We start from the raw sequence: 114,641 nt of genomic DNA, 5'->3' as shown, positions 1-114,641 counted from the left end.
GCGCTGGAGGGTGTCGATCTGGGCGGCGCCGGCGATGCCGGCCTGGACGCCGGTCCAGTACAGGACGTAGACGACGAAGAGGACGATGAGGGTGCCGACCGTGAGGCACAGCTCGCTGAAGGTCCTCACGACGAGACGCAAGCGGCCCTCCCGCTCTCCCGCTGTCAGTTCACCGGCTGCGCGTAGTGGAGGTCCACTGTGCCCGAGTACCCGGGCAGAGTCACCGCCCTGTGCTCGTCGACTTTCCAGCCGAGCCCGTACGCCTTCACGTACAGCTGGTAGTTCTGGATCGCCGGGGAGGCCGCGAGGGCCCTGGTCAGCTTGCCGCGGTCGCCGACGGCGGTGATCTTGTAGGGCGGCGAGTAGACGCGGCCCTGGAGGATCAGGGTGTTGCCGACGCAGCGCACGGCGCTGGTGGAGATGAGCCGCTGGTCCATCACGCGGATGCCCTCGGCGCCGCCCTGCCACAGCGCGTTGACGACGGCCTGGAGGTCCTGCTGGTGGATGACCAGGTCGTTGGCCTGCGGCTCGGGGTAGCCGGGGGCGGCCTGGGCGTTCGGCGGGGCGTCGTTGAGGGTGACGGTGAGGCCGGAGCCGGAGACCGCGGTGGTTCCCGCCTCCGCTTCGAGAGCGGCGAGCTTCGCGTCCTCCGCGCGGGTGGATCCGTCGTCGCGCGCGGCGAGGCCGTCGACCTCGGAGCGGAGGGCGGCGGTGGACTCGTCGAGGCCCGCGTTCTTGTGGCTGCGTTCCTCGATCAGGTCGGAGAGCCTGAGCAGCGAGGCGTCCGTGCGGATGTTGGTGCCCTTGGCGGTGTTGAAGCTGGTGACGAAGATCAGTCCGGCGAGGGCGAAGACGGCAAGGGTGAGCACCCGGACGGGGCGCCACCTCGTGGTGCGGCCCGGCCCTTCGGGAGTGTCGGCGGAATTGCTCAACGTACCCTGATCCCCTTCGGTGCCGCGGAACCACTACGCTAACGGACGCCCGGGGGACGCAGTCGTCCTCCTTCGTCACATCCCGGCGCCAGCCACAGTTCCCTGCGCGGTCACGCAGCGCATCGACAGGAGAGTCCCTCGTGCCGAAGTCACGGATCCGCAAGAAGGCCGACTTCACGCCCCCGCCCGCCAAGGCCACCAACATCAAGCTGACGAACCGCAGCTGGGTGGCGCCCGTGATGTTGGCGCTGTTCGCCATCGGGCTGGTGTGGATCGTGGTCTTCTACGTCACCGACGGCTCCTTGCCGGTCGAGTCGATCCGGAACTGGAACATCGTGGTGGGCTTCGGCTTCATCGCGGCCGGCTTCGGCGTCTCCACGCAGTGGAAGTAGCGGGGATCCAGCCGTCGTACCGGCAGCTCGTCAAGCTCTCCCCTGAACTTATCCACAGCGTTGTGCACAGCACTGGATAACTTACGAAGATCTGTGGATAACTCGCACGAGGTTGACGCCGGTATGACCGGAATCACCCCCGGCTCGACGCATCACGCCCCCCGCCCCCCTGGAGAAGTGCCAGGTCAGAGGCGGGGGGCGTAGCTTTTCCCCTAGAGCTGGGGAAGATTCGCCACACACTGTGGATAACTCTGGGGAAAGCTCACAGAAGAGCTCTTCCACAGCCCTGTGCGCTCAGGTGAGCGCCGCCGAGCGGGCGAACACGATCCCCAGATCGATCAGCAGCACCACACCACAGGCCGCGTACTGCACCAGGCGCCGACGTGCCTGGGGCGCGTGCAGCATCGCGTACGTCACGAGGGCGCCCGCGACGAGACCGCCGACGTGCGCCTCCCAGGAGATCCCCGGACGGGTGAAGGTCATCAGCAGCGACAAGGCCACGAAGAGGACCACCGGCCGCATGTCGTGGCGCCGCCTGCGGGCCAGCACCACCCAGGCTCCGATCAGCCCGTAGACGACGCCGGAGGCACCGAGCGAAGGCTGGTTCGGCGCGGCGAGCAGATAGGCGAGCACACAGCCGGAGAGACCGGAGAGCAGGCACAGCGCCGCGAACCGGACGCGGCCCAGCTCGGGTTCGACGATCCCGCCGAACACCCACAGCCCGATCACGTTGAAGAGGATGTGCCAGACCGCCTGGTGGAGGAAGGCCGCGGTCAGCAGCCGGTACCACTCGCCGTCCGCGACGCCGACGACCTCGCCCAGCACCGGGCTGAAGGCGTAGCCGATGAGTTCGAGCTCGGCGACGAGCCGGTCCCCGACCGACAGCACCGCCAGGTAGACCGCGAGGTTGATCCCGATCAGGATCTTGGTGACGAAGTGGCCGTCCTCCGCCACCCGGCCGCCCGCCAGCGTCCTGGGCTGGTTGGCGCCGGCGGCGTGACCGGTCCCCGAACCGCTGCGCACGCAGTCGGGGCACTGGAAGCCGACGGAGGCGGAGATCATGCACTCCGGGCAGATCGGCTTGTCGCAGCGCGTGCAGCGGACGCCGGTCTCGGTCTCCGGGTGGCGGTAGCAGCGCGGCAGGTCGGAGTGCGGTGTGCCGGAAGGCCGCGGATCCATGGGTGCCGTCCCTTCCACCTCAGCGCTTCTCGATCACCACGGACTCGACGACCACGTCCTTGACCGGACGATCGGTGTGCGCGTCGGTGTCCGTGGCCGCGATCGCGTCCACGACCTTCCGGCTCTCCTTGTCCACGACCTCGCCGAAGATCGTGTGCTTGCGGTTCAGCCAGGTCGCGGGGGCGACGGTGACGAAGAACTGCGAGCCGTTGGTGCCCGGACCGGCGTTGGCCATCGCCAGCAGGTAGGGGCGGTCGAACTGGAGCTCCGGGTGGATCTCGTCCGCGAACTCGTAGCCCGGGCCGCCGGTGCCGTTCCCGAGCGGGTCGCCGCCCTGGATCATGAAGCCCTTGATCACCCGGTGGAACGCCGTGCCGTCGTAGAGCGGGTCCGAGGAGACCGTGCCGGTGGCGGGGTGTGTCCACTCGCGCCCGCCGGTCGCGAGTTCGACGAAGTTCCGGACCGTCTTCGGGGCGTGGAACGGCATCAGCCGCACCTCGATGTCGCCCAGGTTCGTCTTCAGGATCGCGTACTGCTGCTCGGCCACGGTCGCCTTCCGTCCACGTCGTGTCGCGTCATGTCACGTCTGTCTGGCGAGTCCGATCCTCGCATGCCCCGGCCGCCCGCCCGGCATGCCCCGGATGCCCGCACCGCATGCCCCGGATGCCAGCCCCGCATGCCGGACCACGATCCGACGGGCATGATTCCGAAAAGGATGGAAAGGTGAAAAACCGACATCGTCGCCACCGAGGAGGAGGAATCCCGTGACCCGCATGGAGAGCGTGCGCGCCGCGACAGATTCGGCGAAGGAGAGCGTCCTGCACGCCGCGGAAGTGGTGGCGCCGTACGCCGGCACGGCCAAGGACCAGGCAACGCTCTACGCGCACGAGGCACGTGCCGCACTCGCGCCGAAGGTCTCGAAGGCCGCTCGGGTGTGCCGAACACAGGCTCGTGCGCAGTACGACTCGTATGTCGCACCGCATGTACCGCCACGGGTCGACGCGGCCGCACATCGTGCGGCGGTCAAGACCCGCTGGGCCGCCCGTCAGGCGGCCGACTACACCGTTCCGCGCGTCGAGAGCGCGGTCGCCGCGACCGGTCCCGTCCTAGAGGAGGCGGGGTCGCGTTCCACTGCCGCCTGGGCCGCGCTGCGCGGTCAGGTGACGCCGAAGGAAATCCGGAAGATCGTGAAGAAGCACGAGCGTCGGGCCAGGGCCGGACGCTTCGCCAAGGGCCTCGCGGTCCTCGGCGTACTGGCTGTGGGCGCGTTCGTCGCCTGGAAGTGGTGGGACAAGCAGGCCAACCCCGACTGGCTGGTCGAGCCGCCCGCTCCCACCGAGGTGGAGGAGGAGGAGACCACCGTACTGACGTCCGTCGACGGCAGTGGCAGTTCCCTCGACCCCGAGGTGGAGGCCAAGGAGACCGAGGCCGAAGCCGCGGCTGCGGCCGAAGCCGCCGAACGCGACAAGCGTCGCTGACCGACCGGGGTCCTGCTGGGTGATGCCTGCATCCTGCGAAGTCCTGCTGGGTCCTGCGAGTCCTACGAGAAACGGCTGATCCTGCGGGGTCCTACGGGATACGGCTGATCCTGCGGGGTCCTACGGGATACGACTGATCCTGCGGGGCGTGGGTGCGGGGAGTACGCGTGTCGTCTCCCCGCGCCTCACGCCGCTGCGGCGAGGGCGAGGTCCGTCAGGGCGGCCGGGTCGCTCTCGGCCACGGCCGTGGAGGACGACCGCTGGCGCGCGGAGGGGGAGGAGCCGTGGGCCTCGGCGGCGATGCGCTGCTTGATGGTGGGCGGCAGCGAACGGTCGCCGGCGAGCGGCCAGAGGTGCGTCCGCTGTGCCGGTACGGAGGCGAGTGTCCGCTCGGCCGTGGCGACGGGCGCGGAAGCGGCGGCGGGGCCGGCCGGCTCCTCGGGCTGCTGCACCGCGGGCTGCTGAGCGGCGGCGGCGGTGCCCGCCAGGCCGACGGAGGCGAGCAGGGCGAAGAGGACGGAGATGAAGGCGGTCCAGAACTGCTTGACCTTGGCGGTGGCCATGACCCCTCACTTTCGTGATGTTCTCGGATGGTTCATTTCGGATTGCGCGCTTTTCGTACCTTCCTCATGATGTGGATGCGCGCCCGTTTTCCGCGGACCGACGCCACTGCCGCGCAACTCTTCCGATGAACACCACCCGTACGGGCCAACACGGGCCTCAGCGGCACGGGACATCGCGGCCACCCACCGCCGGACCGCCCGGGCGAAGAGGGCAAAAAAAGACCCCCCGACCGCGTTATCGCAGGTCAAGGGGGGTTTTCCGAGTGGAGCCTAGGGGAGTCGAACCCCTGACATCTGCCATGCAAAGACAGCGCTCTACCAACTGAGCTAAGGCCCCGGAACGAGGACAGCGTACCCGGTCACCCCCCATGCCCGGCAAAAGGATTGGGACTCCCGGTCGGCGACCACTCTCCGTAAGATGCTGACCGAGGTTCGCAGTGGCGAACCGCAGGGATGGGGAGAAGTGATGGACACAGCGCAGCAGGAAGCCACGGCAAGAGCCAGAGAGCTTCAGCGCAGTTGGTACGGGGAGCCGTTGGGGGCGCTCTTCCGTCGGCTGATCGACGATCTCGGGCTCAACCAGGCCAGGCTCGCGGCCGTGCTCGGGCTCTCCGCGCCCATGCTGTCCCAGCTGATGAGCGGCCAGCGGGCCAAGATCGGCAACCCTGCGGTCGTCCAGCGTGTCCAGGCCCTCCAGGAGCTCGCCGTCCAGGTCGCCGACGGCAGCGTCAGCGCCGCCGAGGCCACCGACCGGATGGACGAGGTCAAGAAGTCCCAGGGCGGTTCCGTTCTCACCAGCACGGGTCCGACGGCACCCGGTTCGGGCGCTCCGACCGTGCGCCGCGTGGTCCGTGAGATCCAGTCGCTGCTGCGCTCCGTGGCCGCCGCCGGCGACATCATCGACGCGGCCGACTCCCTCGCCCCCGCCCATCCGGAACTGGCAGAGTTCCTCCGGGTGTACGGCGCCGGGCGCACCGCCGACGCGGTCGCCCACTACGAGTCGCACCAGAACTGACGCGGGCCCGGCAACCGGGCCCGCACCACCAAGAGACGACGCACGGGGAGCGGACACAGCGCGATGGGTGAGGTCTTCGCTGGTCGGTACGAGCTGATCGACCCGATCGGACGCGGTGGGGCGGGCGCGGTGTGGCGGGCCTGGGACCACCGGCGCCGCCGTTACGTGGCGGCCAAGGTGCTCCTCCAGAGCGACGCGCACACGCTGCTGCGCTTCGTCCGCGAGCAGGCGCTGCGGATCGACCACCCGCACGTCCTCGCCCCGGCCAGCTGGGCGGCCGACGACGACAAGGTCCTGTTCACCATGGACCTGGTGGCCGGCGGCTCCCTGGCACACGTCATCGGCGACTACGGCGCGCTGCCGCCCCGCTTCGTCTGCACCCTCCTCGACCAACTGCTCTCGGGGCTGGCCACGGTGCACGCCGAAGGCGTCGTCCACCGGGACATCAAGCCGGCCAACATCCTCATGGAGGTCACCGGGACCGGGCGGCCTCACCTGCGGCTGTCCGACTTCGGCATCTCCATGCGGAAGGGCGAGCCCCGGCTCACCGAGACCAACTACGTGGTGGGAACGCCCGGTTATTTCGCGCCCGAACAACTCATGGGCGCGGAGCCCGATTTCACGGCCGACCTCTTCGCCGTCGGCCTGGTCGCGCTCTATCTGCTCCAGGGCCGCAGGCCGGACTCCCAGGTCCTGGTCGAACGCTTCGTCGCGCACGGCACTCCGGGCGCCCCGGAAGGCATCCCGGAGCCCCTGTGGCAGGTGCTGGCCGGGCTGCTCCAGCCCGACCCGCAGGCCCGGTTCCGGACGGCCACGGGCGCGCGCAAGGCGTTGAGCGCGGCCGTCGAGATGCTGCCCGAACCGCTCCCCGGCGAGCAGCCGATCGAGATCCGCGACCAGCTGGGCCCGCTGCCCGCCGGCTTCGGTCCCCTGGGCCCGACGGGCCCCGCCGCACCGGAAGCCCCCGCCGACCGGACCTTCTCCGCCGACGCCGTGCCGTCGTCGCCGGCCGCTCCCTCCGTGTCCCCTCCCGTGCCCGCGCCCGGCACCGGCCCCGTACCGACCCAGCAGCAGCCCGCACAGCCGCAGGCACAGCCCCACCAGCAGCCCCGGCCACATCCCGGGTTCCAGCCCCAGCCGGTGCCGGTGCCGGTGGCATCCGAGACGGGCAGCTTCCACCTGCCCCCGCCGGTCCCGCATCCGGCCCCCTCCCTCGACCAGGCGCCCACGTCGGCGGCGCCGTACGGACAAGCCCCTACTCATCCATACACCGCTCGACCCGATCAGGTTCCCGGTCTCCAGGCCGCCCCCGCGGCCCCCGCCCCGGTACGCCGACCGGGACCGCCCCCGAAGGTGACGGTCCCGGTACTCCTGCTCGCGCTCGTCTGCCTCGCTGTCGGCTTCTGGGCCCTCACCCAGACCTGAGGCCGCTCCGAGCCGTCCCCAGGTCGCTGAGCCGTCCCGAGGGCCGCCCCGAGCCGTCCCCACAGGTCGCTGAGCCGTCCCGAGGCCGCTCCGAGCCGTCCCGAGCCGCTCCAGCGGCCTCCTTATGCCGCCGCTCGCCTCCGGGCCAGCAGCGTCCAGGCGCCGAGCCCGAGCAGCAGCACGGTGCCGCTGCCGATCCCGGCGGCCGCGAGGATCTGCATGGAGTCGCTCCGCTCGGCCCGCTCCGCGGCCTGCGCGCCGCTCGCCCCGCTCGCGGCCGCGTCCCGGTCCCCGGCGGTCACCGCGAACGGGCCGGGGTCGCCGTCGTACCCGGGACCGGTCTTGGCGGCGCCCATGAGGTTGACCCGCAGCGTCAGCGGGACCGGCTTGTCCCCGTACGCCTTGGCGATCTCCGGGTTGAGCGTGGCCGACAGGTAGTACCAGCCGGCGAAGCGCATGCCGCTCGTGGCCTCGTCGTACGCGGTGCGGTTCTCGTGGGCCACCGGCCGCTGCGGGCCGAGGGCGACGGTCGCGGGCTTCCCGTTGTAGCTTCCGCTGTTCTCGTCGACGTGCCCGAGCGCCGGGTTCTCCAGGGAGAGCACGAGGGCGTAGCTGACGTACTCGTCGGCGGCGGCGCTGCTGCCGAGCTCGGCGGTGGCGTAGAGCTGCTGCCCCCAGTCGACGGGCACCCGGTAGAAGAGCGTCTGACCGGGCCGGATGTCCGACCTCCACTCGCCCTGCGTCAGCGAGGCCGCGTCATGGACGCCCGCGCCGCCCTGACGCTGCTTGGGGCCGCCCGTCGGGGGCGCGGGAGTGCCGGAGGGCCAGGCCTCCGGGAGCTCGGTCGGACCGGCCTTCTTGAGCAGCGGCTCGGTCAGGTGCCGGACTTCCAGCTCCCAGTCGTCCGGGGAGGACGTCGGCTTGTGCTCCCGCTCGACGAGCACGTAGAACGCGCCGGCCTTCTGGCAGGTGGAGCTGTCCGCGTCGATGATGCGGCGGGCGTACGCGGCGAGGGGGCGGGGGTAGGCGGACGACGCGAAGCCGATCTGCTGGTAGCCGCACTCCGTCCCGGTGCCGTCCTGCATGCTCACCCGGAAGCCGTCGCCGTAGTCGACCTTGCCTCCGGCCTTCGGGACGGCGACCACGGACACGTACGCGTTCCGCTTGTCGTCGAGATCGACCCGGTAGTAGACCTTGCCGTCCTTCTTCAGGGTGCCGCGGTAGGTCGCGCCGGCCTTCAGCTGCGGCGCGTCCGAACTCGAGGCGGCCCCCTGGACGCGCTGGGCGGTGCTGTCGAAGGTGTACGGCGGGAGGGCGGGCCCCTCGGCCGCCTGCGCCTGGCCGGGCAGCGCCGCCACGGTGCCCACCGCGGCGACCGCCGTGAGCAGGGCCCCCGCCCTCCGGCCGATGCCGGCCTGCGTCTTCACACGAACTCCTTCTCTTCACTCAAGCAAGCGATCACATTGCTCAGGCAAAGCAAAGCCCCGGCCCGCTCACGCGCGGCCGGGGCTTCACCCACAGATGGTCTTCGTCTCAGACACCCGAACCTGCGGGCACGGAGTCGGTCGCCTCCGTCCACAGGTCCTGCTCGGCGCGATCCGCCTGGATCTGGCGGTACACGAGGAGCCCGCCGATGGCGGCCAGTGCGACCAGGAGAAGCTTCTTCACCGCGCGACCTCGTCTTTCGTTGACGTAGGAGACTTCTGACGCCCACTCTACACATCGACCGATACCGATCGGTGACCTGTACGAGCTTCAAACCTTCAACCCGCCCCGGACAAACAAATCGACCCGGACGGGGGAACCGTCCGGGTCGATCGTCACTGTGGGGCTAACAGGATTTGAACCTGTGGCCTCATCCTTATCAGGGATGCGCTCTAACCAACTGAGCTATAGCCCCGCCGCGCTTTGCGGTGTGTGTCCCGCGCGCTGACTCCTGAACATTAGCGCACGTGGGGGCCAGTCCCAAAATCCGTACTCCCGGACGGCCCCCCGCGGGCTACTCGTCCTCGGCCAGCGTGAGCTCGACACCGCCCACGAAGCCCGCCGACAGGTTGTAGATGAACGCGCCCAGCGTCGCCAGGGCGGTCATCAGGACCACGTCGATCACGGCGATCACCGAGGTGAACATCAGCACCCTCGGCAGCGACAGGAACGACTGCAGATCGAAGCCGTTGGACTCGTTCGAGCCCGTGGCCTCGCTGATCGTGCCGCCGACCGTCGAGAAGACGCCCATGGCGTCCATGACCATCCACAGCACCGCCGCGGCCACGATCGTGCAGATGCCCAGTGCGATGGAGAGCAGGAAGCTCACCTTCATCACCGACCACGGATCGGCCTTCGCCACCCGCAGCCGCGCCTTCCGCGTACGGGGCGTCGTGCGTGCCCCCGTACGCGGCCGGCGCACGGCACCGGTCTGACCGCCCGCCGTATCACCCGGCCGGCCGCCCGGCGCCGGAGCGCCGTACGCCTGCGGAGGGTGGTACGGGCCGCCCTGCTGCTGCGCTCCCGCGCGCTCGCCGGGCAGCGGCCCGTTGTACGTCTCGTACGACGAGGGCTGCTGCCCCCGAGTGTCCGTCACCGCAACCCCCTGGGAGTCCGTGGCGAGGCCACGGGCGCCGTTCGCTCCAGCACCAGCAGAAGCTCCGGCGGCCGCCGATCCGGCGCCCGTGGCTCCACTCACGCTCTTACTCCTCGTGCTCCCCGGCCGAGGGCTCCGTGCCCTCGACTGCCTCGGCTTCGACCACCGCTGCCTCGGTCGCCTCGACGGCGCCCTCGACCTCGTCCGCGGTGTCGACGAAATCGTCGTCGCCGCCGGCCTCGGCGTTCCGTGCGATGCCGACGACGGCATCGCGCTTGCCCAGGTTGATCAGCTGGACGCCCATGGTGTCACGGCCGGTCTCCCTGACTTCGTTGACTCGCGTACGAATCACACCGCCGGACAGCGTGATGGCGAGGATCTCATCGGTCCCCTCGACCACCAGCGCGCCCACGAGCGAGCCGCGGTCCTCCACGATCTTGGCGGCCTTGATACCGAGGCCGCCACGGCCCTGGACGCGGTACTCGTCGACGGGGGTGCGCTTCGCGTACCCGCCGTCGGTCGCGGTGAAGACGAAAGTACCGGGCCGGACGACATTCATCGAGAGCAGCTCGTCGTCCTCGCGGAAACTCATCCCCTTGACGCCCGACGTGGCACGCCCCATCGGACGCAGCGCGTCGTCCGTGGCGGTGAAGCGGATCGACTGCGCCTTCCTGCTGACCAGCAGCAGGTCGTCCTCGGCCGACACCAGCTCGGCGCCGATCAGCTCGTCGTCGCTGCCGTCCTCCCGCTCGCGCAGGTTGATGGCGATGACGCCGCCCGAGCGGGGCGAGTCGTAGTCCTTCAGCGCGGTCTTCTTCACCAGGCCGGCCTTGGTGGCGAGCACCAGGTACGGCGCGGCGTCGTAGTCGCGGATGGCCAGGATCTGGGCGATCTGCTCGTCCGGCTGGAAGGCGAGCAGGTTGGCCACGTGCTGGCCGCGGGCGTCCCGGCCGGCGTCCGGCAGCTCGTACGCCTTGGCCCGGTAGACCCGGCCCTTGTTCGTGAAGAAGAGCAGCCAGTGGTGGGTGGTGGAGACGAAGAAGTGGTCGACGATGTCGTCCTGCTTCAGCTTCGTGCCCCGCACGCCCTTGCCGCCGCGCTTCTGCGACCGGTAGTCCTCGGTCTTGGTGCGCTTCACGTAGCCACCGCGCGTGATGGTGACGACGATGTCCTCCTCGGCGATCAGGTCCTCGATGGACATGTCACCGTCGAAGGGCACGAGCTTGGAGCGGCGGTCGTCGCCGAACCGCTCGACGAGGGCGGCGAGCTCCTCGCTGACGATCGCGCGCTGGCGCTCCGGGGAGGCCAGGATCGCGTTGTACTCGTTGATCTTGGCCTGGAGCTCGTCGTGCTCGGCGAGGATCTTCTGGCGCTCCAGGGCGGCGAGCCGGCGGAGCTGCATCTCCAGGATCGCGTTGGCCTGGATCTCGTCGATCTGCAGCAGGTCCATCAGGCCGGCGCGCGCGACCTCGACCGTGTCGCTGCGCCGGATGAGCGCGATGACCTCGTCGATCGCGTCGAGGGCCTTGAGGAGGCCGCGCAGGATGTGGGCGCGCTCCTCGGCCTTGCGCAGCCGGAACTTCGTCCGGCGGACGATGACCTCGATCTGGTGCGTCACCCAATGGCGGATGAACGCGTCCAGCGAGAGGGTGCGCGGCACGCCGTCGACGAGCGCCAGCATGTTCGCGCCGAAGTTCGTCTGCAGGTCGGTGTGCTTGTACAGGTTGTTGAGGACGACCTTGGCGACGGCGTCGCGCTTGAGCACGATGACGAGGCGCTGGCCGGTGCGGGACGAGGTCTCGTCGCGGACGTCGGCGATGCCGCCGACCTTGCCGTCCTTCACCAGGTCGGCGATCTTCTGCGCGAGGTTGTCGGGGTTGGTCTGGTACGGCAGCTCCGTGACCACCAGGCACTGGCGGTTGTGGATCTCCTCGACCTCGACGACCGCGCGCATCGTGATCGAGCCCCGGCCGGTGCGGTACGCCTCCTCGATGCCCTTGCGGCCGACGACGAGCGCGCCGGTCGGGAAGTCCGGGCCCTTGATCCGCTCGATCAGCGCGTCGAGGAGCTCCTCGTGGCTGGCGTCGGGGTGTTCGAGCGCCCACTGCGCACCGGCCGCGACCTCGCGCAGGTTGTGCGGCGGGATGTTGGTGGCCATGCCGACGGCGATACCGGCGCTGCCGTTGATCAGCAGGTTCGGGAAGCGGGACGGCAGGACCGTCGGCTCCTGGTTGCGGCCGTCGTAGTTGTCCTGGAAGTCGACGGTCTCCTCGTCGATGTCCCGGAGCATCTCCATCGACAGCGTCATGAGCTTGCACTCTGTGTAACGCATGGCGGCGGCCGGGTCGTTGCCCGGGGAGCCGAAGTTGCCGTTGGAGTCGACGAGCGGCATGCGCATCGACCAGGGCTGGGCGAGGCGGACGAGCGCGTCGTAGATCGAGGAGTCGCCGTGCGGGTGGTACGTACCCATGACGTCGCCGACGACGCGGGCGCACTTGTAGAAGCCCTTCTCGGGCCGGTAGCCGCCGTCGTACATCGCGTACAGCACGCGCCGGTGGACGGGCTTGAGGCCGTCCCGTACGTCGGGCAGCGCGCGGGACACGATGACGGACATCGCGTAGTCGAGGTACGAGCGCTGCATCTCGGTCTCGAGCCCGACGGGCTCGATCCGCAGCACGGGCTCCTGCTCTTCGGTGGTGCCAGAAGTGTTTTCGTCGGCCATTGCTGGTCGTCAGTCCTTTCGTACGGTCAGCTGAGACCGACTCAGATGTCGAGGAAGCGAACGTCCTTGGCGTTGCGCTGGATGAACGAGCGCCGTGCCTCGACGTCCTCGCCCATCAGCACCGAGAACAGGTCGTCGGCCTGGGCCGCGTCGTCCAGGGTGACCTGGCCGAGAACGCGGTGCTCGACGTCCATGGTGGTGACGCGCAGCTCCTCGGCGTTCATCTCGCCGAGACCCTTGAAGCGCTGGATCGAGTCTTCCTTGATCCGCTTGCCGTTCTGCTTGCCCAGCTCGACGAGCGCGTCCCGCTCCCGGTCCGAGTACGCGTACTCGAAGTCGTCCCGGCCCCACTTGATCTTGTAGAGCGGCGGGCGAGAGAGGTAGACGTGACCGGCCTCGACCAGGGGCCGCATGAAGCGGAAGAGGAAGGTCAGCAGCAGGGTGTTGATGTGCTGGCCGTCGACGTCGGCGTCCGCCATCAGGATGATCTTGTGATAGCGGAGCTTCTCGATGTCGAAGTCCTCGTGCACACCGGTGCCGAAGGCGGAGATCAGCGCCTGGACCTCGGTGTTCTGCAGGATCTTGTCGACGCGGGCCTTCTCGACGTTCAGGATCTTGCCGCGGATCGGCAGGATGGCCTGGTACATCGGGTTGCGGCCGGACTTGGCCGAGCCGCCGGCGGAGTCACCCTCGACGATGAAGATCTCGCACTTGGAGGGGTCGTTCGACTGGCAGTCGGACAGCTTGCCCGGCAGGGACGCCGACTCCAGGAGGCCCTTGCGGCGGGTCAGGTCGCGCGCCTTGCGCGCGGCCACGCGCGCGGTGGCGGCCTGGATCGACTTGCGGACGATGTCCGCGGCCTCGTTCGGGTTGCGGTCCAGCCAGTCGTTGAGGTGCTCGTAGACCGCCTTCTGGACGAAGGTCTTGACCTCCGTGTTGCCCAGCTTGGTCTTGGTCTGGCCCTCGAACTGCGGCTCGCTCAGCTTGACCGAGATGATCGCCGTCAGACCCTCGCGGATGTCGTCGCCCGTGAGGTTGTCGTCCTTCTCGCGGAGCAGCTTCTTGTCGCGCGCGTACTTGTTGATCAGCGAGGTCAGCGCCGCCCGGAAGCCCTCCTCGTGCGTGCCGCCCTCGTGGGTGTGGATGATGTTGGCGAAGGAGTACACGCCCTCGCTGTAGCCGCTGTTCCACTGCATCGCGACTTCGAGGGACAGGCTCTTGTCCTTGTCCTCGGCCTCGAGGTCGATCACGGTGGGGTGGATCAGCTCGCCCTTGCGCGAGTTGAGGTACTTCACGAAGTCGACGATGCCGCCCTCGTAGTGGTACCTCACCGTGCGCGCGGCGGCCTCGGCGGTCGCCTCGGCGTCCGGGTCGTCGGCGCCGACGGTGGCCTTCGCGGACTCGCGCTCGTCGGTGAGCGTGATCGTGAGGCCCTTGTTGAGGAAGGCCATCTCCTGGAAGCGCCGCGAGAGCGTCTCGAAGGAGTACTCGGTCGTCTCGAAGATGTCCGGGTCGGCCCAGAAGGTCACCGACGTGCCGGTCTCGGCGGTCGCCTCGTGCTGGGCGAGCGGGGCCGTCGGGGCGCCCATCTTGTAGTCCTGCGTCCAGCGGTGGCCGTCCGTCTTGATCTCGACGGAGACCTTGGTGGACAGGGCGTTCACGACCGACACGCCGACACCGTGCAGACCGCCGGAGACGGCGTAGCCGCCGCCGCCGAACTTGCCGCCCGCGTGCAGCACGGTCAGCACGACCTCGACGGCCGGCTTGCCCTCGGAGGCCACGATGCCCACCGGGATGCCACGGCCGTTGTCGACGACGCGTACGGCGCCGTCGGGCAGGATCGTCACGTCGATGGTGTCGGCGTGGCCGGCCAGGGCTTCGTCGACCGAGTTGTCGACGACCTCCTGCACCATGTGGTGCAGACCGCGCTCACCGGTCGAGCCGATGTACATACCAGGGCGCTTGCGCACGGCATCCAGGCCCTCGAGTACCTGGATGTTGCTGGCGGTGTACTGGTTGTTCTCGTTGGGGTCGCCGGAATCGGCCACGAAGCGCCCTTTCTGGCACAGCACAGGCCGTTCTCCGGGCATACGGGAGCGGCTGCGTCGTTCGACATGTTCCGCAGGGTGGCGGGATTGTCTCCCAGTCTACCGGTAGCGCCGACACTCATGGGGGTTTGCCGGTACCTGAGTCCGCATGTGCCGCCCTGCGCGGGCGCGAGACGACTCCCCATATCCGGATAGGGGCTCCAGACGCCCCTGACGGCCACCCAGCGCTTCGAGCCGTAGCGCGCAGTGGGCAAGTCCCCCGCCGCGTCGTGGGCGACTCCGCCGCCACGTCGTGGGCATACGTTCCGCAAGGGCGGAACGGGTGGGCACGACGCCCCCGCGCAACGGCGCCCTTCCGCCGGGACCCGCGCCCCACGCGCCCCGAGAAGCCCACCCGGCACCCAAGCCGTACGCACCCCGAAAACGGCCGCCCGGCACCCTAGGGCCTGTCCGGCGGATCAGGGCATAGCCGCACGCGCCCACCCCTGGCCGCCCGGCGCCCTAGCCGTACGTGTCTCCGGGCCCGACGCTGCCAGGGGCCCTCAGCGGCCCGTACCCCCGCCGCGGCGCCCCCGGCCCGAGCACCTTGATCATCCGCACGGTCCCGTGCCCCAGGTCCTCGTTCAGCCGCGCCACCAGCGTCGGCGCCAGCAGCCGCAGCTGCGTCGCCCACGCCGTCGAGTCGCACTGCACGGTCAGCACCCGCGCGTCCGGCTCGTCGTCGAACTTCAGCGGTACGCAGTGCTTCGCCAGGTCCTCGCCGACGATCTGCGGCCAGCGCCCCATGACCCCGCCGACCGCCGCGGGCGTCTCCCAGCCGCGCTCGGTGATCAGCCGGTTGATGGCCGCGCCGAGTGCCATCGGGTCACGCCCGTCGGCCCGCGCGCCGGAGCGCAGTCCGCCCCCGCGCCGGGCCTGCTTCTTCTGCTGGGCGGCCGCGCCCCGCGCCTTCGCCTGCTCCTTGGCGGCGCGCAACGCGACCCGCGCGAGGTCGACGCCGGAGTGCTCGGGAACCTTCGGCGCCCCCGCGGCCTGCGCGGATGCGGCCGGGCTGTCCACAGGCTGTTCACTCATGCGCGTTCCACCGTCCCGCCGGCCACCCCGTAGCGCGTGCCCGCGAGGACTCCGGGCACGTCGTCGTCCACCGCGGCCGTCACGAGGACCTGCTCGCCGTGCGCGACCAGCTCCGCGAGCCGTTCGCGGCGCCGCGCGTCGAGTTCGGCGAAGACGTCGTCGAGGACGAGGACCGGTTCGTTGCCCTCGGACCGGAGGAGGTCGTAGGAGGCCAGCCGCAGCGCGAGCGCGTACGACCAGGACTCGCCGTGGCTCGCGTACCCCTTCGCGGGCAGGTCGCCGAGCTTGAGCAGCAGTTCGTCGCGGTGCGGTCCGACGAGCGTGACACCCCGCTCGATCTCCTGCTTGCGGACCTCGGCGAGGGCGGCGATCAGCTGCTCGTACAGCTCCTCGCGGGTGCGTCCGGTGCCCGGCGCGGACGGCCGGTACTCCAGCAGAATCGGTCCGCCGCCCGGCGCGAGCTGCTCGTACGCCTTGTCGGCGAGCGGCTGGAGCACGCCGATGAGGTCGAGCCGCTGGGCGAGCAGTTCGGCTCCCGCCCTGGCCAGGTGCTGGTCCCAGACGTCGAGGGTGGACAGGTCCATGCCGCGGCCGCCGTGCCGGCGGGCCATGGCGGCCGACTTGAGGAGCGTGTTGCGCTGCTTGAGCACGCGCTCGTAGTCGGAGCGCACGCCCGCCATCCGCGGCGTGCGCGCCGTGATCAGCTCGTCGAGGAAGCGCCGGCGCTCGCCGGGGTCGCCCTTGATCAGGGCGAGGTCCTCGGGTGCGAAGAGCACGGTCCGCACGATGCCCAGCACGTCACGGGGTCTGACCTGCGAGGACCTGTTGATCCTGGCGCGGTTGGCCCGGCCGGGGTTGAGTTCGAGCTCGATCAGCTGGGAGCGCTCGCCCTGGGTGACGGCGGCCCGGATGACCGCGCGCTCCGCCCCCATCCGGACGAGCGGGGCGTCGGACGCGACGCGATGGCTGCCGAGGGTGGCCAGATAGCCGACGGCCTCCACCAGGTTGGTCTTGCCCTGGCCGTTGGCGCCCACGAAAGCGGTGACGCCCGGGTCGAGCGGAACCTCGACCCGGGCGTACGAGCGGAAGTCGGCCAGCGAGAGATGCGTGACGTGCATGGTGGGCGCCGACCTTCTTCCCCCGGCGGCTGTGCACCGCGGGGTGCACAGCCTGTGGATTACTTCTTCGTCTCGACCGCGTGGCCACCGAACTGGTTGCGCAGCGCGGCGATCATCTTCATCTGCGGGGAGTCGTCCTGACGGGACGCGAACCGCGCGAACAGCGACGCGGTGATCGCCGGCAGCGGGACGGCGTTGTCGATGGCGGCCTCGACCGTCCACCGGCCCTCGCCGGAGTCCGACGCGTAGCCGCGCAGCTTGTCCAGGTGCTCGTCCTCGTCCAGCGCGTTCACCGCGAGGTCCAGCAGCCAGGAACGGATGACCGTGCCCTCCTGCCAGGAGCGGAAGACCTCGCGCACGTCGGTGACGGAGTCGACCTTCTCCAGGAGCTCCCAGCCCTCGGCGTAGGCCTGCATCATCGCGTACTCGATGCCGTTGTGGACCATCTTCGCGAAGTGGCCGGCGCCGACCTTGCCCGCGTGGACCGAGCCGAACTCGCCCTCGGGCTTGAGGGCGTCGAAGATCGGCTGGACCCGCGCCACGTCCTCGGCGGAGCCGCCGTACATCAGCGCGTAGCCGTTCTCCAGGCCCCAGACGCCACCGGAGACGCCGCAGTCGACGAACCCGATGCCCTTGGCGGCGAGCTCCTCCGCGTGCTTCTCGTCGTCCGTCCAGCGCGAGTTCCCGCCGTCCACGACGATGTCGCCGGGGGAGAGCAGGTCGGCCAGCTCGTCGATGGTGGACTGGGTCGCGGCACCCGCCGGGACCATGACCCACACGACGCGCGGACCCTTGAGCTTGCCCACAAGCTCTTCGAGGCTGTGGACATCGGCGAGGTCCGGGTTGCGGTCGTATCCGATGACGGTGTGGCCTGCGCGGCGGATGCGCTCGCGCATGTTGCCGCCCATCTTGCCGAGACCGACGAGACCGAGCTCCATCAGAGATTCCTTAAGCGTCGTGTGCGGTTTACCCGGGTCCGAGCCTACGCCCGGACCCGCGTGCACACCTGTGGGGTCAGCCGCTCAGGCGATGCCCCGAAGAACCGGCATCAACCGGACAGACGAACCGGCATGATCAGGTACTTGTAGGCCTCGTCCGCCTCGGCGTCGAGCGCGGGCTTGCCGCTCAGCAGGGCCGGCTTCGTGGAGGTCGTGAAGGAGAGCTGGGCGACCGGGGAATCGATGGCGCTCAGGCCGTCGAGCAGGAAGGTCGGGTTGAAGGCGATCGAGATGTCGTCGCCCTCCAGCTGCGCGTCCACACGCTCCACAGCCTGTGCGTCGTCGCTGGAGCCGGCCTCCAGGATCAGGACGCCCTGCTCGAAGCTCAGCCGGACCGGGGTGTTGCGCTCGGCCACCAGGGCCACACGCTTGACGGCCTCGACGAAGGGGGCGGTCTCGATCACCGCGACCGAGTTGAACTCGGTGGGGAAGAGCGTCCGGTACTTCGGCAGGTCGCCTTCGAGCAGACGGGTGGTGGTGCGGCGGCCCGCGCCCTCGAAGCCGATGAGGCCCTCGCCCTTGCCGGAGCCGGAGAGCGCCAGGGTGACGGTGTCGCCGCTGGTGAGCGCCTTGGCGGTGTCCAGGAGGGTCTTCGCGGGCACCAGGGCGACCGCGGAGGCGTCCGGGGACTCCGGCTTCCACAGGAACTCGCGGACCGCGAAGCGGTAGCGGTCGGTGGAGGCCAGAGTGACCGTGTCGCCCTCGATCTCGATGCGGACACCGGTGAGGACGGGCAGCGTGTCGTCACGGCCGGCGGCGATGGCCACCTGGGCGGCGGCGGAGGCGAAGACCTCACCGGGGACGGTGCCGGTCGCGGTGGGCATCTCCGGGAGCGCCGGGTACTCCTCCACAGGCAGGGTGTGGAGGGTGAAGCGGGAGGAGCCGCAGACGACGGTCGCCCGTACACCGTCTGTGGAGATCTCCACCGGACGGTTGGGGAGGGCGCGGCAGATGTCGGCGAGCAGTCGGCCGGAGACGAGGACGGTGCCGTCCTCCTCGACCTCCGCCTCGACGGAGACCCGGGCCGAGACCTCGTAGTCGAAGCTCGAGAAGCTCAGCGCGCCGTCCTCGGCCTTCAGCAGAAGGCCCGCGAGGACGGGAGCCGGCGGACGGGCGGGGAGGCTGCGGGCCACCCAGGCCACCGCCTCGGCAAGTACGTCGCGCTCCACCCGGATCTTCACCGGAACCGCCTCCTGCTTGTTGCTGGCTCTTCGTCGACTGCGGGAACCAGTCTGACGTACGCCGCCGACACTCGGTGCTGCTCGGGGTCAAGTCGAGACGAGAGCGCGTCGGAGCTCCGGCGCCGAGTTGTGCACAGGCCCCACTTCGAAGCGGATTCCTAGCTAACTCTAAGTGGGAGTAGTAGTAGGGCCTGTGGAAACGGTGGATAACGTCGTTTTCGCAGGTCAAGCGCAGTTTTTTGTCCACCGACCCTGTGGGCGGTACCCGTGGAAAACCAGGGGTCTCTGTGGACATAGGAAAGTTCTGCACACCCCATGCACAGGCCATGGGGAGTTCTCCCCAGCGCTGTCCCCAGCTTTCCCCACGTTCCCCACAGCCCAAACGTCTCCCTTGGTGTGACCGCTTTCACTCGGTCAGGTGAGCAGGGCTGTTTTGTTGCCGAACAGTGGACAGCGGTGTGGAGAAGCTGTGGGCAACCGGCTTCCCCCTGTGGGCAGGCAGTGGACAACCTTCGGGACTCCCTGTGGACAAAAGATTCATCCACAGGCTGTGGAGATCGGTTGCCAACAATTCCACAGGGGGCTGACCTGGCGTGATGGTCTGTCAACAGCCCGGCCTGTGGACACGATCCGGATAACTCAACAGTCCCCACCCTGTGGACGGGAGATCATCCCCCAATCTGTGGAGAACCTGCCACAGGAACGGAGCAATCGAACGCCGGGCGCTCGCCCCCGCCGCGCAACCCGTCCCCCGGAACGCCGAAGGGCGCCCCGGGAGGTGTCCCGGAGCGCCCTCGGAGGCCGCGGCGGCCCTGTGTCAGCCGTTCTTGATGCGGTTGGTGAGCTCGGTGACCTGGTTGTAGATCGAGCGCCGCTCCGCCATCAGAGCGCGGATCTTGCGGTCCGCGTGCATCACCGTCGTGTGGTCGCGGCCGCCGAACTGCGCGCCGATCTTCGGCAGCGACAGGTCCGTGAGCTCACGGCACAGGTACATGGCGATCTGCCGGGCCGTCACCAGGACGCGGCTGCGCGAGGATCCGCAGAGGTCCTCCACCGTCAGACCGAAGTAGTCGGCCGTCGCCGCCATGATGGCGGGCGCGGTGATCTCCGGCGAACTGTCCTCGCCACCGGGGATCAGGTCCTTCAGCACGATCTCGGTGAGCCCCAGGTCCACCGGCTGCCGGTTGAGGCTCGCGAAGGCCGTCACCCGGATCAGCGCGCCCTCCAGCTCACGGATGTTCCGCGAGATCCGCGACGCGATGAACTCCAGTACCTCCGGCGGAGCGTTGAGCTGCTCCTGCACCGCCTTCTTGCGGAGGATCGCGATGCGCGTCTCCAGCTCCGGCGGCTGCACATCGGTGGTGAGACCCCACTCGAAGCGGTTGCGCAGCCGGTCCTCCAGGGTCACCAGCTGCTTGGGCGGCCGGTCCGAGGAGAGCACGATCTGCTTGTTCGCGTTGTGGAGCGTGTTGAAGGTGTGGAAGAACTCCTCCTGCGTCGACTCCTTGCTCGCCAGGAACTGGATGTCGTCGACGAGCAGGATGTCCACGTCGCGGTAGCGCTTGCGGAACGCGTCGCCCTTGCCGTCGCGGATCGAGTTGATGAACTCGTTGGTGAACTCCTCGGAGCTCACGTACCGCACGCGCGTGCCCGGGTAGAGGCTCCGCGCGTAGTGTCCGATCGCGTGCAGCAGGTGGGTCTTGCCGAGGCCCGACTCGCCGTAGATGAAGAGCGGGTTGTACGCCTTGGCCGGCGCCTCGGCCACCGCGACGGCGGCCGCGTGCGCGAACCGGTTCGAGGAACCGATGACGAAGGTGTCGAAGAGGTACTTGGGGTTCAGCCGCGCGTGCTGCTCACCGGGCGCCCCTGCCCCACCGCCCTGCCCGGACGCCGACGTGCCGGGACCGCCCGGGCCGCCCACGGGACCGGGCGCAGGACCGCCGCCCGGCCGGGGACCGGGACGGGCGCCGTGGCCCGGCGGGTCGGGCAGCTCGGCGCGCTCGGGCCGCTGCTGCTCGTAACCCCGGGTCGGCTCGTCGTAGCGGGGCTGCCGCGACTGGTCGGGGCCGGTGTACGGGGCGCGCTCCTGGTAGCCGCCGAGCCGGGGCTGCTGCCAGGAGAGGTCCTCCTGGGTGCGCGGCCAGGCACCGGGGTCGGGGCGCTGCTGTCCGTAGCCGGGATAGGCCGGGCGCGCGGTGGGCAGCCCGTCGTCGGGCATCGGCCGGTGGCCGTAGCCGTCGTACTTCTCGTACGGCTCGGGCTGCGTGCGCTCGTCGTAGCGGGGCGGCTGCTGCGCCGCGGGCGCGGGTGCGGGCGAGGTCGGCTCGCCGACGGAGTCGTCGACGGTGATCGCGATGCGGATCGGCCGGCCGCACTCGCGGCTGAGCGTCTCGCTGATCAGCGGGGCGAGCCGGCCCTCGAGGACGCGCTTGCCCCACTCGTTCGGCACCGCGAGGAGCGCCGTGTCCGCGACCAGGGCGAGCGGCTGGCAGCGCTCGATCCACTGCTTGTCCTTGGACTCGATGCCCTGCTGGCCGTCGGCGAGAAGATGCTCGAGGACCCGTGGCCACACTGCGGCAAGATCGGCAGGTACGTCAGCCACAGGGCACGCTTTCTCGCAGGTCCCACGACGGTTCTCGGGGACAGTGGGTCGAAGTCCGTGAGGACGTGTCCGTTGAGGACAGGTGGGACAGAACGGCAAAAGATTGCGGAGACCGTCCACGGTAGTCGGGCCGCCTGACGTGGTTCAAGTTGTTGTCCACAGCCTGTGCACAATGGGGGGTGGCGACAGGTCGGTTTGACCGGATGGCGTAGCCGCGCGTACCGTAACCAGGTCGAGTTGTCGATGGCTGCTGCCGCCTGCCTCCGATGGGCAAAGATCACGGTCAGTGATCGTGAAGCGGTGCACTCGGGCGTATTGCGAGCTACTCGTGGGCGCACGGTGACAGCCAGGCGATGTCCCGCCACCACCCGAATCATTTCTGGAGCCCCCGAGTGAGCAAGCGCACCTTCCAGCCGAACAACCGTCGTCGCGCGAAGACCCACGGCTTCCGCCTGCGCATGCGTACCCGTGCCGGCCGCGCCATCCTGGCGAACCGCCGTGGCAAGGGTCGCGCGAGCCTGTCCGCCTGATCCACTTAAACAGGTCATGACGTGCTGCCTACCGAGAATCGGCTGAGGCGGCGCGAGGACTTCGCAACCGCGGTACGCCGAGGTCGCCGGGCCGGTCGCCCGCTCCTCGTCGTCCACCTACGCAGCGGTGCAACGGACCCGCACGCGCCTGGGGAGAGCGCTCCCCCGTCGCGTGCGGGTTTCGTCGTGAGCAAGGCCGTGGGCGTCGCCGTCGTACGCAACAAGGTGAAGCGTCGTCTTCGTCACCTCGTTCGCGATCGGCTCGCCGAGCTGCCCCCCGGTAGCCTGGTGGTCGTACGGGCGTTGCCCGGAGCCGGCGACGCCGACCACGCACAGCTGGCCCGAGACCTGGACGCCGCTCTCCAGCGGCTGCTGGGAGGGGGCGCGCGATGAAGTACCCGCTGCTGGCTCTCATCAAGCTGTACCAGTGGACGATCAGCCCGCTTCTCGGGCCCGTCTGCCGGTACTACCCGTCGTGTTCCCACTACGGATTCACGGCCATCGACCGGCATGGCGCGATCAAAGGCACGGCCCTGACCGCCTGGCGCATTCTGCGGTGCAACCCGTGGTCGCCCGGCGGTGTGGACCATGTACCCCCGCGTAAGCGCCCCCGCTGGCACGAAATGCTGAGGAACGCGTTGCGCGGCGACCAGGGCGGGTCCACCGCCGAGACGAGCCCGGCCGCAGAGACCTCGCCCAATGCTCAAGGAGCCTGATTAGTGGACACGATTGCCAGTCTGTTCAGCTTCATCACCTGGCCCGTTTCCTGGGTCATCGTCCAGTTCCACAAGGTGTACGGGGCGATCTTCGGCCCCGACACGGGCTGGGCCTGGGGCCTGTCCATCGTGTCCCTCGTGGTGCTGATCCGTATCTGTCTGATCCCGCTCTTCGTGAAGCAGATCAAGTCGACGCGGAACATGCAGGCGCTCCAGCCGAAGATGAAGGCCATCCAGGAGCGCTACAAGAGCGACAAGCAGCGTCAGTCCGAAGAGATGATGAAGCTGTACAAGGAGACGGGTACCAACCCGCTCTCCTCGTGCCTTCCCATCCTGGCGCAGTCGCCGTTCTTCTTCGCCCTGTACCACGTGCTGTCCAGCATCGCCTCCGGCAAGGAGATCGGTGTTCTCAACCAGCAGCTGGTCGACAGTGCCCGTCAGGCGCACATCTTCGGTGCACCCATCGCCTCGAAGTTCATGGACTCCCCCGAGGCCGTCGCGGCCCTCGGCGCCTCGCTGACCGATGTCCGCATCGTCACCGCGATCATGATCGTCCTGATGTCGGCCTCGCAGTTCTTCACCCAGCGCCAGCTGATGATGAAGAACGTCGACCTCACGGTGAAGACGCCGTACATGCAGCAGCAGAAGATGCTCATGTACATCTTCCCGGTGATCTTCGCCGTCATGGGCATCAACTTCCCCGTCGGTGTCCTCGTCTACTGGCTGACCACCAACGTGTGGACCATGGGCCAGCAGATGTACGTGATCAACCAGAACCCGACCCCGGGCAGCAAGGCGCAGGACTCCTACCTCCAGCGCCTGCTGAAGAGCATCACGCACCACGGCGAGGTCCGCGGCCGCCGCCGGAAGGCCATCGTCAAGGTGATCGTCGCCAAGGGCAGCGACCGCAACGAGAACGAGCGCCGCTTCTTCGTGGGCCTCTCCAAGGCCGGCTTCGCGGCCCAGGCCGACGGCACCGTGATCAAGGGCGACACGATCGTGGCCGAGGCCGAGGGTGCTGCGGCGACCAAGCGTCAGCAGCCCAAGCGTCAGACCAAGGCCCAGCGCCAGGCCGCCGCCCCGCAGGGCGTGGCCAAGGACGTCGAGGAAATCTCCGAGCCGGCCGCCGAAACGGCGACCACCTCGCTCGAGAAGAAGCCTCAGGATCAGGCCGTGGCCAAGGACGAGGCACAGGGTGACAAGCCCGCACGTCCGAGCCGTGCCAACTCCGGAGGCTCCCGTCAGGGCAAGTCCGGTCAGCGCAAGGGCCAGCAGCGGCCCAAGCACCCGTCGTCCAAGAAGTAAGCCTCCACGAAGCAAGAAGGAGTCCATCCGTGACGGAAGGCACCACCTCCGCCGCCGCCGAGGGTGGCGACACCCTGACCCGCCTGGAGCAGGAGGGTGAGATCGCGGCCGACTACCTCGAAGGCCTGCTCGACATCGCCGACCTGGACGGCGACATCGACATGGACGTCGAGGCGGACCGGGCCGCGGTCTCGATCATCAGCGACTCCAGCAGCCGTGAGCTGCAGAAGCTCGTGGGTCGCGACGGTGAGGTTCTGGAGGCTCTGCAGGAGCTGACGCGCCTGGCCGTGCACCGGGAGACCGGTGACCGCAGCCGACTGATGCTCGACATCGCCGGCTTCCGGGCCAAGAAGCGCTCCGAGCTCGCCGAGCTGGGCGCCAAGGCGGCGGCCGAGGTGAAGTCCACGGGCGAGCCGGTCAAGCTGGACCCGATGACGCCGTTCGAGCGTAAGGTCGTGCACGACGCGATCGCCGCCGCCGGTCTGCGCAGCGAGTCCGAGGGCGAGGAGCCGCAGCGCTTCGTCGTCGTCCTCCCTGCCTGACGCCCCACGTAGTGTCGGCCCCGTCTGTTCGCAGGCGGGGCCGATCTTTGTCAGCCTGATAGTCAGCCATCACAGTGCGCTCGCACGTGAAGCGTGCGGTACGGAAGGACGGTTCCCGTGACGGAGGCAGCGGAGCTCCCCGAGGCGCCGGAGCAGGCGCGGACAGTCTTCGGTGAGTACTTCCCGGAGGCCGTGCGGTACGCCGAGCTCCTCGCGGACGCGGGTGTGAAGCGCGGTCTGATCGGCCCGCGTGAGGTCCCGCGACTCTGGGAACGCCACCTGCTGAACTGTGCCGTCCTCGCGGAGGCTGTTCCCGAGGGCGTCACCGTCTGCGACGTGGGCTCGGGTGCGGGCCTCCCCGGCATCCCCCTGGCCCTGGTCCGGCGTGATCTGAAGATCACGCTCCTGGAGCCGCTCCTGCGCCGGACGAACTTCCTCCAGGAGGTCGTCGAGCTGCTCGGCCTCGACCACGTGACCGTGGTCCGTGGCCGCGCCGAGGAGATGCTCGGCAAGATCACCCCCGTGCACGTGGTGACCGCCCGTGCGGTGGCTCCCCTCGACCGGCTGGCGGGCTGGGGCGTTCCCCTGCTGCGGCCGTACGGCGAGATGCTGGCGCTCAAGGGCGACACCGCCGAGGAGGAGATCGTCGGTGCCCGCGCCGCGCTCTCCCGGCTCGGTGTGGTGGAGACCTCGGTGCTCCACGTCGGCGAGGGGGTCGTCGATCCCATGACCACCGTCGTCCGGGTGGAGGTCGGTGAGAGCCCGGGCGGTGTGCGCTTCGCGGCCAAGCGAGCCAAGGCGGCCCGTACGAGCAAGACCCGCCGGCGCCGCTGAGCGTCGCATACGCACCATTTCGGAGTGTCGAGCGGCCCTGGCCGGGCAGCAGGGGCATGGTGTTTCACGTGAAACGTCGCTCACTGCTGCAGGGGATCATCAGCCGCGGCCGCGCGGCTGCCACGCCCCGGGACCGCGGCCCCCGCGTGAAGCCACTCGCGAGGGTTACGGAGTTGTCCACAGAGGTGGATTCGCCCACAGAACCACCGACCTCGCTGGTTCACGACCCCGAAAGCATGGCAGGCTCTGCTCATCGCGAGCCTGAAGCCGAGGAGAGTGAATCCTTGCGGTCCGACGCCAACATCGCGGGACCGATGACCGATCCGGTCCCCGGTCCCCGAACCGAATCGGTGGGGGAGGATGTTTCACGTGAAACACCGCCCCCGATGGACGACACCCCCATTGGTCGTGCTGCTCAACTGGCAGTAGAAGCCCTGGGTCGTGCCGGTGAGGGTCTTCCCCGACCGGCCCAGACTCGCGTGATGGTGGTCGCCAACCAGAAGGGCGGCGTGGGCAAGACGACCACGACGGTCAACCTTGCCGCGTCCCTCGCCCTGCACGGGGCCCGGGTCCTGGTCATCGACCTGGACCCGCAGGGCAACGCGTCCACGGCTCTGGGTATCGACCACCACGCCGAGGTCCCCTCGATCTACGACGTTCTGGTGGACAGCAGGCCGCTCTCCGAAGTGGTGCAGCCCGTCCTGGAAGTCGAAGGCCTCTTCTGCGCCCCGGCCACCATCGATCTCGCCGGTGCGGAGATCGAGCTCGTGTCGCTGGTGGCCCGTGAGAGCCGCCTGCAGCGGGCGATCCAGGCCTACGAGCAGCCGCTCGACTACATCCTGATCGACTGCCCGCCCTCGCTCGGTCTGCTCACGGTCAACGCCATGGTGGCGGGCGCCGAGGTGCTGATCCCGATTCAGTGCGAGTACTACGCGCTGGAGGGGCTCGGCCAGCTCCTGCGGAACGTCGACCTGGTTCGGGGACACCTGAACCCGGGACTGCACGTCTCGACGATCCTGCTCACCATGTACGACGGCAGGACGAGGCTCGCCTCCCAGGTCGCCGAAGAGGTGCGCACCCACTTCAGCGAGGAGGTGCTGCGGACCAGCATTCCGAGGTCCGTCCGCATCTCCGAGGCGCCGAGCTACGGCCAGACGGTCCTCACCTACGATCCGGGTTCCAGCGGGGCCCTGTCGTATCTCGAAGCGGCCCGTGAGATCGCTCTGCGGGGGGCCACCGTGTACTACGACCCCCAGCACGCCCACGGAGGGCACGCCCAGGTCGGGCACCAGAACAACCAGCGCAGCATGTCGGAGGGGATCCAGTGAGTGAGCGACGTAGGGGATTGGGGCGTGGGCTCGGTTCGCTGATCCCTACCGCTCCCCAAGAACGACAGGCGCCGGCGGTCGGCGTCGGGGCGGGTGTTCCCTCCCCGGGCGCGGCCCCCGTCCTGACCACGGAGCGCGGTGTCGCCGCCGCCAAGCTGGCGAGGCTCCCCCAGAGCCCCCAGTCCCCGGACTCGACGACCTCGTGGAACGAGCCCGAGGCGGCGGCTGTCCCGGCGTCTCCGGCCGGCGCGCACTTCGCGGAGCTGCCGCTCGACGCCATCACGCCCAACCCGCGTCAGCCGCGTGAGGTCTTCGACGAGGACGCCCTGGCCGAGCTGGTCGCTTCCATCAAGGAGGTCGGCCTTCTCCAGCCCGTGGTCGTGCGCCAGGTGGGCGCCGAGCGCTACGAGCTCATCATGGGTGAGCGGCGCTGGCGAGCCTGCCGTGAGTCCGGCCTGGAGCGGATCCCGGCCATCGTGCGGCATACCGACGACGAGAAGCTGCTCCTGGACGCCCTCCTGGAGAACCTCCACCGGGCTCAGCTGAACCCGCTGGAAGAGGCGGCGGCCTACGACCAGCTGCTCAAGGACTTCAACTGCACCCATGACCAGCTGGCCGACCGGATCGGACGTTCGCGCCCGCAGGTCTCCAACACGCTCAGGCTGCTGCGCCTCTCTCCGCCGGTCCAGAGCCGGGTCGCCGCCGGGGTGATCTCCGCCGGTCACGCGCGCGCTCTGCTGGGTATCGAGGACCCGGAGGCCCAGGACAAGCTGGCGTACCGCATCGTCTCCGAGGGGCTCTCGGTGCGCTCGGTCGAAGAGATCGTCACGCTGATGGGCTCGGAGCCCGGGGCGCCGGTCAAGTCCAAGGGTCCCCGTGCGGGGACCCGGGTGTCGCCCGCGCTCACGGATCTCGCCTCCCGGCTCTCGGACCGCTTCGAGACCCGGGTGAAGGTCGACCTGGGGCAGAAGAAGGGCAAGATCGTCGTCGAGTTCGCCTCGATGGACGACCTCGACCGGATCCTCTCGACCCTGGCTCCCGGAGAGGGACGGGTCCTGGACCACAAGAGCGGCGAGCAGGACTGACGCCTCGCGTTCCACCGAGTCCGCTCAGGGCGGGTCTCGCTCCGGTCTTCACCGGAACGGGGCCCGCCCTTTGCCTGTGAGCGGTATCGCCCCGATCGCCCGATCGATACGATTCCAAGAGGCGTATCCGTACTCGATGGCGAGGGAATCGAGGAGAAGCCGTGGGGCGTCGGCTCGTACCGCTCACGCTGGACAACCTTCCGGATCTTCCCAAGCGGTGTCGCTCCTGTGCCTTCTGGGAGCTGGACCCGGTCAGCGGGGAGGCCGCGGTCGAGGCGGGGCGCCCGGAGCTGGAGAAGGAAGCCTGGATCTCGGCGGTTCTGCTGGAGTGGGGATCCTGCGGGCGCGTGGTCTATGTGGACGAGGTGCCGGTCGGCTATGTGCTCTACGCTCCCCCGGCCTACGTGCCGCGGTCCATGGCCTTTCCGACGAGCCCCGTGGCGGCGGACGCCGTCCAGCTGATGACGGCGTGGATCATGCCTGGCTATCAGGGGCAGGGTCTGGGGCGCGTGATGGTGCAGACCGTGGCCAAGGACGTGATCCGGCGGGGCTTCAAGGCGATCGAGGCATTCGGGGACGCCCGCTGGAAGGAGCCGGCCTGTGTGCTGCCCGCCGACCATCTGCTCGCGGTGGGCTTCAAGACCGTCCGTCCGCACCACGCCTTCCCCCGGCTGCGGCTGGAGCTCAGGACGACGCTCTCGTGGAAGGAGGACGTCGAGATGGCACTGGACCGGCTGCTCGGTGCGGTGCAGAAGGAGCCCGCACTACGGCCCCTCTGAGCCCCGGGAAACGAAGAGGCCCGCCCCCTCGTGGGGACGGGCCTTCGCTGTTTCACGTGAAACAGCGGATGAGCATCAGGCCTTGGCGGGCTCGATGAAGTCCTCCAGGTCGCGCAGGATCGCGGCCTTCGGCTTGGCGCCGACGATGGTCTTCACGACCTCGCCACCCTGGTAGACGTTCAGCGTCGGGATGGACATGACGCCGTACTTGGCAGCCGTGGCCGGGTTCTCGTCGATGTTCAGCTTCACGATCTCGATCTCGCCGTGCTCGGCGGCGATGCTCTCGAGCGACGGGGCGATCTGGCGGCACGGTCCGCACCAGGCGGCCCAGAAGTCGACCAGGACGGGCTTGTCGCTGTTGAGGACATCCTCTTCGAAGGAAGCGTCGGTCACAGTCTTGAGGGCCACAGCGGCCTCCTTGATCTCGCGGGGTGTGGGTGGGGAGAGGGTGGATCAGACCGCGGGGGTCTCGGCCAGCTTCTCGCTGTCGGCGAGAGCAGACAGGAAACGCTCGGCGTCGAGGGCGGCGGAGCAGCCGGTGCCGGCCGCCGTGATGGCCTGGCGGTAGGTGTGGTCGACGACGTCGCCGGCGCCGAAGACACCCGTGAGGTTGGTGCGCGTCGACGGGGCGTCCACCTTGAGGTAGCCCTCGTCGTCCAGCTCCAGCTGGCCCTTGAAGAGCTCGGTCCGCGGGTCGTGGCCCACGGCGATGAAGAGGCCGGTGGCGGGCAGCTCGCGGGTGGCGCCGGTCTTCGTGTCGCGCAGGGTCAGGCCGGTGAGCTTCTGCTCGCCGTGGATCTCGGTGACCTCGCTGTCCCAGGCGAAGGAGATCTTCGGGTCGGCGAAGGCGCGCTCCTGCATGGCCTTCGAGGCACGCAGGGTGTCCCGGCGGTGGACGATCGTGACCGACTTGGCGAAGCGCGAGAGGAAGGTGGCCTCCTCGATCGCGGTGTCGCCGCCGCCGACGACGGCGATGTCGTGGTCCTTGAAGAAGAACCCGTCGCAGGTGGCGCACCAGGAGACGCCTCGGCCGGAGAGCGCGTCCTCGTTGGGGAGGCCGAGCTTGCGGTGCTGGGAGCCGGTCGTGACGATGACGGCCTTGGCGCGGTGCACGGTGCCGGCGGTGTCGGTGACGGTCTTGATCTCACCGGTCAGGTCCACGGCGACGACGTCGTCCGGGACGAGCTCCGCACCGAAGCGCTCCGCCTGGGCCCGCATGTTGTCCATGAGGTCCGGGCCCATGATGCCGTCGCGGAAGCCGGGGAAGTTCTCGACCTCGGTCGTGTTCATCAGGGCGCCACCGGCGGTGACGGCACCCTCGAAGACCAGGGGCTTCAGCGACGCTCGGGCCGTGTAGAGCGCCGCGGTGTAACCCGCGGGCCCGGAGCCGATAATGATCACGTTACGGACGTCGCTCACGGGTTTCTTCCTCGTCTCTGCAGACTGCCACTGCCTACGGGGGCGGTTGTCTCGGTCGCTCTCACCCCACCCAACGGATCCTAAGGGGCGTGCATTCCCGAGACCGCCGCACGGCACCGTGGACGGAGCGGAGAGAGGTCAGGAACGTGGGTACGTCTGGCTGAGCAGGATCTCGGCGGCCGGGCCCGCGCCGTCCCCGGACCGGTCGGCGCAGGAGGCGTCGACCACGTATGCCTGGACCCGTGTGCTGTCGGAGGGATCCGGCAGGACCAACAGATAGGCGGGCACGCCCTGGTACTCGCCGCGCTCGTGACCGAGCACCGGGTCGGTACGACCCGTGCCGGCCAGGACACAGCGGGGGACCGCGGCGTCTCGGTTGCGCTGGGGGGTCGAGGGGATGGTCTCGGTGGACATCGACTCGGGACCGATTCCCTGGGGCGTCTTGGCGACGGCGTCCCCCGCCAGGAGCTCGTGGACCCGGTCCTCGACAGGGGCCCCGGAGAAGGGGCTCAGGGCCGCACCGGCGACGGTATCGGCCTTCTTGGTGTCGGACGCGCTGTCGTCGGCGGTCAGGTTCCCCGCCTGGCTCAGGTACAGGCTCGTCCCCAGGATCACGGCGCCGAAAGCGGCACCGAGCGTGGGCAGCAGGGCGATCCGGCGTCGGCGGGGCTTTCCGGGGCGGCCGGGACCCGTGCCGGCACGAGGGCCGCCGGCGGGACGGTCGGGCGCCGGGGAGGGCACGCGGGCCGGGGGTGTGGTCTCGTCCGAAGAGCGCGATGTTTCACGTGAAACAGGGGCTTCGCTTTCGGGCGCGGTGGAGTTGAGAAGGGCCTCGGCGGCGAGAGCGGCGTCGATTCGGCCGGTGATGTCGGCGGGCATGCGGGGAGGCCCGGGAAGGGTGCCCAGGAGGCCACGGATCTCCTCCAGCGACGACCGGACGTCCGCGCAGAGGGGACAGGCGTCCAGGTGCCGACGCACGGCGGTGGAGCGAGTCGGTGACAGGAGCCCCTCGGCCAGATCGGAAATCTCCGAGACGTCCGGGTGCTGTGTGGTGTCGGCCTTGCCGGCCGTGGAAGTCACGTGCGCCCACCTCCGCCCTTCACAGCAGCTGGATCAATCGGTCCGGTATCGCTCGGCCCCGGCACCGTTGGGACGGATGCCCCCGGCGTCCGGTTCCTTCCCCCTTCGGCGGCCTCGTTACCCACCGTGTCGGCGCGCAGATGAGTGACCATCGGCAGGAGGCGTGCGCGGCCACGTGCGCAGCGGCTCTTCACGGTGCCGGTGGGGACGCCGAGGATACGGGCAGCCTCGGCGACGGGGTAACCCTGCATGTCGACCAGGACGAGGGCAGCGCGCTGGTCGGCCGGGATCGCGGCGAGCGCCGCCAGGACCTCGCGGTGGAGGTCCTGACGTTCCACGGGAGCCTCGGCCGATTCATGAGGGTCGAGGAGCTGCTCGAAGCGATCGGTGTCGTCGACGGGCGATGTGCGGCGCGAGGCGGTCTTCCGCGCACGGTCGAGGCAGGCGTTCACCGTGATCCGGTGCAGCCAGGTGGTGACGGCCGACTGGCCGCGGAAGGTATGGGCGGCCCGGAAGGCGGAGATCAGGGCGTCCTGGACGGCGTCAGCGGCCTCCTCGCGGTCCCCCAGGGTTCGCAGGGCCACCGCCCAGAGCCGGTCGCGGTGTCGGCGTACGAGCTCACCGAAGGCATCCGGGTCCCCGGCGACGTGGTTTGCGAGGAGCTCCTCGTCCGTCGTCGGTCGGGGGTCGTCAGCCGCAGGCGCCACGGTTCCCCTCCTCGCTCGGCAGCCGTGCAGGCATTCAATCCGTTCCGTGCCCGGAAGTAAATGAGCGCCGAGCTGGGCTCGGCGCTCATGGAGGGGGCGGCTCCGCGACTACGGGGCGGTTCCCTGGAAGGACACGTTGGTGATCGCCTGCTTGTAGCCGGCTCCGAAGTACTCGTCACCGTTGGAGTACGGCACGGAGGTCAGCCAGAGGAGCACGTAGCGGGTCTTCACCGGCGTCTTGGTCTCCGGCTTAGCCGTCGAGTCCGAGGTCTCGACCGAGGCGATCTTCTTCATGGAGTCCGGGCTGCCGGAAGGGTTCAGCGAGTCCGCGGCGTAGAGCGAGACTGCGGTCTGCGGCCCGCCGTAGCGGAACACTATGGACGCGGACGAGACGTTCTGCTCGCTCCCGAGGTCGTAGACGATGCCGACACCCTGCTTGTACGGGGCCAGGACCGGACCGTCGACGAAGGTCTTCGTCCGCCAGTACGTGGAGCCGTCACTGTCGTAGGTGTCCGCCACGCCGGGGGCGTTCTGCGGCTTCCCGTCGGGTGCGTACTCCTCGGCCGACTGGATCTTCAGCGGCTGGGGAGGCTCGGGCTTCTCGTCGTCGACCGTGGGGGTCGTGACCGGGTTCTTGGGCGAGTTGTCCTGGTCGAGGAGCCGGTCCGCGATCTGCCAGCTGCCGAGTCCCAGCGCGGCGATCAACAGGGCCGAGACGGCCCACTTCAGCGCCCTGCCGGTACGGCTCTGCAGCGGAGGCGGCGGGATGACCACCGACTGGGTCACGGCCGGGCGCGGCTGGGGCCGGCCGTACGTGCCCTGCTGGTACGTCGTGCGCTGGTACTCGGGCGGGGCGGTGTACTCCGGCTCGGGCGGCTTGACGCGGGGCATGGCGGCCACGGCCTTGGCCAGCTCGTCCGGGGTGGTGCAGGGCGGCTCCTGCCGCGAGGCGGTGGCGCCGTCGTTGGCGAGGGCGCGCATGGCGATCTCGGAGAGGCCGCGGTGGACGCCGGCGCGGACCTGGTCGGGCGGGAGCAGGCCGATGCCCTTGGGCAGCCCGGACAGCCCGTGGGCATCGGTGTCGTACGGCCAGCGCTGGGTGAGCGCGGCGTAGAGCAGGGCGCCGATGGCCTCGGTGTCGGTGCGCTGCGGACGCTCGGCGGTGATGCCGCGCAGGGCGGCGTTCACGGCCAGGCCGCGGATCCGGTACTGACCGGTGGAGCTGCGCAGGACGGCGCTCGGGGTGAGCCGGAGGTGGGCGAGGCCTTCGCGGTGAGCGGCTGCCATCGCCTGGGAGACCTGGCTGACGAGTTGATAGGCGTCGTGGGGCTCCAGCGGGCCGGCCGCGAGCAGCGCGGTCAACTCGGTGGAATCCGGCAGCCACTCGTGCACGACGTAGACCAGGTCGTTCTCCTCGACGGCGTCGAGGACCTGGACGAACCGGGGGTCGCCGAGCAGGGCCGAGGAGCGCGCCGCGGCCAGGACCGACCGGGCCCTGGGGTGGTCGGCGGGCAGCAGGTGGACCCCGACGGCACGCCGCAGTTTCTCGTCGACCGCACGCCAACTGCTGAAGCCGTCCAAACGGGTGACGCACTCCTCCAGCCGGTAGCGTCTGGCCAGTTTGTGCCCGCTGTGCAGTTCGGGTGCCGTGATGGAGGGCTGTTCGCCGCTCTGTCGTTCGACCGCCTTGTTCTCCGTGGCTTCGGCGGATTTCTCCGTCGTCTTCTGCTCTTCCGCCACCCCGTCGGTCGCGGCCGTGTCCGCCTTGGCGGTCAGCGGGTCGTCACCGCTGTTGTCGGCCACGTCGACGGCAGTCGTGCTACGTTCCGCCACCGTCGTTCCTGCCTCCCCATCCGTTGCGCCACATCCAACAGCCATGCCAATTGTGCCCACAGTCCGGCGCTCTGCACGACACGCGGTTCCCGCCGATGGTTGTACGGGACCGTCGGGTCAGCGTCCCAGGCGTCCGCGCACCATGCCCACCAGCGTGTTCAACTCCGCGATGCGCATGCGCTTCGCCGCGACGAAGAAGACACCGAGGAGTACCGCTCCGCCGATGAGCAGTGCGACGAGCGAACCGAGGGCACCCTCGCCCAGGAGCTTCAACAGGCCGAAACCGACGGCGCCGGCGACGATCGCGGCGGGCACGGAGGCCATGCAGAGCCGCGCGTAGGTCCGCAGGACGTGCGTGCCGTCCAGGTCGCCGCCCAGCCGGTTGCGGAGGCGGCGCCAGGCGATGCCGACGCCGACGGCGTAAGCGAGCCCGTACGAGGCTGCCATGCCGACGACGGCCCACTGGGCGGGCAGCACGACGTAGCAGACCGCCGAGGCCGCCGCGTTGACGGCGGCGACGATGACCGTGTTGTAGAAGGGCGTCCGGGTGTCCTCGTAGGCGTAGAAGCCGCGGAGGACGACGTACTGGACGGAGTAGGGGATCAGACCGAGGCCGAAGGCCATCAGGATGAAGCCCATGCCCTGGGCCGCTTCGACACCGCTGGAGGCGTAGAGCAGGGTGCACATCGGGACGCCGAGCGCCAGGAAGGCGAAGGACACCGGGACGATCGCGACGGCCGAGTTCCGCAGGCCCTGCGAGATGTCGTCCCGGACGGCGCCGGGGTCGTCGTCGTGGGCGGCACGGGAGATCCGCGGCAGCAGGGCCGCCATGACGGAGACGGTGATGATGGCCTGTGGCATGCCCCAGATGAGCTGGGCGTTGGAGTAGGCGAGGAAGCCCGCGCCGTTCCTTCCGGACTCCTCACCGGCGGCCGTGGCGAGCTGGGTGACGACCAGGACGCCCGCCTGGTTGGCCAGGACGAACAGCACGGTCCACTTGGCCAGCTTGACCGTCTTGCCGAGCCCGTGACCCTTCCAGTCGAAGCGGGGCCGGAAGCGGAAGCCCGTCTCACGGAGGTACGGGATCATCGCCAGGGCCTGGACGACGAGGCCGAGGAGGGTGCCGATGCCCAGCAGGCGGATGCCCTCGTCCGGAATGGTCTGCACGCCCATGTGGGACTCGGCGGAGGTGCCGTAGACCCAGATGAACAGGCCGAAGGTGACGATCATGACGATGTTGTTGAGGACCGGGGTCCACATCATCGCGCCGAACTTGCCGCGGGCGTTCAGGATCTGACCCATCACCACGTGCACACCCATGAAGAAGATCGTGGGCAGGCAGTAGCGGGCGAAGGTGACGGCCACGCTGTTGGCCGCGGCGTCGTCGGCGATGGTGTTCGACATCAGCCGGATCAGCAGCGGCGCGGCGAAGACGGCCAGGGCCACGATCAGGCCGAGCGCCACCATGACGAGGGTGAGCAGGCGGTTGGCGTAGGCCTCGCCGCCGTCCTCGTCGTTCTTCATCGAGCGGACGAGCTGAGGGACGAAGACCGAGTTGAGGCCGCCGCCGACGGTGAGGATGTAGATCATCGTCGGCAGGGTGTAGGCGATGGTGAAGGTGTCACCGAGCAGGGCGGCGCCGAGCGCACCGGTGATCACCAGACTGCGGACGAAGCCGGTGAGCCGGGACACCAGGGTGCCGGCCGCCATGACGGCGCTCGACTTCAGCAGCCCGGAGGCACGGCCGGACTTCTTGGCGGCGGGCGCGGGCAGCGGGTCCGGCTCCGGAGCGGGCGGCGGCACCTGGCCGGGCGTCTGCTGGTCCCGGTAGAGGTGGGCGAAGGCGTCCGGCTCGGGCTCCTCCTCGCCCGCCCGGGTCACCAGGTCGTCGACACCGGTGAACTGGACCGTGCGCGCGTCGTCGCCGTACGGCAGGTGACGGGAAGGGCCCTCGGGCTCGGGCGCCGGCGTCTGCGCCCACACCCGCGGGTCGGGAGCGTGCTGGGGCGCGACCGGCTGCTGGTAGAGCGGCTGCGGCTCCTGGTAGGTACCGGGCGGGGGCGGCGGGTGCGCGGCACGGTCGTACAGGGCCTCGGTCACAGGGTCCTGCGCGGCCAGGTCCTGAGCCCGGTACGGGTCGTGCGTGAAGACGTCCTGGACGTACGGGTCCTGGGTGTGCGGGTTCTGCCCATAAGGGTCGTGCCCCTGCGGGGTCTGCGCGTAGGGCTCGTGCCCCTGCGGGCCGGGGGCACCCTGCGGCGCGGGGCCGCCCGCGCCCTGGCCGCGGTCACCGTCATACGGCGCGTTCATGGTTACCCCACCTCATCGTCCCCGGCCGACCGGCCACGACATCGCTCAACGGTCCACTTTCTCACCCGGGCCCGACGGGCCGCCGCTTTCGGACCCGGTGTCCGGCGTAGGGTCACTCGGCTGCTCGGGTCCGTCCCCGGAGGGTCCGTCTCCTTCGGCCTCGCCTTCGGCGGGCTCTTCGGCCTCGGCCGCCTCCGCCTCGGCGTTCCGTGCCGCGATCCGCTTGCGCTGGGTGTACATGCGTACGCCGGCGAGGACGAGGAGCAGGACGCCTCCCGCGATCACGAGCATCACGGTGGGGGTCATCTCGGAGACCTTCACGTTGAAGGTCATCGGCTGCCCGTAGGGCGTGCCGTCCTCGGTGTAGAGCTGGGCGGTCATCGGCACCTGGCCGTTGACGTTGGCGGAGGCCGTGAACTTCACCGACTGGCTGTGGCCGCCGTTGATCTTCACGGGGAGTTCGGCGAACCCCTCGCCGTTCACCTCCAGCCGGTTCTTGTTGCCGGAGGTGAGGCGCAGCACCAGATGGTCCACGCCCTGCAGCAGCTTGTTCTGCACGGTCACGGGGATGGTCGCGCTGCGGCCGGAGAGCGTGAGGTCCGACTTGTCGACCAGCTGGACGCTCTTGGTGAGCCCCTGGAGGTACTCCAGGACGTTGCTGCGGTAGACCAGGGCCGCTCTGACCTGGCCGCGCCAGGAGACCGACATCTCGCGGTTGATCGCGTTGCCGAACGGCGCCACGACGCGTTCCGGCTGCTCCAGGACGATCTTGAAGTCGTCCAGTTCGTCGCGGGTGGTCTTCATGTCACGGAAGGCCTGGACCGGCAGTTCGCGGGCGCGCAGCTTCTTCGGGTACCGGGAGGTGCTGGGCACCGCGGTCGAGGCGTCAGGGTCGGGCTTGGCCGCGGCGGCGGCGACGAGACCGAGCGGCTGGCTCCAGCGCTTGGCGGAGAGGCCCTGCAGGGCCGTGGCCATGCTCTGGGCCTGGGCGACGGTCGGCGTCCGCTGCGGGGCGACCACCACGCTGCGCTGGTCCTCCGGCTGCTCCAGGGTGATCGCGAGCGACTGGGCGAGGAACTCCTGGACCGCGAGCGTGGAACTCTCCGCGCGGACCATGTCGCCGTCGAAGGTGGTGGAGAGGACGGCGTCGCTCACCACGGCCGTGGTGCTGCCGTTGCCCAGCGGGCGGGCAGCCGTGGGCGTGTAGGAGAGGTCGTCGCGGACGCTGTCGCTGCGGGCGATCACCTTGTCCGCGCCCGCCGAGGTCGCGACCGCCACGATGGAGGGGTCGACGGCGCCTTCGACGGGCCAGGCGAAGTCGGTGGACGGCCGGAGGTGGAGGACGGTCTCGACGGTCGTCCCGGCGAGGTCGGTCGCCGACTGGAGGTGCCCCAGCGATCCGGGGACGTCCTTGCCGTGATGGGCGAGGGAGGCGAGGTCGGGGTCGGCGAAGGGCAGGGCGATGACCTCGCGCCCCTGGACCGCCTTCTCCAGAGCGTTCAGCCACTGCTCGGCGACGTCCTTGTTTTTCCCGGGGACGTGCAGGGTGCCGTCCTTGACCCGGTAACCGTTCGCCATGGCGTCGACGGTGGCCAGCAGGTCGGGATCGAGCACCCAGGTGACGGGCAGGTCCTTGCCGAGCGCGACCAGCTGGTCCAGGCGCCCGCCCGGGCGCAGCTCGGCGGCCAGGGCGTCGTCCTCGAACACCGGGGTCTGCTGGTCGTCCGTGGCCGTCTCCGCCGAGACGTGGGAGGAGGAGATCAGCGGCCAGAGGTAGGTCAGCTGGGTCTTCTTCTTGGTGGCCTCGGGCTGGTACGGCAGGAAGGTCCGCTCGATGCCGAGGACCCGGTCGGATCCCTGGTCGGAGGTGTCCCCGGTGAGGGAGACGCCCAGCTGGTAGACGCCCGCGTCGTCGAGGCCGAGGTCGGAGACCGGGACGGACAGCGAGAAATCCGCGCTGAGGCCGGCGCCGAGGCGGGGAATCCTGACGGTGGGGCCGTCCTCGAGCGCAGCGGGGTCGCTGTCGTACCGGTACCCGGTGCGTCCCGTCACCTGCTCGATCTCGCTGCGGCTCGTCATCCGCGGCCCGACGCGCAGGTCGACGGTCGCGTCGGTGACGGTCTTCTTCCCCCGGTTGGTCACCGTTCCGGTGACCGTGACGGTGTCCCCTTCGACAGGGGTGTTCGGAGTCAGGGTGTCGAGCGACACATCGACGGTCCTGGATCCGGTGCCTTCCTCGGCGGCGATCGCAGGGGCCGCGACGGCCGGGGCCTGGAGCAGTCCGGCGAGGAGCGGCGCCCCGAAGGCGACGGTGATCGTGCGCCGCAGCCATCGGCGGGCAGGTGAGGGACCGGTTCCCTGGATGTCTGCCGCCTCGGCCACGCGTTCGCCCGTCCTCGTCGTTGTCAGTGGTGCCAGTGGTGTCGATGATTCCCGGTTGCTGTGTCCAGGCATGGTAACGAGGCACGCTGGGGGCAAGTGCCGGGGACTGCTCCAGCCGATCTCTCCCCGCGGGAAATCGGGGACGTCGCGGCGAGCCGGGGCACGTACCCTTTTCTGTTGTGCCGAACGCCAACGAAGACACCACGACTGCACTGAGCCAGGTGCAACGCCGCGCGGTCAGTGAACTGCTGCGTGTGTCCCCTGTCGCCGACGACCTCGCCCGCCGCTTCCAGGATGCCGGGTTCAGCCTCGCGCTGGTCGGTGGCTCGGTACGGGACGCGCTCCTCGGCCGGCTCGGCAACGACCTGGACTTCACCACCGACGCCCGCCCCGAGGACGTACTGAAGATCGTCCGTCCGTGGGCCGACGCCGTGTGGGAGGTCGGAATCGCCTTCGGGACGGTCGGCTGCCAGAAGGACGCTCGCGTCGGAGACGTCGATCAGCGCTTTGAGATCGAGGTCACGACGTACCGCTCGGAGGCGTACGACCGGACCTCGCGCAAGCCCGAGGTCTCCTACGGCGACTCCATCGAGGCGGACCTCGTCCGGCGTGACTTCACCGTCAACGCCATGGCCGTGGCCCTGCCCGAGAAGACGTTCATCGACCCGTACGGCGGCCTTGAGGATCTCGCCGCCCGAGTGCTGCGTACGCCGGGTACGCCGGAGGAGTCCTTCTCCGACGACCCCCTGCGGATGATGCGGGCCGCGCGGTTCGCCGCGCAGCTCGACTTCGAGGTCGCGCCCGAGGTGGTCACGGCCATGACGGAGATGTCCGGCCGGATCGAGATCGTCTCCGCCGAGCGGATCCGTGAGGAGCTCAACAAGCTGCTGCTCTCGGCACACCCCCGTGAGGGCCTCGGTCTCCTCGTGGACACGGGCCTCGCCGAGCACGTCCTGCCCGAGCTGCCTTCGCTGCGACTGGAGAGTGACGAGCACCACCGGCACAAGGACGTCTATGAGCACTCGCTGACCGTGCTCGACCAGGCGATCGACCTGGAGGAGGACGGGCCCGACCTGGTGCTGCGCCTCGCGGCCCTGCTCCACGACATCGGGAAGCCGCGTACGCGTCGTTTCGAGAAGGACGGCCGCGTCTCCTTCCACCACCACGAGGTGGTGGGCGCGAAGATGACCAAGAAGCGCATGACCGCGCTCAAGTACTCCAACGAGATGATCAAGGACGTCTCGCGGCTGGTGGAGCTGCACCTTCGCTTCCACGGCTACGGGACCGGCGAGTGGACGGACTCCGCCGTGCGCCGCTACGTCCGTGACGCCGGCCCGATGCTCTCCCGGCTGCACAAGCTGACCCGCTCGGACTGCACCACGCGGAACAAGCGGAAGGCCTCCGCGCTCTCCCGTGCCTACGACGGCCTGGAGGACCGCATCGCCCAGCTCCAGGAGCAGGAGGAGCTGGACGCGATCCGCCCCGACCTCGACGGCAACCAGATCCAGGAGATCCTCGACATCGGCCCCGGTCCGGCCATCGGTCAGGCGTACAAGTTCCTGCTGGAGCTCCGCCTGGAGAACGGGCCGATGGAGCACGACGAGGCCGTCGCCGCACTCAGGGAGTGGTGGGCAGCTCAGGGCTGAGCCGTATCGCGCGGGGCAGGCCGTTGTTTCACGTGAAACAGCGACGCCCTCCGCGCCGGGAAGGGGTGGTGTTTCACGTGAAACATCACCCCTTCGTGCGTTCCCGCCACAGGGCCCCGGCGGTCGCCGCGTAGATCGCGGCCACCAGCACGACGAGAAGGGGGGAACGGCCGTCGGGTGGCAGCATCAGCGCGGCGACGCCGGCCGCACCCACGAAGGCGACGTTGAACAGCACGTCGTAGAGGGAGAAGACCCGTCCTCGGTAGGCGTCGTCGACGGCCGTCTGCACCACCGTGTCCGTCGCGATCTTGGAGCCCTGGGTGACCAGTCCCAGGATGAAGGCGGTCACGAGGAAGGGCACCGGGGCGAAGGTCAGGCAGAGTGCCGGCTCGACGACGGCGGCCACGACCGCGCACAAGGTCATCCAGCCGAAGGGACCGAGCCGTCCCACCCCCCAGGGGGAGAGGAGGGCGGCTGCGAAGAACCCCGCGCCCGAGGCGGCGACGGCGAGCCCGAGGAGGCCGAGGCCCTCGGAGTCGGTGGAGCTCCAGGCGTAGCGGCAGAGCATGAGCACGGTGACGAGAAGGGCGCCGTAACAGAAGCGCATGAGGCCCACCGCGATGAGAGCCCGCGCGGCGGACCGGCGCTCGGCGAGGTGCCGCAACCCGCTCGCCAGTCCGTGGGCGGTCGAGGCCAGTGCCGAGCCGAGCCGTTGCGGGACGAGGCCCGGGTCCGGCCCCAGGAGTTCTCGGGGCATCCGCAGGGAGGCCAGCGCGGAGCAGAGGTAGAGCAGGGCGCCGAAGGCCACCACGGCCGCGTCGGAGTCGTCGGCGATCAGCCGGACGCCGAACGCGAGACCACCGCCGAGCGTCGCGGCGAGCGTTCCCGCGGTCGGCGAGAGCGAGTTCGCCACGACCAGTCGCTCTTCGTCGACGACCCTGGGCAGCGAGGCCGAGAGCCCGGCGAGGACGAAGCGGTTGACGGCCGTGACGGAGAGGGCGGAGACGTAGAAGAGCCAGTCGGGCACGGTGGCGAGGACCAACATGGCGGTCCCGCAGGCGAGCAGGGCGCGGAGGAGGTTCCCGTAGAGGAAGACCTGACGCCGTTGCCAGCGGTCGAGGAGCACGCCGGCGAAGGGCCCGACGACCGAGTACGGGAGCAGGAGCACGGCCATGGCCGAGGCGATGGCTGCGGGGGAGGTCTGCTTCTCCGGGGAGAAGACGACGTACGTGGCCAGGGCCACCTGATAGACGCCGTCGGCGCACTGCGAGAGCAGGCGAACGGCGAGCAGGCGGCGGAAGTTCGTCACGCGCAGGAGTACGCGCAGATCACGTACGACGGACATGGCGCAAGACTCACATACGAAGAGGGCCCCCGGGCAGTGCCTCGGGGACCCTCGATCGACAAGCGTGCGGCGCTTTAGCGCTCGACCTCACCCTTGATGAACTTCTCGACGTTGGCCAGGGCCTCGTCGTCGAAGTACTGGACCGGCGGGGACTTCATGAAGTACGAGGACGCGGAGAGGATCGGGCCGCCGATGCCGCGGTCCTTGGCGATCTTCGCGGCGCGCAGGGCGTCGATGATGACACCCGCGGAGTTCGGGGAGTCCCACACCTCGAGCTTGTACTCGAGGTTCAGCGGGACGTCGCCGAACGCGCGGCCCTCGAGGCGGACGTACGCCCACTTGCGGTCGTCCAGCCAGGCCACGTAGTCCGACGGGCCGATGTGGACGTTCTTCTCGCCCAGCTCGCGGTCGGGGATCTGCGAGGTGACGGCCTGCGTCTTCGAGATCTTCTTGGACTCCAGGCGCTCGCGCTCGAGCATGTTCTTGAAGTCCATGTTGCCGCCGACGTTCAGCTGCATGGTGCGCTCGAGGCGGACACCGCGGTCCTCGAAGAGCTTCGCCATGACGCGGTGCGTGATGGTGGCGCCGACCTGCGACTTGATGTCGTCACCGACGATCGGGACACCGGCCTCGGTGAACTTGTCCGCCCACTCCTTGGTGCCGGCGATGAAGACCGGGAGGGCGTTGACGAAGGCGACCTTGGCGTCGATGGCGCACTGCGCGTAGAACTTCGCGGCGGCCTCGGAACCCACGGGCAGGTAGCAGACGAGCACGTCGACCTGCTGGTCCTTCAGGACCTGGACGACGTCGACCGGGGCCTCGGCGGACTCCTCGATGGTCTGGCGGTAGTACTTGCCCAGGCCGTCGAGGGTGTGGCCACGCTGAACCGTGACGCCCGAGTTCGGGACGTCGCAGATCTTGATGGTGTTGTTCTCGCTGGCGCCGATGGCGTCGGAGAGGTCGAGGCCGACCTTCTTCGCGTCGACGTCGAAGGCGGCGACGAACTCGACGTCACCGACGTGGTAGTCGCCGAACTGGACGTGCATCAGGCCGGGCACCTTGGTCGCCGGGTCGGCGTCCTTGTAGTACTCGACGCCCTGCACCAGCGAGGCGGCGCAGTTGCCCACGCCGACGATGGCTACGCGAACCGAACCCATTCCGGTTGCTCCCTGTTTGATCGTGGAAGCCCTGCTGTGCGCAGGGTTTCACTTGGCGGTGTCGTCGGACGGATCCGGCCGGGTACTGCCCCCGTGCCGGGGCAGGCCGCCCGTTTCTCCAGAATCGTTGTCGTGCAGAGCGGGGGCGTCGGGGCCGGATCGCTGATCCCGCCCTGCCCGCTCGCTCTCGATGAGCTCGTTCAGCCAGCGCACTTCGCGCTCCACGGACTCCATGCCGTGGCGCTGCAGCTCAAGCGTGTAGTCGTCGAGGCGCTCGCGGGTCCGGGCCAGGGAGGCGCGCATCTTCTCGAGGCGCTCCTCCAGCCGGCTGCGGCGGCCTTCCAGGACCCGCATCCGCACCTCGCGTTCGGTCTGACCGAAGAAGGCGAATCGGGCGGCGAAGTGCTCGTCCTCCCAGGCGTCCGGGCCCGTGTGGGAGAGGAGCTCCTCGAAGTGCTCCTTACCGGCCGGCGTCAACCGGTAGACGATCTTGGCCCGGCGTCCTGCGAGTGAAGCGGCCAGGGCCTCCTCCGGAGCGCTGCCCGGCTCCTCGATCAACCAGCCGTTGGTGACCAGCGTCTTGAGGCAGGGGTACAGCGTTCCGTAGCTGAAGGCCCGGAAGACGCCCAGCGAGGTGTTGAGGCGCTTCCGCAGCTCGTACCCGTGCATGGGGGCCTCGCGGAGCAGGCCGAGAACGGCGAACTCGAGGATGCCCGAGCGCCTGCTCATCCGTCGCCTCCTCCGCTTCCCCGGCCCTTATGCCGTGCTGATGTATCGACTCGATACATCAGCACGATAGAACGGCCCGACTGTCTCGACAAGTGGGACCGCCGTGACCGGCGTCACATCGTCAATTCACAGGGATCGACTTGCCTGATTTGGGTGGAAGTCCGGCTCTCCGTGGGTTTTGGCCGTGCGTAGGCTGTGCGGCATGCAGACCACCGGGAACCGAGCGATGCCGTGGGGCGTCAGTGCTGCGGGTGACCGGCTGCGGTACGGATGGGCCTCCGATGGGGTGCCGTGCGTGCACATTTCGGGGGGACCGGAACTCAACTGCCGCTTCCAGGCGTACGCGCCTGCCCGAGGAGTAGTCGTTCGATGAGCGAGCATCGTCGCAAAATGCCGCCGCAGCAGCCGCCGACGGGTGGGCGCGCGGCGGTACGGCGCGCTGCCCAGCAGCCGGTGGGCCGCGGGTCGGCCCATGACGTAGGTATGGGGGCCCCTTCGGCCTCGTACGGTCCACCCTCCTCCCATGGGGAGGAGGAGCGCCCCTACGGCGGCCGCGCGGAGGCCCGCCGGGCCGCCCAGCGCGGCAGCCGCCGCAAGGGCGCCGACAACGGCCCCGGAGGCCCTGGTGGCCCCGGCGGAGGCGGCCGGCGCGGGGGCGGCGGTGGCGGCAGCGGTCCGGGGCGGGGCTCCGGCGGTCGCCCGCCGGGCAAGAAGCGGATCATCGACTATCCGCGGTACGACAAGCACGGCTGGCGTCGCTGGATGCCGTCGTGGAAGCTCGTGACGGGCACGTTCCTGTTCTTCGCGGCCAGCCTGATGGGTGCTGCCGCCATCGCGTACTCGCGGGTGGAGATTCCCGACCAGGCGCTGACCGCGACGTCGCAGAACAACATCTACTACTGGGCCGACAAGACCCGCATGGTCGCGACCGGCAGCGGTACCAACCGCCAGATCGTGCCCATCGAGCAGATCCCGACGTCGATGCAGAACGCGGTGATCTCGGCGGAGAACAAGACCTTCTGGGACGACCGCGGAGTCGACCCGATGGGTATCGCCCGCGCCGTGTGGAACATGGCCAAGGGTGGCGAGACCCAGGGCGGCTCGACCATCACCCAGCAGTACGTGAAGAACAACCGCCTCGACGACCAGTCGCAGACCGTCACCCGGAAGGTGAAGGAACTCTTCATCTCCATGAAGGTCGGCAACGAGGTCGAGAAGCGCGACATCATGGCCGGCTACCTGAACACCTCGTACTACGGACGAGGTGCCTACGGCATCCAGGCGGCGGCCCGCGCGTACTTCAACAAGGACGCCAAGGACCTCGACCCCAGCCAGTCGGCGCTGCTCGCCGCGGTGCTGAAGGGCGCGACGTACTACGACCCCGCCGGCTACCCCGAGATCGACCCTCGGGCCACCGCCGAGGCGAACACGGAACGCGCCACCATCCGGTGGAAGTGGATCCTCGACGAGATGCAGAAGGACGGGCGTCTCACGGCCGAGGAGCGGGCGAAGTACACCACCTTCCCCAAGGTGAAGAAGCCCGGCCAGAGCGCCAACCTGGGCGGCCAGATCGGCTACCTGGTCAGGACCGCCAACGCGAACATCAAGAGCCAGTTCGGGATCAGCGTCAAGGACCTGGAACGCGGCGGCTACGAGATCTTCACCACCTTCGAGAAGGACAAGGTGAACGCGCTCGAGAAGTCGGTCAAGAAGATCCTCGACACCAAGATCGACCCGAAGGCGCGCCCGGAGGACGACACGCACGTCCAGTTCGGTGGTGCCTCCGTCGACACGGCCACCGGGAAGATCGTCGCCCTCTACGGAGGTCCCGACGCCACCAAGCACTTCACCAACAACGCCGACGCCACCGGCGCCATGGTCGGATCGACGTTCAAGCCCTTCGTGCTCGCCGCCGCCATGAAGTACGGCGTCCGGGACCCGAAGCTCGGCGCGGTCCAGGACGAGTCCAGCCGCAAGATCCTGGACCCGGACAAGAGCCGCTACAACGGCAAGGACGAGCTGGTCATCCGGAAGTACAACGGTGACATCTGGCTCGACGGCAGCGGCAAGGAGTGGAGGCAGAGCAACGACGAGAACGCCAGCTACGGCGGCATCTCGCTGCGCCGGGCCATGGTCCGTTCCGCCAACTCGCCGTACGTGCAGCTCGGCATGGACATCGGCATCGACAAGGTCCGCCAGTCCGCCGTCGACTCCGGTCTCCTCGAGAGCTCGCTCGTCCAGGGCGAGGTGCCCTCGTTCTCCCTCGGCATCTCCAGCCCGAGCGCCATCCGCATGGCCGGTGCCTACTCGACCTTCGCCAACGGGGGCAAGCAGAACGACCCCTACTCGGTGGAGAGCATCAAGAAGGAGGGCGTCGTCATCAAGAAGCACGAGGCGGCGACCAAGCAGCCCTTCTCGCCGGCGATCGCCAGCCAGGTCACCGACGTGCTCCGTGACGTCGTGGACGACCCCGAGGGCACCGGTACGAAGGCACGCATCCCCGGGCGCGCCGTGGCCGGCAAGACGGGTACGACCGACGACAACATGTCGGCCTGGTTCGTGGGATACACCGCCCAGCTGGCGACCGCGATCGACATGTACCGCTACGACGACGACGACACGAAGAAGGACCGCAAGTTCGAGGACATGTACGGCACCGGCGGCCAGGAGAAGATCCACGGTTCGTCGTTCCCGTCGCGGATCTGGCAGGACTACATGTCGCAGGCGGTCGAGGGCATGCCGCTCGTGAAGTTCCCCGAGCCGATGGACATCGAGAACGCAGAGCCCGTCTTCGGCGGCGGTGCCACCAGCCCGACGCCTACGCCGACGGCCACGCCGACTCCCACCGACTCGATGTCGCCGTCGACGACCCCGCCGGCGACCGCGACCACGACTCCCCCGGCGACCAGGACCCCCAAGCCGGGCAAGACGACCTGTGACGTCTGGGACTGGGACTGCAACAACCCGGGCAACCCGGGAGGCAGCACGGGCGAGCCCACGACCACGCCGCCCAGTGGGGAGTCGCCGACGCCGACCGACACGGCGACCGACGAGAGCGGCGGCGGGAACGGCAGACCCGGCGGCGGGACCTGGATCCCCTGATCCTCCGCCCGGACACGCTCCGAGGGCCGTCGCGTCCGCTCCGTACCTTCCGTACGGAACGGCCGCGGCGGCCCTCGCCGTTTTCACGGGGACATACGGCAGGATGTCCCCCATGCCGAGCCTCCAGAAGACGAGCGCGCCGCAGGACCGGCCGCAGGGCCGCTCTCGGACGGTCATCCCCACCCACCGGGACAAGGTGGCCGCCGCGGGCAGCGAACTGATCGGCGGCCCCTACGGGCGCCGGGCGTTGTCCGGCACCGGGCAGCTCACGCCCGTGCGGGTGATCGCCCTCGTGGCCATCGGCATGTTCGCCCTCGGCATGGTGCAGAAGCTGCCCTGCTACAACTGGGCCTGGTTCCGCGGGACGACCTCCCAGTACACCCACGCCTGCTACTCCGACATCCCCCACCTCTTCGCCGGGCGGGGCTTCGCGGACGGCCTGGTGCCCTACTTCGACCGGCTGGGCGGCGACATACCGTTCCTGGAGTACCCGGTCCTGACGGGGCTGTTCATGGAGGTCGCGGCCTGGCTGACGCCGGGGGGCGGCGATCCGGCCGAGAACGAGCGCGCGTACTGGCTGGCCAACGCGGGCCTGCTGATGGTCTGCGCGGCCGTCCTCGCGGTCTGCGTGAGCCGCACGCACCGCCTGCGCCCCTGGGACGGGCTCCTGGTGGCCCTGGCGCCCTCGGTCGCGCTCACCGCCACGATCAACTGGGACATACTGGCCGTCGCGCTGACCGCCGCCGCCGTCCTGATGTGGTCGCGTGGACGGCCGCTGGCCTTCGGCATCCTGCTCGGCCTGGCCACCGCCGCCAAGTTCTACCCGATACTGCTCCTCCTGCCCCTGCTGCTGCTCTGTGCCCGGGCCGGGAAATGGCGGGAGTACGGGACCGCGGTGCTCGGGGCCGGCGGCGCATGGCTGGTCGTGAACCTGCCCGTGATGCTGCTCGCTCCCGAGGGCTGGAAGCAGTTCTACCTGTTCAGCCGGGACCGGAACGTCGACTTCGGATCGATCTGGCTGCTGGTCAGCCAGCGGACGGGGACGACGATCCCGCCGGAGCGGGCCAACCTGTACGCGCTGCTCCTGATGGCGGTGGCCGCGGTCGGGCTCGCCTGCCTGGCGTTCACGGCGCCCCGCCGGCCCCGCTTCGTCCAGCTGGCCTTCCTGATCGTCGCCGCGTTCGTGCTCACCAACAAGGTCTACTCGCCGCAGTACGTCCTGTGGCTGGTCCCGCTGGCGGCGCTCGCCCGGCCCCGCTGGCGCGACTTCCTGGTCTGGCAGGCGTGCGAGGTCGTGTACTTCCTCGGCATCTGGATGTACCTGGCGTTCACGAGCAGCGGCAACAAGCAGGGACTGCCGGTGGACGGCTACCAGTTCGCGATCGTCCTGCACCTGCTGGGCACCCTGTACCTGTGCGCGATGGTCGTACGCGACATCCTGGCGCCCGAGAAGGATCCGGTGCGGCAGGACGGCTCGGACGACCCCTCGGGCGGCGTCCTGGACGGCGCGGAGGACACCTTCGTGACGGGACGGGCCGCGCGTCCGGCCCGGCACGCCGCCCCGGGCATGGAGGAGGGGCAGCGGGTCAGCTGGGGCACCTCCGACGACCCGAACTACCCCTGGGGCGCCCCCGAATAGCCCCGAGAACGGACGATCCCCCGGGAGCAGGGCTCCCGGGGGATCGTCCGTTCCGGCCGGCTCAGCGCTCGACGAGCCGGTCGAACTGCGTCGTGGTGTGGCGGAGATGGGCCACGAGCTCGTCGCCGACCCGGGGCTCCTCGGCGTCGGAGGGCACGAACAGGATCGACACCTGCATGTGCGGCGGCTCGGCGAACCAGCGCTGCTTCCCGGCCCAGACGAAGGGCGAGAGGTTCCGGTTGACGGTGGCGAGGCCGGCCCGGGCGACGCCCTTGGCGCGCGGCATGACGCCGTGCATCGCCTTGGGAGCCTCAAGGCCCACGCCGTGCGACGTGCCGCCGGCGACGACGACCAGCCAGCCGTCCGAAGCGGCCTTCTGCTGGCGGTAGCCGAACCGGTCGCCCTTGGCCACCCGGGTCACGTCGAGGACCGCTCCGCGGTACTCGGTGGCCTCGTGGTCGCCCAGCCAGAGCCGGGTGCCGATCCGGGCGCGGAACCGGGTCTGCGGGAACTGCTGCTGGAGCCGGGCCTGCTCGTCGGCCCGCAGGTGGCTCACGAACATGGTGTGCAGCGGCAGCCGCGCGGCCCGCAGGCGGTCCATCCAGCCGATGACCTCCTCGACCGCGTCCGTGCCGTCCGGGCGGTCCAGGGGGAGGTGGAGGGCGAAGCCCTCCAGGCGGACGTCCTCGATGGCCGAGTGGAGCTGCTGGAGCTCCTCCTCGTGGACGCCGTGCCGCTTCATCGAGCTCATGCACTCGATCACGACCCGGGCGCCCACCAGGGCACGGACGCCGTCCACGGACGACACGGAGCGGATCACCCGGTCGGGCAGCGGAACCGGTTCCTCACCGCGGCGGAACGGGGTGAGGACCAGCAGGTCGCCGCCGAACCAGTCCTTGATCTTCGCGGCCTCGTAGGTGGTGCCCACGGCGAGCATGTCGGAGCCGAACCGGGCCGCCTCGTCCGCGAGACGCTCGTGCCCGAAGCCGTACCCGTTGCCCTTGCAGACCGGGATGAGGCCGGGGAACTGGTCGATGACGGTCTTCTGGTGCGCGCGCCAGCGAGCGGTGTCGACGTAGAGGGAGAGCGCCATGGCCGGCCCGGAACCTTTCTGGTGGCAGCGGTGTATCAAAGATGTGTACGAGACTACGAAAGCCTACGGAACCCTCAGCGGCGCGACATGTAGATGTCGAGCGCCTTGTGGAGCAGCTTGTTCAGCGGGAAGTCCCACTCGCCGACGTACTCGACGGCCTCGCCGCCCGTACCCACCTTGAACTGGATGAGCCCGAACAGGTGGTCGGTCTCGTCGAGCGAGTCCGAGATGCCCCGCAGGTCGTAGACGGTCGCGCCCATCGCGTAGGCGTCGCGCAGCATCCGCCACTGCATCGCGTTCGAGGGCCGGACCTCACGGCCGATGTTGTCGGAGGCGCCGTACGAGTACCAGACGTGGCCGCCGACCACGAGCATGGTCGCGGCGGAGAGGTTCACGCCGTTGTGGCGGGCGAAGTAGAGCCGCATGCGGTTGGGGTCCTCGCTGTTGAGGACGGTCCACATGCGCTGGAAGTACGAGAGCGGGCGCGGCCGGAAGTGGTCGCGGACGGCCGTGATCTCGTAGAGGCGCTGCCACTCGGCCAGGTCCTCGTAGCCGCCCTGGACGACCTCGACGCCGGCCTTCTCGGCCTTCTTGATGTTCCGGCGCCACAGCTGGTTGAAGCCCTTGAGGACGTCGTCGAGCGAGCGGTTCGCGAGCGGGACCTGGAAGACGTAGCGGGGCTGCACGTCGCCGAATCCGGCGCCGCCGTCCTCGGCCTGCTGCCAGCCCATCTTCCGCAGCCGGTCCGCGACTTCGAAGGCGCGCGGCTCGATGTGGGTGGCCTCGACGTCCTTGAGGCGCTTCACGTCCGGGTCCTGGATGCCGGCCTTGATGGCGGCCGAGTCCCAGCGCCGGATGACGACCGGGGGGCCCATCTTCACGGAGAAGGCGCCCTGGTGCTTGAGGTGCGCCAGCATCGGCTGCAGCCAGTCGTCGAGGTTGGGCGCGTGCCAGTTGATGACCGGGCCCTCGGGCAGATAGGCGAGGTAGCGCTTGATCTTCGGGAGCTGGCGGTAGAGCACCAGACCGGCGCCGACGAGCTCACCGGACTTGTCGAACCAGCCGAGGTTCTCCGAGCGCCACTCGGTCTTCACATCAGCCCACGCCGGGACCTGGCAGTGGCTCGCCGCGGGCTGGCTCTGGATGAATGCCAGATGCTGCTCACGGCTGATGGTCCTCAGGGTCAGGCTCATGCGGGGCGCTCCTCGGCAGGTGTGTCCCCATCGGTCAGGGGCTCCGGCTCTCGCGCCGAAGCCTACTGTGACCGAGGAGCGCCCCGAATGGGTGCGTGTGCCCCGACGTGCCGCTGGGCTCAGCTGATGACGCCGCCGAAGAGGCCACCGTGCGCCATGCCGAGATAGAAGCCGAACGCCGAGGCGCCGAGTCCCAGGATCAGCAGGAAGCGTTCGCGGGTCGTCACGGAGATGAACTGTCCGTAGGCACCGGTCAGGATGCCGATCAGGCCCGACCAGGAGCTCAGCAGGTGCAGGTTGTCGAACTGAGCGGTGACGAAGGAGAGGACCCCCAGGACCAGCGTCACGCCGACCAGGGTGTCCTGGAGGGGGTGGGGCTTGCCGTCGGTCGCGAAGAGGGAGTGGCCGGGGTCGGGTCGCATTGCCTGTGCCATGGGGCACCTCCTGGCGTTGCTGCACGAGGGCGGCGCATTATGGCGCCGCCGACTTCCGTTGTGTACAGATTGCGTCCCCTCACCGGGGAATTTCAACCGCAGGCCGATGTGCGGGTACTCTGTACAGCTGCGCCGGTGTCTGCCCAGGTCCCTCCGGGATCCCGACGGCCCCCTCGTTCGCCGAGGGGATTGTCAGTGGTGGTGGATACCGTTGCTCACGCATCACGACCCTCCTGCCACGGAACGACCGTGGCCGCTGAGTCCAAAGGAGGTGGGTTCCACATGCGTCACTACGAGGTGATGGTCATCCTCGACCCCGATCTGGAGGAGCGCGCTGTCGCCCCCCTGATCGAGAACTTCCTCTCCGTCGTCCGTGAGGCGAACGGAAAGGTCGAGAAGGTCGACACCTGGGGCCGTCGTCGTCTCTCGTACGAGATCAAGAAGAAGCCCGAGGGCATCTACTCGGTCATCGACCTGCAGGCCGAGCCTGCGGTCGTCAAGGAGCTCGACCGCCAGATGAACCTGAACGAGTCGGTCCTCCGGACCAAGGTCCTCCGTCCCGAGACCCACTGAGCTTCTAGCTCAGAGGTCATCGGGTCCGAGTAGCAACAAAGCAGCCAGAAGCAAACCCGCCGAGAGGTTCCCCCATGGCAGGCGAGACCGTCATCACGGTCGTCGGCAATCTTGTCGACGACCCCGAGCTGCGCTTCACCCCGTCCGGTGCGGCGGTCGCGAAGTTCCGTATCGCGTCCACCCCCCGCACCTTCGACCGTCAGACCAACGAGTGGAAGGACGGCGAGAGCCTGTTCCTCACCTGCTCGGTCTGGCGTCAGGCGGCGGAGAACGTCGCCGAGTCGCTTCAGCGAGGCATGCGCGTCGTCGTGCAGGGCCGCCTGAAGCAGCGGTCCTACGAGGACCGTGAGGGCGTCAAGCGCACGGTCTACGAGCTGGATGTCGAGGAAGTCGGCCCCAGCCTGAAGAACGCCACGGCCAAGGTCACCAAGACCACCGGTCGCGGTGGCCAGGGTGGATACGGCGGCGGCCAGCAGGCCGGCGGCGGTGGCAGCTGGGGTGGCAACTCCGGCGGTTCCCAGCAGGGTGGTGGCGGTGCTCCCGCCGACGACCCGTGGGCGACCGGCGGCGGTGCTCCCTCCGGCGGCCAGCAGGCTGGCGGCGGAGGCGGCTGGGGTGGAAACTCCGGCGGCGGCTACTCGGACGAGCCCCCCTTCTAGGCCTCGCCTGGAAGCAGCTCGTACCCCCACTTCTTGATCACACAGGAGAAACACCATGGCGAAGCCGCCTGTGCGCAAGCCTAAGAAGAAGGTCTGCGCGTTCTGCAAGGACAAGACCGCGTACGTGGACTACAAGGACACGAACATGCTGCGGAAGTTCATTTCCGACCGTGGCAAGATCCGTGCCCGCCGCGTTACCGGCAACTGCACGCAGCACCAGCGTGACGTCGCCACGGCCGTGAAGAACAGCCGTGAGATGGCGCTGCTGCCCTACACGTCCACCGCGCGATAAGGGAAGGGTGACCGAAAAATGAAGATCATCCTCACCCACGAGGTCTCCGGCCTCGGTGCCGCTGGCGACGTCGTCGACGTCAAGGACGGCTACGCTCGCAACTACCTGGTCCCGCGTGGTTTCGCGATCCGCTGGACCAAGGGTGGCGAGAAGGACGTGGCGCAGATCCGCCGCGCCCGCAAGATCCACGAGATCGCGACCATCGAGCAGGCCAACGAGATCAAGGCCCAGCTCGAGGGCACGAAGGTGCGCCTGGCCGTTCGCTCCGGCGACGCCGGCCGTCTCTTCGGCTCCGTGACCCCGGCCGACATCGCCTCGGCGATCAAGTCCGCGGGTGGCCCCGACGTCGACAAGCGTCGCGTCGAGCTCGGTTCGCCGATCAAGACCCTGGGCTCGCACCAGGTGTCCGTGCGTCTGCACCCCGAGGTTGCCGCGAAGCTCGGCGTCGAGGTCGTCGCCGCGTAACGCTGCCCTTGGCAGTCTGCGCTCAGCAGTGAGGAAGGGCCGCACCCCTCGGGGCGCGGCCCTTCCGCTGTTCTACGTGGCCTTCGCGGTTCACGTGCACCTTCTGCTGTTTCACGTGAAACGGGGCGTTTCACGTGAAACATTCAGCGGGTGGCGCCCGTGACGATCCAGCGGCCGGAGCGGGCACGCAGCCAGAGCGTGAGCATCCGAACCGTCATCATCAGCGTCATCGCCCACCAGAGGGCGGTGAGGCCTCCGCCGAGCACCGGGATCAGCAGGGCCACGGGAGCGAAGACCGCGAGGGTCAGCAGCATGGCCCGGGCGAGGTACGGACCGTCCCCCGCACCCATCAGCACGCCGTCGAGCACGAAGACGACCCCGGAGATCGGCTGCGAGACCGCGACCACCAGCAAGGCCGGCAGCAGGGTGTCCTGGACCGTCGGGTCGCTGGTGAAGAGCGGAATGAACAAGGGGCGGGCGGCGATGACGAGCACGCCCAGGGCGATGCCGGAGACCACGCCCCACTGGACCATGCGGCGACAGACCTGTCGGGCACCTTGGGCGTCGTCCGCGCCGAGATAGCGGCCGATGATGGCCTGTCCCGCGATGGCGATCGCGTCGAGGGCGAAGGCCATGAGGCTCCACAGGGACAGGATGATCTGGTGGGCGGCGACCTCGGCGTCGCCCAACCGGGCCGCGACGGCCGTGGCGATCATCAGGACCGCGCGGAGCGAGAGCGTACGGACGAGCAGAGGGACGCCGGCCTGTGCGGAGGCGCGGATGCCGGCCGCGTCGGGGCGGAGAGAGGCGCCGTGGCGCCGCGCGCCCCGTACGACCACGACGAGGTAGACGGCGGCCATGCCGTACTGGGCGATGACCGTGCCCCAAGCGGAGCCGGCGATGCCCAGATCGGCTCCGTAGACCAGTCCGACATTGAGTACGGCGTTGGTGGCGAAGCCTCCGATGGCCACGTAGAGCGGTGTACGAGTGTCCTGAAGGCCGCGCAGGACGCCGGTGGCGGCCAGGACCACCAGCATGGCGGGGATCCCGAGGCTGGAGATCCGGAGATAGGTGATGGCGTACGGCGCGGCGGTGTCGGAGGCCCCGAAGACGTCGATGAGCCCCGGTGCGGTGGGCAGGGTCAGGGCGACCACGGCGGCGCCGAGGAGGAGGGCGAGCCAGATGCCGTCCATGCCCTGCCGGATCGCGGCCTGGATATCGCCCGAGCCCACGCGCCGTGAGACGGCGGCCGTGGTGGCGTAGGCGAGGAAGACGAAGACGCTGACGGCGGTGGAGAGGAGCGCGGCGGCGATCGCGAGGCCCGCGAGCTGGGGTGTCCCGAGGTGGCCGACGATCGCACTGTCGACCATCAGGAAGAGCGGCTCGGCGACGAGGGCGCCGAAGGCCGGCAGGGCGAGGGAGACGATCTCGCGGTCGTGCTGTCGACGGACGGCCTTGGAGGTCACGGGAGCCTGGCGCATGGGGTCAATCTAATCTTCCACAGGTAAGAGATGCAATGCATCAGTGATCCTTACTTTCCAGGGGTGCGGGGCTTCGGGTGTGGGCCGTTTGTTCTGATCTTGATCCAGGGGGAGAACTTTTTCTCCTGCACAGCCCGTGGATGGAGAAATCGCAGGTCAGATGGGTGAGTTCGGGGGTGCTATGAGTTTGTCCACATGGCTGTCCCCCGATCCGTGCACAGGTTCCGGCGAGTTCTCCACAGCATCTGGGCCTTCACCCACAGGGCCTGTGGATAACCAGATTGGCTGACGCCCCCCGCGGGCCTACCGTGGTTCGGCGCCGACGCGCTGGAAGCGGTCGCAAAGCCACTCGTTGATCAAGCCCGTGGCGTAAGAAAGAGTGGCAGGGCGAGGTCCGCGGAGCGGACGGGAGGAGGTGCTTGGTGAGCATGACCGAGCCCATGGACGACCCTTGGGCCGACAGCGGACCGAGTGACCGGCTGCCCACCCGTACCCGCGGCGAAGGGCGCGGTCGCGGCCGCGGCCGGGACGACCAGCACGACCGGGGCAGCGACGGCCCCTGGGACGGCGGCCTCAACGGCTTCGAGCGCGTCCCCCCGCAGGACCTCGACGCCGAGCAGTCCGTCCTCGGCGGCATGCTGCTCTCCAAGGACGCCATCGCGGACGTCGTGGAGATCATCAAGGGCAACGACTTCTACAAGCCCGCCCACGAGACGGTCTACGCGGCGATCCTCGACCTCTACGCCAAGGGCGAGCCGGCCGACCCGATCACGGTCGGCGCCGAGCTCACCAAGCGCGGCGAGATCACCCGGGTCGGCGGCGCCTCCTACCTCCACACCCTGGTCCAGTCGGTACCCACCGCGGCCAACGCCTCGTACTACGCGGAGATCGTCCACGAGCGTGCCGTCCTGCGCCGCCTCGTCGAGGCCGGCACCAAGATCACGCAGATGGGCTACGCGGCCGACGGCGACGTCGACGAGATCGTGAACTCGGCCCAGGCCGAGATCTACGCCGTCACCGAGCAGCGCACGACCGAGGACTACCTGCCGCTCGGCGACATCATGGAGGGGGCGCTCGACGAGATCGAGGCCATCGGCTCCCGCAGCGGCGAGATGACCGGTGTGCCCACCGGCTTCACCGACCTCGACTCGCTCACCAACGGGCTGCACCCGGGCCAGATGATCATCATCGCGGCCCGACCCGCCATGGGTAAGTCGACCCTCGCCCTGGACTTCGCCCGGGCGGCGTCCATCAAGCACAACCTGCCCAGCGTCATCTTCTCCCTCGAAATGGGACGCAACGAGATCGCGATGCGTCTGCTCTCGGCCGAGGCCCGGGTCGCGCTCCACCACATGCGCTCCGGAACGATGACCGACGAGGACTGGACGCGTCTCGCCCGCCGCATGCCGGACGTCTCCCAGGCCCCGCTGTACATCGACGACTCGCCCAACCTGTCGATGATGGAGATCCGGGCCAAGTGCCGTCGGCTCAAGCAGCGCAACGGCCTCAAGCTCGTCATCATCGACTACCTGCAGCTCATGCAGTCGGGTGGCTCCAAGCGGCAGGAGAGCCGTCAGCAGGAGGTCTCCGACATGTCGCGAAACCTCAAGCTCCTCGCCAAGGAGCTGGAGCTCCCCGTCATCGCGCTCTCGCAGCTGAACCGTGGTCCCGAGCAGCGCACCGACAAGAAGCCGATGGTCTCCGACCTGCGTGAGTCCGGTTCGATCGAGCAGGACGCCGACATGGTCATCCTGCTGCACCGTGAGGACGCCTACGAGAAGGAGTCCCCGCGAGCCGGCGAGGCGGACATCATCGTGGGCAAGCACCGTAACGGTCCGACGGCCACGATCACCGTGGCCTTCCAGGGCCACTACTCGCGCTTCGTCGACATGGCGCAGACCTGATCGGAGCACCTGGGGGATCTGGGATCCCGTGGCCGACCGGGCGTTGCCTTGCAGAGCCGACCGGGCGCGCGGCACCCTGATAGTCGAGGGCAGGTGCTGACGTGCACACCAGCGACGAGATCTACCACCGGGTGCTCTGGGATCCGCGCTTCGACCCCGAGCGGTTCGTGATGGGGATCGCCGAGCGCGGGGCCCCGCCGAAGCGGATCCTGCTCGGCGACTTCGTGCCGGGCGGGGAGATCCCCTGGCACCGGGTGGTGTTCTTCGAGGCGGACGGCCGGGTCGTCTGGGACCGCGCCTCCGGCGTCGACCGGCTCGACGAGACCCTCGTCGGGCAGGTCGGTCCGGTGCGGGCCCCGGCACCCGGCGACGTCCTCGCCGTCCCGCCGACGAGCCGCACCGCCGTCGCATGGCTGCCGCCGGTGGAGCTGTGGCCGCCGATCCAGCACATTCGCCGCGAACACGACCGGCAGATCCGCCGCTGGCCACCGCACGTCAACGTGCTCTTCGGTTTCGTCCCCGAGGCCGAGTTCGCCCGGGCCCTGCCGCTGGTCGCCGCGTCACTCGCCGAGACGCCGCCGTTCACCGCCCGCCTGGCGGGCGTCCACTGGTTCGGACACCGCGAGGACGCCACCGTCTGGCTCGACCCGGCCGCCGCCGACCAGGAACCCTGGGCGCGGCTACGGGAGTCCCTGGAGCTCCGCTTCCCGCTCTGCGGATCGCACTCGCACGGCTTCACCCCGCACCTGTCCCTCGGCCGTACGCCGGACCCGCACCCCCTCGCCCGCAAGGCGGAGGTCCTTCTCGGCTCCATGGCGGCCCGGGTCGACGAGCTGGTCCTGCTCTCCCGGCGCGGCGACGAGCCGATGCGGGTCCGGGCTCGTGTCCTGCTCGGCAGCGGCGCTGTACGTCACCCGGAGGATCCGGCCCTTCCGGGTAACCCTCCGCCCGTCTAGCCGGACGCGCGCGGACTTCGGCCGGTCCGGCCGGCATGCAGCGAAGTCATGAGTACGCACCCACGCCTTCGGCAGCCCGCGCGGGAAGCTTGGTGGGTGACAGGACGTTGGATCGTCCGTGACGACATCTTTCGAAGCTTTGTTGCCCGGCACCGAGCGCGCCCTGCTGCACCGCGTCGCGGTGGCCCAGACCGAGGGGCGGGCGCCGTCCCTGGTGGGGGCGGTGGTCCGCGACGGAGCGATGGTCTGGAGCGGCGCGCGCAGTTGTGTGGACGGACACGCGCCGGACGCCGACACCCAGTTCAGGATCGGCTCGATCACCAAGGTGTTCACCGCCGTTCTGGTGCTGCGGCTGCGGGACGAAGGTCTCCTCGGGCTCGATGATCCGCTGGAGCGGCACCTCAAGGGAACGGGGGCCGGGGAGGTGACGATCGCTCAACTCCTCGGGCACAGCGCCGGCCTCGCTGCCGAGACACCCGGCTCCTGGTGGGAGCGGTCGTCCGCCGAGTTGCGTCCGGAGCTCTCCGACGTGCTGGGGGAGGAGCCCTTCCTGCGCGCGCCGGGGCGCCGTCACCACTACTCCAACCCCGGTTACACGCTGCTCGGTTCGCTGGTCGAGGCGGTGCGGGGCGGGACCTGGGAGGAGGCACTGCGGCGCGAGATCCTGGAGCCGCTGGGGATGGACCGGACGACGGTCGACCCCGTCGCCCCGCACGCGGGTGGCTGGGCGGTGCACCCCTGGGCCGATGTGATGCTGCCCGAACCGTCCGAGGACCTGGGCATCATGGCGCCGGCGGGACAGCTCTGGTCGACCGCCGCCGACCTCGGCCGGTTCGCCGCGTTCCTCGCGGCGGGCGACGAGCGGGTGCTCGGTGCGGACTCCGTGGCGGAGATGCGGGCTCCCGCGGCCGCGGCCGGGGAGGGGGACTGGGAGGGGAGCTACGGGCTCGGACTCCAGCTGATCAGCAAGGACGGCCGGACCCTGATCGGCCACACCGGATCCCTGCCGGGTTTCGTCGCCTGCCTCTGGGTGAGCGTCGAGGACGGACTGGCGGGAGTCGCCCTCTCCAACGCCACCTCGGGGGTGCCGATCGGCGCTGTAGCCGCCGACCTCGTGCGGATCGTGGCGGAAGCCGAGCCGAGATTCCCGCAGCCGTGGCGCCCCCTGCCGGAGGCCGAGGTCGACGAGGAGCTCCTGGCCCTCACCGGGCCCTGGTACTGGGGGACGTACGCGTACGGGCTGCGGCTCGGTCCCGAGCGGAGCGTGGTGCTCGAACCCCTGCGAGGTGCCGGCCGGCGCGCCAGCTTCCGGGCGCTGCCCGAGGGCGGCTGGGTCGGGCTGAACGGCTACTACGAGGGGGAGACGCTCCGGGTGGTGCGCCGCGAGGACGGCAGCGTGAGCCATCTGGACCTCGGGTCGTTCGTCTTCACGCGGGAGCCGTACGCACCGGAGGACGCGGTGCCGGGAGGCGTCGACGAGGCGGGCTGGCGCGGACTCTGAGCCCTGAGCAGGCTGTTTCACGTGAAACAGCCTGCCGGGACCCGGCACGCTGTTCGCGCGCAGTGCCTCAGAGGCATTGCCGCAGGTACGTCAGAGGCTCTTCTTGAAGCCCACGTGGGAGGCCTCGAAGCCCAGCCGCTCGTAGAAGCGGTGGGCATCGGTGCGGGTGACGTCGGAGGTCAACTGCACCAGCCGGCAGTCCTGGCGGCCGGACTCCTCGACGGCCCATTCGATGAGCTGAGTACCCAGGCCGCTGCCGCGCTCGTTGGCATGGACGCGGACGCCCTCGACGATCGACCGGGTGGTGCCACGGCGGGACAGCCCCGGGATCACCGTGAGCTGGAGCGTGCCGACGACCTTCTCCCCGCGGACGGCGACCACGACGTGCTGGTGGGGGTCGTTCGCGAGGCGCTCGAAGGCCGTGAGGTACGGGGCGAGGTCGTCGGGGGACTCCCGCTGCGCGCCCAGCGGGTCGTCGGCGAGCATGGCGACGATGGCCGGGATGTCTTCCGCGGTGGCGGGGCGTATTTCAAGATCGCTCATGCCCCGCAGCGTACGCCCGGCCGTTCCGTTCCTCCGGTCGGTTCAGGCGGGGACGCCCGCGCCCTCCACGACCTGGACCAGCGGGGCCAGCTCCGGGTCCCTCGCCGCCTCGTCGAGGGCCTCGCGCAGGGCGCTGTCATTGGTGGGGCGGGCCTCTTCGAGAAGCTTCTGGCCGGCCTCGGTGACATCGGTGTAGATCCCGCGCCGGTCGGTGGCGCAGAGGTACCGGGTGAGCAGGCCGCGGTCCTCGAGCCGGGTGACGAGCCGGGTGGTGGCGCTCTGGCTGAGCACGACGGCGTCGGCCACCTGCTTCATCTGGAGGTGGCCGCCCGGGCCGCTGTGCTGGCGGCTGAGGACGTCGAGGAGCGAGTACTCCCGCACGCTCAGTCCGTGGCCGGACTCCAAGGCGCGCTCGATGTGGGACTCGATCCGGCCGTGGAGCAGGGAGAGGGCGCACCACCGCTGGGAGAGCGCGGTCAGTGCGGGATCCGTGGCGGTCATGTTCTCTCCTCGGTCTCTCTCCGGCGCCGGGGCGGCTCACGACCAGGGTAGACGATGTGTCGCAATAATGCGCGTCTGCAAGTAAATCTGCCCGGCCGACCTGTCAGAGGGCCGGTCGGGGAGAGCCCGGCCGGCCGGGGCTATCCGGCCGCGACCGTCAGCGGTGCGAAGCGGCGCTGCCAGTCGCCGGGAAGGTCGGGCAGGGACCGGATCATCACCGAGTTGGAGGCGATCGAGTCGAGGCCGTTCTCCTTCACCCAGCTCAGCAGGGTCGTGTGACGCACGTCGATGTCCGTGCGCAGGGGCCGGTCCGTGGCCGCGGCGAGCGAGGCGATCAGGGCCTGGGCGGTGCCGGGGTCCCGGGCGATCAGGGGGCCGACGACATGGGTGTCCATGTTCGGCCAGGCCGCCGCGAAGCCCGTGATCTCGCCGTCCTCCTCGGCGACCCGGAGGTGGTCCGCGAAGGCGGGGAGCCTGGTGATGAGGGGCGTACGGTCCAGGCCGAAGACTTCGAGGTCGAGGCGCAGGATCGCCTGGAGGTCCTCCGCCGTCGCGGGACGGACGGGGACCGCGGGGGCGGGCGTGGTGAACGTGAAGCGCCCGAGCACCATCTCCGCCCGGCTCGTCTCCATGAAGCCGAGCTCCTCGTACAGGGGCTGTCCGTTCGCCGTGGCGTGCAGGGTGACCGGGGTGTCGCCGGCTTCCGCGAGGACGTGTCGCATGAGTCGACGTCCCACGCCTTGGCGTGCGTACCGCTCGGCGACGAGCACCATGCCGATGGCAGCGAGCCCGGTTCCGTACGACGTGACCACGCAGCAGGCGAGCAGCCCCGGGCCGGCCGGGTCGTCGATGCCGTACCCGGTGCCCGCGGTGAGCAGGAGACCCCACTTGTGTTCCTCGCGCGGCCATCCCCGGTTCTCGGAGAGGTCGGCGCAGGCGAGGAGGTCGTCCGAGGTGAGGCGCCGGACGGGGAGCTGTGCGAGGGGGGTGGGGGAAGTCGGCATGCCTTTCAGGCTGTCCGAAGCGGCGATCTTCCGTCCACTGCTTTACCGGATCCGGCCGATACCGGGATGGGGCGTTGCCTCCACCGCGTGGCACATCGGACGATGTTTCACGTGAAACCCTCCACGCGGCGACTGCACCTCTTCGACCTCGACGGCACCCTGATCCGCGGGTCGGCCGCCGCGGTGGAGATCTCCCGGCAGCTGGGCCTCGTCGAGGAGATCGGCGCCCTGGAGCAGGGTTTCCTGCAGGGCCTCACACCGGACGAGTTCGCCGTGCGGGCCCGGGACCTCTGGGCTGAGCTCACGCCGGAGCAGGTCACGGCGGCGTTCGAGGGAGCCCCGTGGCTGGCCGGGATCCGAGAGGTCTGGGCGGACATCCGGGCCGGGGGTGACCGCTGTGCCGTCATCTCACTGTCGCCCGACTTCTTCGTCGAGCGGTTGCTGGAGTGGGGGGTCGACACGGCGCACGGCTCGGCGTGGCCGTCTGTCCCCTTCCTCGAGCCGATCCACCGGCCCGGCATCCTCAACGCGGCGGCGAAGGTACGGATCGCACGGGAGCTCTGCGCCGGGTACGGCGTGGACCCGGTCGACTGCGTCGCGTACGGAGACTCGATGTCCGACGCGGAGCTCTTCGCGCTCGTGCCCGACACCGTGGCCGTGAACGCTGACCACCATCTCGCCGGACTGTCCCGCCACAGCTACACCGGAGGGGACCTGCGCGAGGCCTACGCCCTGGTCCGAAACAGCGCAGCTTAGCCACAAACCCGGCTCTATGGCCCGAGAACTCCGCTTTCCGTCCGGGGCGGCGAACCGAGGGTTCATGCTGCGAGCACGAAGCCGGTCAGCGCGAGGGCGAGGCACATGATGGATGCTCCGACCACCACGACGGCCGCAGAGCACGCGGGCCGAATCGAGCCGGGGGCGGTGTACGAGCCCGGTGAGGAACCGGACGGGGAAGGCAAGGAACCCCGGATAACGGGGGGAGCCTCCGCCGATGCCCTGCTCGTCCGCCGCACTCTGGCGGAGATCGCGCCGATCGCCGACAAGGTGACCTCGTACTTCTACGCCCTGCTCTTCGTCCGGAACCCCGAACTGCGCGAGATGTTCCCCGCGGCCATGGACACCCAGCGGGACCGGCTCCTGAAGGCGCTCCTGACCGCTGCCGAGCACATGGACGACACGCCGGTCCTCACCGCGTACCTCCAGAACCTCGGCCGGGGACACCGCAAGTACGGAACCCAGGCGGCCCACTACCCGGCCGTCGGCGAGGCTCTCATCGGCGCGCTCGTCCGGTACGCGACGGGGACCTGGGACGAGGAGACCGAGGCGGCCTGGGTGCGCACGTACACGACGATCTCCCAGATCATGATCGACGCGGCGGCGGAGAACGAGCAGACCGCCCCCGCCTGGTGGCACGCCGAGGTGGTCTCCCACGATCTGCGCACGCCGGACGTCGCCGTCGTGACGCTCCGGCCCGATCAGCCGTATCCGTTTCTCGCCGGCCAGTACACGACACTCGAGACGCCCTGGTGGCCCCGGATCTGGCGTCACTACTCCTTCGCATCGGCGCCCCGGCCCGACGGGCTGCTGTCCCTCCACGTGAAGGCGGTCCCGGCCGGCTGGGTGTCCGGCGCGCTGGTCCACCGGGCCCGCCCCGGCGACGTCCTGCGCCTCGGCCCGCCCGCGGGTTCCATGACGGTCGACCATGCCACGGACAGCGGTCTGCTCTGCCTCGGCGGCGGCACCGGGATAGCCCCGATCAAGGCCCTGGTGGAGGACGTGGCCGAGCACGGGGACCGGCGTCCCGTCGACGTGTTCTACGGGGCGCGCCACGACCACGACCTCTACGACATCGACACGATGCTGCGGCTCCAGAAGACCTTCCCCTGGCTTTCCGTCCACACGGTCACCGAGGAGCAGGGGCGGCTTCCGGAGGCCGTCTGCCGCTACGGCCCCTGGAACGAACGCGACGCCTATCTCTCGGGACCGCTCGGCATGGTCCGCCGGGGTGTGGACGCGTTGCGCGGGGTGGGGATCCCGTCGGAGCGCATCCGACACGACTTCCTGGCCGAGCTGACCCCGGCGGCCACGGGCTGATCAGCCCAGGTCGGGGGCGTGCATCGCGCGGACGCCCTCGATGTTCCCGTCGAGGTAGTGGCGCAGGGAGAGGGGCACGAGGTGCACGGCGGCGATGCCGACCCGGCTGAAGGGCACCCGGACGATCTCGTACTCGCCGACCGGTTCGTCCATCTCGGGGCCGTGGCGCAGGGAGGTGTCCATGGAGTCCAGCCGGCACACGAAGAAGTGCTGGACCTTCACCCCGGAGACGCCGCCGTCGACGATGTGCTCGACGGTGTCCACGAAACAGGGCACCACGTCGGTGATCTTGGCCCCGAGCTCCTCGTGCACCTCACGGTGCAGGGCCTCGACGACCGTGGTGTCGGAGGGCTCCACGCCGCCGCCGGGCGTGAGCCAGTAGGGATCCATCCCCGGCTTGGTGCGCTTGATGAGGATGAGGTCGTCCCCGTCGAGCAGGATGGCGCGTGCGGTGCGCTTGATCACCGGCCGTTCGTTCATGGGAAGAAAATGGCCCGTTCGGAGTGTCCTGAAACTCACCAGTCCGCCGCGGCGCGCAGCAGCGCCTCGTGGGCCCGCGCGAGCGGGGACAGCGCGAGCGTGCCCGTGCGCGCGACCAGGAAGTAGGTGCGCAGCGGAGGGACCGGGGGATCGAGCAGCGCCACGAGGCGCCCCGCAGCCAGATCCTCCTCGCACAGATAGCGCGGCAGGACTGCCAGACCGGCACCGGAGGCCGCGGAATCCCGTACGGCCCGCAGGTCGGGGGCGATCACGGTCGCGGCGGCCGCCGGTTTCCCGTCGAACACCGCGGCCCAGTAGCGGGAGACGAACGGCAGCGATTCGTGCACCTCGACCACCGGAAGCTGCTCCAGGGCCACCGAACCCTTGCCGAGCAGCACGTCGGGGGAGAGCCGGGCCGCCCAGCGTTCCGCCGCGACCAGGACGTGTTCCTCGTCGCAGAGCGGGGTGGAGACGAGCAGGCCGCCACGGGGGCGGGCGGTGGTGACGGCCAGGTCGTGGTGGCCGGCGGCGAGACCGTCCAGGATCTCCTCGGTGTTGCCGAGGAACGAGGCCCGCACGGCGAGTCCCTGGTCGACCAGCGGGGTGAGCGCGGGCAGCACGCGGAGTGCGGTGAACTCCGGAGGCCCGGCGACATGAAGGGTGCGGCCGCCGCCCTGCTCGTCGAGGCCGGTCTCGGCTATCTCGACCAGGGCGTCCAGGTGGGGCGCGGCGCGGTGGGCCAGCTCGTCGCCGATGGTGGTCGGGGTGACGCCGCGCGCCTGTCTCAGGAAGAGCGGTCGGCCGAGCTGCCGTTCCAGGGTCCGTATCTGGCTGGTGACGGCCGGCTGGGAGAGACCCAGCAGCGCGGCGGCGCGGGTGAAGGAGCCGGCCCGGTGCACCGCGACGAACGTGCGCAGCAGGGACAGATCCATGCCCGCCCCCTCCCGGCCGTGCGGCCGTGCGACTCAGGCGGTCGGCTGACTGCGCCTCAGGACCGTCCAACTATAAATAAGTCGATAGGCCTCTGTCGCTACCGTGATTGGACACTGACGCACAGTCAACTAGCCTTGTTCAGGCGGTCTCCGCGCGTGGAACCGAGGCGTTCCGAGCCACGAGGGGGGAGGCTCGGAGCGCCTCGTTCCGACGCCTGCGTCCCGCACTCAGCCTGCGGCGCCGACCTCGTCGAGGGCCCTCAGGACATCGCCGATCAGGTCCTCCGGATCCTCGGCGCCCACCGAGAACCGGATGAAGCCCTCCGCGACCGCGTCCCCGCCCCAGCGTCCGCGCCGCTCCGCCGTGGAGCGCACACCGCCGAAGCTGGTGGCGTCGTCGACGAGCCGCAGTTCCTCCAGGAACCGCTCGGCCCGCTTCCGGTCCGCCAGCTCGAACGAGACCACCGGGCCGAAGCGCCGCATCTGCCGGGCGGCCACCGCGTGCGACGGGTCGTCGGGCAGCCCCGGGTAGCGCAGCCCGGTCACGTCCGCGCGTCCGGCGAGCGCCTGCGCGAGTGCCAGCGCGGTGGAGCACTGCCGGTCGATCCTCAGCTGGAGCGTGGCGAGCGAACGGTGGGCGAGCCAGGCCTCCATGGGTCCGGGAATCGCGCCGACGATCTTGCGCCAGCGCCGTACCTCCGAGGCCCGCAGGGGATCGCGGCAGCTGACGTGACCGAGCAGGACGTCGCCGTGGCCGGTCAGCCCCTTGGTGTCACTGGCGACGGAGAAGTCCGCCCCCAGCGCGAGCGGCCGCTGGCCGAGCGGGGTGGCGAGGGTGTTGTCGACGGCCACGAGCGCCCCCGCGGCGTGCGCCTCCCCCACCAGGCGGCGGATGTCGCAGACGTCGAGGCCGGGGTTGGACGGGGTCTCGAGCCACAGCAGCCGGGCCCCGTCGAGCGCGGCCAGCTGGCCGTCGCCACCGGTCGGCGCGGTGCGGACCTCGACGCCGTACGCCCTCAACTGCTCGTGCAGCAGCGGCAGGGCCTGGTAGCCGTCGGTCGGCATGACGACCGCGTCGCCGGCCTTCAGCTGGGAGAAGAGGACGGCCGAGATCGCCGCCATGCCGGAGGCGAAGACCAGCGTCTCGACACCCTCCTCCCCCGGGGCCTCCAGCTCGCCGATCGCCTGCTCGAGGTGGGTCCAGGTGGGGTTCTCGTCGCGGCCGTACGCGTAACCGCCCGTCGGCTCGCCCGGCAGGTGGAAGTGGGCGGCGAAGACCGGTCCCGGCAGGGTCGGTTCGTACTTCACGGGCTCGGGCAGCCCGGCCCGTACCGCGCGCGTGCCGTCGCCGTATGCGCTGTCGTTCATGCTGTCCGTTCCTCCAGTTCCGCGCGGACGGCGGCGAGCAGGCCTCCGCTCGCCGCCTCCACCATCTCCAGGCACTCCTCGAAGCCCTCGCGGCCCCCGTAATAGGGGTCGGGGACGTCGAGTCCGTCCCGGGCTGCCGGGTCGTAGGAGCGCAGCAGCCGTATCCGGGCCGCCTCCTCGGGGGTGCGGGCCAGCGCGCGGAGCTCCCGCAGGTGGCCCTCGTCGAGGGCGATCACCAGGTCGAGGGCGGGAAACCAGGACGCCCGGAACTGACGGGCGACGTGCGCGGAGGTGTAGCCGTTCTCCTCCAGTACCGCGACCGTGCGCGGGTCGGCGCCGTCGCCCTCGTGCCAGCCTCCGGTACCCGCGCTGTCGACCTCCACCGTGCCGCCGAGACCGGCCTCCTCCACCTCGCGGCGGAAGACGTGCTCGGCCATCGGCGAACGGCAGATGTTGCCCGTGCAGACGAAGCAGACGCGGTAGGTCATGGCCCCCACTCAGTCACCGTCGGGAAGCACGACGTTCAGCGCCCACGAGACGACGGAGATGATCAGGCCGCCCAGGACGGCCGTCCAGAAGCCCTCCACGTGGAAGCTGAGGTCGAGCTGCTCGGCCAGCCAGGACGTGAGGAGCAGCATCAGGGCGTTGACCACGAGGGTGATCAGGCCGAGGGTCAGGATGAAGAGGGGCAGCGTCAGCAGCTTGACGATCGGCTTGACCAAGAAGTTGACGAGCCCGAAGACCAGGGCGACGAGAATGAGGGTCAGGACCTTCTTGCCGGTGCTGTCACCGGTCAGGGTGATGTCCTGGAGCAGCCAGATGGCGACTCCCAGGGCGCCCGCGTTGGCGAGCGTCTTGACTACGAAATTCTTCATGTGTCTGATCGTGGCAGACATGATCGGGCAGAGGGCAGGGGCGGACAGGCGATGAAGGCATTCCGACTGGACGAACTGGAGGCGGAGCGTGCCGCGAACGACGGCGCGTACCTCCAGTTCCTGCGTGAGCGGAACATGTCGGTGGGTCTGTACGCGCTGGATGCCGGGGCGCTCGACCCGCAGCAGCCGCACGGACAGGACGAGGTGTACTTCGTGGTGAGCGGCCGGGCGTCGATCACCGTCGGGACGGAGACGACGCAGGTGGCGCGCGGCAGCGTGGTCTATGTGCCGGCTGGGGTCGAGCACAGGTTCCACCACATCAGCGAGGACCTGCGGGTGATGGTGGTCTTCTCCCCGCCGGAGAGCTGACGCCGGGAGCCGACGAGGATCCGGGACCTGAGGATCCGGGACCTGAGGATCCGGGACCTGAAGACCTGAGGACCTTAGGACCCGAGGACCTGAAGACCTGAAGACCCGAGGACCCGAGGACCTGAAGACCCGAGGACCTGAGGGTCGGCGGGCCGAAGCCCCTAGGGGTCGGATCAGGGGAGAGCGGGGGCCGTGAGGCCCCCGTGGCACTTTCCCGGCGCCTAGCCTTGAGGATGTTCGGCGCGGAGCGCGCCGGACGGATCTTCGAGAGCGAGGTAGGGACGATGGCCGTACAGGAGATTCTCGCGGGGATGCCCTGGTGGGTGAAGTGGATCGCGATACCCGCTCTGGCCCTGCTCGTCTTCGGCGGGCTGATCACGAGCGTCCTGGCCTTCGTGGTCGGACTGCTCTTCAAGGTGCTGCTCTTCGTCGCGCTGGTCGCCGGACTGATCTACGTCGTACGGAAGTTCAGCTCCTCCACCGGCTCGCGAGAGGACTGGTAGCACAAGCTACTGATCAGTATGAAGCCGATGGTGGGGATTAGCCCGCGCGGGGGAACGCGCTGGTCGAATCAGGGCATGGGTCCAGGGGCTGCCACTAGAGTGGAATCTCTCCGCCGTGTTGGGGACTACGGGCGTAGACCCCTGTACTGACCAGCGGTTTTCCCTGGCCCGGCGGGCGCGCGGGGGCGGCCCCCGCGGGCGGGTGCGCTGCATCCGTCGTCACGCCTGGGGGTGACCTTTGGCCACGGCTACGCAGACGGCTGCGCCTACCCTGATCGGCTCGGTGCAGAGGGCGCTGAGACTCCTGGAGGCCGTCGCCTCCCACGCGGACGGCGCTCCGGCCAAACAGCTCGCCCGTGAGACGGGCCTTCCGCTCCCCACCACGTACCACCTGCTCCGCACCCTGACGCACGAGGGCTATCTACGCCGCGAGAAGGGTGTGTTCGTCCTCGGCGACGCCGCCGTCCGACTGGCCGGCGGCGGAGATGTGCAGAATCGTCGCATCAAGATCGAAGACTCCCTTGCCCGTTGGCGGGACGAGATCGGTGTGCCCGTTTACTTCGCCCTCTACCGCGAGGGCGAGATCGAACTCGTCGCCGTCGCCGACACTCCTTCCGCCCCCGCGGTGGAGGAATGGGCCGACTTCCGGGAGACCGCGCACGCCCATGCGATCGGGCAGTGTCTGCTGAGTCAACTAGATCTGAAATCTCGTCAAGACCACCTTGACCGCCACCCCGTGGAAGCCATCACTCCGTACACGGTGCGTAACCGGAGTCTGCTTTTGGAACGTTTGGGTGGTTTGGGGCGAATGGAGCCCCTGGTGGAGCGTCAGGAATATGCGCTCGGCACGGTCTGCGCCGCCATCCCCATTACGGCGGGCTCCGCTGCGGGCGCCATGGCCATTTCCCTCCCCCTCCACCAGGAAGAACGGTTGCTCCCAGCAGTCGAACGGCTACGTACCGAGATCGGACGCCTCTTCAGTTCGCTCGCTTTCTCTATCAGTATCTGAAAAATCACTCCTTGTGATCTGCTAGCGCGTACAGCACGATTGCGTCAAGAGGGCCATGGGGGATCATTCCTGGCCGTTTCGGTCACAGCTTTCAGCAGCTGTGTTTACACAACTGCTCCATCTACTGCGGGGTACATGATGCGAGAGTCGGTTCAGGCCGAGGTCCTGATGAGCTTCCTCGTCTCCGAGGAGCTCTCCTTCAAGATCCCGGTCGAGCTCCGATACGAGGCCCGGGATCCTTACGCGGTGCGGATGACCTTCCACCTCCCCGGAGACGCGCCCGTGACGTGGGCGTTCGGCAGGGAACTGCTCCTCGACGGAATCAACCGGCCGAGCGGGGACGGCGACGTGCACATCGCGCCGACCGAGCCCCAGGGGCTCTCGGACGTCTCCATCCGGCTCCAGGTCGGCGGCGACCGCGCCCTGTTCCGGGCCAGTGCGCCGCCGCTGGTCGCCTTCCTCGACCGCACGGACAAGCTCGTCCCGCTCGGTCAGGAACGGACACTCGGCGACTTCGAGGACAGCCTGGAGGCCGCACTCGGCCGCATCCTGGCCGAGGAGAACGCCGGCCCCGCCTAGGGGGTGTCTTGTCGATCAGGCCGGACTCGCGACGCCTGGCACCGCTCCCGTGCTCTTCGACAAGACCCCGCCCGGCGCCCTCACTTGGCGCGACGGCGCCGCCCGCCCCGTACCGCCATGGCCTTGCGGCCGCCGTTGCCCGGCCGGTCGTCGGCGTCCGCCCGGTCGGCGGAGACCACCAGCGCCGCCAGTGCTGTGGTGATCGGCACGGAGGCGACCAGACCGATCGAACCGACCAGCGTCCGGACGATCTCCTCGGCGATCAGCTCGCTGTTGGCCACCGTCCCCATGCTGCTCTGCGCGATCGAGAAGAGCAGCAGCAGCGGGAGGGCGGCACCCGCGTAGGCGAGCACCAGCGTGTTCACCACCGAGGCGATGTGGTCGCGGCCGATCCGGATCCCGGCCCGGTACAGCCCGCGCGGCCCCATGCGCGGATCGGCCTGGTGCAGCTCCCAGACCGCCGAGGTCTGGGTCACCGTCACGTCGTCGAGCACGCCGAGAGAGCCGATGATGATTCCGGCGAGGAGCAGACCGGACATGTCGATCTCCGGGTACAGCCCGTGGATCAGACCGGTGTAGTCGTCGGTGTTGCCGCTCAGTGAGGCCCAGCCGATGAAGAGCGACCCGAGCAGACCGGTCAGCAGCAGCGAGATCAGCGTGCCGAGCACCGCGACCGAGGTGCGGGCCGACAGGCCGTGACACATGTAGAGCGCGATCAGCATGATCGCGCTCGACCCGACCACCGCGACGACCAGCGGATTCGACCCCTGCAGGATCGCCGGCAGGATGAAGAACGTCAGCACCAGGAAGCTCGCGACCAGCGCGACCAGCGCCATGACCCCCCGCATGCGGCCGACCACCACCACCGCGAGGGCGAAGATGCCGGCGAGCACGGCCATCGGCAGCTTGCGGTTCACGTCCGTCACCGAGTACTGCAGGTCGCGCGGGGCGTCGGGGGCGTACGCCACCACCACGCCCTGCCCCTCGTGCAGTTGGCGCGGGGCGTCGGGCTGCACGATCTCGACGAACGTGCGCCCCTTCTCCGGGCCGCTGGTGACCTCGATCGTCGCCTTCTCGCACTCCCCCTGCTGGGCGTTGACCGCCTCCCGCCCCTCCGGAGTGGAGGTGTCCCCGGTCGGTGGGACCTGGGCGGCGTTCACGGTCTTGCAGTCGACCTGCTCGACGGAGACCACCTTGCCCTGCTCGGTCTGCCGGTCGAAACCGACACCGGTGCGCTCGTGCGCCGGGGTTCCGCCCGGCCACAGGACCACGAGGCCGACCACGACAGCGGTGGCGAACGGGATCAGGACGGCGGCGATGACCTTGCGCAGGTGTCGCGAGACGGGGGCGGCGGGACCGTGGCTGTGGCTGTGCCCGTGGGACGGTCCGGGGCCGTGACCCGAAGTGTGGCCATGGCCGTGGGAAGGGTCGGAATCATGACCTGATCCGTGGCTATGACCGTGGGCGTGGCCGTGCGGCTCGGGGGGCTGCTGGGGGGAAGTCACCGGCCGATCATCGCAAGAACGGCGGAGGCCCACTGTTCAGCACGCCCGTGATGACGCTAGCGTGGTGGCACCTTTGCACACGCGGGAGCTCGGAGCACCGGGCTGAGAGGGCGCTGATCACCGTACACATGTACGGGAGGAGGCTGCGCCGACCGCCGAACCTGTTACCGGGTAATGCCGGCGTAGGGAGATCGGGTCTCATGACCATTCAGGATGCACGCACGCCTGCCTCCGACCAGAACCAGCCTGCCGACCAGCAGCGCACGCCGGGCTGGCACAAGGGGTACATCGAGGGTTCGCGCCCCGACCTCCGGGTGCCGGTCCGTCAGGTGCACCTCACCAACGGCAAGGACGTGACGCTGTACGACACGTCCGGCCCGTACACCGACCCCACCATCGACACCGACGTCCGCCGGGGCCTTCCGCCGCTGCGCGAGAACTGGATCATCGCGCGCGGCGACACCGAGGAGTACGCGGGCCGCCCGGTCCGTCCCGAGGACGACGGCATCAAGCACACCTCGCCGCGCGGCGGCGGGCTGAAGAACCTCGACGCCGTCTTCCCCGGCCGCCCGCGCCTGCCGCGCCGGGGCCGCGACGGCCAGGCAGTGACGCAGCTGGCGTACGCCCGCCGGGGCGAGATCACCCCGGAGATGGAGTACGTCGCCATCCGCGAGAACGTCTCCCCCGAGGTCGTACGGGAGGAGATCGCCGCGGGTCGCGCCGTGCTGCCGGCGAACGTGAACCACCCGGAGATCGAGCCGATGATCATCGGCAAGCGGTTCCTGGTGAAGGTCAACGCCAACATCGGCAACTCCGCCGTCACCTCCTCCATCGAGGAGGAGGTGGAGAAGATGACCTGGGCGACCAAGTGGGGCGCCGACACGGTCATGGACCTGTCCACCGGCCGCAACATCCACACCACCCGCGAGTGGGTGCTGCGCAACTCCCCCGTGCCGATCGGCACCGTGCCGCTCTACCAGGCCCTGGAGAAGGTCGACGGCAAGGCCGAGGAGCTGACCTGGGAGATCTACAAGGACACGGTCATCGAGCAGGCCGAGCAGGGCGTCGACTACATGACGGTCCACGCCGGCGTGCTCCTGCCGTACGTGCCGCTCACCGCGCGCCGCAAGACCGGCATCGTCTCGCGCGGCGGCTCGATCATGGCCGCCTGGTGTCTCGCGCACCACAAGGAGAACTTCCTCTACACGAACTTCGAGGAGCTCTGCGAGATCCTGGCGGCGTACGACGTCACCTACTCGCTCGGCGACGGTCTGCGCCCCGGCTCGATCGCGGACGCCAACGACGAGGCGCAGTTCGCCGAGCTGAAGACGCTGGGCGAGCTGAACACGATCGCCAAGCGGCACAACGTACAGACCATGATCGAGGGCCCGGGCCACGTCCCGATGCACAAGATCAAGGAGAACATCGACCTCCAGCAGGAGATCTGCGAGGAGGCGCCGTTCTACACGCTCGGCCCGCTCACCACGGACGTCGCGCCCGCGTACGACCACATCACCTCGGGCATCGGCGCGGCCATGATCGCCTGGTGGGGCACGGCGATGCTCTGCTACGTCACGCCCAAGGAGCACCTGGGCCTGCCCAACCGCGACGACGTGAAGACGGGCGTCATCACGTACAAGATCGCCGCTCACGCGGCGGACCTCGCCAAGGGGCACCCGGGCGCGCAGGAGTGGGACGACGCGCTCTCGGACGCGCGGTTCGAGTTCCGCTGGGAGGACCAGTTCAACCTGGCCCTCGACCCGGTCACGGCACGTGAGTTCCACGACGAGACGCTGCCGGCGGAGCCTGCGAAGACCGCGCACTTCTGCTCGATGTGCGGTCCGAAGTTCTGCTCGATGAAGATCTCCCAGGACATCCGGCGTGAGCACGGCGGCACGCAGCAGGAGATCGAGGCCGGCATGGCGGAGAAGTCCGCGGAGTTCGCGGCGAGCGGCAACCGCGTCTACCTTCCGCTGGCTGACTGAGCCCCGGGTAGGGAGACCGGCCCGCGACCCACGGGGGGGCGCGGGCCGGTCTCGTCGTCTCAGGTCCCGTCCGGCCAGGGGACGGGCGGGTCGGGTGGCGTGGTGGCGGCGAGGGCGTCGCGGAGGAACGGCAGGATGCCGCGCTCGAGGAGGGCGTACCGCCAGGCCTCGCGGGCGCGGGAGAGTTCGTCGTCCGGTGGCGGGCCGGCCGCGCTCACCTCGGTCGGGCTGTTGCGCAGGGCCGTCAGGAGGAGCCCGGCGGCCGCGCAGAGCAGACCGCCGGCGGCGACGGTGCCGAAGACGAGTCCGGCCGTCAGGAGGGTGGCGCCGAACGCCACGGTGGGGGCGACGGCGTGCAGCACCGCGCCGACCAGCAGGAAGATGACGGCGGCCGCGCCCGCGAGGACCGGCACCATGACGGTGAAGATCGCGACGACCCCCGCGCCGGGGCCGGGACGGTCGCGGTCGTACGGGGACGGCGTCGGGGTCCCGACGGCCGCGCGGTTCTGTTCGCGGACCTTGACGAAGTGGTCGTACTCGCTCGCCGCCGCGGTGGTGACCAGCGCTGTCGCGTTCAGCGTCATGGAGCGGAGCTGGGCGACGGTGAGCCGGGTGCCGACTCCGGCGAGATCCGGACGTGCGTGGGCGGTGCTCAGTGCGTCGTCGAGGACCCGCTCGTACTCGGCGCGATCCTCGGTCAGCAGGTGCGGAGCCACGTTCATGTGCATCCCCCGATGCTCCGTAGGCCCGGATCAGCCGTGGTGAGACGGTCGGCTGGGCGGAAACGGAGGAGAGCCTGCTACGGATGAACCCGATGGTATTGCGGTGACGCCACAGCCTGACAGGGTGTTTCCGGAATTCGACTTCCCCGGATGCGCAGGGTTATGCGTCAGCCGTTCAGGGGGAGTTGGACGACCAGTAGCTTTCCGGCCATGGTCACTCCGCCGTCCATGGCGATGGCGAGGCCGTCGGCGTAGACGTGCGGTCCGTCGACGATCGGGCCTCCGCTTCCCTCGCCCTCCTCCGTGCCGACCTGGCCGAGGAGGTACGGGATGGGGCTGTGGCCGTGCACGATCCGGTGGCCGCCGTAGGTGGCGAGCAGCTCCTGGACGGCCTGGGGGCCGCCCTCGTCGCGGAAGGCGAAGCGCTTGGTGAACTTCCGGAACACGTCCCAGACCTCGTCGGCGTCGTTCCGGTTGAGGATCTCGTGGACCGTGTCGTTGACGTCCTCGATGGTCTCGCCGTATTCGAGGTACGCGGTGGTGTCGGAGTGCAGGAGGAGGTGGTCGTCCTCCCGGACCACGGCGTCCAGGCGGGACATCCACTGGAGGTGGACGTCCTGGAGGCGGTCCATGTCGTGCTTCTGGCCGCCGTTGAGCAGCCAGGCGGCCTGGAAGGTGGCGGTGCCCGCGCCGGAGTTGACGGGGGTGTCGCCGAAGCGCTTGGCGCCGATGAGGAGCAGTTCGTGGTTGCCCATGAGGGCCTTGCAGTAGCCGCCGGCGGCGGCGGCCTCCGCGGAGAGGCGCATGACGAGGTCGATGACGCCGATGCCGTCGGGCCCGCGGTCGGTGAAGTCGCCGAGGAACCAGAGGCGGGCGTTGCCCGCGGACCAGCTGCCGTTCTCGTCGATGAGGCCCTGCGCGCGCAGGGCGGCGACGAGTTCGTCGAGGTAGCCGTGGACGTCGCCCACGACGAACAGCGGTCCCGGGCCCTCGCCGCCGGCGGGAGCGGGTTCGGCCGTGGCATCGGGGGTGACGACGGGGACCTGGAGGGTGTCGCCGCGCTGGATGACCGGGAGGTCGCGCTCGGTCGGCGTGTATCCCTCGGGCAGTTCGTCGTCGGGGAAGGCGTTGCCGGGGTGGCCGGTGGCGACGGAGACGATCGAGGAACCGGCCGCGGCGGGGTACGCGGGGGCCATGCGGCGGCCCAGCTGGAGCGTCGGCTCGGCGGGCATGGGCGCGGTGGGGGCGACCGGCGGGGCGGACGGGGCCGGCGGGGTGACCGGCACGGCCTCGATCGGGACGGCCTCCATCGGCACGAACTGGACCGGAGAGGGTGCGACGGGCGGCATCTGTCCGGACGGGTCGGGCAGTCGGCGCTCGGCGGGAGCGGACTGCCCGGCGTGGGTGGGCTGCTCGGCGGGAGCGGGCTGCTCGGCGGGAGCGGACTGCTCGGCGGGCGGGATCTCGGGCGGTGCCGGAACCGGCAGCGGCTCGGCGGCCGGCGGTTCGGCGGCATGGCCCTGTACCGGCACGCGGGCGTACGGCGGTACGCGGAAGTCACGCAATGTCGCCGTGCGCGCCACGGGCTCCTGCCCGGCCCCCTGAGTCATCGACCCCTCCACCACCGTCGCGATGCCCTGCACATCGCGGCCCGGCCTGGTCGGGGCGGTCCGCGATGTCGTGCGCCCATCATAGGAATGAGGGTCCTCCCGTGTGACGCACCAGGGGTGATGAATCCGGGTCCACTCCGGGTTCACCGGTTGTTTCGCCCGAATTGAGAAGGTCTAGTCCAGGGTTGAGGCCGGTGTGGCGGTCGGTTTCGCCGCCCCTGCCCACGGGCAGGGGCGGGGACGGCGGCGTGTCGAGCGGGTCGTTCCTCGCGTGGTCAGTCCTTCGCGGGTGAGCGTGGCGGGCTGACGGTCGTGCGTGGCGAGCGGCGCTGCGAGGAGGTGCGGATGATGAGTTCGGTCGGTATCACCTGCTCGACCGGGCCGTCGGTGTCGATCCCCTCGATGGCGTCGATGAGGAGCTGGACGACGGCGGTGCCGATGCGGCGCGGTTTGAGCGAGAGCGTCGTGATGGGCGGTTCGGTGGTGGCGTAGACGGTCGATTCGCTGCAGCAGACCAGCAGCAGGTCGTCCGGGACGCGCAGCCCGTAGCGGCGCGCGGCCGCGAGGAGGTCGGTTCCGTTGGGGTCGAAGAGGCCGTACACGGCGTCGGGCCGGTCCGGGCGGGCGAGCAGCCGGTCGGCCGCGACGGCGCCCGCGCACGGGTCGTGCGCCGGATAGGCCTCGTAGACGGGGTCCTGGCCCACCCGCTCGCACCAGTTCAGGTACGCGGTGGTGGACAGGCGGGTGTACGTGTCGGTGGTGGTTCCGGTGAGGAGGCCGATGCGGCGGGCGCCGGCGTCGGCGAGGTGGTCGAGCAGGTCGAGGACGGCGGCTTCGTGGTCGTTGTCGACCCAGGCGGTGACCGGAAGGGTGCCGGCGGGGCGTCCGTCGGAGACGACGGGCAGGCCCTGGCGGACCAGTTCCGTGACGACCGGGTCGTGGTCGGAGGGGTCGATGACGACGGTGCCGTCGAGGGCGACGTTCGACCAGACGTCATGGCGGGAGGTGGCGGGGAGGATGACCAGGGCGTAGCCCCGGGCGAGTGCTGCCGATGTGGCGGCTCTGGCCATCTCCGCGAAGTACGCGAATTCGGTGAAGGTGAAAGGTTCATCCCCGTACGTCGTCACGGTCAGGCCGATGAGTCCCGATTTACCCGTACGGAGCGTGCGGGCGGCCGCGGACGGGCGGTAGCCCAGCCGGTCGGCGACCTCGCGCACGTGGCGGCGGGTGGCGTCCGGGAGTCGGCCCTTGCCGTTGAGAGCGTCGGAGACAGTCGTGATGGAGACCCCGGCGGCGGCGGCGACGTCCCGGATGCCCGCCCGGCCCTGCCGGCTTCCCCGGGTCTGTGCCCGGCTCACCTGGTGCTTCCCTGCTGCTGTCATGGCGAGCCGATAGTAGGGCGATGAGGGTTGGTTGGGACGGTCGCATATGCAGGCATTGACAGGCACGTTTCTGCATGATCGAGAACTGTCAATAGGCTTGGAATCCAAGGTAGTTCAGGCCTTTGTCATGAGACCTGGGGTTGTTGAACGGCGTACGCCTGGTGAGGGGGTGAGGTCTCGAAGAGGTCTCAACTCACCTCTACGGGGGATGCGCGCCACGGCGCCCGCCACCGGCGCACGCCACCCAGTCGCGCGCTCCCCATCGGGCGTCGCGTTCCACAGCGTGTCCCTCCTGTTGTCCACAGGCCATTCGCAGCGGAGAGGAATCCTCTTAAGGTGAGGAGTATTGGCGGTACGGACGGTCGAGGAGGCCACACAGTGAGCGAGACCAGCGGGACGAGTACGGGCAGCCCGAAGCTGCGCGCCGAGCTGGACGGCGTTCCCACCTACAAGCCGGGCAAGCCGGCCGCCGCGGGCGGTCCGGTGGCCTTCAAGCTGTCCTCCAACGAGAACCCCTACCCGCCGCTGCCGGGGGTCATGGAGAGCACGCTGGCGGCCGCCGCGAACTTCAACCGGTACCCGGACATGGCCTGCACGGGCCTGATGCAGGAGCTGGCGGACCGTTTCGGCGTTCCCGTCTCCCACCTGGCCACCGGCACCGGCTCGGTCGGCGTCGCGCAGTCCCTCCTCCAGGCCACCTCGGGCCCCGGCGACGAGGTGATCTACGCCTGGCGGTCCTTCGAGGCGTACCCGATCATCACGCAGATCAGCGGGGCCACCTCGGTGAAGGTGCCGCTGACCGAGGGCGAGGTGCACGACCTCGACGCGATGGCGGAGGCGATCACCGACCGGACCCGGCTGATCTTCGTCTGCAACCCCAACAACCCCACCGGCACCGCGGTCCGCCGGGCGGAGCTGGAGCGGTTCCTCGACCGGGTGCCCTCCGACGTGCTGGTCGTGATCGACGAGGCGTACCGCGAGTTCGTCCGCGACGCCGACATCCCGGACGGCATCGAGCTGTACCGCGACCGGCCGAACGTCGCCGTGCTGCGCACCTTCTCCAAGGCGTACGGCCTGGCGGGGCTGCGGGTCGGCTTCGCGATCGCCCACGAGCCGGTGGCGGCGGCGCTGCGCAAGACGGCGGTGCCGTTCGGCGTGAGCCAGCTGGCGCAGGACGCGGCGGTGGCCTCGCTGCGGGCCGAGGACGAACTGCTCGGGCGGGTCGGCTCGTTGGTGGCCGAGCGCGAGCGGGTCCGCGTGGGGCTCGTGGCCCAGGGCTGGACCGTGGCGGACACCCAGGCGAACTTCGTCTGGCTGCGGCTCGGTGAGCGCACGGTGGACTTCGCGGCGGAGTGCGAGCGGCACGGTGTGGTGGTACGGCCCTTCGCGGGCGAGGGCGTGCGCGTCACGATCGGTGAGACCGAGGCGAACGACCTGTTCCTGAAGGTGGCGGAAGGCTTCCGCAAGGAGGTCTGATCGGCTGCTGACGAGCTCGGCGCGGCTCGGTCGGCCGCTCAGCCGCCGGCGAGCTCCACGCGGATCGGGTCGCCGTCCCTGACGGTGGCCAGGATCCGCGGATCGCCGTCGAGCGAGCCCAGCAGGTTGCAGGGGCTCGCGAGCCGGCACTCCGCGCCCCGGGAGATCGGGGTCGGGCCGTAGGGGAGGGCGAGTGCGTCGCCGTCCGTCCAGAAGGCCACCGTGCCGGGCTCGACGACCTGGCGTGCGCCGTCCTCGACGGGGACGGAGACCGGGGTGTCGAAGTAGACCTCCTCGCCCCAGGTCCGGGCGGTGGAGGAGATCGGGAGGACTCCCGCGAGCGCCGTGCTCGTGGGGGTCTCCTCAAGGGTGGCCGTGGTGTGTCCGGCCGGCCAGACGATGCGTATCCGAAGGGTCATGCCCCGGATTCAACAATATGTTGAAGGTCCTGGGAAGAGGTGACCTTCGGCAGAGGTACCCCCGACCGAAGGTACGGATTTCGTATGAGCAATAATGCTTGTGAATGTGAACGCGTTCACAAGCGTGTCCTGGTTCATCCGCTAATAGGTGGTATCAACCAGGCAAACTGCCGATGTGACCACGGCGATGTAAGGAGAAAACGACGTGGACCTCGCTCTGGCGCCAGAGACTCTGGCGCGCTGGCAGTTCGGCATCACCACCGTCTACCACTTCCTCTTCGTCCCTCTGACGATCTCGCTCGCCGCGCTCACCGCCGGTCTCCAGACGGCCTGGGTGCGCACCGAGAAGGAGAAGTACCTCAGGGCGACGAAGTTCTGGGGCAAGCTCTTCCTGATCAACATCGCCATGGGAGTCGTCACCGGCATCGTGCAGGAGTTCCAGTTCGGCATGAACTGGTCCGACTACTCGCGCTTCGTCGGCGACATCTTCGGTGCCCCGCTCGCCTTCGAGGCGCTCATCGCCTTCTTCTTCGAGTCGACCTTCATCGGCCTGTGGATCTTCGGCTGGGACAAGCTGCCGAAGAAGATCCACCTCGCCTGCATCTGGATGGTGTCGATCGGCACGATCCTCTCCGCGTACTTCATCCTGGCGGCCAACTCCTGGATGCAGCACCCGGTGGGCTACCGGATCAACGAGGAGCGCGGCCGGGCGGAGCTCACCGACTTCTGGCTGGTGCTCACCCAGAACACCGCGCTCACCCAGTTCTTCCACACCATCACGGCGGCCTTCCTGGTCGGCGGGGCGTTCATGGTCGGCATCTCCGCCTTCCACCTGGCGCGGAAGAAGCACATTCCGGTGATGCGGACCTCGCTGCGGCTCGGCCTGGTCACCCTGATCATCGCCGGTCTCGGCACCGCCATCAGCGGTGACCTGCTCGGCAAGGTCATGTTCAAGCAGCAGCCGATGAAGATGGCCGCCGCCGAGGCGCTCTGGGACGGAGAGGCCCCCGCACCCTTCTCGGTCTTCGCCTACGGCGACGTCGAGAAGGGCCACAACACGGTGGCCATAGAGATCCCCGGCCTGCTGTCCTTCCTCGCGAACGACGACTTCAGCTCGTACGTCCCGGGCATCAACGACGTCAACAAGTCCGAGCAGGAGAAGTTCGGGCCCGGCGACTACCGGCCCAACATCCCCGTCGCCTACTGGGGCTTCCGCTGGATGATCGGCTTCGGGATGACCTCGCTGGGCCTCGGCATGCTCGGTCTCTGGCTGACCCGCAAGAAGTTCATCCTGGCACCCGGGCTGCGGACCGGCGAGGACGAGGTGCCGAACCTGGTCCTGTTCAAGCGGAAGGCGCTCAGCCCCCGCCTGGGCAAGTGGTACTGGATCATCGCCCTCTGGACCATGGCGTTCCCGCTGATCGCCAACTCCTGGGGCTGGATCTTCACCGAGATGGGCCGGCAGCCCTGGGTCGTCTACGGCGTGCTGCGCACCCGGGACGCGGTCTCCCCCGGCGTCTCCCAGGGCGAGGTGCTCACCTCGATGATCGTCTTCACCACCCTCTACGCGATTCTCGCCGTCATCGAGGTCAAGCTCCTCGTCAAGTACGTGAAGGCGGGACCGCCCGAGCTCACCGAGGACGACCTCAACCCGCCCACCAGGATCGGGGGGGACTCTCGTGACCCCGACCGCCCCATGGCCTTCTCGTACTGAGGCTCAGGAGATCGAGGCATGGAACTCCACGACGTCTGGTTCGTACTCATCGCCGTCCTCTGGATCGGCTACTTCTTCCTCGAAGGCTTCGACTTCGGGGTCGGAGTCCTGACCAAGCTGCTCGCCCGCGACAGGGTCGAGAAGCGGGTCCTCATCAACACCATCGGGCCCGTCTGGGACGGGAACGAGGTGTGGCTGCTGACCGCCGGCGGCGCGACCTTCGCCGCGTTCCCCGAGTGGTACGCGACGCTGTTCTCCGGCTTCTACCTGCCGCTGCTGATCATCCTGGTCTGCCTGATCGTCCGGGGCGTCGCCTTCGAGTACCGGGTGAAGCGGCCCGAGGAGAACTGGCAGCGCAACTGGGAGCAGGCCATCTTCTGGACCTCGCTCATCCCGGCGATCCTCTGGGGCGTGGCCTTCGGCAACATCGTGCGGGGCGTGAAGATCGACGCGGAGATGGAGTACGTCGGCAACTTCTGGGACCTGCTCAACCCGTACGCGCTCCTCGGCGGCCTGGTCACGCTCACCCTGTTCACCTTCCACGGTGCGGTCTTCGTCTCGCTGAAGACGGTGGGGGACATCCGGGGCCGGGCGCGGGCGCTCGCGCTCAAGCTGGGGCTGGTGACGGCGGTGCTCGCGCTCGTCTTCCTGACCTGGACCCAGGTCGACACGGGGGACGGCTGGAGCCTCGCGGCGATGCTCGTCGCCGTGGTGGCCCTCGTCGGCGCGATCGGCGCGATCAAGGTGGGCCGCGAGGGCTGGTCCTTCGCGCTCTCGGGCGTGACGATCGCCGCCGCCGTGGCGATGCTCTTCCTCGCGCTCTTCCCGAACGTCATGCCGTCTTCGCTCGACCCCGCGTGGAGCCTTACCGTGACGAACGCGTCGTCGAGCCCGTACACGCTCAAGATCATGACCTGGTGCGCGGCGATCGCGACCCCGCTGGTGCTGCTCTACCAGAGCTGGACCTACTGGGTGTTCCGTAAGCGCATCGGGACGCAGCACATCGCCGACGCTCACTAGAGGGGCATGTTTCACGTGAAACCGATCGATCCGCGCCTGCTCCGGTACGCCCGGGCCACCCGCGTCTTCCTGGTCGCGGTGGTCGTCCTCGGCCTCATCGGGGCGGCGCTGGTCGTCGCCCAGGCGATGTTCATCGCCGAGATCGTGGTGGGGGCCTTCCAGAAGGGCCAGTCGGTTTCCGCCCTGACCACCCCGCTGCTGCTGCTCGTGGGCGTCGCGGCGGCGCGGGGGCTGGTCTCCTGGCTGACCGAGCTCGCCGCCCACCGGGCGAGCGCGGCGGTCAAGTCCGAACTCCGCGGCCGGCTCCTCGGCCGGGCGGCAGCGCTCGGCCCCGGGTGGCTGAGCGGACAGAAGACCGGTTCGCTGATCGCCCTCGCGACGCGGGGCGTGGACGCGCTCGACGACTACTTCGCCCGCTATCTGCCGCAGCTGGGCCTCGCGGTGGTGGTGCCGGTGGCGGTCCTGGCCCGGATCGTCACCGAGGACTGGGTCTCGGCGGCGATCATCGTCGTCACCCTGCCGCTCATCCCGGTCTTCATGATCCTCATCGGCTGGTACACCCAGGCCCGGATGGACCGGCAGTGGAAACTGCTCTCCCGGCTCTCCGGGCACTTCCTGGACGTGGTGGCCGGCCTCCCCACCCTCAAGATCTTCGGGCGGGCGAAGGCCCAGGCCGAGTCGATCCGCGCCATCACCTCGGAGTACCGCCAGGCGACGATGCGCACGCTGCGGATCGCCTTCCTCTCCTCCTTCGCCCTGGAGCTCCTCGCGACACTGTCGGTCGCGCTCGTCGCCGTGACCATCGGCATGCGGCTGGTGCACGGCGAGCTCGACCTGTACACCGGGCTCGTCATCCTGATCCTGGCCCCCGAGGCGTATCTCCCCCTGCGACAGGTGGGGGCGCAGTTCCACGCGGCGGCCGAGGGACTCGCGGCGGCCGAGGAGATCTTCGACGTCCTGGAGCAGCCGGTACGGGGCGGCGGAACGGCGCCGGTGCCGGCTACCCCGCGGCTCGAACTCGACCGGGTGACGGTACGCCACGAGGGACGCGCGGAACCCTCGCTCGACGAGGCGACGCTGACGGTCGAGCCCGGCGAGACGGTGGCCCTGGTCGGGCCGAGCGGCGTCGGGAAGTCCACGCTCCTCGACGTGGTGCTCGGCTTCGCGGTTCCCGAGGAGGGCGGTTCCGTGCGGGTCGGCGGCGAGGACCTCGCCGCGCTCGACCAGGAGGCCTGGCGGTCGCGGATCGCCTGGGTGCCGCAGCGCCCGTACCTCTTCGCGGGCACGGTCGCCGAGAACGTACGGCTGGCCCGACCGGACGCCTCCGACGAGGCGGTACGGGAGGCACTGCGGGACGCCGGGGCGGACGGGTTCGTCGCGGGACTGCCGCAGGGGCTCGACACGGTCCTCGGCGAGGACGGCGCGGGGCTCTCGGCGGGGCAGCGGCAACGGCTGGCGCTCGCCCGGGCGTTCCTGGCGGACCGGCCGCTGCTGCTGCTCGACGAGCCGACGGCGGCGCTGGACGGGGAGACCGAGGCAGGTGTCGTCGACGCGGTCCGGCGGCTCGCGGAGGGGCGGACGGTGCTGCTGGTCGTGCACCGGCCGGCACTGCTCGCGGTCGCGGACCGGGTGGTGACGCTGGGCGGCGCCACGAGGTCCGGAGGCGCCGGTGACGCGGGAACGGCCGAAGTCGGCGGGCTCGCCCGGGACGTGGACCCGCCGGTGCTGCCCTTGACGGAACAGATGCCCGCACCCGGTGCGGTGGACGAACAGCCCGCAACCGGGTCGACGGTCCTCGGGCGCGTGCGGGGGATGGCCGGGGAGCTCAAGGGGCGGATGGGGCTCGCGCTGCTGCTCGGGAGCCTGGCCCTCGGGTCGGCCGTGGGGCTCATGGCGGTGTCCGGCTGGCTCATCTCCCGTGCCTCCGAGCAGCCGCCCGTGCTGTACCTGATGATGGCCGTCACGGCCACGCGCGCCTTCGGCATCGGACGGGCGGTGTTCCGGTACGCCGAGCGGCTCGTCTCGCACGACGCGGTGCTGCGGATGCTCGCCGAGCTGCGGGTCTCCGTCTACCGGCGCCTGGAACGGATCGCCCCCGCCGGGCTGCGCCGCACCCGGCGCGGCGACCTGCTCGCCCGGCTGGTCCACGACGTCGACGCGCTCCAGGACTACTGGCTGCGCTGGCTGCTCCCGGTCGGCGCGGCACTCGTCGTCGGCGTGGCGTCCGCAGGGTTCACCGCCTGGCTGCTGCCCGAGGCCGGCGCCGTCCTCGCCGCGGGCCTGCTGGTCGCGGGCATCGCCGTACCGGCGGCCGGCGGAGCCCTCGCCCGCCGGGCCGAACGACGACTGGCCCCCGCGCGGGGCACCCTGGCGACCGCCGTGGCCGATCTGCTCCGCGGCTGCGCCGAGCTGACGGTGGCGGGAGCGCTGCCGGGCAGGATCGCAGGGACGCGGGACGCCGACCGCACCCTCACGGGCATCGCCTCCCGGCAGGCCGCGGCCACCGCGCTCGGTGCCGGGCTCTCCGCACTGGTCTGCGGTCTCACGGTCGTGGCGGCCGCGGTCGTCGGAGTCCAGGGCGTGCGGGACGGGCGGCTCGACGGAGTGGCCCTCGCCGTGGTCGTCCTGACGCCGCTCGCCGCCTTCGAGGCCGTCACCGGACTGCCGCTCGCCGTGCAGTACCGGCAGCGCGTCAAGCACAGTGCCGAGCGGGTCTTCGAAGTGCTCGACGCCCCCGTGCCCGTACACGAGCCGGCCCGGCCCGAGACTCCCCCGGCGAGCCCGTTCCCGCTGGAGCTCGACGGACTTTCGGCCCGGTACGCCGGGCAGGAGCGGGCGGCCCTCGCCGACTTCCGGCTCACCCTGGAGGCCGGGCGGCGGGTCGCCGTCGTCGGCGCCTCCGGTTCGGGCAAGACCACGCTCGCCCAGGTGCTGCTGCGCTTCCTCGACATGGAGCACGGCATGTACCGGCTCGGCGGGGTACCCGCGTGGGAGCTCGACGGCGACGCGGTCCGGCGTCTCGTCGGCCTCTGCGCCCAGGACGCCCACCTCTTCGACAGCTCCGTCCGCGAGAACCTGCGGCTGGCCCGCACCGGAGCGGACGACGACGAACTGCGCGAGGCGCTGCGCCGGGCCCGGCTGCTCGACTGGGTGGACGGACTCCCCGCCGGACTCGACACCCTCGTGGGCGAGCACGGCTCCCGGATCTCCGGCGGCCAGCGTCAGCGCCTCGCGCTCGCCCGGGCCCTCCTGGCCGACTTCCCCGTCCTCGTCCTCGACGAGCCGGCCGAGCACCTCGACCTGGCCACCGCCGACGCGCTCACCGACGACCTGCTGCGGGCCACCGAAGGCCGGACCACCGTCCTCATCACGCACCGGCTGCACGGCCTCGAAGCCGTCGACGAGGTGATCGTCCTCGACGAGGGCCGGACCGTGCAGCGCGGCCCCTACGCGGAGCTGGCCACGGCGGACGGGCCCTTGCGCCGGATGCTGGAGCAGGAGAGGGAGGCGGATCTGCTGACGGTGGGGGGCCGGGGGAGCCGGACCGACGGTTAGAGGTGGGGGGAGCCGGCGCGGTGGCGGGAACCGGGGAAGCCGGTGCGACGCCCGGCGGGGAGGTCCGGCCGACTTTTCTCGCCAAATAGGACTAACTAGGCTCAAGCCCATGACCGCCGCAGCGTCCGACGCCCCGGACCCCCTGGAAGCCGCCACCCAGGCCACCCGCAGTCTCCAAGGGCTGTCCACGGAGCTCACCGCCCGCGTACCGCAGCTCCTGGAGGCCATGCGCTCGGTCGGCACCGGCCTCGAACTCCACTCCACCCTCGACCGCATCTGCGAGACCGCCGCCGAACTGGCCGACGCCCGCTACGCCGCGATCGGCGTCGTCGACGACGACGGCGAGGGCCTGTCCGACTTCGTGACCTTCGGCGTCGACGAGGAAACGGCCCGCCGGATCGGCCGCCGCCCCGACGGCCACGCGGGCCTGCTCGGGGCGCTGATCCGCGATCCGCAGACCATCCGCCTCGCCGATCTGTCCACCGATCCCCGCGCGGCCGGCTTCCCGCCGGGCCATCCGCCGATGCGGACCTTCCTCGGCGTCCCCATCCGGGTCCAGGGCGAGATCTTCGGCAATCTCTACCTCGCCGAGAAGCGCGGCGGCGGCGAGTTCAACGACTACGACGTGCACATGGTCCGGGTGCTCGCCACCGAGGCGGGCATCGCCATCGGCAACGCCCGCCTCTACGAAGCCGCCCGGCAGCGCGAGCGGTGGATCGACGGATCGGTCGCCGTCACCACCGCCCTGCTCTCCGGCGGCGACGCGGACGACGCCCTCACCGTCGTCGCCGAACAGGCCCGGCGGCTCGCCGACGCGGACGCCGGGATCGTGCTGCTGCCCGCCGAGGACGGCGGCCTGGAGATCGTCGCCGTCTCCTCCCCCCGGCCGACCAAGTCGCTCGGTGTGGTCATCCCACCCGAGAGCGCCGTGGTCAAGGAACTCCTGGACGGTGAGGCGGTCTTCATCAGCGACGCCTCGACGGACCCGCGCATGATCAGCCGGCTGACCTCCGCGTACGGGCCGAGCATGATGCTGCCGCTGCAGAGCGGCGGGCGGGTCCTGGGCGCGCTCGCCACGCCCCGCGTGCGGGGTGCCCGCCAGTTCACCGAGGCGGAGCGGACGCTCGCCACCCAGTTCGCCTCGCAGGCCGCGCTGGCCCTGATGATGGCCGACGCGCAGCGCGACCGGGAGCGCCTCGCCGTGTACGAGGACCGCGACCGGATCGCCCGTGACCTGCACGACCTGGTCATCCAGCGGCTCTTCGCCACCGGGATGATGCTGGAGAGCGCCCAGCGCAGGTCGATCGTCCCGGCCGTGCGCGAGGGCGTGGGAAAGGCCGTCGACGAGCTGGACGTGACCATCCAGGAGATCCGTACGGCGATCTTCGCGCTCCAGCAGGGCCCCGCCGAAGCCCCGTCGGGACTGCGTACCCGCGTCCTGCGGGAGATCAACATGGCGGCCGTGCCGCTCGGCTTCAAACCCGCGCACCGCTTCCTCGGCGCCCTCGACTCGACGGTCGGCGAACTCACCGGCAAGAACCTCATCGCCGCCCTGCGCGAGGCGCTCTCCAACGCCTTCCGGCACGCGGAGGCGGACCGGATCGAGGTCGTCGTCGACGCCACCGTGACCCTCCCCGACGGCTCCGCCGGGGTGCGGCTCTCGGTCGCGGACGACGGCATCGGGATCCCGGCGGGCGGCCGCCGCAGCGGTCTGCGCAACCTGGCCCGGCGGGCCGAGTCGCTGGGCGGCGCGAGCTGGTGCGGGCCCGGACTCGGTGAGGACGGCGGCGGTACGACGGTGGTGTGGGAGGCGCCGCTGTAGTCCCCGTACGGGGTGATCAGCGGGCTCTGCCGGGCCGTCGACGCTGCCGGTCCCCGCCCGGGTGGGGACCGCCCGGCCGTCAGTCGTGGGCCGCGCCGTCGGTTGCCGCGGCCAGTGCCTCGGCCACGAGCTGTTCGATGACGACGGCGACCCCGTCGTCGTTGTTGCCGACCGTACGGCCGGAGGCGGCCGCGAGCACGTCGGCGTGGGCGTTGCCCATCGCGTACGAGCGGCCGGCCCAGCTCAGCATCTCGATGTCGTTCGGCATGTCGCCGAAGGCGACGACCTCGTCGGCCGTGATGCCGCGCTCGGCGCAGCACAGCGCGAGCGTGGACGCCTTGGAGACGCCCAGCGCGCTGATCTCGACGAGCGCGGTGGGGCTGGAGCGGGTGAAGGACGCCAGGTCGCCGGCGGCCTTCCTGGCCACCGCGAGGAACACGTCGGGGTCGAGCTCGGGATGCTGGGCGAGCAGCTTCAGCACGGGGGCCGCCGCGCCGGGCTTCTCCTCGAAGAGGAGCTTCTCGGCGGTGGCGACCGTGGCGCCGGGGTCGAGGAAGAACGGCGGGTACAGCGGCTCGTAGTGGATGCCGGTGGTGAGTTCGACGGCGAACGACGTACCCGGCGCGGCGGCGCGCAGGGCCCGTACGACGTCGAGCGCGACCGTCCGCTCCAGCGGGCGGACCTCCAGGAAGGTGTTGCCCCCGTGGAGGTCCACGACCGCGGCGCCGTTGGCGCAGATCGCCATGCCGTGGCCGTGGACGTGGTCGCTGACGACGTCCATCCAGCGCGCCGGACGGCCGGTGACGAAGAAGACCTCGATTCCGGCCCGCTCGGCCGCGGCGAGTGCGGCGACGGTGCGCTCGGAGACGGACTTGTCGTCGCGCAGCAGCGTGCCGTCGAGGTCGGTGGCGATCAGCCGGGGCGCCGGGGCGGCCGGGCGCGGGGAACGGGGAGAGGTCACCGCACCATTCTTCCGCACCGGACGCACGTGCGTGCGGGGAGCCGCACATATGAGTGCCCTGCTTTTGGCCTTCCTGTGGCCGGTCCGGATCGGTACGCGGCCTCTCCGCGGGCTTGCCGGGGGGATGCGGTCACCTCACCGGCCGGCCCGGCCCGGTACGCCGTCCCTTAGCCGGCCGGTCCCTCTCGTACGGGGTGCCCGGTGCCGTGGGGCCCGCCGGAGGGCGGATTCATGACGTCTCCGCCAGTGCGTCGACGAAGGCTGCCGCGATGGCGCGCTGGCCGTCGAGGGTGAGGTGGATTCCGTCGTCGAGTTGCAGGCCGGCGGTGGCCTGGCGGGTGTCGACCGTGGGTTCCGGCCGGCTCAGGAGGAACGCGGCGACATCGTCGATGTCCTCGCTCGCCCAGCCGATTCCGGCATGGCGGAAGTGCGGGTACGCGTCCGCCCGTTCCTGGTTCATGGAGCTGGGGGTGAGCCAGATCCAGCGGTCCGGGCCGGTCTGCCCGCCGAGTTCCCGCAGGGCGAGCAGGTTGCGGATGGTCTCCGCCTCGCTGACCAGCCGGGTTCCGGGTGCCCCCGCGCGGCGGCCGAGCCGCTGGGCGTCGTTCGCGCCGAGCATGCACAGGACCCAGTCGGGGCGGAGGAAGGACAGTTGGGGCAGCTGGGCGAGGGCCTGGGAGGTGGTGAGGCCCGAGACCGCGAGGTTGACCAGCTCGACGCCGTCCGGGAGGAGGTGGCGCAGGATCGAGAACCACGAGAGCCGGTCGGCGGTGGTGCTCTCGCCGAGGGCCACGATCCGCTGCCCGGGGAGGAAGGGCAGCCGGGTGGTCCGTTCGGCGAAGTCCGGGTCCTTCGCCAGCTCGGCGGCGGTGGCCCGCGCCTGGTCGTCGAAGTCCCGGAGCAGCGCGCGGTAGGCGCCGGCGTCCAGGCCGAAGAGGTCGGCCAGCCGGGCCTCGGGCAGTTCTCCGAGGTAGCGCAGGGTCTTCTCGGGCTGCTGGAAGCGGACGAGCTTCTCGGTCAGGTGGGTGGCCACGGGCCGTGTCCTGTCCCCGGTCGTGTTCCCGGTCATGTCAGGGCTCCTTGCGGGTGCGTCGGCGGGGCAGCAGGAAGCCGGCGGCTATGAGCCAGCCCAGGCAGGTGAAGCGGGCCAGCGGGAGCAGCAGGGCGGCGCCGTCGAAGAGGAGGGCGAGGGTGGCGAGTTCGGCGACGGCCGCGAGGGCGAGGCCGGTGACGGCCAGGGTGCGGGGCAGCAGCCCGGCGAGGAGCCCGGGGACGGCGATCCCGGCCACGAGCAGGCCGAGCGTCACGACGTGCCCGGGGCCGCCGGTGGCGAAGGCCAGGTACTGGAGGGCCCGGACCAGCGCCGGGACTTCGAGGACCTCCGTACGGGACAGGGTCCAGCTCACCAGCCCGCAACCGGCCAGGAACCCGGCGGCGAGGAGGCCGCCGGCCAGGGCGATGGTCGCGCCGGGGGCGCGGACGCCGAGCCGGTGGAGCCGGGCCGAGACGGTGGCTGCGTAGACGGCCAGCGGGATCGAGGCCGCGAACTGGAGGGCGCCGGAGACCTGCACGGCGTCGGAGTGGGCGCGGAAGTACGCCACGATCCCGTTGTCGTCGCCGAAGGGCGAGGGGAACGGGTCGCCGCCGGCGAGCAGGGTGCTGAGGACGAGTCCGGCCAGGAACAGCGCCGTGAACACCACGGCGAGCACGCCCGGCGGCGGTCCCGCCTGGGCTTCCCTGCGGCTTCGTGGCGCTTCGGTCGGATGGAGTGTTTCGGTCCGGTCTGCAGACACGAGCTCTGTCCATTCTCTGAGGTGAATAGTTCACTGTGGAGAATCATTCTTGTCTCGTACCATAGCCCCGTGAGTACCGACCGGCAACCAGTCGAAGATCCCGACGCGGCCGCCGCCGCGCCCCCGCGCTTCGGCGCGTTCCTGCTCGCCCAGCTCGGCGCCCACGCGGCGGGGCGTTTCGGCGAGCGGGTCGGCGAACTCGGCCTCGCGCCGCCGGACGTCGGCCTGCTGCGGATGATCGCCATGGACCCGGGCCGCAGTCAGCGCTCCCTCGCCACCGACCTCGGCGTCGTACCGAGCCGGGTCGTCGCGCTCATCGACAACCTGGAGCAGAAGGGGTTCGTGGAACGGCGCCGCAGCGCCGAGGACCGCCGCCACCACGAGCTGTACGTCTCCGAGGAGGGGAGCCGGGTCCTCGAACGGGTCCGGGAGGTGGCCGCCGCGCACGAGGACGACCTCTTCGCCGCGCTCGACCCGGAGGACCGGGCCCGGCTCACGGAGCTCCTCGGGCGGATCGCCGGGCAGCAGGGCCTCACGCCGGGCGTCCACCCGGGCTACCGCAACCTGCCGAAGCGCCCCGGCCGGCGCTGAGCCTTCGGCGGCTGCCGCAGAGCTGCAGCACAGCCGCCGTCGACCCGCCGACCCGGCCGCCGTCGACCCGCCGACCCGGCGGCCGCCGAGCCTCGGGGTCCGCGGACATGGCCGTAAACGTCCGTTCGGTTCCGGGTTGTGCGGGGAAGACCCTCAGGAGACAGGGGAGCGGACGGCGTCTCGGAGGGGTGGGGCATGGTCGCGGGGCGGAGGTCCGACGAGTGCGAGGCCTGTGGCGCGCCGTACGGCAGGTGGATCGCGAGCCTCGGCATGGTTTTCTGCGGGACCTGCGAGCGGGCCGGCTCGGGGCATCCCGTACGGGAACCGGTACTGGTCGGGGACGTGCTGGCCGGGATGACCGGCGCCGTGACGTTCGCGGCCCGCTCCGGGAAGGCCGTAACGGAGGCGCGGAATCCGTCGTCCGGGACGTGCGACCGGTGCGGGACGGGCGCCGAGCGGCACCGGGCGGTGCGGGGGCGCAGGAACGCGAGGGAGCAGGCGGAACCCGTCGATCAGGTTCCGGACAGGACTTAGAACTCGGACGCGACGCGCCGATCAGCGGGGACTTCGGCCCGGGCTGATCGGCACGGCACGTACCGGGGGGTCAGCCCAACTGGGCCAGGGCCTCGGTGGCGATGCGCTCGAAGACGGCCTGGTCGGTGGCGAAGTCGGAGTCCGGGACCGGCCAGTGGACCACGATCTCGGTGAAGCCCAGCTCGCGGTGGCGCCCGGCGAAGTCGACGAAGGCGTCCACGGACTCCAGCGGACGGTTCCGGTCCGGCGTGAATCCGGTCAGCAGGATCTTGTCCAGCTCGGCCACGTCCCGCCCCGCCTCGGCGCACGCCTTGCCGAGCTTCTCGACCTGGCCGCCCAGCGCCGCAACCGACTGCTCCGGGGTCCCCTCCTCGTACAGCTTCGGGTCGCCGGTCGTCACCCACGCCTGCCCGTACCGGGCGGCCAGCCTCAGGCCGCGCGGCCCGGTCGCCGCCACCGCGAACGGCAGCCGCGGGCGCTGGACGCAGCCGGGGATGTTCCGGACCTCGTCCGCCGAGTAGAAGGTGCCGCGTTCCGTCACCGCGTCCTCGGTGAGCAGCCGGTCGAGCAGTGCCACGAACTCGCCGAACCGGTCCGCCCGCTCCTTCGGCGTCCACGGCTCCTGCCCGAGCGCGGTGGCGTCGAAGCCGTTGCCGCCGGCCCCGATGCCGAGCGTGATCCGGCCGGCGGAGACGTCGTCCAGTGACATCAGCTCCTTGGCGAGCGTCACGGGGTGCCGGAAGTTGGGCGAGGTCACGAGGGTGCCGAGCCGGAGCCGTTCGGTGGCCGTCGCGGCGGCGGTGAGGGTGGGCAGCGCGCCGAACCAGGGGCCGTCGCGGAAGGTCCGCCAGGACAGGTGGTCGTAGGTGTAGGCGGCGTGGAAGCCGAGGTCCTCGGCGTGCCGCCACTTCCGGCGGCCACCCTCGTGCCAGCGGTCGACGGGAAGGATGACAGTGCTCAGGCGCAGGCTCATGTCCCCGAGCCTACGGCGGTCCGCGGTCCCGGGGCCGTCTGCGCCCCCGCCCCGCCCGTGCCGCCGGCCTGCGGCGGGCCGTGGTCCTTGCGGTGGATCAGCGGACGTTCTTGTTCATCCACGGGGTGATCGAGGAGCCGGGGACGAGTTCCTTGTACGTCTCGTCGCCGGGGAGCGGCACGATCAGCCACCAGCCGGGCGGGAAGAACCGGCCCTTCACATGGGCGAGGCCGCCGTGGACGGAGCGCAGGAAGGCGGGGACGGCGTCGCGGGGCACGTCCGCGAACTCGATCCCCTCCACACTGATCTTGGCGTCGTCCTCGGGGAAGACCTGGACCGTGACCGAGGGGGAGCCGCCCAGCTCGACGTAGGCCTCGTGCGGCAGGGATCCGTCCGGGTCGAGGACGGCGAACGCGCCGGAGGAGGTACGCCGGGAGGTGCGGTCCGCGCCGATGTCGTCGGTCACCGTCATCTCCAGGTGGAACTCCCGGGCGATCTCGCGGATCGCGGTGACGGCGGCTTCGGTGCTGGGCAGATGCGGGTGTGCCATGCGGCGATCATGCCAAACGGCTCTCGCGGGGCGGCGGGGTCACTCCGTGAAGCGGAGGAACTCCGGCGGCACGGCGTCGGCCAGCCAGACGCCGTTGGCGCTGACGCGGAAGACGTGTCCGGCCCGGTGCATGGCTCCGGCGTCCACGCTCAGCACGACGGGCCGGCCTCGGCGGGCGCCGACGCGGGTCGCGGTCTCCCGGTCGGGGGAGAGGTGCACATGGTGGCGGGCCATGGGGCGCAGCCCCTCCGCCCGGATCGCGGGGAGCCGGTTCGCGACCGTACCGTGGTAGAGGTACGCGGGCGGTTCGGCGGCCGGCAGGTCCAGGTCCACCTCGACGGTGTGGCCCTGGCTGGCGCGGATGCGGGTGCCCTCGATCGCGAAGCGCTTCTTGTCGTTGGTCGCGACGACGTGGTCGAGCTCCTCGCGGCTGATCGGGAAGCCGTGCTCGGCCGCGGCCCGGAGCAGGGCGTCGATCTCGGTCCAGCCGTTTTCGTCGAGGGCGAGACCGATGCGCTCGGGCTGGTGGCGCAGATGCTTGGAGAGGTACTTCGACACCTTCACGGTGCGTCGTTCGTCCCTCGGCTGTGAGGTCATGTCGTCAGGATGCCGGAGCGCCGATCGCCGGACCATCGAATTGATCCCGCGTCGATGTGATCCCGCGTCGATGAATTGAAGCGGACATGTTTGATCCACAGCCAAGGCGACTTATCCACAGGCCAGTTGGCGATTCTGTGGACAACTCCCCTCGCATGTAGGGTGAATTGAGTAACTTAGTCCACTTGCTGGTGATTTGATGCAAGGGTGTCCAATGTCCTTTTATGGACCTCTCGTTCCGTGGCGGCGGCGACGAAGGCCGCGACGCCCTCCGACCCGACCAGGTTCTGAACTGCCCTTATCGTTTCCGCCGGCAGGGCGACCGTGCGCGGCTCCTCGCTCTGCACGTGGGGCGTCTCGGTCGACAGATGGAACTGGAGGTGCTGAGGCGCCAACAGCTGCATGGCGCGCGCCAGTTCGGCGTCGACCGTCTGCTGGGCGAGCGGCCGCAGCCGCCGCACCATCGTCGCGGCCTCGGCCGCGTCGGCGTCCGTCGGCGGCCGGTGCTCCAGATAGCGCGCGAAGACGTGCTCGGTGGTGAACTCCAGGAAGCGGGAGGCGATGTGCTCGACCTGATCGCGAAGTTCCCGCAGGTGACCGGTGATTGCCGACAGCGGCACCCCGGCCGCGTACAACTCGACCGCAACGGACAGCTCTTGCGGGCTCGGTACGAGGTACTCCTCGGTGTCCCGGTCGGACAGCGGCTCCAGGACGCCGAGTTCGACGGCCTCCCGGACGGCTTCCTCGTCCGGCGTTCCGCCGAAGCGGGCGTCCAGCTCCGCGCGGGAGATTCGGGCCGCCTCCTCGTCCGTCCACGGCCCGTTGACCTCCGCGACCAGACCGAGCACCCCGCCGAGCCCCCGGCCCGTGTCCCAGGCCTCCAGGAGCTCCTTGATCGAGGCCAGGGTGTATCCCCGGTCGAGGAGGTCGGCGATCTGCCGGAGCCGCGCGAGGTGCGCGTCCCCGTACACGTTCGACCGGCCACGCCGCTCGGGGCGGGGCAGCAGACCGCGGTCCTGGTAGGCGCGGATCGTCCGGACCGTGGCCCCGCTGAGATGGGCGAGGTCCTCGATCCGGTACTCCGGCTGTGCTGACTGCTCGGACAAACCCGCTCCCACCGACCGCTTCCCGCACCCCGTCGCCGCGGGGCCCTTGCTGGGAGGGATCGTACGACCGCACGCCCCTCCCGGCCCCACCCCCTACGCGGGCGGCTGCCAGCGGGCCAGGGCCCGCAGCGCGCCGGGGCTCAGCCGGGACAGGAAGTGGGCGCCCCGGGCCTCCGGCGTCACCGGGACCACGGCCCGGTCGTGCAGGACCGCGCCCAGGACCGCGTCCGCGACCTTCTCCGGCGGGTAGTTCCGCAGCCCGTACAGCCGGGAGGCCTTCTTCTGCCGCCGCTTCTCCTCCGCCTCGTCGGTGACCCCCGCGAACCGGGCGGTCGCGGTGATGTTGGTGTTGACGATGCCGGGGCATATCGCCGACACCCCGATGCCCTGATCGGCCAGCTCGGCACGGAGGCACTCGCTGAGCATCAGCACCGCCGCCTTCGACGTGCTGTACGCGGGAAGGGCGCGGGACGGCTGGAAGGCGGCGGCGGAGGCCGTGTTCACGATGTGGCCGCCCTGGCCGCGCGCGGTCATCTGCGCGCCGAAGAACCGGGAGCCGTGGATCACTCCCCACAGGTTGACGTCCAGGACCCGCTTCCACTCCTCGCTCGTCGTCTCGAAGAAGGAGCCGGTGAGCCCGATGCCCGCGTTGTTGACCAGGACGTCGACGATGCCGTACTCGCTCGCCACCTTGGCGGCCAGCTTCTCCATCGCCTGCTCGTCCGCGACGTCGACGGTCTCGCCCCAGGCCTCCGGGGCGCCGATCAGCCGGGCCATCTCCGCCGTGCGGACCGCGCCCTCGCCGTCCCGGTCCACCGCCACGACCCGGGCTCCGGCCTCCGCGAACGCGAAGGCGGTGGCCCGCCCGATGCCGCTGGCCGCGCCGGTGACCAGGACGAGCTGACCGCCGAACCGCTCCGCGTACTCCGGCTTCACCCCGCTCTTCGCCGTCGTCTCCGCGACCGGCTTCGGCGCCTTGGTCGCCGGCTCCTCGTTGGCCCGCACGAACTCGGCGATCCAGGCGGACAGCTGGTCGGGACGGGTGCGCGGCACCCAGTGCTTCGCGGGCAGGGTGCGCCGGGTCAGATCCGGCACCCAGGTGGCCAGGTCGTCGTAGAGCCGCTCGGAGAGGAAGGCGTCACCGGTCGGGGTGATCAGCTGCACCGGCACGTGCGCGTACGCGTCGGGGCGCGGCCGGCCGAGCCGCGCGCGGACGTTGTCCCGGTAGAGCCAGGCACCGTGCGCCGCGTCGCTCGGCAGCGAGGGCGTCGGGTAGTCGCCGGTCGGGACCTTCTCGACCCGCTCCAGGATCCTCGGCCAGCGCTTGCCGAGCGGTCCGCGCCAGGCGAGCTCGGGGAGCACGGGAGTGTGCAGCATGTACACGTACCAGGACTTGGCGCCCTGGCCGAGGAGCTGGCCGACCCGGCGCGGGGTGGGACGGGTCATCCGCCGCTTGATCCAGTGCCCGAAGTGGTCGAGCGAGGGCCCCGACATCGAGGTGAAGGAGGCGATCCGGCCTTCGGTGCGCGGGACGGTGGCGAACTCCCAGGACTGCACCGAACCCCAGTCGTGTCCGACGAGGTGGACCGGCCGGTCGGGGCTGACGGCGTCGGCGACCGCGAGGAAGTCGTCCGTCAGCTTCTCCAGGGTGAAACCGCCGCGCAGCGGGGCCGGCGCCGTCGACCGGCCGTGGCCCCGGATGTCGTACAGCACCACGTGGAACTCCTCGGCCAGCCGGGCCGCGACCTCCGACCAGACCTCCTTGGAGTCCGGGTAGCCGTGCACGAGCAGGACGGTCGGCCGGTCCGCGTCGCCGAGCTCGGCGACGCACAGCTCGATCCCGCCCGTACGGACCCAGCGCTCCCGCGCCGTGCTCAGTCCGGCGATTCCCGCCATCAGACCGCTCCCTCGTTCCAGCGCCGCACGTGCGGCAGGTCGTCGTCCAGCCAGAACGCGCTCTGCTCGGGATCCTTCGAGTCGGTGACGACGAGGATCTCCTCGAACTTCGCGCCCGTCCCCCGGAATCCGAGGTGCGGCTCGACCGCCCACAGGCCGGGCCTGGGCGGGTGGTCGGAGAACTTGTACGGCGACCAGAGCGGCGACCAGCCGTCCCGGTGGCCGTGCAGGGCGTCGCTCGCGAGCCCCTTGAGCGCCTGCGTGCCGAAGCCGAAGAGCGTCGGCGACCAGCGTCGCTCGCGCACCCGGTCGATCTTGTGGGCGATGACGCCGAAGGGGTAGGCGCGGTGCCGGTTCGCGTACCCCTGGCGGACCATGAGCCGGTCCACGTCCTCGTATATCTCGCGCAGCGTGCGGCGCTCGCGCACCTCGCGCAGGATCAGCTCGCGGTGGTTCTCGAGGTCGGCGAGGAGCTTGTCGTGCAGGGGGTTGAGGCCCAGGCAGCCGCTGTAGCCGATGTCGGCCGTGTATCCCTTGTGGACCGGGGCCATGTCGAGGATGAACGGCATCCCCGCCTCCAGCCGCCGGTCGGTCGGGAAGAACTGCAGGGGGATCTTGAAGTCGACGAAGGCGGTACGGTCCCCGAACCAGGCGAACGGCCGGTGGAACCAGTCCCGCACGCCGCGCTCGTACAGCCACTCCCGCTGCATCCGCGCGGCCTCGCGCTCGGTCACCCCGGGCTTCAGCTGCGCCGCGACGGCTTCCGCGCAGGCGTAGGAGAGCCGCTGTACTTCCCTGAACCCCCGCAGCTCCGCGGAGAGTTCCCCTGTCACTGCTGAGGCCATGCCACCCGCCGTCCCGTGTGAGCGCCCGATCGCACTACGCGTCCGTAACTTGACACCGATGAATGTGACAATGCTCGGCGGCTGCGTCAAGGGGTCGGGCACGAGGCTGTGGAAAAGACCGGCGGACGGCTGTGGAAAAAGACTTTCGTCGCGACCTCCCCTACTGGCTTGTACTCCTCTGGTCGGACAAGGATCGAGCCGTTGGGCTGACGACCGCTGTGGCGCGCGCCACTACCGTCGAAGCGTGACTGTGATCGCGACCGAAAGCCTCAGCAAGCGGTTCCCCCGGGTGACCGCGCTTGACCGGCTCTCCCTGGACATCGGGCCCGGTGTGACCGGACTCGTGGGTGCCAACGGAGCCGGCAAGTCCACCATGATCAAGATTCTGCTCGGCCTCTCCCCCGCCACGGAGGGCCACGCCGAGGTCCTGGGCCTCGACGTCCGGACCGCCGGCGCCCAGATCCGTGAGCGCGTCGGATACATGCCGGAGCACGACTGCCTCCCGCCGGACGTCTCGGCGACCGAGTTCGTCGTCCACATGGCGCGGATGTCCGGGCTGCCCGCGACCGCCGCCCGCGAGCGGACCGCCGACACCCTGCGCCACGTCGGCCTGTACGAGGAGCGCTACCGCCCCATGGGCGGCTACTCGACGGGCATGAAGCAGCGGGTGAAGCTCGCCCAGGCCCTGGTCCACGACCCGAAGCTGGTCCTCCTCGACGAGCCGACGAACGGCCTCGACCCCGTCGGCCGCGACGAGATGCTCGGACTGATCCGCCGCGTCTGGACCGACTTCGGCATCTCCGTCCTCGTCACCTCGCACCTCCTGGGCGAGCTGGAGCGCACCTGCGACCACGTCGTCGTCATCGACGGCGGACGGCTCCTCCGCTCCAGCTCCACCAGCGACTTCACCCGGATCACCGCGACGCTCGCGGTCGAGGTCACCGACTCCGACGACCACCCCGACGGCACGGCCGCGCTCCGCGAGGCCCTCGCCTCCGCCGGGGTCACGATCCACGCGGGCGTCGAGGACGGCCTGCCCGGCGCCGGCCACATCCTGCTCATGGAGGCGGCCGGCGAGGAGACGTACGACCTCGTGCGGGACACCGTCGCAGGCCTCGGCCTCGGCCTGGTCCGCATGGAGCAGCGCCGCCACCACATCGCCGAGGTCTTCAAGGCGACGGACCACGAGGAGGTGCAGGCCCGATGAGCACCGACACCTCCAAGGCCGCTCCCGACACGACCCGGATCCACAACATCGGCTACCGCTCCTACGACGGCCCGCGCCTCGGCCGGGCGTACGCGCGCCGGTCGCTGTTCTCGCAGTCGCTGCGCGGCGCGTACGGTCTGGGCCGCAGCGCCAAGTCCAAGGTGCTGCCGATGCTGCTCTTCGCGGTGATGTGCGTCCCGGCGCTGATCATCGTCGCGGTCGCGGTCGTCACCAAGCAGTCCAAGCTGTCGATCGAGTACACGCAGTACGCGCTGTTCCTCCAGGTCGTCATCAGCATCTACCTGGCCTCGCAGGCGCCCCAGTCCGTCTCCCGGGACCTCCGGTTCCGGACGGTGCCGCTGTACTTCTCCCGGCCGATCGAGCGCGTGGACTACGTCCTCGCCAAGTTCGGCGCGATGGCCTCGGCGCTCTTCGTCCTCACCGCATCACCGCTGCTGATCCTCTGGATCGGCTCGATGCTGGCGAAGATGGACTTCGTCGAGCAGAGCAAGATGTTCGGCCAGGGGCTCGTCTCGGTGGCCCTGCTCTCGCTGCTGTTCGGCGGCATAGGGCTGGTCATGGCGGCCCTCACCCCGCGCCGCGGCTTCGGTGTCGCCGCCGTGATCGCCGTCTTCACGATCTCGTACGGGGCGGTGTCCACCCTCATGGGCATCGCCTACGCCACGGAGAACGAGGGCGCCATCCAGTGGCTCGGCCTGTTCTCGCCGATGACCCTGATCGACGGTGTGCAGACCGCCTTCCTGGGCGCACCGACGGGCTTCCCCGACGGCGGGGGTCCGGGCGCCGGTGTCGGCGTGGTCTATCTGCTGGTCGTCCTCGCGCTCGTGGCCGGCTCGTACGGCATCCTGATGCGCCGCTACCGAAAGGTCGGGCTGTGACAACGCTCCACATCGACCACGTCTCCCGCTGGTTCGGCAACGTCGTGGCCGTGAACGACGTCACGATGTCGGTCGGGCCGGGCGTCACCGGTCTCCTCGGGCCCAACGGCGCGGGGAAGTCCACCCTGATCAACATGATGGGCGGCTTCCTCGACCCCTCCACCGGCTCCGTCACCCTCGACGGCCGGACGATCTGGGGGAACGAGTCGGTCTACCGCGAGATCGGTGTCGTGCCCGAGCGGGAGGCGATGTACGACTTCCTCACCGGCCGCGAATTCGTCCAGGCGAACGCGGAGTTGCAGGGCCTCGGCTCGAAGGAGGCCCAGCGGGCCCTGGCCACGGTCGAGATGGAGTACGCCCAGGACCGCAGGATCTCCACGTACAGCAAGGGCATGCGGCAGCGCGTGAAGATGGCCTCGGCCCTCGTGCACGAGCCGTCGGTGCTGCTGCTCGACGAGCCGTTCAACGGCATGGACCCGCGCCAGCGCATGCAGCTGATGGACCTGCTGCGGCGGATGGGCGCGGACGGCCGCACCGTGCTGTTCTCCTCGCACATCCTGGAGGAGGTCGAGCAGCTCGCCTCCCACATCGAGGTGATCGTGGCCGGGCGTCACGCGGCCTCCGGCGACTTCCGCAAGATCCGCCGCCTGATGACCGACCGGCCGCACCGCTACCTCGTCCGCTCCAGCGACGACCGGGCCCTCGCCGCCGCGCTGATCGCCGACCCGTCGACGGCCGGCATCGAGGTCGACCACGCGGAGGGCGGACTGCGCGTGCAGGCGGTCGACTTCGGACGGTTCACGGAGCTGCTGCCGAAGGTCGCGAAGGAGCGCGGTATCCGTCTGCTGACGGTCTCGCCCTCGGACGAGTCCCTCGAATCGGTCTTCTCGTACCTCGTCGCGGCCTGAAAGGAGCCTGACCGATGTACAACCCCACAGTCGCCCGGCTCACCTACCGGGCCCTCCTCGGCCGCCGCAGGGCGCTGATCCTCTTCCTGCTGCCAGGCATGCTGCTGCTCATCTCGGCGGCGGTCCGCGGTTTCAACGGCGCGGACGACCAGGTCGCGGCCGACGTCCTCGGCGGCTTCGCGCTGGCCACGATGGTGCCGCTGATCGGCGTGATCGCCGGCACGGGCGCGATCGGACCCGAGATCGACGACGGCTCGATCGTCTACCTGCTGTCCAAGCCGGTGAAGCGGCCCACGATCATCTTCACCAAGCTGATCGTGGCGATCGCGGTCACCATGGTCTTCTCCGCCGTCCCGACACTGATCGCCGGCTTCATCCTCAACGGCAACGGGCAGCAGGTGGCCGTCGCGTACACGGTGGCGGCCCTGGTGGCGTCCATCACGTACAGCGCGCTGTTCCTGCTGCTCGGCACGGTCAGCCGGCACGCCGTGGTGATCGGCCTGGTCTACGCCCTGGTGTGGGAGGCGCTGTTCGGCTCCCTGATCGCCGGGGCGAAGACCCTGAGCGTCCAGCAGTGGGCGCTGGCCCTCGCGGAGAAGGTCACCGGCGACGGCCTGGTCACCTCCGAGGTCGCGCTCCCGACGGCCTCGATACTCCTCATCGCGGTCACCGTCGCCGCGACCTGGTTCGCCGGCCACAAGCTGCGGACCCTGAAGCTGGCCGGCGAGGAGTAGTCACCCCGGACGGATGCGGTACGGCTCCGGGGGCGTCCCCCGCCCCCGGGAGCCCCACCCCGCGACGCCCCGCCCCCGCCCTCCCCACCCACGACCCAGTCCCGGACCGGGGACGGACCGACGGCTCACACCGTCCGGTCCCGGGCCGCGAGCAGGCCCACGGCGAGGGCCGCCGCGCAGACGCCGAGGACGCCGCAGATCGGCAGGGTCCAGGAGCCGGTGGCCTGGTGGAGGGCGCCGGCAGCCAGCGGCCCCGCCGCGGCGAGCAGATAGCCCACCGTCTGGGCCATCCCGGACAGCCGGGCGGCGGTCACCGCGTCCCCGGAGCGCAGCACGATCAGGGTCAGGGCGAGGCCCACCGCCCCGCCCTGGCCGATGCCGAGCACCGCGGACCAGAGCCAGGCGCCCTGCACGGGCGCCGTCATCAGTCCGGCGTACCCGGCCGCGACCAGCGTGGTGACCAGCACGACCAGCGGGCGCTGACTCCGCATCCGGCCGGCGAGCAGCGGCACCAGGAAGGCGCCCGCGATCTGGATGAGGTTGTTGAAGGCGAAGATCACGCCGGCGGTGGAGCGGCTCATCCCGTGGTCGGTGAACATCGTCGGCATCCAGGCGATCAGCACGTACGACCACAGCGACTGCAACCCCATGAACAGCGTGACCTGCCAGGCCAGCGCCGAGCGCCAGACCCGCACCGGGCGGGCGCCGGCGGCCGGGACGGCCCGTACCGCGTGGTCCGTACGGCCGCGGGCGATCAGCACCTGCGGCAGCCAGGCGAGGGCCGCGACCGCGGCCAGCAGCGACCAGACGCCGAGCGAGGCCTGCCAGCCGCCGCCCAGCGCCTTCTCCAACGGCACCGCGGCCGCCGCCGCCACCGTCGCACCGGCGATCATCGCGCTCGTGTAGACCGAGGTCATGGCCGCGCCCCGGTCCGGGAAGTCCCGCTTGATCAGGCCCGGCATCAGGACGTTGAGCAGGGCGATCGCGGTGCCGACGAGGATCCCGCCTCCGTACAGCGCGAACACGGACGGCAGGACGCGCACGAGGATGCCGACGCCGAGCAGGAGGAGCGCCCCGAACAGCACGCGCTCGGCACCGAGGCGGCGGCCGAGCCAGGGAGCGACCAGCGCGCCCACGCCCAGGAACAGCACGGGCACCGAGGTCACCAGCGAACTCGCCGTCGAGGAGAGCCCGAAGTCCTCGGACATCTCGCCGACCAGCGGCGCCACGCTCGCCAGCGCGACCCGCATGTTCAGCGAGGCCAGCACGATGCCGACGAGGAGAACCGCCGGGTGCGCGACCCGCGCCCGCCGGGCGGCCGCCCGCTCGTCCGGCCGCCGTACCCGGGCCTCGGGCCGGACGCCTTCCGTCGTGCGTGCCCCGGTGCTCATCGGGTCGGTTCGGCCAGGGCGGCGACCGTCTCCATCGGGACCCGCAGCAGTTCGCGGGCCTGCCGCTCGGCCGCGTCCGGGTCGCCCGCCTCGATCGCCGTCACCAGCGCGTCGTGGGCGTCGATGTCGACCGGCGGCATCTCGTGGTCGCCCAGGGCCTCCACCAGCACCTCGTGCACCTGGGCGGAGAAGAAGCGGTACACCTCGACGAAGGCGGCGTTGTGGGTCGCGCCGACGACGGCCAGGTGGAAGGCGAGGTCGGCGTCCGCGTCCCGGTCGCCCTCCTCCCGCAGGCCGGCCAGGGCCGCCCGCAGCCGCAGCAGGTCGTCGGCGTCGCGCCGGGCGGCCGCGAGCCGGGCGGCCTCGGCCTCCAGGGCGATCCGCAGTTCGAGGACGTCGGACGCGCCCGCGTGACGCACCCCGCGCAGGACGGCGGCCGGGTCGGCGGTCGACCTGACGAAGGTGCCGTTGCCCTGGCGGGACTCCAGGAGGCCGGCGTGGACGAGGACCCGGACCGCCTCGCGGACGGTGTTGCGGCCCACGCCGAGCTGCTGCGCGAGCTCGTGCTCGGTCGGGATGCGGTCGCCGACCGTCCACTCCCCGTCGGTGAGTTGCGTGCGCAGCTGGTCCACCACGGAGTCGACCAGCGAGGTGCGCCCCGCCGCCTTCAGAGCCATCGAGAATCCCCTATTCGCCCGGTTGCCCAGTCATCCTACAAGTGACCTCCCTCGCCTCTCCGGCCGGGCCGCAGCGACCGGACTACTGTGGGCCCGTACGTGCACCGAACACCCTCATCACCCTCGGGAGTCAGTCATGTCAGACCGCTTCGACGTCGTCGTACTCGGAGCTGGCCCCGGCGGCTACGTCGCCGCCATCCGCGCCGCCCAGCTGGGCAAGCGGGTCGCGGTCGTCGAGGAGAAGTACTGGGGCGGTGTCTGCCTGAACGTCGGCTGCATCCCCACCAAGGCGCTGCTGCGCAACGCCGAACTCGCCCACATCTTCAACCACGAGGCCAAGACCTTCGGCATCAAGGTCGACGGCACCGTCACGTTCGACTACGGCGACGCCTACCGCCGCAGCCGCTCGGTCGCGGACGGCCGGGTCAAGGGCGTCCACTTCCTCATGAAGAAGAACGGGATCACCGAGTTCAACGGCCGGGGCACGTTCCTCGACGCGAACACCCTCCAGGTGGCGAAGTCCGACGGCACCTCGGAGACGATCACCTTCGACAACTGCGTCATCGCGACCGGCGCCACCCCGCGTCTGCTCCCGGGCACCGCCCTCAGCGACCGCGTCGTCTCGTACGAGCAGCAGATCCTCGCCGAGGACGCCCCCAAGTCGATCGTCATCGCCGGCGCCGGCGCGATCGGCATCGAGTTCGCGTACGTCCTCAACAACTACGGCACCAAGGTCACGATCGTCGAGTTCCTCGACCGCATCGCCCCGCTGGAGGACGAAGAGGTCTCCAAGGAGCTGGCGAAGCAGTACCGCAAGCTCGGCATCGACGTCCTCACCTCGACCCGCGTCGAGGCCATCGACGAGTCCGGCCCGCAGGTCCGCGTCACCGTCACCGGCAAGGACGGCGTCCAGAAGGTCCTGGAGGCCGACAAGGTCCTCCAGGCCATCGGCTTCGCCCCGAACGTCACCGGCTACGGCCTGGAGGCCACCGGTGTCGCCCTCACCGAGCGCGGCGCGATCGACGTCGACGGCCGCTGCCGCACCTCCGTGCCGCACATCTACGCGATCGGTGACGTCACCGCCAAGCTGATGCTCGCGCACACCGCCGAGGCCATGGGCGTCATCGCGGCCGAGACCATCGGGGACGCCGAGACGATGGAGCTCGACTACCCGATGATCCCGCGCGCGACCTACTGCCAGCCGCAGATCGCCAGCTTCGGCTGGACCGAGGCGCAGGCCCGCGAGAAGGGCTTCGACGTCAAGGTCGCCAAGTTCCCGTTCGTCGCGAACGGCAAGGCGCACGGTCTGGGCGACGCCACCGGCTTCGTCAAGATCGTCGCCGACGGCACCCACGGCGAGATCATCGGCGCCCACCTGATCGGTCCGGACGTCACCGAGCTGCTGCCCGAGCTGACCCTGGCCCAGCAGTGGGACCTCACCGTCCACGAGGTCGCCCGGAACGTGCACGCGCACCCGACGCTGGGCGAGGCCGTGAAGGAAGCGATCCACGGTATTGCGGGACACATGATCAATTTCTGAGGTTTCTCCCATCGTGGGGTGATAGGCACTGAAAGGTGCCGAGCAAAACCTCCCCGGGTGGCGAACCGTCCCGGCCGATCAGGTCGTGGGTGCGTTCGTCACCCGGTACGCATGTGTGGCTGGCGGTCATCGCGCTCACCAGCCTCGTCATCGCGCTCTCCCCGGACGCGCTGGAGACGTACCTCCTCCACCGCAACAGCAGCAATCTCCACCAGCTCGCGCACCATCCGCTGCGGGCGCTGCTCGGCAGCGCGTTCTGGATCGAGGACCCCGCCGACGTCCTGCTGTACGCGCTCCTCTTCGAAGTCCTGCACGCCCCCGTGGAGCGCTGGCTCGGCACCCCGAAGTGGCTCTTCACCGTGGCGACGGCGCACATCGCGGCGACCCTGATCAGCCAGCAGGTCGTCCTGGTGGCCATCCGGCTCCACGACGTGCCGCGCAGCATGGCACACGTCGTCGACATCGGGGTCAGCTACGGCCTCGCCGCCTCGGCCGGGATCCTGACCTACCGGCTGCCGCGCCCCTGGCGCTGGCTCTACCTCGCCGCGGTGCTCGCGTTCTTCCTCGTACCGCTCGCCACCGACCGGACGTACACCGACCTCGGCCACGCGATCTCGCTGGCGATCGGGCTCGCCTGCTATCCCCTGACCCGCGGAGAAAAATCGGTCGCACTCGAACAGGGGCCCGGCGCAGACTAGTTGTACGGGGGGCACGGGGGATCCCCCGAAGGGAGCGGCCGCTTCGAGCGCGTGGACCTCGTCCGCGCGGGCCGCTCCCTCCCGGAGGATTGGCCGAGTGGTAAGGCAGCGGCTTGCTAAGCCGTAGTCGGGGGAGACCCCGCGCGCGTTCGATCCGCGCATCCTCCGCCGAGCACGACGAAGGCCACCCCGCGGGGTGGCCTTCGAGGGTTCCGGAGGGTCAGGCGCTCAGCAGGCGCTCCAGGACGAGCGCGATGCCGTCCTCCTCGTTGGAGGCCGTCACCTCGTCCGCCACCACCCGCAGTTCCTCGTGCGCGTTGCCCATGGCCACGCCGTGGGCCGCCCAGCCGAACATCGGGATGTCGTTCGGCATGTCGCCGAAGGCGATCGTCTCCGCGGCCTTCACGCCGAGACGGCGGGCGGCCAGCGACAGCCCGGTCGCCTTGCTGAGGCCGAGCGGGAGGATCTCCACGATGCCGGGGCCGGCCATCACGACGTCGACGAGCCCGCCGACGGTCTCGCGGGCGGCCCGGGTCAGCTCGTCGTCGGTCAGCGTCGGGTGCTGGATGTACAGCTTGGTCAGCGGCGCCGACCACAGCTCCGCCGGGTCCTCGTACGGCACGTACGGCAGGGGACCTTCCTGGGCCTTGTAGCCCGGGCCCATCAGGACCTCGCCGTCCAGACCGTCACGGCTCGCGGCGAGGGCCAGCGGGCCCACCTCGGCCTCGATCTTGGAGAGGGCCAGTCCCGCGAGCTGCCGGTCCAGGGTCAGCGAGGTCAGCAGCCGGTGCTCGCCGGCGTGGTAGACCTGCGCGCCCTGCCCGCACACCGCGATCCCCTCGTAGCCGAGGTCGTCGAGGATGTGCCGGGTCCAGGGCACCGCCCGGCCGGTGACCACGATGTGCGCGGCGCCCGCCGCCGTCGCGGCGGCGAGCGCGTTCCGCGTGCGGTCCGAGACGGACTCGTCGGAACGCAGCAGCGTGCCGTCGAGGTCCGTCGCGACCAGGCGGTAGGGGAACGGGCTCACTTGGAGATCGGCTCCAGGACCTCGCGTCCGCCGAGGTACGGCCGCAGGACCTCGGGCACCCGCACCGAACCGTCGGCGAGCTGGTGGTTCTCCAGGATCGCCACGATCGTGCGCGGTACGGCGCACAGCGTGCCGTTCAGGGTGGCCAGCGGCTGCACGGTCTTCTTGCCGCCCTGCTCGTCGCGCATGCGGACGGAGAGCCGGCGGGCCTGGAAGCTGTCGCAGTTCGACGCGGAGGTCAGCTCGCGGTACTTGCCCTGCGTCGGGATCCACGCCTCGCAGTCGAACTTGCGGGAGGCCGAGGCGCCGAGGTCGCCGGTGGCGACGTCGATCACCTGGAAGGGCAGATCGAGGCTGGTCAGCCACTGCTTCTCCCACTCCAGGAGCCGCTTGTGCTCGGCCTCGGCGTCCTCCGGCGCGACGTACGAGAACATCTCGACCTTGTCGAACTGGTGGACGCGGAAGATGCCCCGGGTGTCCTTGCCGTACGTGCCGGCCTCGCGGCGGAAGCAGGGCGAGAAGCCCGCGTACCGCAGCGGCAGCTTGTCGGCCTCGATGATCTCGTCCATGTGGTACGCGGCGAGGGGCACCTCGGACGTGCCGACGAGGTAGTAGTCGTCCTTCTCCAGGTGGTACACGTTCTCCGCGGCCTGGCCGAGGAAACCGGTGCCCTCCATGGCGCGCGGACGGACCAGCGCGGGGGTCAGCATGGGGATGAAGCCGGCCTCGGTGGCCTGGGCGATCGCCGCGTTGACCAGGGCCAGCTCAAGCAGGGCGCCGACGCCGGTCAGGTAGTAGAAGCGCGAGCCGGAGACCTTGGCGCCCCGCTCGACGTCGATGGCGCCGAGCGCCTCGCCCAGCTCCAGGTGGTCCTTGGGCTCGAAGCCCTCGGCCGCGAAGTCGCGGATGGTGCCGTGCGTCTCGAGGACGACGAAGTCCTCCTCGCCGCCGACCGGGACGTCCGTGTGGACGATGTTCCCGAGCTGGAGCAGGAGCTGCTTGGCCGTCTCGTCGGCCTCGTTCTGCTCGGCCTCGGCGGCCTTGACGTCGATCTTGAGCTGCTCGGCCTTCTGGAGGAGCCCGGCGCGCTCCTCGGGGGTGGCCTTGGGGATCAGCTTGCCGAGCGCCTTCTGCTCGGATCGGAGCTCGTCGAAGCGGACGCCGGACGACCTGCGCCGTTCATCGGCGGAGAGCAGGGCGTCGACGAGCGCGACGTCCTCTCCACGGGCGCGCTGGGAGGCGCGAACACGGTCGGGGTCCTCACGGAGCAGGCGAAGGTCAATCACCCCACCAGGCTACCGGTGCGCGTTCACGTGACCCCACCGGATAAGGTCGCGCGTGTTGTTTTGCCCGAATTGAGACTCGTGAAAATGCCGGATCCCCAGGGCTCGCATTCACTTATCCACAGGCTGTGCGGAAGATCTGTGGACTACGGGCGACGGCGCGTGGATTTCCGTGGTCGCTCCTGGGAATTCCGTGATCAAACACCATTTGCCCACTCATTTGGGTGGGAATTGCTCGCTCTAAAGAGTTGATCGGGCGAGGGGTGCTGACGTGGGCGTCGTCCGGGAGCTGTGGACGGACGGCAGAAAAAGGGGAGTCGTCAGGGTGATTTGTCGACCTTGTCGGAGCGAGGTGTCGACTTGTCCCCAGGTTGGACGAGACGCCTGTGGATAACCTCTGTGGGTAACCGAAAAGTATGCAGGTAGGACTAGTGGTTCGTACCTGTGGACGACCGCCCACGGTGGCGGGAGCGGTCGGTCAGTATCGGGTCAGGCCCGACCGTCCTGGGCCCTCGCCAACCAATCGGAGGCCGCCGTGAACGCCTGGTCCGAAGTCCCCCGCCGCAGCGGCGGCACGTCCTCGACCGCGACACCCGCCCTCGGGTACGAGCCGAGGAAGCGCACCTGGGGGCAGATCCGCTTGAGCCCCATCAGCGCCTCGCCCACCCGACGGTCCGAGATATGGCCCTCGGCGTCCACGGCGAAGCAGTAGTTGCCGATCCCGGCCCCCGTGGGACGGGACTGGATCAGCATCAGGTTCACCCCGCGCACCGCGAACTCCTGGAGCAGCTCGAGGAGGGCACCCGGATGATCGTCACCCAGCCACAGCACCACCGAGGTCTTGTCGGCACCCGTCGGGGCCGCCGGCCGGGCCGGCCGGCCCACCAGCACGAAGCGGGTCTCCGCGTTCTCCGCGTCGTGGATCTCGGTGACCAGCGCCTCGAGACCGTACGTCGCCGCCGCGAACTCCCCGGCGAAGGCGGCGTCGAAGCGGCCCTCCTGCACCAGCCGGGCACCGTCCGCGTTGGAGGCGGCCGACTCCCACACCGCCTCCGGCAGGTGCTTCCGGAGCCAGTTCCGCACCTGCGGCTGGGCCACAGGGTGCCCCGTCACCGTCTTGATCTCCGAGAGCTTGGTGCCGGGCCGCACCAGCAGCGCGAAGGCGATCGGAAGGAGCACCTCGCGGTAGATCATCAACGGCTCGCCGGAGGCCAGCTCGTCCAGGGTCGCGGTCACCCCGCCCTCGACCGAGTTCTCGATCGGGACGAGCGCTGCGGCGGCCTCCCCGTTCCGTACGGCGTCGAGCGCGGCCGGGACGGAGACCATCGGGACGAGCTCCCGCGTCGCCGCCTCGGGCAGCGTACGGAGGGCGGCCTCCGTGAAGGTGCCCTCGGGGCCGAGATACGTGAACCGGGTGGCGGACATACCGTCACCCTAATGGTCGCCGGAGACGCGGGCCGCCCTCTCGAACGGACTCCCGCCGGTCCGGCCGGTGGTGCCGGTCCGGCCGGTGACGCCCGTTCCGCCGGTCGGCCCGGGCACGCAGCCGCCCAGGGCTCCGGTCCGGCCTCCGGGCGCGTGCCCGCTCAGGCCTCCAGGAGCCGCTGGCCCACGTACTCGCCCTCGGCGGGGCCGCCGGGCACCGCGAAGAGGCCGCTCGCCTCGTGCCGGATGAAGGCGGACAGGGCGTCTCCCCGGTCGAGCTTGCGCTGCACCGGGACGAAGCCCCTCAGCGGGTCGGCCTGCCAGCAGACGAAGAGGAGTCCGGCGTCCGGGGTCCCGTCCGGGCCGATCCCGTCGTGGAAGGAGAACGGCCGGCGCAGCATCGCCGCCCCGCCGTTCTGTTCGGGGGCGGAGATCCGGGAGTGGGCGTTGTCGGGGATCACCGTCTTCCCGTCGGGTCCGAGCTTGTTCAGGTCGAGCTCGGTGGTCTCGGTGCCGCCGCTGAGCGGGGCCCCGTCGGACTTCCGCCGTCCGATGACCTTCTCCTGCCGGTCCTGCGGCAGCTTCTCCCAGTCGTCGAGCAGCATCCGGATCCGCCGCACCACCGCGTACGAGCCGCCCGCCATCCACTCCTCCGCGCCGCTCGCCCCGGCCGGGACGAAGATCCGCCGGTCGAAGTCGGGATCGGTGGGCTTCGGGTTGCCGGTGCCGTCGACCTGGCCCATGAGGTTGCGGGCGGTCATCGGCTTCGCGGTGGCGCCGGCCGAGCGGTTGAAGCCGTTCATCTGCCAGCGGACGCGGGCCGCGTCACCCGCGTCCTTCTGCAGGGCGCGCAGCGCGTGGAACGCGACGAGGGCGTCGTCGGCACCGATCTGCACCCACAGATCGCCCTCCGAGCGCCGGGCGTCGAGGGCGTCGGCGGAGAAGGCCGGCAGCGGGTCGAGCGCGGTGGGGCGGCGCGAGGCGAGCCCGGTGCGGTCGAAGAACGTCCGGCCGAAGCCGAAGGTGACCGTGAGGGAGGAGGGACCCGCGTCGAGCGCGATGCCCGTGTCCCCGGCCGGCGCCTTGCCCGCCATCAGTGTCTTCGCCGTGGCCGACCAGCGGCGCAGCAGCGCGGCGGCCTCCTTGCGGCCGGCGCCGGGGGCGAGGTCGAACGCGACCAGATGGCCGCGCGCCTGGAGGGGGGTGGTGATGCCGGCCTGATGCCTCCCGTGGAACGCGACCTCGGTCGCGCCGACGGTGGTCAGCGCCTGGGCGCCGCCCGAGCCGGAGCCGCCGGAGCCGTCGTCGCCGGAGACGGCCGAGGAGACGCCGACGCCGCCGGCCGCGCCGATGACGAGCCCGGCCGCGCCCGCCGCGCCGACGGTGCCGAGGAGGCGCCGACGGGAGATCTCAAGGTTGTCGCTGTCGGTCACGTCGCTCAGCCGATCTTCACGTTCTTGTCGATGGTGGTCTGGTCGATGTCGGAGGTACGGACGGTGACCTGGATCTTCCAGTCGCCCGGCATCGGGATCTGGACGCCGCTCGCGCTCCAGTGCCCGGTCTGGATCCGGTCGGGGGCGACGGGCAGCGGGCCGACGTCCTTCGCCTCCAGGGTGAGGGCGACCTTGATCTCCGGGACGTCCAGCGGCTTGCCGTTGGGGCGCTCGACGAAGATGTGGAGCGCGTTGGCGCCGGTGCGCCCGGGGTCGAGGCTGAGCCGGACGACGCCCTTGCCGTCCACGCCCCCGGTGTCGAACGGCAGCCGGATGTCGACGGGCCGGTCGGGCACCGCGGCCGGGCCGGAGGAGGCGGTGCCGGCCCGCCCGGCCTCCTCCTCGGTGCGGCCGGGTTCGGTGGAGGTGAGGATCGTGGTCACGGCGAGCAGCACGACGGCGACGGCGGCCTCGGTCAGCACCGACCGGCGCAGACCGGCCCGCTCGGGATCGGCGTCCCGCTCCCGCTTCCGCCGCGCGGTCGCGACGGCGGCCCGCTGCCGCGCCAGCTGAGCGGCCCGCTCGGGGTCGGCCTCCGCCTCCGGCTCGACCGCGCCCGCGCCCTCGGTCTCCGGCTCGACCGCGCCCGCGCCCTCCGTCTCCGGCTCGACCGCGCCCGCGCCCGCGCCCTCGTCCTCCGGTTCCGGCTTCGCCTCCGCCGCGAGCGCGCCCGAGGCCTCCGGCTCATCGGCGGCCGTGGCCGCCGGTGCCGGGTCGGCCAGGCGTCGGGTCCAGCGGCGGGAGATCCAGGCGATGCCGACGAGGACGGCGACGAGGCCGACCTTGACGAGGAGCAGCTGGCCGTAGCGGGTGCCGGTGAGGGCGGACCAGGAGCCGACCTGGCGCCAGGACTGGTAGAGCCCGGTGGCCGCGAGGACGGTCACGGAGCCGAGGGCGACCGTCGAGAAGCGCGCGACCGCCCGGCGGTCGAGGGACGGTGCCCGGTACAGGGCGACGAGGAGGACGGTGAGGCCGCCGAGCCAGGCGGCGACGGCGAGGAGGTGCAGGATGTCGACCGGCATGGCGATGCCGGGCTGGATGCCGGTCGAGGCGTGCTCGGCCAGCGCCCAGGTGCCGGCGATGCCCGCGGCGACGACGGTGCCGCCGAGGCCGAGGCCGAAGGCGAGGTCCTTCTTCTCCTTCGGGTCGGTCCGCCGGGCGTAGGCGCCGAAGAGGACGGCCACGAAGAGGGCGGCCGCGCCGAGCAGGAGCAGCCGGGAGGTGAGCGCGGCCCCGGTCTTGGTCTCCAGGACGGCCTTCAGGCCGGCCAGGTCGAAGGCGTCGGAGAGCTCGCCGGAACCGGTGTACGGGTTGCGCAGGAGCAGCAGCGCCAGGGTGGCTCCCGTGAGGGTCAGCCAGCCCCGTACGACCGTCTGCTGGACGGGCCGGACGCTCGCGCCGCGCGGCCAGCAGGCCAGGACGAAGGCGCCGCCGCCGACGAGGACGGCGAACCCGGCGTAGGAGAGGTAGCGCGCGATGCCGTAGAGGACGCCGACGATTCCGCCGCCGGGGGTCCGGTCGGGCAGGGCGACGGAGGTGGTGGAGGGGGCGCCGATGGAGAAGGTGAAGGCGCCTGCGATGGGGTGGCTGTCGGCCGAGACGGTCTGCCAGGCGACGGTGTAGGTGCCGTCGGGCAGTCCGGCGCGGAGCCCCACCCCGTAGCGGACGACGGATCCGCTGCACAGGTCCCGGATCTCTCCGGTGTCGGCCCGCCGGCCCGCCGGGTCGAGGACCCGGATCGAGTCGGGGCTCATGGCCACCTGTTCGGAGAAGGTGAGGTTGACCTCCTTGGGGGCGGTGGCGACCACCGCCCCGTCCTTCGGGTCGCTTCCGGTCAGCGCCGCGTGCGCGGAGGCGGGGGCGGCGCCGGCGAGGAGCGTGCCGAGCAGCGCGGCCGCCAGGACGAGCAGCCGGGCCAGGGCGGTACCGAGGCGCGGGGCGGTGGTTGTCATCTCTGTGTCACTCCGTCAACGAGCTCAGTGCTGCTGCGGGTTGTGGTTGGGCGCCTCGACGGGAACGTCGACCTTGATGGGGTCGGCCTTCTCGAAGTGGAGCTCGATGCTGACCTTGTCGCCCTGCTTCGGCTTCGACTTCAGTTCCATGAACATGATGTGGTTGCCGCCGCGTTCGAGCCTCAGCTCCCCGTTGGCGGGGATGTCGAAGGACGTCACCTCCCGCATCTTCTGGTCCTTCGTCTCGTGGATCGTGACGTCGTCGGAGAGCGGGCTGGTGACGGAGGTGAGCTTGTCCGCCGTGTCGCCGTCGTTCTTGATCGTGAGGAAGCCGCCGGCCATGTCCATCACGGGCTGGGGGATGAACGCGCCGCTGACCTCCAGGTGGGGCTTGTCGTCGGAGGACGAGCACCCGGTCAGCGCGAGCGAGGCGGCGAGCGCCACGGCGGCGGTCAGGGCGGTGGTGCGGCGGTTCACGGGTTCTCCCCCTTGATGATCTTCGGCAGGTCCTTGGCGTAGTCGTCGATGCTCGCGTCCTCGCCGTACAGGACGTAGCCCTGGTCGGTCGTGGGCGAGAAGGCGATCACCTGGGCCCCGTGCATGGAGACGACGTTGCCGTTCTCCACCTTCGGCGGGTCGATGCCGATGCCGATCTGCCGGGCTCCCGCCTGGATGGCGGAGAAGTCGCCGGTGAGACCGGTGAAGGAGGGGTCGCCGGCGGCGGGCAGCCACTTGGCGAGCTCGGCGGAGGTGTCCCGCTGGGGGTCGGTGGTGACGAAGACGACCTGGAGCTTGTCCTGGTCGGCCTTGGGGAGCTGCTTCTTGGCGATGGCGATGTTGCTCATCGTCATGGGGCAGACGTCGGGGCAGTGGGTGTAGCCGAAGTAGATGAGGGTCGGCTTGCCCTTGGTGCGCTCGCGCAGGTCGTACTTCTCGCCCTTGGTGTCGGTGAGGACGAGGTCGGGCTTGGTGAACGGCCGGTCGAGGACGGTGGCGGCCTTGGCGGAGTCGGTTCCGCCGGAGACCTCGGCGACCGGCCCGGAGGCCTTGTCGTCGTTGCCGCCGAGACCGACGGCCGCGGTCAGGCCGATCGCCGCGGCGATCGCGACGGCCGCGATGACCAGCGGGGTGCGCCGCCCGGGACGGGGCGCGTCCGTCCCGGGCGTCTTCTCTTCAGACATGGTGGTTCTTTCGGTTCTCGGGTGGGGGGGGCGGCGTCAGGCCGAGCGGCGGCGGCCGGCGAGGATGCCGAAGGCGACGCCGGCGACACCGACGAGGATGCCGACGACGCCGAGGACGCGGGCCGTGGTGTCGGTCGAGGAGGGCGCGGAGGCGGTCTCCTCGTGGCCGCCGGCCTTGTCGTCGTGCCCGCCCTTCGCGTCCGTGGTGGCGGTGGGCTTGGCGGCGCCGCCGTGGTGGTCGGCGGACGCGGCGGACAGCTTGAGGACGGGGGCCGGGTTCTGCGGCTCGTCCGCGCCCTCCTTCGCCTCCTCGATCCAGCGCACGACCTCCTTGTTGTCGTACGTCTGGATCGCCTTGAGCACGAGCTGGTCGGTGTCCTCGGGCAGCCGGCCGAGCGAGAGCGGGAACTGCTGGAACTCGCCGGGGCCGATCTTCGAGCCGGCGGAGGTCCAGGTCACCTTGGAGACGGCCTCGTTGATCGTCTTCCCGTGCAGCTCCAGCGGCTTGGCGAGCTTGCTCTTGGTCACCACGGCCTTCCAGCCGGGGACGGGCTGCGGCATCACGGAGGCCAGCGGGTGGTCGAGCGGGAAGTTGACCTCCAGCTTCACGGTGGAGGCGTTGTCGCGCTCGTTCGGGACCTTGACGTTGACGGTCGCGTAGCCGCCCTTGGCGGCCTCGCCCTGCGGCTGCACGCTGACGTGCGCGAAGGCCGTACCGGAGAGCAGGACGACGGAGGAGAGGGCGATGCCGCCGGCGAGGGCGACACGGGCGGCGGACACACGGCCGGCGGTGAGACGGGAAACGGTCATGGCAGAGGACACTCCAGCTCGGAGGAAGACGGGTGGGTCCGGCATGCCGGGGGCGAGGGCCCCGCACAGGCGTGCGGACGTGCGCGGCCCCGCTCCTGGTGAGCGGTCCGCGTCAGGCTGCGAGGACGCAGTCGGCGGCCGGCGGGCCGCGCCTGATCACCGTGTTCCTGAGCGCCTCGGCCACGGGCGGCGGCGAGGAGTCCCCCGCGGTGCGGACGACCGGCCGCGGCCCCGTGCGCGGGTCCGTCGGCAGTCCGGCGAGCAGGGTCCGTACGAGGCGGAGCGCGGCCCGCAGCGAGCGCACGAGCGCGCACTCGGCCAGTTCCGCCGCGCCCTGCTCGGAGAGCTCGACGAGCCGGCGCAGGGCGCGGTCGCCGCGGCGCAGCAGCCAGCCCGTGGCCAGGGCGGCGAGCAGGTGTCCGAGCAGCATGGGCAGGCCGGGCAGCAGCTGCCCGGCGGGTGCGGCGGCCGCGTGTGCCAGGTGCGGGTGCGCGCCGGCCGGGTCGATTCCGGCGTCGGCGAGGATCCGGGTGGCCTCGGCGGGGCTGAGGGACGCGGGTCCCGCTCCGCAGACGAGCCGGGCGGCCGTCCGTACGAGGACGTCGTCGGCCTCGGGGCTCAGCGCGAGCCGGCGCTGTCCGAGGCCGAAGAGGACGTGCAGGCCGAGCTGCCCGCCGGCGAGGGCGCCGACGACGAAGCCGAGGGAGCGCTCGCGTCCGGTGAAGAGGACGGTGATCCCGAAGACGCCGAGGAAGCCGGCGAGGAGGGTCCACAGGGCGATTCCCGCGCAGGCGGCGAGGGCGTGGCCCAGCGCGGACAGCACGACGCAGACCGCGGTGAAGACCGCGGCCCTCAGCAGCCGTGGAGCGAGCGCGGGGGCAGTCATGGCGGGCCCATCATCGCACCAGCGGCCTCACCGTCATGAGGCAGGTCCGGAAGGTCGTTCTTGGGCCTCTTCGGGGTGACATACGGGGGTCTTCCCGGGGACGGGACCGGGTTCTCGGGCGGGGCATACACCGGCGCCCGGCCGGTCGCATCCGCCGGACGAGTGCTCTTGGCTCGTTCGCGCGCTTACGAAGGGTTCCGTCAGGCAATAGGTATCGGTATGTCGAGCCGCTGCCGGGAGGCTGGAGCATGAGCATCTGGTGGTCACTCCATCTGCGGCGCGAGGCCGCGAGCGTGCCCCTCGCCCGGCGGCTCCTGCTGGGCACGATGGAGACGGCGGGCGTCGATCCGGACGTGTCCTACGACCTGTCGGTCGCGCTGACCGAGGCCTGTGCGAACGCGGTCGAGCACGGCGGCGGCGGCACCGGCGTGCCGGGCGGGGCGCTCTCGGAGGCGTACCGGGTGACGGCGTACCTGGACGGCGAGACCTGCCGCATCGAGGTCGCCGACGCGGGGCCGGGCTTTCCGGGCGCCGGGGTGCCGCGGGAGCCGTCGGACGACGCCGAGCACGGCCGCGGGCTGCGGCTGATCGAGGAGCTCGCCGACCACGTCCAGTTCGGCAACCGCTCGGGCCGGGGCGGCGCGGTGGTCAGCTTCGACAAGATCCTGAAGTGGCGGGACAGCCCGTCGCTCCTCATGGCGTGACGCACGGGGAAGGGCCCCCGCCGGTCGGTCGGCGGGGGCCCTTCGGTTCCAACGTACGCGGAAGTCAGCCCTTCAGCGCGGCCATCCACGCCTCGACCTCGTCGGAGCGGCGCGGCAGCGCCTCCGACAGGTTCCGGTTGCCGTCCTCGGTGACGAGGATGTCGTCCTCGATCCGGACGCCGA

Annotated in this window: 105 protein-coding genes and 3 tRNA genes (1 of these 108 running past the window's edge); 44 read left to right on the top strand and 64 right to left on the bottom strand. The window is 70.4% G+C overall.

Annotation, left to right across the window (positions count from 1 at the left end; translation table 11 throughout):
- Positions 1-141: the beginning of a class E sortase gene (locus OO54_RS04045; protein WP_033201469.1), read on the bottom strand. Its footprint begins 537 nt before the window's first position; 141 of the gene's 678 nt are visible here — the first part of the coding sequence; its start codon is at positions 139-141; its stop codon lies beyond the left edge, outside the window.
- A gap of 23 nt (positions 142-164) precedes the next feature.
- The gene (locus OO54_RS04040; RefSeq protein ID WP_017240379.1) at positions 165-932 is read right to left on the bottom strand and encodes a DUF881 domain-containing protein; all 768 of its coding nucleotides are present in this window, start codon (positions 930-932) and stop codon (positions 165-167) included.
- 140 nt (positions 933-1,072) lie between these two features.
- Between OO54_RS04040 and crgA the strand changes: the two genes are divergently transcribed.
- Positions 1,073-1,324: a cell division protein CrgA gene (gene crgA / locus OO54_RS04035; protein WP_017240380.1), complete on the top strand. Its 252-nt coding sequence runs from the start codon at positions 1,073-1,075 to the stop codon at positions 1,322-1,324.
- A gap of 294 nt (positions 1,325-1,618) precedes the next feature.
- Here crgA and OO54_RS04030 read toward each other — a convergent pair whose 3' ends face one another.
- Positions 1,619-2,503 carry a rhomboid family intramembrane serine protease gene (locus OO54_RS04030; RefSeq protein WP_033201468.1) on the bottom strand — a complete coding sequence of 295 codons (885 nt, stop codon included), beginning with the start codon at positions 2,501-2,503 and terminating at the stop codon, positions 1,619-1,621.
- Positions 2,504-2,522: 19 nt separating this feature from the next.
- Positions 2,523-3,050, bottom strand: coding sequence for a peptidylprolyl isomerase (locus OO54_RS04025; RefSeq protein ID WP_033201467.1), 528 nt, complete (start codon positions 3,048-3,050; stop codon positions 2,523-2,525).
- A 217-nt stretch (positions 3,051-3,267) separates the two neighbouring features.
- Here OO54_RS04025 and OO54_RS04020 point away from each other — a divergent pair, with 217 nt between their 5' ends.
- Complete coding sequence (locus tag OO54_RS04020) at positions 3,268-3,981, top strand: DUF5324 family protein (protein WP_033201466.1); 714 nt, start codon at positions 3,268-3,270, stop codon at positions 3,979-3,981.
- A 185-nt stretch (positions 3,982-4,166) separates the two neighbouring features.
- Here the strand turns inward: OO54_RS04020 and OO54_RS04015 are convergent, their stop codons facing one another.
- Both OO54_RS04015 and OO54_RS04010 read right to left on the bottom strand, forming a co-directional pair.
- Positions 4,167-4,544 (bottom strand): DUF6344 domain-containing protein, encoded by a 378-nt coding sequence (locus OO54_RS04015; protein ID WP_033201465.1) that lies wholly within the window; start codon positions 4,542-4,544, stop codon positions 4,167-4,169.
- Between the two features lie 264 nt (positions 4,545-4,808).
- Positions 4,809-4,881: transfer RNA gene (locus OO54_RS04010), tRNA-Ala, on the bottom strand.
- Positions 4,882-5,010: 129 nt separating this feature from the next.
- Between OO54_RS04010 and OO54_RS04005 the strand changes: the two genes are divergently transcribed.
- Positions 5,011-5,559, top strand: a complete 549-nt coding sequence (locus OO54_RS04005) for a helix-turn-helix domain-containing protein (RefSeq protein WP_033201464.1) — start codon at positions 5,011-5,013, stop codon at positions 5,557-5,559.
- 63 nt (positions 5,560-5,622) lie between these two features.
- Positions 5,623-6,984, top strand: a complete 1,362-nt coding sequence (locus OO54_RS04000) for a serine/threonine-protein kinase (protein ID WP_033201463.1) — start codon at positions 5,623-5,625, stop codon at positions 6,982-6,984.
- 122 nt (positions 6,985-7,106) lie between these two features.
- Here the strand turns inward: OO54_RS04000 and OO54_RS03995 are convergent, their stop codons facing one another.
- From OO54_RS03995 to dnaA, 11 genes are all read right to left on the bottom strand, one after another.
- Positions 7,107-8,411, bottom strand: coding sequence for a hypothetical protein (locus tag OO54_RS03995; RefSeq protein WP_033201462.1), 1,305 nt, complete (start codon positions 8,409-8,411; stop codon positions 7,107-7,109).
- A 106-nt stretch (positions 8,412-8,517) separates the two neighbouring features.
- Positions 8,518-8,652: a DLW-39 family protein gene (locus OO54_RS43230; protein WP_003958712.1), complete on the bottom strand. Its 135-nt coding sequence runs from the start codon at positions 8,650-8,652 to the stop codon at positions 8,518-8,520.
- A 158-nt stretch (positions 8,653-8,810) separates the two neighbouring features.
- A tRNA-Ile gene (locus tag OO54_RS03990) sits at positions 8,811-8,884 on the bottom strand.
- A 99-nt stretch (positions 8,885-8,983) separates the two neighbouring features.
- Positions 8,984-9,565 carry a DUF3566 domain-containing protein gene (locus tag OO54_RS43225; protein WP_026058394.1) on the bottom strand — a complete coding sequence of 194 codons (582 nt, stop codon included), beginning with the start codon at positions 9,563-9,565 and terminating at the stop codon, positions 8,984-8,986.
- 106 nt (positions 9,566-9,671) lie between these two features.
- The gene (gene gyrA / locus OO54_RS03980; protein WP_033201460.1) at positions 9,672-12,287 is read right to left on the bottom strand and encodes a DNA gyrase subunit A; all 2,616 of its coding nucleotides are present in this window, start codon (positions 12,285-12,287) and stop codon (positions 9,672-9,674) included.
- Positions 12,288-12,328: 41 nt separating this feature from the next.
- The gene (gyrB, locus tag OO54_RS03975; RefSeq protein ID WP_017240389.1) at positions 12,329-14,359 is read right to left on the bottom strand and encodes a DNA topoisomerase (ATP-hydrolyzing) subunit B; all 2,031 of its coding nucleotides are present in this window, start codon (positions 14,357-14,359) and stop codon (positions 12,329-12,331) included.
- 477 nt (positions 14,360-14,836) lie between these two features.
- Positions 14,837-15,409, bottom strand: a complete 573-nt coding sequence (locus OO54_RS03970) for a DciA family protein (protein WP_051786685.1) — start codon at positions 15,407-15,409, stop codon at positions 14,837-14,839.
- Entirely contained in the window at positions 15,406-16,527 is a 1,122-nt protein-coding gene (gene recF / locus OO54_RS03965) for a DNA replication/repair protein RecF (protein WP_033201458.1), read from the bottom strand. The genes OO54_RS03970 and recF overlap by 4 nt, the downstream gene beginning before the upstream one ends.
- Before the next feature lie 59 nt (positions 16,528-16,586).
- Complete coding sequence (gene gnd, locus OO54_RS03960) at positions 16,587-17,465, bottom strand: phosphogluconate dehydrogenase (NAD(+)-dependent, decarboxylating) (protein WP_026058396.1); 879 nt, start codon at positions 17,463-17,465, stop codon at positions 16,587-16,589.
- A gap of 110 nt (positions 17,466-17,575) precedes the next feature.
- Positions 17,576-18,706, bottom strand: a complete 1,131-nt coding sequence (gene dnaN, locus OO54_RS03955; protein WP_015034855.1) for a DNA polymerase III subunit beta — start codon at positions 18,704-18,706, stop codon at positions 17,576-17,578.
- An 817-nt stretch (positions 18,707-19,523) separates the two neighbouring features.
- The gene (gene dnaA, locus OO54_RS03950) at positions 19,524-21,308 is read right to left on the bottom strand and encodes a chromosomal replication initiator protein DnaA (RefSeq protein ID WP_078905033.1); all 1,785 of its coding nucleotides are present in this window, start codon (positions 21,306-21,308) and stop codon (positions 19,524-19,526) included.
- Positions 21,309-21,700: 392 nt separating this feature from the next.
- Between dnaA and rpmH the strand changes: the two genes are divergently transcribed.
- From rpmH to OO54_RS03905, 9 genes are all read left to right on the top strand, one after another.
- Entirely contained in the window at positions 21,701-21,838 is a 138-nt protein-coding gene (gene rpmH, locus OO54_RS03945; protein WP_006381191.1) for a 50S ribosomal protein L34, read from the top strand.
- A 21-nt stretch (positions 21,839-21,859) separates the two neighbouring features.
- On the top strand, positions 21,860-22,231 hold the full coding sequence (gene rnpA / locus OO54_RS43210; protein ID WP_078905032.1) for a ribonuclease P protein component: 372 nt from the start codon (positions 21,860-21,862) through the stop codon (positions 22,229-22,231).
- Positions 22,228-22,554: a membrane protein insertion efficiency factor YidD gene (yidD, locus tag OO54_RS03935; RefSeq protein ID WP_017240394.1), complete on the top strand. Its 327-nt coding sequence runs from the start codon at positions 22,228-22,230 to the stop codon at positions 22,552-22,554. The genes rnpA and yidD overlap by 4 nt, the downstream gene beginning before the upstream one ends.
- Positions 22,555-22,557: 3 nt before the next feature.
- Positions 22,558-23,859: a membrane protein insertase YidC gene (yidC, locus tag OO54_RS03930; RefSeq protein ID WP_033201455.1), complete on the top strand. Its 1,302-nt coding sequence runs from the start codon at positions 22,558-22,560 to the stop codon at positions 23,857-23,859.
- Positions 23,860-23,888: 29 nt separating this feature from the next.
- Positions 23,889-24,401: a Jag family protein gene (locus OO54_RS03925; RefSeq protein ID WP_017240396.1), complete on the top strand. Its 513-nt coding sequence runs from the start codon at positions 23,889-23,891 to the stop codon at positions 24,399-24,401.
- A 117-nt stretch (positions 24,402-24,518) separates the two neighbouring features.
- Positions 24,519-25,235 carry a 16S rRNA (guanine(527)-N(7))-methyltransferase RsmG gene (rsmG, locus tag OO54_RS03920; protein WP_033201454.1) on the top strand — a complete coding sequence of 239 codons (717 nt, stop codon included), beginning with the start codon at positions 24,519-24,521 and terminating at the stop codon, positions 25,233-25,235.
- A gap of 236 nt (positions 25,236-25,471) precedes the next feature.
- Entirely contained in the window at positions 25,472-26,563 is a 1,092-nt protein-coding gene (locus OO54_RS03915) for a ParA family protein (protein WP_078905031.1), read from the top strand.
- Positions 26,560-27,648: a ParB/RepB/Spo0J family partition protein gene (locus tag OO54_RS03910; RefSeq protein WP_033201453.1), complete on the top strand. Its 1,089-nt coding sequence runs from the start codon at positions 26,560-26,562 to the stop codon at positions 27,646-27,648. Before OO54_RS03915 ends, OO54_RS03910 begins: the two co-directional genes overlap by 4 nt.
- Before the next feature lie 161 nt (positions 27,649-27,809).
- Positions 27,810-28,427: a GNAT family N-acetyltransferase gene (locus OO54_RS03905; protein WP_033201452.1), complete on the top strand. Its 618-nt coding sequence runs from the start codon at positions 27,810-27,812 to the stop codon at positions 28,425-28,427.
- 75 nt (positions 28,428-28,502) lie between these two features.
- Here the strand turns inward: OO54_RS03905 and trxA are convergent, their stop codons facing one another.
- The 7 genes from trxA to OO54_RS03870 all read right to left on the bottom strand — a co-directional run bounded on the left by trxA (position 28,503) and on the right by OO54_RS03870 (position 38,158).
- Positions 28,503-28,835, bottom strand: coding sequence for a thioredoxin (gene trxA, locus OO54_RS03900; protein WP_017240400.1), 333 nt, complete (start codon positions 28,833-28,835; stop codon positions 28,503-28,505).
- A gap of 45 nt (positions 28,836-28,880) precedes the next feature.
- Positions 28,881-29,846 (bottom strand): thioredoxin-disulfide reductase, encoded by a 966-nt coding sequence (gene trxB / locus OO54_RS03895; protein ID WP_033201451.1) that lies wholly within the window; start codon positions 29,844-29,846, stop codon positions 28,881-28,883.
- A 138-nt stretch (positions 29,847-29,984) separates the two neighbouring features.
- Positions 29,985-30,926, bottom strand: a complete 942-nt coding sequence (locus OO54_RS03890; RefSeq protein ID WP_033201450.1) for an anti-sigma factor family protein — start codon at positions 30,924-30,926, stop codon at positions 29,985-29,987.
- The gene (gene sigM, locus OO54_RS03885; RefSeq protein WP_033201449.1) at positions 30,923-31,633 is read right to left on the bottom strand and encodes an RNA polymerase sigma factor SigM; all 711 of its coding nucleotides are present in this window, start codon (positions 31,631-31,633) and stop codon (positions 30,923-30,925) included. Before sigM ends, OO54_RS03890 begins: the two co-directional genes overlap by 4 nt.
- A 108-nt stretch (positions 31,634-31,741) precedes the next feature.
- Positions 31,742-33,466: a protein kinase family protein gene (locus tag OO54_RS03880; RefSeq protein WP_033201448.1), complete on the bottom strand. Its 1,725-nt coding sequence runs from the start codon at positions 33,464-33,466 to the stop codon at positions 31,742-31,744.
- A 117-nt stretch (positions 33,467-33,583) separates the two neighbouring features.
- Positions 33,584-35,776 carry a murein biosynthesis integral membrane protein MurJ gene (gene murJ, locus OO54_RS03875; protein WP_033201447.1) on the bottom strand — a complete coding sequence of 731 codons (2,193 nt, stop codon included), beginning with the start codon at positions 35,774-35,776 and terminating at the stop codon, positions 33,584-33,586.
- Positions 35,777-35,821: 45 nt separating this feature from the next.
- Entirely contained in the window at positions 35,822-38,158 is a 2,337-nt protein-coding gene (locus tag OO54_RS03870; protein WP_033201446.1) for a DUF6049 family protein, read from the bottom strand.
- Positions 38,159-38,337: 179 nt separating this feature from the next.
- On the opposite strand from OO54_RS03870, the gene OO54_RS03865 reads away from it, so the two are divergent.
- Positions 38,338-39,804, top strand: coding sequence for a CCA tRNA nucleotidyltransferase (locus OO54_RS03865; protein ID WP_200146642.1), 1,467 nt, complete (start codon positions 38,338-38,340; stop codon positions 39,802-39,804).
- 85 nt (positions 39,805-39,889) lie between these two features.
- Here OO54_RS03865 and OO54_RS03860 read toward each other — a convergent pair whose 3' ends face one another.
- The 3 genes from OO54_RS03860 to OO54_RS03850 form a co-directional block, all read right to left on the bottom strand.
- Entirely contained in the window at positions 39,890-41,149 is a 1,260-nt protein-coding gene (locus tag OO54_RS03860; protein WP_033201444.1) for an MFS transporter, read from the bottom strand.
- 74 nt (positions 41,150-41,223) lie between these two features.
- Positions 41,224-42,306, bottom strand: a complete 1,083-nt coding sequence (locus OO54_RS03855; RefSeq protein ID WP_033201443.1) for an inositol-3-phosphate synthase — start codon at positions 42,304-42,306, stop codon at positions 41,224-41,226.
- A 48-nt stretch (positions 42,307-42,354) separates the two neighbouring features.
- Positions 42,355-43,035, bottom strand: a complete 681-nt coding sequence (locus OO54_RS03850) for a PadR family transcriptional regulator (protein ID WP_033201442.1) — start codon at positions 43,033-43,035, stop codon at positions 42,355-42,357.
- Positions 43,036-43,404: 369 nt separating this feature from the next.
- Between OO54_RS03850 and OO54_RS03845 the strand changes: the two genes are divergently transcribed.
- Both OO54_RS03845 and OO54_RS03840 read left to right on the top strand, forming a co-directional pair.
- The gene (locus tag OO54_RS03845) at positions 43,405-46,137 is read left to right on the top strand and encodes a transglycosylase domain-containing protein (protein ID WP_078905030.1); all 2,733 of its coding nucleotides are present in this window, start codon (positions 43,405-43,407) and stop codon (positions 46,135-46,137) included.
- Between the two features lie 112 nt (positions 46,138-46,249).
- Entirely contained in the window at positions 46,250-47,776 is a 1,527-nt protein-coding gene (locus OO54_RS03840) for a glycosyltransferase family 87 protein (protein WP_033201441.1), read from the top strand.
- Positions 47,777-47,837: 61 nt separating this feature from the next.
- On the opposite strand, the gene OO54_RS03835 is transcribed toward OO54_RS03840, so the two are convergent.
- From OO54_RS03835 to OO54_RS03825, 3 genes are all read right to left on the bottom strand, one after another.
- Positions 47,838-48,869: an alanine racemase gene (locus OO54_RS03835; protein ID WP_017240412.1), complete on the bottom strand. Its 1,032-nt coding sequence runs from the start codon at positions 48,867-48,869 to the stop codon at positions 47,838-47,840.
- A gap of 74 nt (positions 48,870-48,943) precedes the next feature.
- Positions 48,944-50,062 carry a lipid II:glycine glycyltransferase FemX gene (locus OO54_RS03830; protein WP_017240413.1) on the bottom strand — a complete coding sequence of 373 codons (1,119 nt, stop codon included), beginning with the start codon at positions 50,060-50,062 and terminating at the stop codon, positions 48,944-48,946.
- 119 nt (positions 50,063-50,181) lie between these two features.
- The gene (locus tag OO54_RS03825; RefSeq protein WP_033201440.1) at positions 50,182-50,496 is read right to left on the bottom strand and encodes a hypothetical protein; all 315 of its coding nucleotides are present in this window, start codon (positions 50,494-50,496) and stop codon (positions 50,182-50,184) included.
- 282 nt (positions 50,497-50,778) lie between these two features.
- Between OO54_RS03825 and rpsF the strand changes: the two genes are divergently transcribed.
- The 4 genes from rpsF to rplI all read left to right on the top strand — a co-directional run bounded on the left by rpsF (position 50,779) and on the right by rplI (position 52,485).
- The gene (gene rpsF / locus OO54_RS03820) at positions 50,779-51,069 is read left to right on the top strand and encodes a 30S ribosomal protein S6 (RefSeq protein WP_017240415.1); all 291 of its coding nucleotides are present in this window, start codon (positions 50,779-50,781) and stop codon (positions 51,067-51,069) included.
- A 74-nt stretch (positions 51,070-51,143) separates the two neighbouring features.
- Complete coding sequence (locus OO54_RS03815) at positions 51,144-51,728, top strand: single-stranded DNA-binding protein (RefSeq protein ID WP_033201439.1); 585 nt, start codon at positions 51,144-51,146, stop codon at positions 51,726-51,728.
- Positions 51,729-51,783: 55 nt separating this feature from the next.
- A complete protein-coding gene (gene rpsR, locus OO54_RS03810; RefSeq protein WP_005315025.1) occupies positions 51,784-52,020 on the top strand; it encodes a 30S ribosomal protein S18 in 237 nt (78 codons plus the stop codon).
- Positions 52,021-52,038: 18 nt separating this feature from the next.
- Positions 52,039-52,485 carry a 50S ribosomal protein L9 gene (gene rplI / locus OO54_RS03805; protein ID WP_017240417.1) on the top strand — a complete coding sequence of 149 codons (447 nt, stop codon included), beginning with the start codon at positions 52,039-52,041 and terminating at the stop codon, positions 52,483-52,485.
- A gap of 143 nt (positions 52,486-52,628) precedes the next feature.
- Here rplI and OO54_RS03800 read toward each other — a convergent pair whose 3' ends face one another.
- A complete protein-coding gene (locus OO54_RS03800) occupies positions 52,629-53,966 on the bottom strand; it encodes an MATE family efflux transporter (protein WP_033201438.1) in 1,338 nt (445 codons plus the stop codon).
- 422 nt (positions 53,967-54,388) lie between these two features.
- On the opposite strand from OO54_RS03800, the gene dnaB reads away from it, so the two are divergent.
- From dnaB to OO54_RS03785, 3 genes are all read left to right on the top strand, one after another.
- Entirely contained in the window at positions 54,389-55,870 is a 1,482-nt protein-coding gene (dnaB, locus tag OO54_RS03795; RefSeq protein ID WP_033201437.1) for a replicative DNA helicase, read from the top strand.
- A 101-nt stretch (positions 55,871-55,971) separates the two neighbouring features.
- Positions 55,972-56,826, top strand: coding sequence for an RNA repair domain-containing protein (locus OO54_RS03790; RefSeq protein ID WP_033201436.1), 855 nt, complete (start codon positions 55,972-55,974; stop codon positions 56,824-56,826).
- A gap of 118 nt (positions 56,827-56,944) precedes the next feature.
- On the top strand, positions 56,945-58,327 hold the full coding sequence (locus OO54_RS03785; RefSeq protein WP_033201435.1) for a serine hydrolase domain-containing protein: 1,383 nt from the start codon (positions 56,945-56,947) through the stop codon (positions 58,325-58,327).
- 90 nt (positions 58,328-58,417) lie between these two features.
- On the opposite strand, the gene OO54_RS03780 is transcribed toward OO54_RS03785, so the two are convergent.
- The 3 genes from OO54_RS03780 to OO54_RS03770 all read right to left on the bottom strand — a co-directional run bounded on the left by OO54_RS03780 (position 58,418) and on the right by OO54_RS03770 (position 60,375).
- Complete coding sequence (locus OO54_RS03780) at positions 58,418-58,870, bottom strand: GNAT family N-acetyltransferase (RefSeq protein WP_033201434.1); 453 nt, start codon at positions 58,868-58,870, stop codon at positions 58,418-58,420.
- A 42-nt stretch (positions 58,871-58,912) separates the two neighbouring features.
- Entirely contained in the window at positions 58,913-59,371 is a 459-nt protein-coding gene (locus OO54_RS03775; protein ID WP_033201433.1) for a MarR family winged helix-turn-helix transcriptional regulator, read from the bottom strand.
- A 140-nt stretch (positions 59,372-59,511) separates the two neighbouring features.
- Positions 59,512-60,375, bottom strand: coding sequence for a GNAT family N-acetyltransferase (locus OO54_RS03770; protein ID WP_033201432.1), 864 nt, complete (start codon positions 60,373-60,375; stop codon positions 59,512-59,514).
- Between the two features lie 102 nt (positions 60,376-60,477).
- Between OO54_RS03770 and OO54_RS03765 the strand changes: the two genes are divergently transcribed.
- Positions 60,478-61,131: an HAD family hydrolase gene (locus OO54_RS03765; protein ID WP_017240425.1), complete on the top strand. Its 654-nt coding sequence runs from the start codon at positions 60,478-60,480 to the stop codon at positions 61,129-61,131.
- 105 nt (positions 61,132-61,236) lie between these two features.
- Positions 61,237-62,472 (top strand): globin domain-containing protein, encoded by a 1,236-nt coding sequence (locus tag OO54_RS03760; protein WP_051786684.1) that lies wholly within the window; start codon positions 61,237-61,239, stop codon positions 62,470-62,472.
- Here OO54_RS03760 and OO54_RS03755 read toward each other — a convergent pair whose 3' ends face one another.
- The 5 genes from OO54_RS03755 to OO54_RS03735 form a co-directional block, all read right to left on the bottom strand.
- The gene (locus OO54_RS03755) at positions 62,473-62,952 is read right to left on the bottom strand and encodes an NUDIX domain-containing protein (protein ID WP_033201431.1); all 480 of its coding nucleotides are present in this window, start codon (positions 62,950-62,952) and stop codon (positions 62,473-62,475) included.
- A 35-nt stretch (positions 62,953-62,987) separates the two neighbouring features.
- Positions 62,988-63,884 (bottom strand): LysR family transcriptional regulator, encoded by an 897-nt coding sequence (locus OO54_RS03750; RefSeq protein WP_033201430.1) that lies wholly within the window; start codon positions 63,882-63,884, stop codon positions 62,988-62,990.
- A 228-nt stretch (positions 63,885-64,112) separates the two neighbouring features.
- Positions 64,113-65,252, bottom strand: coding sequence for a cystathionine gamma-lyase (locus OO54_RS03745; protein WP_033201429.1), 1,140 nt, complete (start codon positions 65,250-65,252; stop codon positions 64,113-64,115).
- Positions 65,249-65,740 (bottom strand): low molecular weight protein-tyrosine-phosphatase, encoded by a 492-nt coding sequence (locus tag OO54_RS03740; protein WP_033201428.1) that lies wholly within the window; start codon positions 65,738-65,740, stop codon positions 65,249-65,251. Before OO54_RS03740 ends, OO54_RS03745 begins: the two co-directional genes overlap by 4 nt.
- Before the next feature lie 9 nt (positions 65,741-65,749).
- Positions 65,750-66,127: a phage holin family protein gene (locus tag OO54_RS03735; protein ID WP_033201427.1), complete on the bottom strand. Its 378-nt coding sequence runs from the start codon at positions 66,125-66,127 to the stop codon at positions 65,750-65,752.
- Positions 66,128-66,178: 51 nt separating this feature from the next.
- Between OO54_RS03735 and OO54_RS03730 the strand changes: the two genes are divergently transcribed.
- The 4 genes from OO54_RS03730 (at position 66,179) to OO54_RS03715 (ending at position 68,587) form a co-directional block, all read left to right on the top strand.
- Positions 66,179-66,496, top strand: coding sequence for a cupin domain-containing protein (locus OO54_RS03730; RefSeq protein ID WP_017240432.1), 318 nt, complete (start codon positions 66,179-66,181; stop codon positions 66,494-66,496).
- A gap of 284 nt (positions 66,497-66,780) precedes the next feature.
- A complete protein-coding gene (locus OO54_RS03725) occupies positions 66,781-66,999 on the top strand; it encodes a DUF5326 family protein (protein WP_033201549.1) in 219 nt (72 codons plus the stop codon).
- Positions 67,000-67,237: 238 nt separating this feature from the next.
- Positions 67,238-68,008: an IclR family transcriptional regulator gene (locus OO54_RS03720; RefSeq protein WP_200146643.1), complete on the top strand. Its 771-nt coding sequence runs from the start codon at positions 67,238-67,240 to the stop codon at positions 68,006-68,008.
- Positions 68,009-68,146: 138 nt separating this feature from the next.
- Positions 68,147-68,587, top strand: coding sequence for an SsgA family sporulation/cell division regulator (locus tag OO54_RS03715; RefSeq protein WP_033201425.1), 441 nt, complete (start codon positions 68,147-68,149; stop codon positions 68,585-68,587).
- A gap of 80 nt (positions 68,588-68,667) precedes the next feature.
- On the opposite strand, the gene OO54_RS03710 is transcribed toward OO54_RS03715, so the two are convergent.
- Positions 68,668-70,092: a YibE/F family protein gene (locus OO54_RS03710; RefSeq protein WP_399522262.1), complete on the bottom strand. Its 1,425-nt coding sequence runs from the start codon at positions 70,090-70,092 to the stop codon at positions 68,668-68,670.
- 200 nt (positions 70,093-70,292) lie between these two features.
- On the opposite strand from OO54_RS03710, the gene thiC reads away from it, so the two are divergent.
- Positions 70,293-72,077, top strand: a complete 1,785-nt coding sequence (gene thiC, locus OO54_RS03705) for a phosphomethylpyrimidine synthase ThiC (protein ID WP_033201423.1) — start codon at positions 70,293-70,295, stop codon at positions 72,075-72,077.
- 59 nt (positions 72,078-72,136) lie between these two features.
- Here thiC and OO54_RS03700 read toward each other — a convergent pair whose 3' ends face one another.
- The 3 genes from OO54_RS03700 to OO54_RS03690 form a co-directional block, all read right to left on the bottom strand.
- Positions 72,137-72,805 (bottom strand): hypothetical protein, encoded by a 669-nt coding sequence (locus OO54_RS03700; RefSeq protein WP_033201422.1) that lies wholly within the window; start codon positions 72,803-72,805, stop codon positions 72,137-72,139.
- A gap of 161 nt (positions 72,806-72,966) precedes the next feature.
- Positions 72,967-74,409, bottom strand: a complete 1,443-nt coding sequence (locus OO54_RS03695) for a metallophosphoesterase (RefSeq protein WP_033201548.1) — start codon at positions 74,407-74,409, stop codon at positions 72,967-72,969.
- A 275-nt stretch (positions 74,410-74,684) separates the two neighbouring features.
- Positions 74,685-75,791: a LacI family DNA-binding transcriptional regulator gene (locus tag OO54_RS03690; protein WP_033201421.1), complete on the bottom strand. Its 1,107-nt coding sequence runs from the start codon at positions 75,789-75,791 to the stop codon at positions 74,685-74,687.
- Positions 75,792-76,169: 378 nt separating this feature from the next.
- On the opposite strand from OO54_RS03690, the gene hisC reads away from it, so the two are divergent.
- Positions 76,170-77,267, top strand: coding sequence for a histidinol-phosphate transaminase (gene hisC / locus OO54_RS03685; RefSeq protein WP_033201420.1), 1,098 nt, complete (start codon positions 76,170-76,172; stop codon positions 77,265-77,267).
- A gap of 38 nt (positions 77,268-77,305) precedes the next feature.
- On the opposite strand, the gene OO54_RS03680 is transcribed toward hisC, so the two are convergent.
- The gene (locus tag OO54_RS03680) at positions 77,306-77,686 is read right to left on the bottom strand and encodes a cyclophilin-like fold protein (RefSeq protein WP_033201419.1); all 381 of its coding nucleotides are present in this window, start codon (positions 77,684-77,686) and stop codon (positions 77,306-77,308) included.
- A 205-nt stretch (positions 77,687-77,891) separates the two neighbouring features.
- On the opposite strand from OO54_RS03680, the gene OO54_RS03675 reads away from it, so the two are divergent.
- The 4 genes from OO54_RS03675 to OO54_RS03660 all read left to right on the top strand — a co-directional run bounded on the left by OO54_RS03675 (position 77,892) and on the right by OO54_RS03660 (position 85,797).
- A complete protein-coding gene (locus OO54_RS03675; RefSeq protein WP_033201418.1) occupies positions 77,892-79,400 on the top strand; it encodes a cytochrome ubiquinol oxidase subunit I in 1,509 nt (502 codons plus the stop codon).
- Between the two features lie 18 nt (positions 79,401-79,418).
- A complete protein-coding gene (gene cydB, locus OO54_RS03670; RefSeq protein WP_033201417.1) occupies positions 79,419-80,420 on the top strand; it encodes a cytochrome d ubiquinol oxidase subunit II in 1,002 nt (333 codons plus the stop codon).
- 15 nt (positions 80,421-80,435) lie between these two features.
- Positions 80,436-83,975 carry a thiol reductant ABC exporter subunit CydD gene (cydD, locus tag OO54_RS03665; protein ID WP_033201547.1) on the top strand — a complete coding sequence of 1,180 codons (3,540 nt, stop codon included), beginning with the start codon at positions 80,436-80,438 and terminating at the stop codon, positions 83,973-83,975.
- Between the two features lie 109 nt (positions 83,976-84,084).
- The gene (locus OO54_RS03660; protein ID WP_033201416.1) at positions 84,085-85,797 is read left to right on the top strand and encodes a sensor histidine kinase; all 1,713 of its coding nucleotides are present in this window, start codon (positions 84,085-84,087) and stop codon (positions 85,795-85,797) included.
- 79 nt (positions 85,798-85,876) lie between these two features.
- Here the strand turns inward: OO54_RS03660 and OO54_RS03655 are convergent, their stop codons facing one another.
- The 3 genes from OO54_RS03655 to OO54_RS03645 all read right to left on the bottom strand — a co-directional run bounded on the left by OO54_RS03655 (position 85,877) and on the right by OO54_RS03645 (position 88,467).
- On the bottom strand, positions 85,877-86,758 hold the full coding sequence (locus OO54_RS03655; protein ID WP_033201415.1) for a Cof-type HAD-IIB family hydrolase: 882 nt from the start codon (positions 86,756-86,758) through the stop codon (positions 85,877-85,879).
- A 229-nt stretch (positions 86,759-86,987) separates the two neighbouring features.
- Positions 86,988-87,827 carry an SGNH/GDSL hydrolase family protein gene (locus OO54_RS03650; protein ID WP_033201414.1) on the bottom strand — a complete coding sequence of 280 codons (840 nt, stop codon included), beginning with the start codon at positions 87,825-87,827 and terminating at the stop codon, positions 86,988-86,990.
- Between the two features lies 1 nt (position 87,828).
- On the bottom strand, positions 87,829-88,467 hold the full coding sequence (locus OO54_RS03645; RefSeq protein WP_078905029.1) for a hypothetical protein: 639 nt from the start codon (positions 88,465-88,467) through the stop codon (positions 87,829-87,831).
- Positions 88,468-88,620: 153 nt separating this feature from the next.
- Between OO54_RS03645 and OO54_RS03640 the strand changes: the two genes are divergently transcribed.
- Positions 88,621-89,142 (top strand): MarR family winged helix-turn-helix transcriptional regulator, encoded by a 522-nt coding sequence (locus OO54_RS03640; protein WP_033201413.1) that lies wholly within the window; start codon positions 88,621-88,623, stop codon positions 89,140-89,142.
- A gap of 604 nt (positions 89,143-89,746) precedes the next feature.
- Here the strand turns inward: OO54_RS03640 and OO54_RS03630 are convergent.
- The 6 genes from OO54_RS03630 to OO54_RS03605 form a co-directional block, all read right to left on the bottom strand.
- Positions 89,747-90,649: an LLM class flavin-dependent oxidoreductase gene (locus OO54_RS03630; RefSeq protein WP_033201412.1), complete on the bottom strand. Its 903-nt coding sequence runs from the start codon at positions 90,647-90,649 to the stop codon at positions 89,747-89,749.
- Between the two features lie 97 nt (positions 90,650-90,746).
- Positions 90,747-91,199: a hypothetical protein gene (locus OO54_RS03625; protein ID WP_017240450.1), complete on the bottom strand. Its 453-nt coding sequence runs from the start codon at positions 91,197-91,199 to the stop codon at positions 90,747-90,749.
- Positions 91,200-91,238: 39 nt separating this feature from the next.
- Positions 91,239-91,796 (bottom strand): RNA 2'-phosphotransferase, encoded by a 558-nt coding sequence (locus OO54_RS03620; protein ID WP_033201544.1) that lies wholly within the window; start codon positions 91,794-91,796, stop codon positions 91,239-91,241.
- A 176-nt stretch (positions 91,797-91,972) separates the two neighbouring features.
- Positions 91,973-92,902 carry a MerR family transcriptional regulator gene (locus OO54_RS03615; protein WP_033201543.1) on the bottom strand — a complete coding sequence of 310 codons (930 nt, stop codon included), beginning with the start codon at positions 92,900-92,902 and terminating at the stop codon, positions 91,973-91,975.
- A 93-nt stretch (positions 92,903-92,995) separates the two neighbouring features.
- Positions 92,996-94,798 carry an SDR family oxidoreductase gene (locus OO54_RS03610; RefSeq protein WP_033201411.1) on the bottom strand — a complete coding sequence of 601 codons (1,803 nt, stop codon included), beginning with the start codon at positions 94,796-94,798 and terminating at the stop codon, positions 92,996-92,998.
- Entirely contained in the window at positions 94,798-95,643 is an 846-nt protein-coding gene (locus OO54_RS03605) for a M24 family metallopeptidase (protein WP_033201410.1), read from the bottom strand. Before OO54_RS03605 ends, OO54_RS03610 begins: the two co-directional genes overlap by 1 nt.
- A 250-nt stretch (positions 95,644-95,893) precedes the next feature.
- Between OO54_RS03605 and OO54_RS03600 the strand changes: the two genes are divergently transcribed.
- From OO54_RS03600 to OO54_RS03585, 4 genes are read left to right on the top strand one after another with little or no spacing between them, the layout of a single operon-like run.
- The gene (locus tag OO54_RS03600; RefSeq protein ID WP_033201409.1) at positions 95,894-96,850 is read left to right on the top strand and encodes an ABC transporter ATP-binding protein; all 957 of its coding nucleotides are present in this window, start codon (positions 95,894-95,896) and stop codon (positions 96,848-96,850) included.
- A complete protein-coding gene (locus OO54_RS03595) occupies positions 96,847-97,749 on the top strand; it encodes an ABC transporter permease (RefSeq protein ID WP_017240458.1) in 903 nt (300 codons plus the stop codon). The genes OO54_RS03600 and OO54_RS03595 overlap by 4 nt, the downstream gene beginning before the upstream one ends.
- Entirely contained in the window at positions 97,746-98,657 is a 912-nt protein-coding gene (locus OO54_RS03590; RefSeq protein WP_033201408.1) for an ABC transporter ATP-binding protein, read from the top strand. The genes OO54_RS03595 and OO54_RS03590 overlap by 4 nt, the downstream gene beginning before the upstream one ends.
- A 14-nt stretch (positions 98,658-98,671) precedes the next feature.
- Entirely contained in the window at positions 98,672-99,391 is a 720-nt protein-coding gene (locus OO54_RS03585; protein ID WP_033201407.1) for an ABC transporter permease, read from the top strand.
- A 125-nt stretch (positions 99,392-99,516) separates the two neighbouring features.
- Here OO54_RS03585 and OO54_RS03580 read toward each other — a convergent pair whose 3' ends face one another.
- Together OO54_RS03580 and OO54_RS03575 are read right to left on the bottom strand one after the other, a co-directional pair.
- Positions 99,517-100,782: a CynX/NimT family MFS transporter gene (locus tag OO54_RS03580; RefSeq protein ID WP_033201406.1), complete on the bottom strand. Its 1,266-nt coding sequence runs from the start codon at positions 100,780-100,782 to the stop codon at positions 99,517-99,519.
- The gene (locus OO54_RS03575; RefSeq protein ID WP_033201405.1) at positions 100,779-101,459 is read right to left on the bottom strand and encodes a FadR/GntR family transcriptional regulator; all 681 of its coding nucleotides are present in this window, start codon (positions 101,457-101,459) and stop codon (positions 100,779-100,781) included. The genes OO54_RS03580 and OO54_RS03575 overlap by 4 nt, the downstream gene beginning before the upstream one ends.
- 136 nt (positions 101,460-101,595) lie before the next feature.
- Here OO54_RS03575 and lpdA point away from each other — a divergent pair, with 136 nt between their 5' ends.
- The 3 genes from lpdA (at position 101,596) to OO54_RS03560 (ending at position 103,865) form a co-directional block, all read left to right on the top strand.
- Complete coding sequence (gene lpdA / locus OO54_RS03570; protein ID WP_033201404.1) at positions 101,596-102,999, top strand: dihydrolipoyl dehydrogenase; 1,404 nt, start codon at positions 101,596-101,598, stop codon at positions 102,997-102,999.
- A 35-nt stretch (positions 103,000-103,034) separates the two neighbouring features.
- A complete protein-coding gene (locus OO54_RS03565; protein ID WP_033201403.1) occupies positions 103,035-103,697 on the top strand; it encodes a rhomboid-like protein in 663 nt (220 codons plus the stop codon).
- Between the two features lie 83 nt (positions 103,698-103,780).
- A tRNA-Ser gene (locus OO54_RS03560) sits at positions 103,781-103,865 on the top strand.
- 52 nt (positions 103,866-103,917) lie between these two features.
- On the opposite strand, the gene OO54_RS03555 is transcribed toward OO54_RS03560, so the two are convergent.
- From OO54_RS03555 to OO54_RS03515, 9 genes are all read right to left on the bottom strand, one after another.
- The gene (locus OO54_RS03555) at positions 103,918-104,724 is read right to left on the bottom strand and encodes an HAD family hydrolase (protein ID WP_033201402.1); all 807 of its coding nucleotides are present in this window, start codon (positions 104,722-104,724) and stop codon (positions 103,918-103,920) included.
- Positions 104,721-106,010, bottom strand: coding sequence for a serine--tRNA ligase (gene serS, locus OO54_RS03550; RefSeq protein WP_033201401.1), 1,290 nt, complete (start codon positions 106,008-106,010; stop codon positions 104,721-104,723). Before serS ends, OO54_RS03555 begins: the two co-directional genes overlap by 4 nt.
- 486 nt (positions 106,011-106,496) lie before the next feature.
- Positions 106,497-107,432 carry a prephenate dehydratase gene (gene pheA / locus OO54_RS03545; RefSeq protein ID WP_033201400.1) on the bottom strand — a complete coding sequence of 312 codons (936 nt, stop codon included), beginning with the start codon at positions 107,430-107,432 and terminating at the stop codon, positions 106,497-106,499.
- A 161-nt stretch (positions 107,433-107,593) separates the two neighbouring features.
- A complete protein-coding gene (efeB, locus tag OO54_RS03540; protein WP_033201399.1) occupies positions 107,594-108,865 on the bottom strand; it encodes an iron uptake transporter deferrochelatase/peroxidase subunit in 1,272 nt (423 codons plus the stop codon).
- Positions 108,866-108,870: 5 nt separating this feature from the next.
- The gene (locus OO54_RS03535; protein WP_033201398.1) at positions 108,871-110,877 is read right to left on the bottom strand and encodes a copper resistance protein CopC; all 2,007 of its coding nucleotides are present in this window, start codon (positions 110,875-110,877) and stop codon (positions 108,871-108,873) included.
- A gap of 24 nt (positions 110,878-110,901) precedes the next feature.
- On the bottom strand, positions 110,902-111,354 hold the full coding sequence (locus OO54_RS03530; RefSeq protein ID WP_033201397.1) for a copper chaperone PCu(A)C: 453 nt from the start codon (positions 111,352-111,354) through the stop codon (positions 110,902-110,904).
- Positions 111,351-112,058: an SCO family protein gene (locus tag OO54_RS03525; RefSeq protein WP_200146644.1), complete on the bottom strand. Its 708-nt coding sequence runs from the start codon at positions 112,056-112,058 to the stop codon at positions 111,351-111,353. Before OO54_RS03525 ends, OO54_RS03530 begins: the two co-directional genes overlap by 4 nt.
- 36 nt (positions 112,059-112,094) lie before the next feature.
- Positions 112,095-112,868 carry a YcnI family copper-binding membrane protein gene (locus tag OO54_RS03520; protein ID WP_234439358.1) on the bottom strand — a complete coding sequence of 258 codons (774 nt, stop codon included), beginning with the start codon at positions 112,866-112,868 and terminating at the stop codon, positions 112,095-112,097.
- Positions 112,869-112,980: 112 nt separating this feature from the next.
- Positions 112,981-113,754, bottom strand: coding sequence for a hypothetical protein (locus OO54_RS03515; protein WP_033201396.1), 774 nt, complete (start codon positions 113,752-113,754; stop codon positions 112,981-112,983).
- A 248-nt stretch (positions 113,755-114,002) separates the two neighbouring features.
- Between OO54_RS03515 and OO54_RS03510 the strand changes: the two genes are divergently transcribed.
- Positions 114,003-114,458 carry an ATP-binding protein gene (locus OO54_RS03510; RefSeq protein WP_033201395.1) on the top strand — a complete coding sequence of 152 codons (456 nt, stop codon included), beginning with the start codon at positions 114,003-114,005 and terminating at the stop codon, positions 114,456-114,458.
- Positions 114,459-114,641: the final 183 nt, after the last annotated feature.

This window comes from Streptomyces wedmorensis (assembly GCF_000716445.1).
GTDB classification, from domain to species: domain Bacteria; phylum Actinomycetota; class Actinomycetes; order Streptomycetales; family Streptomycetaceae; genus Streptomyces; species Streptomyces wedmorensis.
This window is presented reverse-complemented; position numbering and strand designations above follow the sequence as displayed.

Excerpts from the sequence above, each read along its gene's own strand:
- OO54_RS04030 (WP_033201468.1), bottom strand. The coding sequence starts at position 2,503 with ATGGATCCGCGGCCTTCCGGCACACCGCACTCCGACCTGCCGCGCTGC.
- OO54_RS04015 (WP_033201465.1), bottom strand. The coding sequence starts at position 4,544 with ATGGCCACCGCCAAGGTCAAGCAGTTCTGGACCGCCTTCATCTCCGTC.
- OO54_RS04005 (WP_033201464.1), top strand. The coding sequence starts at position 5,011 with ATGGACACAGCGCAGCAGGAAGCCACGGCAAGAGCCAGAGAGCTTCAG.
- OO54_RS04000 (WP_033201463.1), top strand. The coding sequence starts at position 5,623 with ATGGGTGAGGTCTTCGCTGGTCGGTACGAGCTGATCGACCCGATCGGA.
- gyrA (WP_033201460.1), bottom strand. The coding sequence starts at position 12,287 with ATGGCCGACGAAAACACTTCTGGCACCACCGAAGAGCAGGAGCCCGTG.
- OO54_RS03970 (WP_051786685.1), bottom strand. The coding sequence starts at position 15,409 with ATGAGTGAACAGCCTGTGGACAGCCCGGCCGCATCCGCGCAGGCCGCG.
- recF (WP_033201458.1), bottom strand. The coding sequence starts at position 16,527 with ATGCACGTCACGCATCTCTCGCTGGCCGACTTCCGCTCGTACGCCCGG.
- gnd (WP_026058396.1), bottom strand. The coding sequence starts at position 17,465 with ATGGAGCTCGGTCTCGTCGGTCTCGGCAAGATGGGCGGCAACATGCGC.
- yidD (WP_017240394.1), top strand. The coding sequence starts at position 22,228 with ATGAAGTACCCGCTGCTGGCTCTCATCAAGCTGTACCAGTGGACGATC.
- OO54_RS03915 (WP_078905031.1), top strand. The coding sequence starts at position 25,472 with ATGGCAGGCTCTGCTCATCGCGAGCCTGAAGCCGAGGAGAGTGAATCC.
- murJ (WP_033201447.1), bottom strand. The coding sequence starts at position 35,776 with ATGAACGCGCCGTATGACGGTGACCGCGGCCAGGGCGCGGGCGGCCCC.
- OO54_RS03860 (WP_033201444.1), bottom strand. The coding sequence starts at position 41,149 with ATGTCCGTCGTACGTGATCTGCGCGTACTCCTGCGCGTGACGAACTTC.
- OO54_RS03855 (WP_033201443.1), bottom strand. The coding sequence starts at position 42,306 with ATGGGTTCGGTTCGCGTAGCCATCGTCGGCGTGGGCAACTGCGCCGCC.
- OO54_RS03850 (WP_033201442.1), bottom strand. The coding sequence starts at position 43,035 with ATGAGCAGGCGCTCGGGCATCCTCGAGTTCGCCGTTCTCGGCCTGCTC.
- OO54_RS03845 (WP_078905030.1), top strand. The coding sequence starts at position 43,405 with ATGAGCGAGCATCGTCGCAAAATGCCGCCGCAGCAGCCGCCGACGGGT.
- OO54_RS03840 (WP_033201441.1), top strand. The coding sequence starts at position 46,250 with ATGCCGAGCCTCCAGAAGACGAGCGCGCCGCAGGACCGGCCGCAGGGC.
- OO54_RS03835 (WP_017240412.1), bottom strand. The coding sequence starts at position 48,869 with ATGGCGCTCTCCCTCTACGTCGACACCGCTCGCTGGCGCGCGCACCAG.
- OO54_RS03830 (WP_017240413.1), bottom strand. The coding sequence starts at position 50,062 with ATGAGCCTGACCCTGAGGACCATCAGCCGTGAGCAGCATCTGGCATTC.
- OO54_RS03825 (WP_033201440.1), bottom strand. The coding sequence starts at position 50,496 with ATGGCACAGGCAATGCGACCCGACCCCGGCCACTCCCTCTTCGCGACC.
- rpsF (WP_017240415.1), top strand. The coding sequence starts at position 50,779 with ATGCGTCACTACGAGGTGATGGTCATCCTCGACCCCGATCTGGAGGAG.
- OO54_RS03815 (WP_033201439.1), top strand. The coding sequence starts at position 51,144 with ATGGCAGGCGAGACCGTCATCACGGTCGTCGGCAATCTTGTCGACGAC.
- rpsR (WP_005315025.1), top strand. The coding sequence starts at position 51,784 with ATGGCGAAGCCGCCTGTGCGCAAGCCTAAGAAGAAGGTCTGCGCGTTC.
- rplI (WP_017240417.1), top strand. The coding sequence starts at position 52,039 with ATGAAGATCATCCTCACCCACGAGGTCTCCGGCCTCGGTGCCGCTGGC.
- OO54_RS03800 (WP_033201438.1), bottom strand. The coding sequence starts at position 53,966 with ATGCGCCAGGCTCCCGTGACCTCCAAGGCCGTCCGTCGACAGCACGAC.
- OO54_RS03780 (WP_033201434.1), bottom strand. The coding sequence starts at position 58,870 with ATGAGCGATCTTGAAATACGCCCCGCCACCGCGGAAGACATCCCGGCC.
- OO54_RS03775 (WP_033201433.1), bottom strand. The coding sequence starts at position 59,371 with ATGACCGCCACGGATCCCGCACTGACCGCGCTCTCCCAGCGGTGGTGC.
- OO54_RS03770 (WP_033201432.1), bottom strand. The coding sequence starts at position 60,375 with ATGCCGACTTCCCCCACCCCCCTCGCACAGCTCCCCGTCCGGCGCCTC.
- OO54_RS03765 (WP_017240425.1), top strand. The coding sequence starts at position 60,478 with ATGTTTCACGTGAAACCCTCCACGCGGCGACTGCACCTCTTCGACCTC.
- OO54_RS03760 (WP_051786684.1), top strand. The coding sequence starts at position 61,237 with ATGATGGATGCTCCGACCACCACGACGGCCGCAGAGCACGCGGGCCGA.
- OO54_RS03755 (WP_033201431.1), bottom strand. The coding sequence starts at position 62,952 with ATGAACGAACGGCCGGTGATCAAGCGCACCGCACGCGCCATCCTGCTC.
- OO54_RS03750 (WP_033201430.1), bottom strand. The coding sequence starts at position 63,884 with ATGGATCTGTCCCTGCTGCGCACGTTCGTCGCGGTGCACCGGGCCGGC.
- OO54_RS03745 (WP_033201429.1), bottom strand. The coding sequence starts at position 65,252 with ATGAACGACAGCGCATACGGCGACGGCACGCGCGCGGTACGGGCCGGG.
- OO54_RS03740 (WP_033201428.1), bottom strand. The coding sequence starts at position 65,740 with ATGACCTACCGCGTCTGCTTCGTCTGCACGGGCAACATCTGCCGTTCG.
- OO54_RS03735 (WP_033201427.1), bottom strand. The coding sequence starts at position 66,127 with ATGAAGAATTTCGTAGTCAAGACGCTCGCCAACGCGGGCGCCCTGGGA.
- OO54_RS03730 (WP_017240432.1), top strand. The coding sequence starts at position 66,179 with ATGAAGGCATTCCGACTGGACGAACTGGAGGCGGAGCGTGCCGCGAAC.
- OO54_RS03725 (WP_033201549.1), top strand. The coding sequence starts at position 66,781 with ATGGCCGTACAGGAGATTCTCGCGGGGATGCCCTGGTGGGTGAAGTGG.
- OO54_RS03715 (WP_033201425.1), top strand. The coding sequence starts at position 68,147 with ATGCGAGAGTCGGTTCAGGCCGAGGTCCTGATGAGCTTCCTCGTCTCC.
- thiC (WP_033201423.1), top strand. The coding sequence starts at position 70,293 with ATGACCATTCAGGATGCACGCACGCCTGCCTCCGACCAGAACCAGCCT.
- OO54_RS03700 (WP_033201422.1), bottom strand. The coding sequence starts at position 72,805 with ATGCACATGAACGTGGCTCCGCACCTGCTGACCGAGGATCGCGCCGAG.
- OO54_RS03695 (WP_033201548.1), bottom strand. The coding sequence starts at position 74,409 with ATGACTCAGGGGGCCGGGCAGGAGCCCGTGGCGCGCACGGCGACATTG.
- OO54_RS03690 (WP_033201421.1), bottom strand. The coding sequence starts at position 75,791 with ATGACAGCAGCAGGGAAGCACCAGGTGAGCCGGGCACAGACCCGGGGA.
- OO54_RS03680 (WP_033201419.1), bottom strand. The coding sequence starts at position 77,686 with ATGACCCTTCGGATACGCATCGTCTGGCCGGCCGGACACACCACGGCC.
- cydB (WP_033201417.1), top strand. The coding sequence starts at position 79,419 with ATGGAACTCCACGACGTCTGGTTCGTACTCATCGCCGTCCTCTGGATC.
- OO54_RS03660 (WP_033201416.1), top strand. The coding sequence starts at position 84,085 with ATGACCGCCGCAGCGTCCGACGCCCCGGACCCCCTGGAAGCCGCCACC.
- OO54_RS03650 (WP_033201414.1), bottom strand. The coding sequence starts at position 87,827 with ATGACCGGGAACACGACCGGGGACAGGACACGGCCCGTGGCCACCCAC.
- OO54_RS03630 (WP_033201412.1), bottom strand. The coding sequence starts at position 90,649 with ATGAGCCTGCGCCTGAGCACTGTCATCCTTCCCGTCGACCGCTGGCAC.
- OO54_RS03625 (WP_017240450.1), bottom strand. The coding sequence starts at position 91,199 with ATGGCACACCCGCATCTGCCCAGCACCGAAGCCGCCGTCACCGCGATC.
- OO54_RS03620 (WP_033201544.1), bottom strand. The coding sequence starts at position 91,796 with ATGACCTCACAGCCGAGGGACGAACGACGCACCGTGAAGGTGTCGAAG.
- OO54_RS03610 (WP_033201411.1), bottom strand. The coding sequence starts at position 94,798 with ATGGCGGGAATCGCCGGACTGAGCACGGCGCGGGAGCGCTGGGTCCGT.
- OO54_RS03605 (WP_033201410.1), bottom strand. The coding sequence starts at position 95,643 with ATGGCCTCAGCAGTGACAGGGGAACTCTCCGCGGAGCTGCGGGGGTTC.
- OO54_RS03595 (WP_017240458.1), top strand. The coding sequence starts at position 96,847 with ATGAGCACCGACACCTCCAAGGCCGCTCCCGACACGACCCGGATCCAC.
- OO54_RS03585 (WP_033201407.1), top strand. The coding sequence starts at position 98,672 with ATGTACAACCCCACAGTCGCCCGGCTCACCTACCGGGCCCTCCTCGGC.
- OO54_RS03580 (WP_033201406.1), bottom strand. The coding sequence starts at position 100,782 with ATGAGCACCGGGGCACGCACGACGGAAGGCGTCCGGCCCGAGGCCCGG.
- OO54_RS03575 (WP_033201405.1), bottom strand. The coding sequence starts at position 101,459 with ATGGCTCTGAAGGCGGCGGGGCGCACCTCGCTGGTCGACTCCGTGGTG.
- lpdA (WP_033201404.1), top strand. The coding sequence starts at position 101,596 with ATGTCAGACCGCTTCGACGTCGTCGTACTCGGAGCTGGCCCCGGCGGC.
- pheA (WP_033201400.1), bottom strand. The coding sequence starts at position 107,432 with ATGTCCGCCACCCGGTTCACGTATCTCGGCCCCGAGGGCACCTTCACG.
- OO54_RS03535 (WP_033201398.1), bottom strand. The coding sequence starts at position 110,877 with ATGACAACCACCGCCCCGCGCCTCGGTACCGCCCTGGCCCGGCTGCTC.
- OO54_RS03525 (WP_200146644.1), bottom strand. The coding sequence starts at position 112,058 with ATGTCTGAAGAGAAGACGCCCGGGACGGACGCGCCCCGTCCCGGGCGG.
- OO54_RS03520 (WP_234439358.1), bottom strand. The coding sequence starts at position 112,868 with ATGACCGTTTCCCGTCTCACCGCCGGCCGTGTGTCCGCCGCCCGTGTC.
- OO54_RS03515 (WP_033201396.1), bottom strand. The coding sequence starts at position 113,754 with ATGACTGCCCCCGCGCTCGCTCCACGGCTGCTGAGGGCCGCGGTCTTC.
- OO54_RS03510 (WP_033201395.1), top strand. The coding sequence starts at position 114,003 with ATGAGCATCTGGTGGTCACTCCATCTGCGGCGCGAGGCCGCGAGCGTG.